This is a genomic window from Pseudomonas sp. T1.Ur, from assembly GCF_023516725.1.
Lineage (GTDB): Bacteria > Pseudomonadota > Gammaproteobacteria > Pseudomonadales > Pseudomonadaceae > Aquipseudomonas > Aquipseudomonas alvandae.
The window spans coordinates 4,392,645-4,507,204 of the sequence record NZ_JAMGSN010000001.1 but is presented as its reverse complement, the minus strand read 5'-3'; the positions used below and the strand labels follow the sequence as shown (position 1 = coordinate 4,507,204).

The following is a 114,560-nucleotide window of genomic DNA, read 5'->3' as shown; positions in this document are numbered from 1 at the left end:
GTGCTTCCTTGGCGGCCTGGAACACGATGATCAGTGGCCCGGCGTAGGAAATGATCACGGCGATGAAGCCTGCGATGATCGCGGAGAGGGATAGATCCTTTCTGATTGTGTCCATGAGGTCTCGGCTTGGCGCGCTGGGCACCCGAATGTTGGCGGATGGGGAAACAGATTGGGTCGATTTGCGCGAGTGTATTTGAATGGATTGAATCGATTCAATAGGTGCGATGATTAATCATTGAAATATTTTGCCGGCGATACGTTTTTTCGCCTTAGAAGCGATTACAGCTGGCTATAAGGTTTCCGTGCTGCGGCATTTTTGACAAAGCAGTGAATCGATTCAATCGATTCAATTTGCGCCGCTTGACTGAATGAGCCGCACGGCGCCTTGTGATATGCTCCGCCACTGATCATTTCTCCGATGGGCATTCGTCATTCATGTGGGTTCCCCAGCTAAGCGACACCAGCCAGCCGATGTACCTGTCGATCGCCGATGCACTGGCGCGCGATATCGACAGTGGCGTGTTGAATGAAGGTGATCGGCTGCCGACGCTGCGGGAGCTGGCCAGCGCGTTGGATGTGACGCCGGGCACCATCAGCCGGGCATACAGCGAAGCCCATCGGCGTCATTTGGTGCGCGGGGAAGTGGGACGCGGCACTTATGTGCTCAACCGCCAGTCACTTGAAGTGCCGACGACGAGCAACAGTGCCGTGGCGCTCAACCTTGGCCAGCCTGAATTGCTTGATCTGTCGATCATCAAGCCCTACAGCGAGACGTTGGATTATTGGTTGCGCGGTGCGCTGGTGGGCATGGCCAGGAGCACCGATTTCGCTCGCGCCCTGGATTACGCCCCCGACGGTGGGCATCCGGCCCATCGTGAAGCAGGGGCGCAATGGCTTCGCCATTCATTGCCCGACGCTCAATGGCAACAGGTGGTCATCACTTCGGGTGCCCAGCATGGCTTGATGGTTGCGATGAGCGCCTTGACCCGTGCTGGCGACCTGGTGCTGTGCGAAGCGCTTTGCTATCCCGGCATCATTTCCCTTGCCCATGGCCTGGAGCGTCGCCTGTGCGGCGTACCGATGGATGACGAAGGCATCATTCCCGAGGCGTTGCGGGAGCTGTGCCTGCGGGAAAAGCCGGCCATGCTGATTTGCGTGGCGACGTGCCAGAACCCCACGGCCGCAATCATGTCGCAACAACGCCGGGCCCAGATTGCGGCGCTGGCCGAAGAGTTCGACTTCATCATCCTGGACGATGATATCTACGGTTTTCTCGCGACCGATCCTTCGACCAAGCCGTTGGCCGCCTTTGCACCGGACCGTTCGGTGTACCTGACCAGCCTGTCCAAGTCCGTCATGCCGGCGCTTCGCATCGGCTATCTCCATAGCCCGCCGAAACTGCTGTCGCGCTTGACCTCGATGGTGCGCAGCAGCGTCTGGATGCCCTCGCCGTTGACCGCGCAGTTGGCCAGCAACGTGATCACGGAGGGCCTGGACAAGAAGCTGGTTCGCATCCAGCGCAACGAAGCGGCTGCGCGGCAAGCGATTGCCCAAGAAGTCTTCGCCAGGTTCGAGCTCAAGGCCCAGCCTTACTCGTATCACGTCTGGTTGACGTTGCCCGAGCCATGGACCAGCGACGAATTCACCATGCTCGCCCGAGCCAATGGCGTATTGGTACTCAGTGGCAGCCAGTTCCAGGCTGAACGTTCAGGCACCGCCAGCCGGTGCGTGCGCCTGGTGCTGATGTCCCCCACCAGCCAGGACGAATTGCGTTTCGCCCTGACCAAGCTCGCCAGCCTGATCGATTCGGATCCGCGTCGTTTCTATTGATAAAAAAAGATCGCAGCCTTCGGCAGCGCCTACGCGGTGCAGGCGCTGCCGAAGGCTGCGATCTTTTGGTCATTCGTCCGACGGGTTGAGCAATTCGGACAGGGCGTCCGGCTGGCTCTTGAATGCCTTGGCGAACACATCGCGATTCTTCGCCATGTAGATCCCGGCTTCTTCCACCTGTTGCTCGCTCAGCGATGGAACGGCTTTTTGCAACACCTCTGCCAGCAATTCGGCGAGCTCCAGCATTTTGTCATGACGGTCAGCTTCGGCTTTATCCATGAACAAGCGCTCCAGATCTCGGCTGCTGCGGTATACCACTTCGACGGCCATTCACCACCTCACATGCCTTCACATTGGTTATCGTGCGACTACTGTATTTATATACAGGCGAAAGGATAAGCGAATCCCGACGCCTTGGGTAGTGGCTTTTTAATGTAGCGGCTTTTTAATGTAGACCGATTGAGGGGGGGGCGCGTACAAGCATGTTCGTGACGAGGCCAACGTGTCGAATACCAGCCAGTCGCCATCTCACCTCGGTTGCTGGCCTTTTTTCTGCATGCAGAACAACCGTCACGTCCAACCCGCATCATCCGGTCGAGTCGACCTAAGGAAACTACATCGTGAAAATCAACTGGGCCGAGAACCTGCGCCAGAACGTGCATCAACTGGCCGAATCGCTGGGCAATCTGTTCGTCGAGACGTTTCACTACCTGGCGCTGTTCGCCATTGGTGCGGTGACCGCATGGGCTGCGGTGATGGAATTCCTGCAGATGATCGAAACGGGACACATCAAGATCGATGACATCCTGCTGCTGTTCATCTACCTCGAATTGGGTGCGATGGTCGGGATCTATTTCAAGACCAACCACATGCCTGTTCGGTTTTTGATCTACGTGGCGATCACGGCGCTGACGCGGCTGCTGATTTCCAACGTCTCCCACCACAGCCCGCCTGATCTGGGGATCATTTACCTGTGCGGCGGCATCTTGCTGTTGGCGTTCGCGATCCTGGTGGTGCGCTACGCCTCGTCGCAGTTCCCTTCGGTGAAGATCGAACATCCGCACCGCAAGATCGGTGCGGGTTCCAGTGAACATACCGAAGTGGAAAAGGGCGAAATCTAGAGGCCGGCGGCAGAAGGCGCCGGACCTTGGGCTTGGGGTGGCGGCACTTTGATGTTGTCACCGCCGGTCATGGCTTCGAGGATGGCCACGGCGCTGTGGCCCTGTTCGATGGCGATCCCGAACTGGATGCTTTGCACCAGGCGTTTGAGCCGTTCCGGATCGTTGCGCTGCTGGGCGCTGATCATGCGCTTGGCGACGATGCGCCCGCCCTTGGAAAGGGTCAGCATGATGCTTCCATCCAGGCCCTGGATGCTCAGGTTGATCTGATACTGCGGCGCGAAGGCGTCCGTAATGATCTGAAAAGGGTTGTCCATGATGCGTCACCGCCTGATTGAACGTGCAGTTGTTGACCGGCCATGATCGGGATTAGTTCGCAACACCGGACCACCGGCCATTCCATGATCGTGTCCATCCAAAGGTTGCGGAGGGCGTCATTCGCCAGGAATCGCCGTCTCGCCGCGTTCGGTAGCTTCTGCAGGCTCCTGTAGAGGAGTTAGCAAGGGCCATGCCGGAAAAACTGTCGGACAATGATCCCGGTGCCTGATGGGCGAATGCTCTGGAATGCGGCTATGCATGCAGCCCGTTTCGGGGCAGGAAGCGGTTGATGTTCGCTGACGGTGCAAGATGGGGAAGGTGTTTGGAGGGGCTTGGGTGGGGTGAGGCAACTCCCGACATTAACAGCGCTTTTGCCCGTTGTCCGGCTTTATTTGCAAATCAATATTTATCTTTTTTTAGGGCTTGAATTGTTCTTCCGCCAGCCCGACTCTGTACTCAAGGGGCCGTTGCGCTAACGTCGATTGGCCCCTGGCGAGCTAGCCGAAATAAGGGATGAACTATGCAAATCCAAGTCAATAGCGATAACCATATTCAAAGCAGCATCCGACTGGAGGAGTGGGTACGTACTACCATTGAAAGCACGCTCGAACGCTACGAAGAAGACCTGACACGGGTCGAGGTTCATTTGGGTGATGAGAACGGCGACAAGCCCGGCCCCCATGACTTGCGTTGCCAGCTCGAGGCGCGGCCAAAAGGCCACCAGCCAATTTCAGTGACGCACAAGGCAGAATCGCTGGAGCTTGCCATCGAAGGCGCCGCCAGCAAGCTGGAACACAAGTTGGAGCATCTGTTCGGCAAACTGCGCGGCAAGCGCGCCGCCACCAACGGTCCGACCGAGTCGATTGCACTGGCCGATGCCATGCTGGAAGAAGAATTCCTGGAAAACGAACGGGCCGTGCTCAATGGTTGATTGCCCCGTCCAAATTTAATGTCTGACTGAAAACGGGCCTGCACATGCAGGCCCGTTTGCGTTTAGCGCAGGAACGCCTGGCGGTATTCTCCAGGCGTGGCGCCCAAGGCTTGGCGAAAACGATGAGTGAAGTGGCTCGCGCTGGCAAACCCGCAGGCCAGCGCTACATCGCCCAGCGGTTGCGAAGTGTTGCGCAATAGCTGCCGCGCCCGGGACAAGCGTCTTGCCAGCACATACTGATGGGGTGGCAATCCGAAGCTTTCGCGGAACATCCGTGCAAAGTGGTATTCGGAGAGCGCGCACAACGCAGCCAGTTGTCCCAGACTGATGGCCTCGGCCAGTCGAGCGTCGATGTACTCCACCAGCATGCGCCGCTGGTGGGGAGCAAGCCCGCCCTTGAGACGAAGGCCCTGGCGCGGGCTGACCTGGCTGAGCAGCAAGTGGCTGAGCATGTCATGGGCGAGGCTGGTGGTGAGCAGGCGCTCGGCGGGCTCGTCCCAGTTCAGGTTGATCAACTGGCGAAAGCGCTGCGCCTGTTGCGGGTCGTCAAGAAACGTCGCTTCGTGCAACTGCACTTGCCTGGGTTCGCGATCAAGCAGCGTGACGCAGCCAACGGCAAACTGCTCCGGGCTGAAATACAGGTGGGCCAGGCGGATGTCGCCGTTGATGACCCATGCTGATTCATGCTCGGCCGGCAGGACGCAGAGTTTGTCGGGCGCGCCGGTGGTATCAGGCCGTTCGCGGCGAAACGTACCGGTGCCGCCGGCGATATAGCACGACAGCGTATGGTGGGTCGGCGCCTCGTAGTCGCGGGCGTCGTGGTGATTGCTCCACAAAGCGGCCGCCATGCCGTCACCGAGCTCGGCGCTGTGCTCAAGGCGAGCGTTGGGCGAGCTGTTGAGGGCTTGGAATACTTGCAGGGTTTGCAGACTGGCCATGATCGTTTCTCCGACGCTTGCATCCTACTCCGTCATCCGCCCCTTGCCAGCCTGGCCCGCATAAAAACCGCAAGTTTACGCAAGCGCCGGGCATGCATCGACGTGACACTGGAGGCCATAGCCAGGAGTCACCCTCATGAATCTCTCGTTGTACCTGATGACCGTACTGATCTGGGGCACCACCTGGATCGCGTTGAAGCTGCAGTTGGGCGTCGTCGCCATTCCCGTGTCGATTGTCTATCGCTTCGGTCTTGCCGCGCTGATCCTGTTCGCGATGCTCCTGCTCAGCCGCCGCTTGCAGGTGATGAACCGGCGCGGCCACTTGATCTGCCTCGCCCAGGGCCTTTGCCTGTTCTGCATCAACTTCATGTGTTTCCTCACCGCAAGCCAGTGGATTCCCAGCGGATTGGTTGCCGTGGTGTTCTCCACCGCGACCCTCTGGAATGCCATGAACGCCCGGGTGTTCTTCGGCCAGCGCATCGCCCGTAACGTGTTGCTGGGCGGCGCCTTGGGACTGTTCGGGCTGGCGCTATTGTTCTGGCCGGAACTGGCTGGTCACCGCGCAAGCCCGCAAACCTTGCTCGGGTTGGCGTTGGCGTTGCTGGGGACGTTGTGTTTCTCGGCGGGCAACATGCTGTCGAGCCTGCAACAGAAAGCCGGCCTCAAGCCGCTGACCACCAACGCCTGGGGCATGGCATACGGGGCGGCAATGTTGTCGGTGTGGTGTCTGTTCCAGGGCATCCCGTTCGACATGGAATGGAATGTCCGCTACGTCGGCTCGCTGCTGTACCTGGTGATCCCAGGCTCGGTGATCGGGTTCACTGCCTACCTGACGCTGGTCGGCCGCATGGGCCCGGAGCGCGCAGCGTATTGCACGGTCTTGTTTCCGGTGGTGGCGTTGAACGTTTCGGCGTTCGCGGAAGGCTATCAATGGACGGCGCCAGCGCTGGCAGGGTTGGTGTTGGTGATGCTGGGTAACGTGCTGGTGTTTCGCAAGCCACGACCCGTAGCAACGGAAGTCGCGCTGGGTGCCCGCTGATGCACAACGCCAGGCGATAGACCCTGTGGCGAGGGAGCTTGCTCCCGCTGGGCCCTGTAGGAGCTGGCGAAGCCTGCGATCTTCTGATCTTGATCTTGATCTTTCGCTTTCGACTCAATTGGCAGTGGAAAGATCGCAGCCTCGTTGCACTCGACAGCTCCTACACGGCGCAACCCAGCGGGAGCAAGCTCCCTCGCCACAGGGGGTTTTATTTCCAGACTTGCGGGTTGACCAGGTTCTTCGGTCGCTCGCCGGTCAATGCGCTGCGCAAGTTTTCCACGGCAAGATTGGCCATGGCTTCCCGGGTTTCGTGGGTCGCCGAGCCGATGTGTGGCAAGGTCACGGCGTTTTTCAACTGGAACAGTGGCGACTCGGCCAGCGGCTCTTTCTCATAGACGTCCAGCCCGGCGCCACGGATGCGGTTGGTCTGCAGGGCTTCGATCAGCGCTGGCTCGTCCACCACCGGACCGCGAGAAATATTGACCAGGATCGCGCTCGGTTTCATCAGGCCCAGTTCGCGCTGGCCGATCAGGTGGCGGGTTTTCTCGCTGAGGGGCACCACGAGGCAGACGAAATCCGCTTCGGCCAGCAACTGGTCCAGTTCGCGAAATTGCGCGCCCAACTCGTTTTCCAGCGCTGTCTTGCGACTGTTGCCGCTATACAGGATGGGCATGTTGAACCCCAGCCGGCCACGTCGGGCAATCGCCGCTCCGATATTGCCCATGCCGACGATGCCCAGGGTCTTGCCATGCACATCGCTGCCGAACAACTGTGGCCCGACGGTTGCCTGCCACTCTCCGGCCTTGGTCCAGGCGTCCAGCTCAGCGACGCGACGGGCGCTGCTCATCAGCAGGGCGAACGCCAGGTCGGCGGTGCTTTCGGTGAGCACGTCGGGGGTATTGGTGAGCATGATCCCGCGTTCATTGAAGTACGCCAGGTCGTAGTTGTCATAGCCCACCGACACGCTGGACACCACCTCAAGCTTTGTGGCGTGCTGCAGCTGCTCGCGGCCAAGCTTGCGGCCGACGCCGATCAGTCCATGGACGTGGGGCAAGGCTTCGTTGAACTGCGCGTTGATGTCGCCCTTCGACGGGTTGGGCACGATCACGTCGAAGTCCTGTTGCAGGCGTTCGATCATCGGCGGCGTGATACGGCTGAAGGCAAGTACGGTTTTTTTCATCGTGCAAGGCTCATCTGCAAGGAATACCAAGCACGCTAACATTCTTGGCGGCGGTTAGGCGAGAGGGCATGGCATTTCACAGTGCAGCCAATTCCTTGTGGGAGCGAGCTTGCTCGCGATGGGGCCGTCACATTCAGCATCAATGTAAGCAGCCCCACCGCTATCGCGAGCAAGCTCGCTCCCACAGGGATTCTCAGAGATTCATGCCGCGCGCAGGGAAATAAAGGCGTAATTGCCGGGCGCTTCCGTGACCACCCGCGCGCCACTGGCCGTGACCTGGGTGGCGATATCATCCCCAGACAAATGGAACTGCCATTCGCTGGCTTGCGGCTGCAGTGGTTGCGAACGGGCCAAGTCGATGGCGGCGGCAAACGCAGCCATGTCCGGCAGGTATGCCGTGAATCCATCGCCCTTCAGTGCCGTGGTATGAATGCCCAAGGAGGCGCAGATGCGTTCCTTGATGCCGATTTCTTCACGGTCAGCCTGGCGTGAGCGCTCGATCAATCCTGCCAGTTCCTGATCCACCCACTTGCCGCCGACGATCAACTGTGGACCCGTTTCCCACGACTCCGGTGGACAGTCCTTGGCGGCGGTATTGAGCGGGATGTGCGGATTGATTTCCATCGGATAGATGCGGCACACCAAAGGCCTGCGCTCATAGATGCTGCACAGGTTGTCGGCATCCAGGTTGTGGCACGGGCCGGCGTTGTAAGCGGCAAAAGTGATTGCCACCAAGGCTTCGCTCGTGCCGCTGCGGACCACCGCAGAGCGCCGTTCGGCATGTTCGCGCTGTGCCACGGGCAGGCCGAGGCCGTTGGGCAGGAAGGCCTCGATCAGGACGATCACTTGCCCGGCGTCACTCGCCCACATCCTGGCTTCGTCGAGCGTCAGGGGAACGTGATGACCGGAGCAGCACTTGCCGCACCCTACGCAGGAAAACGTTGTATTCATTGATCGACCGCAGGCAAATAGGCTGAAACAGCGTCAGAAAAACGCCGAGTTGAGCCGTGCGAAGCAAGTTATGCGCCATTCACTGGGAAGTGCCGGTGGAACGGATCGAGTCCCATTCGGTGACATAGGCGGTCTTGGTTTTCTTGCGGTAGAGGCACAGTTCGGTGCCGGTCGCGCCTTTCATGTGTTTCTGAGGGTATTGGCCCTGCAACAGCAGCGCGGTGTAGCCGACGCGGTCGTCGAATTGCGCGGCGGTGCCGACCGGTTCGGCGTTTTTCAAACCACTGGCCTTGACGCAGCTGGCGAGTACTTTCTTGTCGTAGGTGGCCCAGGCTTCGGAGCTGGAGGCGTGGACTTGTGGTGACAGGGCGGTCAGGGTGAAGAGAATCAGGGCTGGGGTTCTCATCAGGAAAGTCCTTGTTCTGGGAAGCAAGGATGAGAGTATGCCTGATGTGCGGCGAGGGGCGGATGACGAGGAGCGATCGCGGCTTTCGTTGCGCTGGAGGCAACAAAAGCCGCGACCGACTTCAGCGATATCAGCGGCCTTGTTCAGCCACGGCCTTGGCCGCCGTGATCAGGCACTTGGTCAGTTCAGGCGAAGAGAATTTGGTCAGCACGCCGTTGGCACCGGCCAACCGCGCTTTTTCGCTGTTCATGGCGCTGTCGAGCGAGGTGTGCAGCAATACGTAGAGGTGGGCGAAGTCCGGCGTCTCGCGCAGCGTGCGGGTAAGGGCATAGCCGTCCATCTCCGACATCTCGATATCGGAGACGATCAGGTTGATCTCCTGCGCGGTGCCTTGCAGCTCCAGCAGGCAATCGATGGCTTCCTTGGCGCTGCGGGCCGTGTGGCATTGCAGGCCCAGGTTGCGCAGGGTATGCACCGATTGTTGCAGGGCGACCTGGCTGTCATCGACCACCAGGATCCGTGCGTTGCCGAGCACTTCGGCGTCTTCCATGCTCAGTTCGGTGGGCGCCGTCTCGATTTGCGCCGGGGCGATGCCGTGGATGACTTTTTCGATATCCAGTACCTGCACCAGCGTGCCGTCCACCGACGTCACGCCGGTGATGAACGCGCGCACGCCGCCGGAGCCGTAGGGCGGTGGCTTGATGTCGGTGGTCAGGCAATGGACGATTTTACTCACGGCCTGGACATGCAGGCCTTGTTTGGAACGGCTGACGTCGGTGACGATCAGGCAGCCGCCATCGGGATCTTCCAACGGGCGCTCGCCAATGGCGCGGCTCAGGTCGATCACCGACAGTGACGTCCCACGCAACGTGGCGATGCCTTTGACGTGCGGGTGCGACTCCGGCAGCTTGGTCAGGGGCGGGCAGGGAATGATTTCACTGACCTTGAGCAGGTTGATTGCCATCAGCTTGCCGCTGCGCAAGGTAAATAGCAGAAGCGAAAGTGAATCTGCGCGGGCTTTGTTGGAAGACATAAAAACCTTCTGTGTAAAAAGGTGGGGCGAGCGAATGTAGATCGCCAAGACAGCTTTTGATAACGGGTTATCGACTTGTAGGGGGCAGGCTTTAGGACGAAAAGCTGCCAATGCCCAGGATCGTTGTGACAAATTCTTGTGCACGGCCGCTTTTGTGGCAAAGGCGCTTGCTCCCGCTCGACTGTAATTGGATGGACTCGCCCAAGCCGAGGCGTCTGTAGCGCCACGGTGGCATTCTTAAGAAGCCAACGACAGCGAGGGCGAGCCCATGAAAAAGCATACGACCAAAACCAGCCTGTCTCCAGCCGATGTTTCGGCCTGTTCGACCCTGGCGGTGGATCTTGCCAAGAACGTGTTCCAGGTGGCCGGAGAAGACGCTCTCGGCCAGGTCATTTACGAACAACGAATCAAGTCGCGTGAAGCCTTTTTGAAGTTCCTGCACCAATTGCCCACAGGCCTGACAGTGTTGATGGAAACGGGGCCAGGGGCGCAGGCCTGGGCGCGACAGTTGCAGCAACAGGGCAATGCGGTGCGGATCCTGCCAGCGCAGCGTGTGGCCGAGCATCGTAGCGGCGCCAAGAACGATCGCAATGATGTGCTGGCGATATTGCGGGCAGGTCGGGACAAGGGCATTGCAGCCGTGCCGGTCAAAAGTACGGCACAACTGGCCATGCAGGCGCTGCATCGGGCCCGGCAGGGTTATGTGCGGCGGCGTACCGCCCTGGGTAATCAGATGCGCGGTTTGCTGCTCGAGCATGGGATTGCCATTGCGCAAGGTGAAACCTCCCTTGATCGAAATATTCCCCGGTTACTGGAGGATGCCACCCAACCATTGCCGGACATGTTGCGAGAACTGATCGCCGAGTTGATGGGCGAGTGGAGCCAGATGGGCGAACGTATCCGCGTGCTGACGGGGCGGCTGGAAGTCGCGGCTCGTGAAGACGAAACAGCGAAGCGGCTGATGACGGTACGCGGTATCGGCCCCATCATCGCCACCGCAGTATTGGCCAAGCAGACCGAACCTGAGAGGTTCAAAAATGCCCGGCAATTTGCTGCCTACTTCGGCACCGTGCCCGAACAACACAGCACCGGGCAGACGGTGAGACTGGGCAAGATGTGCAAGCGTGGTGATGCCTACCTGCGAAGCTTGACGATCCAGGGGGCGCACGCGGTGTTGAAACAGGTGCGGCCGGATTCGGATCATCCAGATGATCGGCGACTGCGACGCTGGCTGAGCCGTCACGGCCAAAAAGGCGCGGCTGTACGACTGGCCAACCGCAACCTACGAATCATCTGGGTATTGCTTCAAAACGAAGAAACCTATCGTCGCCAACCGGCGTCTAGTCCGGAGGCTGCGATGGACCATTAATTTACCGAGTTGTGCCACCGGGGCGCTGAGCCGCCTCAACCCTTGCTAAGGAACATTGACCCCAGGTCAGACCGTCGCGGATAGATGCCTGAGCTCCTACCGGCCCTTGAGGCCTCACTGTAATCGGCATACCGCGAGCTCACCCAATGTTGGCCAGAAGCTGATCATGCTTCCTCGAACAGGCCTTATACATAGATGCAACCGGGTATCGGTGTTCAAACGCAGGTTGACAGTGGGGGCGAGTCCATACATAGGAGCTGGCGAAGCCTGCGATCTTTTGATCTTGATCTTGATCTTGATCTTGGTCTTTCGCTTGAGATTTGGGGGGGCAGGGGGAAGATCGCAGCCTCGTTGCACTCGGCAGCTCCTACGCAGCTCCTACGCAGCTCCTACACAGTTTCTACGCAGCTCCCCGCCACAAAAACATCCTCTGCCGTTATTTGAGGCCCAATCGCTTCGCCATCCGCCCCAGGTTCGCCCGGTCCAGGCCCAGCTCCCGGGCGGCACTGGCCCAGTTGTGCTGGTGGCGCTCCAGGCAAGCGATGATGATTTGCCTTTGATAATTTTCCATGGCCTGGCGCAAATCGCCGGTCATGATTTCCGGCTGCGCGGGCGCAGGACTGGCAACCGGCATGTTGTCCGAGGCTGCGCGGGGCAGGTCCAGGTCTTCGGCGCCCAAGCTGAGGATTTTCGGCCGTACCTTGCAGTGACCCAGCGCTTTCAGCGCGCTGCGGCCAATCAGGTGTTCGAGTTCGCGCACATTGCCCGGCCAATCGTAGGCCAGCAGCGCGGCCTGGGCATCGCTGGTCAGGCGCAGGCTGCCCAGGCCCATGCGCGACCGGTTCTGTTCCAGGAAGAAACCGGCGAGCAGCAACACATCACGCCCGCGATCACGCAGTGCGGGCACCTGCAGCGGGTACACGCTCAAGCGATGGTAGAAGTCGGCCCGATAACGGCCATTGCGCACTTCGTCGGCGAGGTCGCGATTGGTCGCCGCGATCAGGCGTACGTCGACGCGGTGTTCCTTGTCCGAGCCCAGGCGTTGCAACTGACCGCTTTGCAAGACCCGCAGCAACTTGGCCTGGACCGTCAGGGACAGCTCGCCCACCTCATCGAGGAACAAGGTCCCGCCATCGGCCAGTTCGAATTTGCCGCGCCGGTCGTTCATGGCGCCGGTGAAAGCGCCGCGCACATGACCGAACAGCTCGCTTTCCACCAGGGTGTCCGGCAGGGCGGCGCAGTTGAGGCTGATCAGCGGTTGGTCGGCCCGGGTGGAGGCTGCGTGTATCGCCTGGGCAACCAATTCCTTGCCGACGCCGGTTTCGCCGGTGATCAGCACCGTCAGGTCGCTGCCGCCCACCAATTTGATTTCTTCCACCAGGCGTTTGTGGGCCTTGCTCTGGCCAACCATGTCGCGATGCTGCTGGCCGCTGGCCTGGCGATAGACCTCGGCGCGATGGTGCTCATCCTCGGCCCTCAGGGCCAGCCGCTCGATCCGCTCGGCGGCACTGACGGTGGCGGCGGCGAGGCTGGCGAAGGCTTGCAAGGCGCTCAGGTCGATCGGTTCGAAGCGTTCCGGGTCCAGTGAGTCAAGGGTCAGCAAGCCCCAGGGGCGCTCGTCGACGAACAGTGGGCAACCCATGCAATCGTGGACTTCCAGATGTTCGTCCAGGCCTTCGACCAGCCCATCGTAGGGGTCGGGCAGGTCACTGTCGGTGGCGAAGCGCGTCGGTTGCGGATTGGCCAGCAGCGCCTCGAAGCGCGGGTGTTCGCTGATGCGGAAGCGCCGCCCCAGCGTGTCGGTGCTCAAGCCATCCACGGCCAATGGCACGAGGCAATCTCCCTCCAGGCGCAGCAGCGCGGCGGCGTCGCACGGCAGCAGGGCGCGCAAGGCGCCGAGCAAGCGCCGATAACGCTCGCCTTCCGGCAGTTCACGGGACAGGTCTGCCACCAAGGGCAGCAGTGAGGTGAGCAAGGAGGTTGCGGTCATAATGACTCCATCTGGTCGTAACGACTATATAGGCGTCCGTGTCTTTATGACTATTAATTTTTCAAGTGATTGAAAATAAAGAAGAAATTTTATGGCATGAAAACTGATAAGCATGGGGTATCCGTTATCTGTACCACGCGAGGAGTCACCCATGCTGAGTCGAGAACAACGCGCCATCATCCGTTCCACTGTCCCATTGCTCGAAAGTGGCGGTGAAGCGCTCATCACTCATTTCTACCGCATGATGTTGTCCGAATACCCTCAAGTACGCCCGCTGTTCAACCAGGCTCACCAGGCCAGCGGCGACCAACCCCGCGCGCTGGCCAATGGCGTGCTGATGTATGCGCGCCATATCGACCAGCTCGATCAGTTGGGCGACCTGGTGGCGAAAATCGTCAACAAGCACGTGGCCTTGCAGATCCAACCCGAACATTACCCGATCGTTGGCGCCTGCCTGCTGCGGGCCATCGCCGAAGTGCTGGGCGAAGAGATCGCCACGCCGGAAGTGATCTCGGCGTGGGGCGCGGCCTATAACCAATTGGCCGATATCCTGATCGGCGCCGAAGCCGGCCTGTATGACCAGAAGGCCGCGGCGCCGGGCGGCTGGCGCGGTGAGCGGGCATTCATCCTCACGGCGAAGGTGCCGGAGAGCGCGGAAATCACCTCGTTCTACTTTGAACCGGCCGACAAGGGCCCGATCCTGCAGGCCGAGCCTGGCCAATACATCGGCATGAAGTTGGTCCTGGGCGGTGAAGAAGTGCGCCGCAATTATTCGCTGTCGGCCCTGGCGGACAATGGCCAGTACCGCATCAGCGTCAAGCGCGAGGCGGGTGGCCGGGTGTCCAATTACCTGCACGACGAGTTCCAGGTCGGCAGCAGTATCCAACTCTTCCCGCCGTCCGGAGACTTCTATCTCACGGAAAGTGACAAACCGCTGGTGCTGATCAGTGGCGGCGTCGGCATCACCCCGACCCTCGCGATGTTGCAGGCGGCGTTGCAGACCGAGCGTCCCGTGCACTTCATCCATTGCGCACGCAACGGCCAGGTACACGCCTTCCGCGACTGGATCGACGACCTGGCCAGCCGGCATCCGCAACTCAAGCGCTTTTATTGCTACGACGAGCATGACGGCACGGGTCCGGCAGCTGACAAGGTCGGGCTGTTGAGCCAGGACCAACTGGCGCAGTGGCTGCCGGAACAACGTGACCTCGATGCCTATTTCCTAGGGCCGAAGGGTTTCATGGCGGCGATCAAGCGGCATCTCAAGGCGTTGGGCGTGCCGGCGGAGCAAAGTCGCTACGAGTTCTTCGGGCCGGCGGCTGCGTTGGAATAAAGGCTGCGGGCGACCTGGGAGACCGGGTTGCCTTCATCGCGAGCAAGCTCGCTCCCACAGTTTTTCGGGGGCCATTCTGTTGGCGTACCCCCAATCCCTGTGGGAGCGAGCTTGCTCGCGATAGCGTTGGTTCTGCCGACGCGGTACTGAAATTAATCCGCGCTTAACCCCCTTCCTGTTTATTCCCTCGATACTGCCGACTGCCGCTCTTTCATCTTCTGCGTGTAGACTTCGGCCATCCGATAACGCGCCACGTGCCGCAAGGCTGCGCGTCGATCCATGCACTTAAGGGAAACGCAATGAATGAGGAAATGATGCGGCTGGGCCGTGAGCGGCGCTATCTCGTGCTGCTGGGGCTTATCTGCCTGGCGCTGATCGGCGGCGCGCTCTATATGCAGGTGGTCCTCGGTGAGGCTCCCTGCCCACTGTGCATCCTGCAACGCTATGCGTTGTTGCTGATCGCGATCTTCGCCTTCATCGGCGCGGCGATGCGTACCCGCCGCAGCCTGACGATTTTTGAAGGCCTGGTTGTGCTTTGCGCCCTGGCCGGCGCGGGAGTGGCAGGGCATCACGTATACACCCAGTTCTTCCCGGCGGTCAGCTGCGGTATCGATGTGCTGCAGCCGATTGTCGATGACCTGCCGCTGGCGAAAATCTTCCCGCTGGGCTTCCAGGTCGATGGTTTCTGCTCCACCCCGTATCCGCCGATCCTCGGATTGTCGCTGGCGCAATGGGCGCTGGTGGCGTTCGTGCTGACCGTCGTGCTGGTGCCATTGCTGGTGTCGCGCAATCGCAAAGCCATTCGCTGAGACGATGCAGGACGACGCCCCGGTTTCCTTACCAGGAACCGGGGCGTTTTTCGTTTCAGGCTCGGTAAGGATCAGCCTTGATCCGAGGCAAGAATAGCCTGTGGCAATGTGCGACACGTTGTCACACATGTTGCGCCCGGGCTCCTTTCAAGACGCGAATTGACGCCTGGATCTGTAATAAAAAAACAGCCTGCTGGCACTTTGCAGAGTCCGTAGAGGTGATCTCGTGCAGGCATTTTTAACAGCGAAGCGCTTCACCGCCCAGCCCCCGAAAAACGGGCGCCCGAAAGCTATCAAGGCTCGGTCGTACGACTTGGAGCTGTCTAAATCGGGCGTAGTAGCCTTACGTTTTTTGGGGTTCTTGTTGAGAATGAATTTCGATAAGATGCTGGCCCGTTGCGATATCGACAACAGATTGTTGCCGGTTCGGATAAAAATTATTTCGGGATGAGACATGGTCTACAGCGCGTCACCTCACTACAATCGCCCGCACCGAATTTCCGACCCGGCTCAGGCTTGAGCACGAGAGTGGTCGACGGGCGCCAGCGCCCCATGCGACCCCAGGTGTCGGTGCCTCCAACTATCCGCACCAAATGGAATTGGGCTTGAACTAGGCCTTTGACCAACGAATAAGAACTCACTGCTGGCCCAGGATGTGTCGAACAGCCGCTGACGTTCGACGGGCAGCCCTTATTCAATCCAAGAAAATGCCAACCCTTGGCAGGGTGAAGTGTTGGCGATCAAAACCCAACTGCATTGCGCAAGCTGCTTTAGAGGTCGTGAGATGAGTAAAAACAGGTACCCCCGATTACTAGGCTTGTTGCCGCTGCTCGGCACGTTGTTGCTGGGAGGCTGCAACATGACCCTGCTCGATCCCAAGGGCCAGGTCGGCCTGGATGAACGAAACCTGATCATCACCGCCACGCTGCTGATGTTGCTGGTCGTCGTGCCGGTTATCGTCATGACGTTCCTGTTCGCCTGGAAATACCGCGCGTCCAACACCCAGGCTGTGTACACGCCGAAGTGGTCCCACTCGACCAAGATCGAAGTGGCGGTATGGACCATCCCGGTGCTGATCATCATTGCCCTGGGTTATGTCACCTACAAGTCGACCCACGCCCTGGACCCATATCGCCCGCTGGATTCCGACGTCAAGCCGATCACCATCGAAGTGGTGTCGATGGACTGGAAGTGGCTGTTCATCTATCCGGAACAAGGCATCGCCACGGTCAACAAGATCGTGTTCCCGGCCCACACGCCGATCAACTTCAAGGTCACCTCTGACACCGTGATGAACTCGTTCTTCATCCCGGGCCTGGGCGGCCAGATCTACGCGATGGCCGGCATGCAGACCAAGCTGCACCTGATCGCCAACCAGAACACCGAACTCGAAGGTATCTCCGCCAACTACAGCGGCGCGGGCTTTACCGGCATGAAGTTCAAGGCGACCGCCACCACCCAGGAAGAATTCGACGCCTGGGTAAACGAAGTCAAGAAGGCACCTAAACAGCTTGAAAAAGCTGAATACGAAGCCCTTTCCAAGCCGAGCCAGAACAACCCAGTCGAACTCTACTCGTCGGTAACGCCGAACCTGTTCCAGACCATCATCGACAAGTATGAAGGGATGAATCCGGGCAAGCCGATGCATCACGAGAAGGGCGAGAAGGAAGTGGCTCACAACATGGAAGGGATGGACATGAGCTCGCATTCAGCTGCCGGGGCAGAGGAGTAAACGATGTTTGGTAAATTAAGTTGGGAAGCGATCCCGTTCCACGAGCCGATTGTCATGGTGACCCTCGCCATCATCGCGCTCGGTGGTCTGGCGTTGTTCGCAGGTATCACTTATTTCAAGAAGTGGACCTATCTGTGGACTGAGTGGCTGACCTCGGTCGACCACAAGAAGATCGGCGTGATGTACATCGTCGTCGCCATGGTCATGCTGCTGCGCGGTTTTGCCGACGCCATCATGATGCGTACCCAGTTGGCCATGGCCACCGAGGGCTCGCCCGGCTACTTGCCGCCTGAACACTATGACCAGATCTTCACCGCCCACGGTGTGATCATGATCATCTTCATGGCGATGCCATTCTTCACCGGCCTGATGAACCTTGCAGTGCCGCTGCAGATCGGCGCGCGTGACGTTGCCTATCCATTCCTGAACTCCCTGAGCTTCTGGCTGCTGGTGTCCGGCGTGGTGCTGATCAACGTTTCCCTGGGTGTCGGCGAATTCGCCAAGACCGGTTGGGTTGCTTATCCGCCGCTGTCGGGGCTGCAATACAGCCCGGGCGTGGGGGTGGATTACTACATCTGGGCGCTACAGCTATCCGGGCTGGGGACAACGCTGACGGGGGTCAACTTCCTGGCCACCGTGCTGAAGATGCGTACCCCTGGCATGAAGCTGATGGACATGCCGATCTTCACCTGGACCTGCACCTGGGCCAACGTGCTGATCGTCGCTTCGTTCCCGATCCTGACCGCTACACTCGCTCTGCTGACGCTTGACCGCTACATGGATTTCCACATTTTCACCAATGAACTGGGTGGAAATCCGATGATGTACGTCAACCTGTTCTGGGCCTGGGGTCACCCTGAGGTGTACATCCTGATCCTGCCGGCGTTCGGTATTTTCTCCGAAGTCATCTCGACCTTCTCCGGCAAGAAACTGTTTGGCCACCACTCGATGATCTACGCTTCCGGCGCGATCTCGGTACTGGGCTTCATGGTCTGGCTGCACCACTTCTTCACCATGGGTTCGGGGGCCAGCGTCAACGCCTTCTTCGGCCTGGCGACCATGCTGATCTCGATCCCGACGGGTGTGAAGCTGTTCAACTGGCTGTTCACCATCTACCAGGGCCGCCTGCGTTTCACCAGCCACGTGCTGTGGACCCTGGGCTTCATGGTGACCTTCGCCATCGGCGGCATGACCGGTGTACTGCTGGCCATCCCGGGTGCGGACTTCGTACTGCACAACAGCCTGTTCGTGATCGCGCACTTCCATAACGTGATCATCGGCGGCGCCGTGTTCGGCTACATCGCGGGCTTTGCGTTCTACTTCCCGAAAGCGTTCGGCTTCAAGCTGCACGAAGGTTGGGGCAAGGCAGCGTTCTGGTTCTGGATCTCGGGCTTCTTCGTCGCGTTCATGCCGCTCTATGCTCTGGGCTTCATGGGCATGACCCGTCGCCTGAACGCCACCACCAACCCTGAGTGGGTGCCGTACCTGTACGTCGCCATGTTCGGTGCGGTGATGATCGCGGTGGGTATCGCCTGCCAGTTGATCCAGCTGTACGTCAGTGTGCGTGATCGTAAGAAGCCGGAAAACATGTGCGAACACGGTGACCCGTGGAATGCCCATACCCTGGAATGGTCGACTTCTTCGCCACCACCGTTCTACAACTTTGCCGTGCTGCCGAAAGCGGAAACCATCGACCCGTTCACCGAAGCCAAGGAAAACGGTACCGCGTACCAGACCCCGGCCAGGTACGCACCGATCCACATGCCCAACAACACCGCTACCGGTGTGGTCATGGGGGCTCTGCTGACCGTGTTCGGTTTTGCGATGATCTGGCACATCTGGTGGCTGGCCATCGCCAGCCTGGTCGGCACCGTGGTGTATTTCACCATCCATGCCGCCCGTGATGATCAGGGCTACATGGTGCCGGTGGATGTCATCGAACGCATCGAAGCCGAGCAGCACAAGCGTCTGGTCGCGGCCGGGAAAGTCCCTGCCTCCGCCACCCGTGTTGAAACCTCGTTGGAACAGGCTTAAACCATGTCGAACTTAGTGACCAATGTTGGACACGCCCATGGTCATGACCATGGGCACGATGACCATCACCACGACTCGGGCGAGATGACCGTATTCGGTTTCTGGCTCTACCTGATGACCGACTGCATTCTGTTCGCGTCGATCTTCGCGGTATACGCGGTGCTGGTTAACAACGTCGCCGGCGGCCCGTCGGGCCACGACATCTTCGAACTGCCTTATGTACTGGGCGAAACCGCGCTGCTGCTGTTCAGTTCGATCACCTACGGCTTCGCCATGCTGGCGTTGTTCAAGGGCAAGAAAACCCAGGTACTGGGCTGGTTGGCGATGACCTTCCTGCTGGGCGCCGGCTTTATCGCCATGGAGATCAACGAGTTCCACATCCTGATCGCCGAAGGCTACGGCCCTAGCCGCAGCGGCTTCCTGTCCGGGTTCTTCACCCTGGTCGGCACCCACGGTCTGCACGTGACCAGCGGTCTGATCTGGATGGCGATCATGATGTACCAGGTCCAGAAAAACGGCCTGACCGCCACCAACAAGACGCGCCTGAGCTGCCTGAGCCTGTTCTGGCACTTCCTGGACGTGGTGTGGATCTGCGTATTCACCGTTGTTTATCTGATGGGGACCCTGTAAATGGCTAACGCTCATTCCCATGATGGCCACGACGCCGGCCACGGCAGCGTCAAGTCCTACGCCATCGGTTTCATCCTGTCGGTGATCCTGACCGTCATTCCGTTCGGCCTGGTGATGTATCCAACGCTGCCGAAGAGCCTGACGCTCTGGATCATTCTGATCTTCGCCGTGGTCCAGGTATTGGTCCACCTGGTGTACTTCCTGCACCTGGACCGTTCGGCCGCCCAGCGTAACAACGTGATTGCGTTCGTTTTCGCGGCGCTGGTGATCGTACTGCTGGTCGGCTTGTCGTTGTGGATCATGTTCAGCATCCACTCCAACATGATGGCGCACTGAGGAAAGTCCGGATGTCACTGAAGCACTTTATCCAAATCACCAAGCCGGGGATCATTTTCGGTAACGTGCTTTCTGTGGCGGGCGGGTTTTTCCTGGCCTCGAAAGGGCATGTCGATCTGGCCATCTTCCTGGCGGCAATGATCGGCACTTCCCTGGTGGTGGCGTCCGGTTGCGTGTTCAACAACTGCATCGACCGCGACATCGACATCAAGATGGAACGCACCAGGAACCGCGCGCTGGTCCAGGGCCTGGTTTCGCTGAAGCTGGCCCTGGTATTCGCCACGGTGCTGGGCGTGGCGGGCGTGGGGCTGCTGTACTGGGTCGCCAACCCGCTGGCGGCGTTGTTCGCGGTGATCGGTTTTGTCATCTATGTCGGCCTCTACAGCCTGTACCTCAAGCGCAAGTCGGTCCACGGCACGCTGGTGGGCAGCCTGTCGGGGGCAATGCCGCCGGTGATCGGTTATGTCGCGGTCAGCAACAGTTTCGACATGGCGGCGCTGACGCTGCTGGTGATGTTCAGCCTGTGGCAGATGCCGCATTCCTACGCCATCGCGATCTTCCGCTTCAACGACTACCTGGCGGCCTCGATTCCGGTATTGCCGGTCAAGCGCGGTATCCAAGTGGCCAAGAAGCACATCCTGCTGTACATCCTGGCGTTCCTCGTGGCGACCTTGATGCTGACCTTCAGCGGCTACGCCGGCATGAGCTACCTCGCCGTCGCCGCCGCCATGGGCATGTACTGGCTGTACATGGCCTGGACCGGCTACAAGGCAGTGGATGACAGGGTCTGGGCACGCAAGCTGTTCGTGTTCTCGATCTTCACCATCACCGCCCTGAGCGTCATGATGTCCCTGGACTTCAAAGTGCCGAGTGAGTTGCTGCTGACTTACGCGCCTTAAGCGCCAGACGCTGCAAAAAAGCCCCGCCTTCGAGAGAAGTGCGGGGCTTTTTTTTCGAAATGGGTCATGGCGAGCCGCTGTCATTCGTCGCAATAGATTGTGGCTTGTTGATCTATACGCGATTTGCCTATAGTTTCTGCCATGCGAACCCTATTTTTTGAAACGACTACGTTCACCTCCACGGTCGGCCATTACCTGACTGACGATGAGTATCGCCTGCTTCAGTTCTATATGCTGCAGCATCCGGAGGTCGGTGACGTCATGCCACGTACTGGCGGCTTTCGTAAGCTGCGCTGGTTCGATGAACGTCGTGGCAAAGGGAAGCGAAGTGGGTTGCGGGTCATTTACTACTGGTTGATGCATGATCGTCAGTTCTGGATGTTCGCGATTTATGACAAGGACGAATTGGAAAACCTGACCTCTGAGCAAGAAAAGACGCTCAAGCGCGCCATAGAAGCTGAGTTGAAAGTACGGGGTACCTTATGAAAAAGCGCGATCTGTTTGCGGAGATGATGCAAGGCGTCGAGGAGATGGCCGCTCATCGCGAGGGCAAGATTACCCTTCGCCAGATATCAATCGAAGACAAACCGGTTCCAGAGGTGTCGGCCCAGGAAATCGTGGCCCTGCGCGACAGGCTTCATATGTCCCAAGCCGTTTTCGCCAAGAGCATCAGGACCAGTCCAGGCACCCTCAGGAACTGGGAGCAGGAAAAGTCCAAGCCTAACGCCCAGGCGGCTTTGTTGATCAAATTGGTCGAGAAGTTTCCGGATATGGTCGAGCGGCTTGGCGCTGTGTGAACCGCCCGTTGCTATGAAAAAGCCCCGCCTTCGAGAGGAGTGCGGGGCTTTTTCATGATCGTTATTCGGAAGTTATCGACATTCCTGTGGGAGCGAGCTTGCTCGCGAAGCGGTGGGTCAGTTGAGCTGATATGGACTGACACGACGCAATCGCGAGCAAGCTCGCTCCCACAGGGGACCCGGATTCGGGTCTATTGCTGGGCGATGCTGTAGCCGTCGAACGCTTTCTGCTGTTGCAGCGCGGTGACGATGCTTTTGCGGGTGGCCGGCTGTTCGGTGCCGTCGTTGTCCAGGAAGGTTTCGCTTTCCAGTTCGGCGTCGTCGCCTTCGCCTACGAAGTTGAAACCCAGGAATTCGAAGGCTTCGCGGTCGACGTTCGGCTTGGAGCGGGGTGTGCGCAGGGGCAGGGTGACGCTGATGCCGTCCTTGCTGATGACGAACACCTCGGCTTCCTTCTTGGGCCGCGAGGCCTTGCCCTTGCTGCCGCTTGGGTTGCTGATGGCCTGGTGGGTCTGGTTCAGCACTTTCAGGGCCAGCCCATAGACCAGTTCCTGGAAGTCCGCATCATCCTTGTAGCTGGAAAGTATGCGGCTGATGGGGAAACGGCTGCTCAGGTCTTCCAGGGCGGCAAAGTCCGCGGCTTCGGCATCCTTCAGTTGCTTGAGCTGACCCATCAGTTCGTAGGCCTTGTCGTCATCGAACGCATCGTGGGCCTGGCGAATGGCGGTGCGCAGCTCGCGGATCTGGTCGCTTTCGCGGTTCGACTGGAACGCATCGAGGACCATTTCGCTGATGGTCTTGGCCTGGGGCAGATGCTGTGAAAGATTGATGGAGTTTTCGTATTCCGCTTTGGACGACAAGGTAACTACGGATTCAGCGGTATTGGAATCGGACATTGAAATTTCACTACTTCTGTTAGCTGGATAAGGCGAGAAAGGCATTGAGCTTTTTCCGGTCGCCTAATCTATTGGACGCGGGCGGTGTTGTCACGGTCGGACCGGTCACCGGTACGCATTTGAGTCGCGCAACAGCGCCATCAACCGCAACGCGTCCGGTGTCGCGGCGCCGCTGGCCGTGTTGTCGAAGATGCACCAGGTCGGCGTGTCCGGGGCGGCTTGCAAGGCTTGGGCGATTTGCCTGAGCCGGACGTCGTCGTAAGGCGTGTAATAGATTTTCGGCGAGCCGTGCAGACGGTAATAGCGAATGCCGGGCCAACCCGCCGGTTGATCGCCGCCCGGCAGCGGCGACGGATCGGCGGCCACCCGGCCGATGCGCTCGGCCTGCAACATCGCCGTGGCTTGGGACGCGAGCCAGCTCGGGTGTCGAGGTTCGAGCACCGCAGCGCCTGGGTAACGATCACGCAATGCTCTGAAAAAAGCCTCGGCCTGCGCGTTGTCAAAGGCCAGCGACGGTGGCAACTGGATCAACAGGCAGCCGAGTTTCTCCCCCAATTGCGAGCACTGCCCGAGGAATTCATCCACAAGCCCCTCGCAATCGAGCAAGCGTCGTTCGTGGGTAATCTGCTTGGGGACCTTCACCGAGAAGCGAAATGCTGGTGCCACGCTGTCTGCCCATTTTGCGTAGGTGGCGGGGCGGTGCGGGCGATAGAACGAGCTGTTGATCTCCACCGCTGTGAAGCGTGCACTGTAGCGCTGCAGATGGGTGCCTTCATCGGGAAAGGAGGGCCATTGCGCCCTGGGCAACGACCAGCCGGCGCAGCCCAGGAAAAGGTTCGAAGTGTGGGGGAGTCGAGTCGCCAACGTGAGAGACCTGATTGCGGGGACAACGTTATGACCGCAACAAACGCCTCAAGGGTTCCTTTTTTGCAAACCCAAGTCAGTCGCAGATCACGTTCTTGCCGGCCATCTTGGAGCGATACAGCGCCTGGTCCGCCCGATCCATCAGCAACTCCTGCGTTTCGTCTTCGAGCCGCTGCACCACGCCAAAGCTCATGGTGATCTGGAAATCGCCCACCGGCAGCAGGTCGGACAGGCCTCGGCGAATGGTTTCGGCCATCAGGACCGCATCGGCCAAGGATGTGTTTGGCAAGATCATGATGAATTCATCCCCTCCCCAACGCACCAGCAGGTCGCCGTCGCGCTCGCAGCGCTTGACCGCTTGCACCACCTGAACCAGTGCGGCATCCCCGAACGCATGGCCGTATCGATCGTTGATGTCCTTGAAATCGTCGACATCCATGGCAATCAGCGACAACGGTTCGCGAAAGCGCTGGGCGCGTTCGCAGGCCAATGGCAGGGTTTGCTCCAGGCGATAGCGGTTGGCGACCAGGGTCAAGGCGTCGGTTTCGGCGAGCCTGCGGTTTTCGTCGAGCTGGATTTGCAATTGATGGTTGACCCGCGACAGTTCGCGGGTGCGTTCTTCGATGACTGCCTCGAGGGATTTGTTGCGCTGTTCCAGTTGCTCGAACAGACGTTTCTTGTCGTCGATGCTGCGATGGGCGCCGATCATGCGGGCCACGCTGCCGTCGGGGTTGCGGGCGATGACGTAGCCGCGGTCTTCGATCCAGATATAGGAACCGTCATGCGTGCGACAGCGGTATTCGGCTTGGTATTTGGGCGACCGTTGTTCCAGGTAGTCATCGAACAGCGCCATCACCTGAGGATAATCCTCCGGATGGATCACGCTCTCCCAGGTCAGCACGGTGTTGCTCAGTGAATGGGGCGTGTAGCCGAGCATGGTGTACCAGCCGGGGTTGCGATAAACGAACCCGGTATTGGCGTTCCAGTCCCAGATGCCGTCGCTCACCAGTTCCATGATGGTGTGCAGCACGCTTTCGTCCAGATCGGACAAATCGAACCGCAGCAAATCGATTTTCGAGGCGTCGTCCATCGTTGTTCCTCAATCAGCCCTGATATCAAAATGCTCTCCGAGGGTGAAGAGTAGCCGATGGGAGAAGGAGTCACTAGCGGTGAGCCCGTAGGAGCTGCCGAGCGAAGCGAGGCTGCGATCTTTCCCCAGGCGCTTGAGTCCCAAGCGAAAGATCAAAAGATCGCAGCCTCGCTTCGCTCGGCAGCTCCTACAGTGGGGGTTTACCCCATTTTTCCAGCGCAAACTCGACAAAACTGCGCAGCTTCGGCAAACGGTAGCGATCCTGGGCGTACATCAGGCTCATCGGCCGATGGGGCAGTTGATAATCCTGCAGCAGCGCCACCAGATTCCCTTCCTGTAGATCCTTTGCCACCAACGCGTCGGGCAACATCACCACACCCATGCCGGCCAACGCGGCGCGGTGCAGGCCCGAGGAGCTGTTGATCAGCATCGGTCCGTTCACCGGCACCTTGATTTCGCCGTCCGGGCCGTTGATCGGCCAGTGTTCCTGGGCGAAGCGCCATTCGTCGCCGGCGGAATAGGCAAACGACAGGCAATCGTGATGTTGCAGATCGTCGGGCTTTTGCGGCGTGCCTTTGCGCGCCAGATAAGCAGGGGAGGCACAAATGGTCAGGGTGTAGTCCACCAGCGGACGCACGATCAGTTTCGGGTCGGGAAGGCCGAGGCGGATGGCAACGTCGAAGCCATGGTCAAGCAGGTCCAGGCGCTGGTTGGTCAGTACCACGTCGAGTTTGACCTGAGCGAAGCGCTGGCTGAATTCGGCCAGGGCCGGCGCCAGGCGTTCGGTGCCGAAGGTCAGCGGCGCGGTGATGCGCAAGGTGCCGGTGGGTTCGCCCTGGGTCTGTTCGGCCAGACGCTCGGAATCGGCCACCAGCCCCAGCACTTCCAGGCAGCGCTGGTAGTAGGCTGCGCCGAATTCAGTCAGGCGTTGGCGCCGCGTCGTACGATTGATCAGGCGCACGCCGAGACGTTGCTCCAGCGCGCGAAGATGATTGCCTACCATGGTAGTGGACATTTCGCAGGCCTGGGCTGCCGCTGTCAGGCTGCCGGCTTCCACGACTTTCACGTAAACGGTCATTGCCTGGAACAGGTCCATTATCAAGCTCTGATTTTAAATGATTGAAGTAAAGCGATGTTTATCCATTGAGGGTGGCTAACCATACTGGAAAAAACCACCCGATGGAGCTAGATGTCATGACCGCCGCCTGCCTGATGAGCACGTACCAACCCTTGGCGCTGAGTTTTACCCATGGCCTGGGCACGCGCCTGTGGGACCAGGAGGGTCGCGAGTACCTCGACGCCGTGGCAGGCGTGGCGGTCACCAACGTCGGGCATTCTCATCCCCGGCTGGTGGCGGCCATCAGTGAACAGGCCGGCCTGTTGCTGCACACCTCCAACCTGTACAGCATCGACTGGCAACAACGGCTGGCCGGCAAGCTCACGCAGCTTTCGGGCATGGACCGGGCGTTTTTCAACAACTCCGGAGCCGAGGCCAACGAAACCGCGTTGAAACTGGCGCGTCTGCATGGCTGGCACAAAGGCGTCGAGCAGCCGCTGGTCGTGGTCATGGACAACGCCTTCCATGGGCGCACGCTGGGCACGATGTCTGCCAGCGACGGCCCATCGGTACGGCTGGGGTTCAATCGGCTCCCGGGGGATTTCATCAAAGTCCCGTTTGGCGATCTCGCCGCGCTGGAAAAAATCCAGCAGGCCCATGGCGAGCGTATCGTCGCGATTCTGGTGGAGCCGATCCAAGGGGAAAGTGGCGTGCAAGTCGCGCCGCCGGGTTACTTGCGGGCGCTGCGGGACCTGTGCAGCCGGCGCGCCTGGTTGTTGATGCTCGACGAGATCCAGACCGGCATCGGCCGCACCGGCCAGTGGTTCGCGTTCCAGCACGAGGGCATCGTGCCGGACGTCATGACCCTCGCCAAAGGCTTGGGCAATGGTGTGCCCATCGGCGCCTGCCTGGCGCGGGGCAAGGCCGCCGAGCTGTTCACCCCCGGCAGCCATGGCAGCACGTTTGGCGGCAATCCGCTGGCCTGTCGCGTCGGCTGCACGGTGCTGGACATCATCGAGGCGCAAGGCCTGCTGGAAAACGCCAGGCGCCAAGGCGAGCAATTGCTCAGCCGGTTGCGGGTCGAGTTGGCGGATAACCCGAACGTATTGGAGATTCGCGGCCAAGGATTGATGATCGGCATCGAGCTCAAGCAACCGGTGCGCGACCTGGCCCTTTGCGCTGCCCGGGACCATGGTTTGTTGATCAACGTGACCCGGGGCAAGACCATCCGCCTGTTGCCGCCGCTGACCATTGACGGGCGGGAAGTGGAGATGATCGCCAGGGGCGTGAGCCGTAGTTTGGCGCAGGCATGAAATGGCTTCGATCGGGCGACGACCGGTGTTTTCCAGTCAGGGCGAAGCGCAGCGCAGCGGGACGGAATTTTTAACGATTGTCGCGTTCCAACGCCAGCCAGAGTCGATTGCCTACACTTTGGCAACCAGACTGAAAATCCCAGGAGCATCTCCATGTTCACCTCGCGTCGCTTGATCGTTGTCGCTACCGCCGTGGCCCTGTTGTCCGGCTGTGCGTCGCCCAACCCCTATGACAACCAGGGCCAGGCCTCTACCGAATCCTCGGGCATGAGCAAAACCGCCAAGTACGGCGGCCTCGGCGCACTGGCGGGGGCGTTGGCCGGTGCGGCCATCGGTCACGATAACCGCGGCAAGGGCGCGTTGATCGGCGCCGCAGTGGTGGGGGCCTCGGCGGCAGGCTACGGCTACTACGCCGACCAGCAGGAAAAGAAACTGCGCGCCAGCATGGCCAATACCGGTGTTGAAGTGCAGCGCCAGGGCGACCAGATCAAACTGATCATGCCAGGCAACATCACCTTCGCCACCGACTCGGCGAACATCGCTTCCAGCTTCTACCAGCCGTTGAACAACCTGGCCAACTCCCTCAAGGAGTTCAACCAGAACCAGATCGAAATCGTCGGCTACACCGACAGCACCGGCAGCCGCCAGCACAACATGGACCTGTCCCAGCGCCGCGCCCAGAGCGTGGCGACCTACCTGACGTCCCAAGGCGTAAGCGGTGCCAACCTCTCGGCCCGTGGCGCAGGCCCGGACAACCCGGTGGCGAGCAACGCCGACGTCAATGGCCGTGCGCAGAACCGTCGGGTCGAGGTCAACCTCAAGGCGATTCCGGGGCAGCAGTACCAGGCGCCGCAGCAGCAGGGCCAGACTTACCAGCAGTATCCTTGATCGCTGGGCGGTAAATGAAAGGGGGACCCCGGAAATGGGGTCCCCCTTTTTTTGCGGCTCTGTGGCGAGGGGATTTATCCCCGCTGGACTGCGAAGCAGGCCCAAAACAGTCAGCTCCATCAGCCTGACACTCCGAGTTGCTTGATTAGGGGCTGCTGCGCAGCCCAGCGGGGATAAATCCCCTCGCCACAACACCATCTCCCCGGACCAAACACAGTGTTCACTCTAGTGGGTAGGTTTAGTTAGCCTCTTTCACCGCACTCAAGAACGCACACGTACGCTCTTGCTGCGGGTTTTCGAAAATCTGCGCCGGCGTGCCTTGTTCATGAATCTGGCCCTTGTAGAAGAAACACACCCGATCAGCGAACTCCCGCGCAAACCCCATCTGGTGGGTCACCATCAGCATCGTCAGGTTGTGTTCGGCGCCCAGCTTGCGGATCACGTTCAAGACCTCGCCGCACAGCTCCGGATCCAGCGCCGACGTCACTTCGTCAAACAGCATCACTTTCGGCCGCATCGCCAGCGCCCGGGCAATCGCCACCCGCTGTTGCTGGCCGCCGGACAGCTGCGACGGGTAATGATCGAGCTTGTTGCCCAGGCCCACCAGCTCCAGCAGGTCGGCGGCGCGCTCGCGGGCTTCCTTCGGGTTCATGCCCAGCACTTGTACCGGCGCTTCGATGACGTTTTGCAACGCGGTCATGTGGGGGAACAGGTTGAAACTCTGGAACACCATGCCGATCTTCCCGCGCACGCGGCGGATGTGTCGGTCGTTGGCTGGCACCAGCACGCCGTTGCGGTTGGGCATGTGGGTCAGCGAGTCGTCCTCGACGCGGATCTGGCCCTGGTCGATGCCTTCGAGGGTCATCAGCACCCGCAGCAGCGTGGACTTGCCCGAGCCGCTGGGGCCGATGATCGCGACCTTTTCACCGGGCGCGACATCCAGGTTCAAGTGATCCAGCACGGTGAAGCTGCCATAGCTTTTGGTCACGTCCTGGAAACTCACAATCGGCCGGGACGGTGTCGGAATCTGCATGGCCGGGGCCTCCTGCTGCGATGCCAGCGTGCTGCGCCGGGACAAGTCGGTGGGCGTGGACAGAGGTAAAGTCATTAGCGTAGCTCCATGCGCGTTTCAAGGCGCCGTACCAGGTAGGCCAAGGCGAGGCTCAAGGCGAGGAAGAACAGGCCGACCATGGTGATCGGTTCCAGGTAGCGGAAATTTTCGGAGCCGATGTTCTTGGCCTGCTGCATGATTTCCACGACGGTGATCGCCGACAGCACCGGCGTGTCCTTGAGCATCGCCACCAGGTAGTTGCCCAGCGGCGGCACGATGGGGCGCAAGGCCTGGGGCAGGATGATGTTGCGATACGCGTCGTACGGCGCGATGTTCAACGCCGTCACCGCCTCCCACTGCGCCCGTGGCACCGCGTCGAGACCACTGCGATAGACCTCGGCGATGTAGCAGGCGTAATGCAGGCCGATGCCGACGATGCCGACCTGCATGGCCGTCAAGCTCAGGCCGTAGTTGGGCAGTACGTAGTAGAGGAAGTACACCTGGATCAGCAACGGCGTGCTGCGGATGAACTCGATCACCGCCGTGGCCGGCCACGACAGCCAGAATCGGCGGCTGCGCCGGCCAATCGCCAGGAACAGCCCCAGCACGATCGCGATCAGGAAGCCGATCAACGTGATGCCCACGGTGTTGAGGGACGCGCGCAGCAGGTCCGGAAGAATTTGCGCGGCGTAGGACCAGTCGAACAATGTCATGACAGACCTCCGCGCATCCGGCCCCGGCTCAGTCGCCGCTCGATGTTGCGCATGCCGAAGTTGATGGCCTGGGCGAGGATGAAATACATCACCAGCGCCAGGCTGAATATTTCCAGGGTCTGGAATGTCGCCTGATCCAACTGGCGCGCCCGGAAGCTCAGGTCCGACAAGGTGATCAGCGAGACCAACGAGGTGTTCTTCAGCAGCTCGATCAACAGGTTGGTGCCCGGTGGAATCGCCGCCAGCAACGCCTGGGGCAGGATGATTCGCTTGAAGCGCGTGAAGGCGCTGAAGTTCAGCGCCGTACAGGCTTCGTATTGGCCCTTGGCGACCGAGCTGATGGCGCCGCGCATCACTTCGGCCCCATACGCGCCGATGTGCAGGCCCAGGCCGACGATCGCCACGGCGTAAGGGCTCAGTTCGACGTTGAAGGGCGGCAGCGGCAGCACGAAGAACAGCCAGAACAACTGCACGAGCAGCGACGTGCCTCGGAACACTTCGATGTAGGTGATGGAAAACCAGCGCAACGCGCGCCACGGCGACAGCCGCCCGAGGGCTGCGAGTACCGCCGCGACAATCGCCAGCAGCGAGCCGAAGAAGGTCACTTGCAGCGTGACCCAGGCCCCTTGAATCAATAACGGAAGTAATTCGCCCATGGTTCAACCCGATGTCCGATGAAGCGGGGAACAGGCATTACGCGCTGTGCGTCATGCCCGTTTCGGCATGCCGTCAGGGCTGAGCGCAGAGCTCGGCCGCGGTCTTGCTGGTGACGTTGGATTTGTCGAAACCGAACGGCGCGACGGCCTTGAGGTGTTCTTCCGAACCCAGCCACTTTTTCAGCTCGGCGTTGACCGCGTCGCGCAGGTCCTTGTCTTCGGGCCGGAAGGCCAGGGCGCCGTAGCCGATGTGGGACGGGTCGTCCTTGAATTCGGTCATCGCCTCGACCTTGTCACCGCCCTTGGCGGCCAGGCCTTTCATGGTCAGTTGCGTGCCGACGGCGGCGTCGGCGCGACCGGCGCGCACGGCTTGCAATTGCGCAGTGGTGTCGGGGACCTGCAGGATCTGCTCGTCCTTGACCCCGGAATCACGCGCGTACGCCAGGTTTACCGTGCCGGCCATGATTGCCAGCTTCACATCCGGTTGCTTGGCGATGTCTTCATAGCTGTGGAGTTTTTTCGGGTTGCCCTTGGCTACCAGCAAGGCGTCGGGCAACTGATACTGCGGATCGGTGAACAACACTTGCCTGCAGCGTGCCGGGGTGATGTACATGCCGGCGGCAATCACATCGAAGCGACCGGCGCGCAGGCCCGGGATCAGCGAGCCCCACTCGGTGAGCACGCCATTGACCTGCTTGATGCCCATCTTGGCGAAGATGATCTTGGCGATCTCCGGCGACTCCCCGGTGACGGTGCCGTCGGTTTCGGTGAAGGCAAACGGGGTTTCGTTGGCGTAGCCGATCCGGATGCTGCTGTTGCTTTTGACGGTATCCAGGGTCGCCGCCTGGACGCTGCCGGCCAGGCCGAGCACGGCGCAGGTCAACAAGAGCCGGCGCAAGGGTGTGCAAGTGCGGGGAAGAAAATTGCTCATCGATAGAATCTCCTGTTTCTTGTGGATCCGTCAGCGGACGGTTCTGTGTTAGGAGGCAGTGTGACAAGAGCAAAACGTACGACGGCGGATCCGGACGTGACCTGGAATCGGGAATGTCGCCGGTACAGGTCGGTCCGGCTTTTTGTCGGGGCAATGCACCCGCCTGGATAACGACCTTGGATCGAGCATACAAAAGCCCCGGCGCGGATTGTATTGCACTAGGACAATTGCATTGCCGCGATGGCCGCGCAATGCTGTGCGCACCCGTTCTCACGCCGGTTGCAGCCGTTATGGACAAGTGGAAGTCAGCCCTGGACCTCGCCCGCAGTGGTGAATCCAAATACAAGATCCTGGTGCAGGCCATCGCCGACGATATCGAACAGGGCACCTTGGCCAACGACCAGCGCCTGCCGCCGCAACGGCAGGTGGCCGACGCCATGGGCATCAGCGTGCAAACCGTCACCAACGCCTACAAGGAGTTGGAGCGCCAAGGGCTGGTGCGTTGCGAAGTCGGGCGTGGCAGTTTCGTCTCGCGGCGCATGAGTGATCGGGTCGCCACGTATATCCTCGACAGCCCCGAGCGGGCGCTGGTGGATTTTTCCATCACGCGCATCCTGCATACCCGCGAGCACGACCAGTGCTGGCGCGACACCTGTGCCGAGCTGAGTACCGAAGAGGACCAGCCGTGGATCCATGCGTTTCGTCCGATAGCCGGTTTTGAATCCCACCGCGAAGCGGCAGCGCAATGGATCGGCCGACAGGGGCTGAAAGTCGATCGCAACGATGTACTGATCACCAATGGCGCCGCCCATGGCATCTTCCTCGCCCTGGCCTCCCTCGCCGGGCCGGACGATGTGGTGCTCTGCGAAGGGCTGACCGACCACGGCGTGATCGGCAATTCCCAAGTGCTGGGCTTTACCCTCAAGGGCCTGGACACTGACCGCCATGGCATCGACCCCGAGCATTTCGAAGACATGTGCAGCAACGAGCGCATCACCGCGCTGGTGTGCACGCCGAACCTGAACAACCCCACCACCAGCCTGATGCCCGACACCCGTCGCCGGGAAATCGCCGAGATCGCCCGACGCTTTGGCGTGCACATCATCGAAGACGATGTGTACGGTCCGCTGCTGGACGAGCGCCGGGCGCCGCCCATCAGCCATTACCTGCCGGAGTTGTCGTTCTATTGCACGAGCATGACCAAGTCGGTGCTCACCGGGTTGCGGATTGGTTATCTGGTGGTGCCCAAGCGCTTGGCGCTGCGCACTGAGAGCATTTTGCGGGTGAACAGCTGGATGGCCACGCCGATGGTCTCGGAAATCGCCGCCCGCTGGATTCGCGACGGCCGCGCCGAGTCGTTGTTGCACCTACAAAGGCGCTTGTTGGCCGGGCGCCAGGCGATGGTCACCGAGTACATGGGCGAACACGTATTGGCCCAGCATCCTCATGCCTTGAATGCATGGATCGGCATCCCGCCACACTGGGAAGTCGACAGCCTGGTGCGCGCGTTGCGCCACAAGCACATTGCCGTCACATCCCCCGATCCGTTCACCGTACGCGGCACGCCAAGGCCCCGCGCGGTGCGGGTCTGCGTCGGTGCCGAATGCAGCGATGAAGAAATGCGCCATGCGTTGATCGGCATGCGGGAGATCTTCAACCAGTATCCGCAGATTCATGATTTCTGATATGCAAGCAGTGGGCTTTCTCCAAAGTTGCCTGTGCCTTTGTGGCGAGGGAGCTTGCTCCCGCTCGGCTCTGTAGGCGCTGGCGAAGCCTGCGATCTTTTGATCTTTCAATTGCGTTCAAATATCTGGGAAAAAGATCGCAGCCTCGCTTCGCTCGGCAGCTCCTACAGGCCCAGCGGGAGCAAGCTCCCTCGCCACGGGATAAGGTGTTCCTTATGGATTGTGGTCACTTCTTTCGGTCAGTAGTGAATGCAAACTAAATTGCCCTAGTACATTAATCACCACAATCCAGCCCTCTTAGACTGCGCCCAACACATCTGCTCGGGACGCGGTCATGACAGGGTTGCAGCTTCAGGACATTTTCCTCGCTCGCCAGCGCATCGAGTCGCAGGTCAGGCGCACGCCCATGGAGCGCTCCTCCAGCCTGTCGCGACGGATGGGGGTGCCGGTGTACCTCAAGCTGGAAGCCCTGCAGATCACCGGCAGCTTCAAGCTGCGTGGTGCGAGCAATGCGGTGGCACAGCTCAGCGCCGAACAGAAAGCCCGAGGCGTCGTCACGGCTTCGACCGGCAATCATGGCCGGGCGCTCGCTTATGCCGCCTCGCAGCAGGGCGTCCGGGCGCTGGTCTGCCTGTCGAACCTGGTGCCGGCCAACAAGGTGCAGGCGATTCGCGATTTGGGCGCCGAGGTGTGCATCGTCGGCCAATCCCAGGACGATGCCCAGCGCGAAGCCGAACGTATCGCGAGCGAGCAGGGCGCGACCTTCCTGCCGCCCTTCGATCATCCGGCGATCATCGCCGGCCAAGGCACCCTTGGCCTGGAAATCCTCGAACAGCAACCGGACGTGGCCCAGGTTCTCGTTCCGTTGTCCGGTGGCGGCCTGTTCGCCGGGGTTGCCCTGGCCCTGAAAAGTGCCAACCCGACGATTCAGGTCCACGGCATCAGCATGGCCCGAGGCGCGGCGATGCACACCAGCCTCGCCGCCGATCAGCCCGTCAATGTCGAAGAACTGCCAACGCTGGCCGACTCCCTCGGCGGCGGCATCGGCCTGGACAACCGCTACACCTTCGCCATGACCCGGCAGTTGATCGATGACCTGCACCTGCTTTCGGAGGTCTCCATCGCCAATGCCATCCGCCACGCCTATCACCACGAGCGCCTGGTGCTCGAAGGCGCCGCCGTGGTCGGCATCGCGGCGTTGCTCGATGGCCTGGTCGAGCCGCGCGGCCCCATCGTGGTGGTGGTCAGCGGGCGCAACGTCGACACCGAACACCATGCCCGCGTGATCGCTGGCGCCAACGCCTGATAACCCGTTGAACGGAGCCTGTCATGAGTGAAGTCACCCTATTGAGCGAAGCCGACCTGCGCAGTTGCGTGGCCCTCGACCTGGCCAGCATCGACGCCGTCGAGCAGGCCTTCGTGCTGCTGGCCACCGCCGCCGTGGCGATGCCGCCGATCCTGCGCTTGGACATTCCCGAGCATAACGGCGAAGTGGACGTGAAAACCGCTTACCTGCCGGGCCTGGAGCGCTTCGCGATCAAGGTCAGCCCGGGTTTTTTCGACAACCCCAAGCTCGGCCTGCCCAGCCTCAACGGCATGATGATGCTGCTCTCGGCGCGCACCGGCCTGCTGGAAGCGTTGCTGCTGGACAACGGCTACCTCACCGCCGTGCGCACCGCCGCGGCCGGGGCGGTGGCGGCGCGTTGCCTGTCTCGCGAAGAAAGCCGCAGCGTCGCGCTGATCGGTGCCGGCGAACAGGCGGCGTTGCAGCTTCAGGCGCTGCGCCTGGTGCGGCCAATCGACGAGGTGCGGGTCTGGGCGCGGGATGCGCAAAAAGCCAAGGCCTTCAGTGCCGAACTCGCTCGCGACACCGGCCTTGCCGTCACGCCATGCGCCTCCATCGATGACGCCATGGAAGGCGTGGACATCGCCATCACTTGCACCCCCAGTCGCGAGCCGTTGATCGAAGCCCGCCATTTACATCCGGGCCTGCACATCACGGCAATGGGATCGGACGCGGAGCACAAGAACGAAATTTCCCCGCAAGCCTTGGCGGCGGTCGACTGCTATGTCGCCGACCGCTTGAGCCAGACCCGCGTGCTCGGTGAACTGCACCACGCCCTGGTGGCAGGCACCGTTCGCGATGACCTCGCATTGTTGGAGCTGGGGCGGGTGTTGGCGGGGCAGCGAATCGGGCGTGCCGATGCGGCGCAAGTGACGCTGTGCGACCTCACCGGCACCGGCGCCCAGGACACCGCTATCGCCAATCTCGCCTTCGAGCGGGCGCGGACAGCGGGCAAGGGTTTTGCGTTCGGGCGCTAGATCATTTTTTCACGAGTCATTTGAACAGAGGGCAGGTGGATGTCAGAGATAGTCGTCAATCTTCCGTTCCAGCGGGAGGAATACGCCCAGCGCCTGGCGAAGGTTCGCGCGGCCATGCAGGCCCAGGGCCTGGAGCTGCTGCTGGTCACCGATCCGTCGAACATGGCCTGGCTCACCGGCTATGACGGTTGGTCGTTTTATGTACATCAATGCGTGTTGCTGGCGCTGGACGGCGAACCCGTGTGGTTCGGTCGCGGCCAGGATGCCAACGGGGCCAGGCGCACGGTGTTCATGCAGGCCGACAACATCGTCGGCTACCCGGACATCTACGTGCAGTCCCGCGAGCGCCATCCGATGGACTACCTGTCCCGCGAGGTGATCATCGCCCGTGGCTGGGGCGCCCTGACCATCGGCCTGGAGATGGACAACTACTACTTCAGCGCCGCCGCCTACCTGTCCCTGCAAAAACATCTGCCCGAGGCGAAGCTGGTGGACGCAGTGGGCCTGGTGAACTGGCAGCGTGCGGTGAAATCGCCCCAGGAAATCGCCTACATGCGCATCGCCGCGCGCATCGTCGAGAACATGCACGGGCGGATCCTCGAACGGATCGAACCGGGCATGCGCAAGAACGAACTGGTGGCCGAGATCTACAGCAGCGGCATCCTGGGTGCCGACGGCCATGGCGGCGACTACCCGGCCATCGTGCCGCTGTTGCCCACCGGTGCCGACGCCAGCGCGCCGCACCTGACCTGGGACGATTCACCGTTCGAACGGGGCGCCGGCACCTTCTTTGAAATCGCCGGTTGCTACAAGCGTTACCACTGCCCGCTGTCGCGCACCATTTACCTGGGCAAGCCGCCGCAGCATTTCCTCGACGGAGAAAAAGCCGTGGTCGAAGGCATCGCCGCCGGCCTGGACGCGGCCAAGCCGGGGAACACCACCGGGGACATCGCCGTGGCGTTTTTCAAGGTGCTGGAGAAATTCGGCATCCACAAGGACAGCCGTTGCGGCTACCCCATCGGTATCAGTTATCCACCGGATTGGGGCGAGCGCACCATGAGCCTGCGTCCCGGCGACAACAGCGTGTTGCAACCGGGCATGACCTTCCACTTCATGCCGGGGCTGTGGATGGACGACTGGGGCCTGGAAATCACCGAGAGCATCCTGATCACCGAGACCGGCGTCGAGACGCTGTGCAACGTGCCTCGCCAACTGTTCGTGAAGGATTGAGCCATGCGTGAATTGCCCGACAATCCCATCAGCGCCACGGTGGATTTCAGCCGCGAGGGCGTGCAGCACGGTTTTCTCAAGCTGCCGTATTCGCGGGACGATTCGGCCTGGGGCGCGGTGATGATTCCCATCACCGTGATCCAGCGCGGCAGCGGCCCGACCGCGTTGCTCAGCGGTGGCAACCATGGCGATGAGTACGAAGGCCCGTTGGCCCTGAGCAAACTGGCCCAGCAGTTGAGCGCCGAAGATGTCAGCGGGCGGGTGATCATCGTGCCGTTCATGAACACCCCGGCCTTCCATGCCGGGCGCCGGACTTCGCCGATCGACAAGGGCAACCTCAATCGCAGTTTTCCCGGCAGGCCGGACGGCACCGTCACCGAGAAAATCGCCGACTATTTCAACCGCACCTTGTTGCCTTTGGCGGACATCGTCCTGGACATCCATTCCGGCGGCCGGACCCTGGACTTCCTGCCGTTCGCCGCCTGCCACGTCTTGCCGGACAAACAGCAGCAGGCGCGCTGCGAGGCCGGGATGCTGGCGTTCAACGCGCCGTATTGCATGCGCATGCTGGAGCTGGATGCCGGATCGATGTACGACACGGCCGCGGAATCCCAGGGCAAGGTGTTCGTCACCACCGAACTGGGCGGCGGCGGTTCGTCGACCGCCCGCAGCGTGGCGATTGCCGAGCGTGGGGTGCGCAACCTGTTGATCCACGCTGGCATTTTGCGGGGCTCGATCGAGTTGCAGCCCTCGCTGTTGCTCGACATGCCGGACGCCAGTTGCTTCATTGCCAGTGAGCACAACGGTTTGCTGGAGATGTGCCGCGACCTTGGTGAAAACGTCACCCGGGGCGAGGTGGTAGCGCGTATTCATGACACTGTCCGCAGCGGCGTCGCCCCGGTGGAATACCGCGCCGCCCGCAGCGGCCTGCTCGCGGCCCGGCATTTTCCCGGGCTGGTGCAGTGTGGCGATACGTTGGTGGTGATTGCGGATGTGTTGGCGTAATGCGTCCTGTGGCGAGGCCCGGTTCTGTAGGAGCTGGCGAAGCCTGCGATCTTTTGATCTTTCGCTTGAGACTCAAGTGTCCGGGGAAAGATCGCAGCCTCGTTGCACTCGACAGCTCCTACACAGCTCCTACAGAGCCCAGCGGGAGCAAGCTCCCTCGCCACAGTAATTGGTGTGATATCTGAATTGCCTGGAGAGCCCGGCCCCATGCACAAGCTCGATCGCTACGACCTGAAGATCCTGCAGATCCTTGCCGACGACGGGCGGATCACCAAGTCGAGCCTGGCCGAGGCCATCAACCTGTCGGTCACGCCAGCCTGGGAGCGGGTGCGCAAGTTGGAAGCAGCGGGCTTGATCATCGGCTATCGGGCGCAGATCGACTGGGCCGCGGTGTTCAAGCGCCAACAGGTGTTGGTGGAAATCACCCTGGCCCGGCACACCGCCCAGGACATGCGCCGTTTCGAGCAACGCATGATCGCCGCGCCCGAAGTGGCGTTCTGTTACGCCACTGGCGGCGGTGTCGATTACCTGGCAATGATCCAGGCGCCGGACGTCGATGCCTATCAGCGCTTCGTCGATCAGTTGCTGCTCGAAGACCTCGGCATCGAACGCTACTTCACCTACATCGTCACCAAGACCATCAAGACCGCCGGTGCGTTGCCGGCGGAGCTGACGGCATCCTCCTGAGCACCGCAGAAAACGCTTTCCGGCAGGTTTTTTCCAGAAAAAAACCAGGGTCTGCCCCCCTCGAACATCCGAAAACCCAAGCGCCGCTGCCCTAGCATGGATTCACGCACACGCTCTGGAGTGAACGTCATGCCTTATCAACATCCGCTGTTGTTCAAAGCGCTTTGCTACGTCGACGGCCATTGGGTCCACAGCGACAGCGGCCACAGCGTGGCCGTCCACAACCCTGCCAACCGCACCGTCATCGGTCATGTACCGATGCTTGATCAGTCGCAGATCGTCGCAGCGGTGGACGCGGCGCATCGCGCATTTCCTTCGTGGCGCGAACAAAGCCTGGAAGCGCGCGGCGCCCTCCTGCGGCGCTGGGCGGCGTTGATCACCGAGCACAGCGAGGACCTGGCGCGAATCCTCAGCCTGGAACAGGGCAAGCCCTTGGCCGAATCCCGTGGCGAAATCGCCTATGCCGCCAGCTTCATCCCGTGGTTCGCTGAGGAAGCCCGGCGCCTGTACGGCCAGAACATTCCCAGCCATATCCCGAATGCGCACCTTGGCACGGTCAAGGAACCGGTGGGGGTTTGTGCGCTGCTCACACCGTGGAATTTCCCGTCGGCCATGATTACCCGCAAGGCCGCCGCCGCGCTGGCCGCCGGTTGCACGGTGGTGATCAAGCCGGCCCACGAAACACCGTACTCGGCCTTGGCGTTGGCACAATTGGCCGAAGAAGCCGGTTTCCCTGCCGGGGTCTTCAACGTGGTCCTGGGCGAGCCGCAAATGGCCATGGAGACGCTGGTCAAGGATCGCCGCGTACGCTCGGTGAGCTTCACCGGCTCGACACGCGTCGGCAAACTGGTGCTGCAAGCGGCGGCCCATGACGTGAAGAAAGTTGCGCTGGAACTGGGCGGCAACGCGCCGTTCATTGTCTGCGCCGATGCCGACCTGGCCTTGGCCGTAAAAGTCGCCGTGGAAGCGAAATTCCAGACCTCGGGCCAGGACTGCTGCGCGGCCAACCGAATCATGGTCCAGCGCCCGGTGTACCAAACGTTTCTCGCACGTTTCGCTGCAGCGGTGCGCGCCTTGCGGGTCGGGCCGGCCATGGTCGATCAGCAGGAACAGGAGGTGGACGTCGGCCCGTTGATGCATCAGGCCGCGTTCGATGCGACCGCCGACCGCGTCGCCGATGCCCTGGCCTTGGGTGCTCAACGCTTGGTGGGTGGTGAGGTGCATGCCTTGGGCGGGTTGTTCTACCAGCCCACCGTGCTGGCCGATGTCACGCCGCAGATGCGCATCTACCGTGAAGAAAACTTCGCGCCCATCGCCGCCGTGATGCCGTTCGACACCTTGGACGAGGCCGTCGAAATGGCCAACGACACCGAGTACGGACTGGCCGCCTATATTTGCTCCAACCGCCTGGATGTCATTTATCCCCTGATTCGCCGTCTCGACCACGCCATGGTCGCGGTCAACGGCGTCAAGTTCACCGGCCATCCGATTCCCTTCGGTGGCATGAAAGCCTCCGGCCTCGGTCGCGAGGGCGGCACCGAGGGCTTCGAGCCCTTTGTCGAAACCAAATACTTTTGCCTGCACCATCAAGGCCAGTTCCCAGGAGAGTCCGCATGAGCCAAGAACTCAACACGCTGTTCGAACAAGACCGTGCGCATTTCATGCACCCCTCGACCCACGCCCATGACCACGCCAGCGGCGCGCTCAAGGGGCGGATCATCAAGAGCGCGTCGGGCATCCGTATTCGCGATCACGAGGGGCGTGAGTTCATCGACGCCTTTGCTGGCCTGTACTGCGTGAACATCGGCTACGGGCGTACCGAGGTGGCTGACGCCATCTATAAGCAGGCCAAGGAACTGGCCTACTACCACACCTATGTCGGGCATTCGAGCGAGGCGATCATCGAACTGTCCAGCCGCATCATGGACTGGGCGCCGGAAGGGATGAAGAAGGTTTACTACGGCCTGTCCGGCTCGGACGCCAACGAAACCCAGATCAAACTGGTGCGTTACTACAACAACGTGCTGGGCAGGCCCCGGAAGAAGAAAATCATCTCCCGCGACCGTGGCTACCACGGCTCGGGCATCATGACCGGCAGCCTGACCGGGCTGCCCGCGTTTCACCAGCATTTCGACCTGCCGGCGGAAGGGGTCAAGCACACCGTCTGCCCGCACTGGTACCGCAAGGCCCCGGCGGGCATGGACGAAGCGGCCTTCGTGCGCTATTGCGCCGATGAGCTGGAAAAAATGATCCTCGCCGAAGGGCCAGAAACAGTGGCGGCGTTCATTGGCGAACCGCTGATGGGCACCGGGGGCATCATTGTGCCGCCCGCTGGTTATTGGGATGCGATCCAGGCTGTATTGAAGAAATACGACGTGCTGTTGATCGCCGATGAAGTGGTCTGCGCGTTCGGGCGCCTGGGTTCGAAAATGGGCAGCCAGCGCTACGGCATGAAGCCGGACCTGATCACCACCGCCAAAGGCCTGACCAGTGCCTATGCACCATTGTCGGCAGTGATCATCGGGGAAAAAGTCTGGGGCGTGATCGAAAAGGCTTCACAGGCCGAAGGTGCCATGGGCCACGGCTGGACCTATTCCGGGCATCCAATCTGCGCGGCGGCGGCCCTGGCCAACCTCGACATCCTCGAGCGGGAAAACCTTACGGCCAACGCCGAGGATGTGGGCGGCTACTTGAATCGCCGTTTGCGTGAAACCCTCGAAGGTCATCCGTTGGTGGGCGAGGTGCGCGGAGACGGCATGCTGGCGGCAGTCGAATTCATGGCCGACCGTGAACAGCGCACGGCGTTCGACCCGGCACTCAAAGTCGGCCCCAAGGTCTCGGCCGCCTGCCTGGAACGCGGCATGATCGCCCGCGCCATGCCCCACGGCGACATCCTGGGCTTCGCCCCGCCGCTGATCCTGACCCGGGAAGAGGCGGACCTGATCGTTGACATCACCAAGGGCGCTATCGACCAGGTGGCGGGTGAGGTGTTGACTTGAACTGAGTCCACCATACTTCAGGACACACATACCCTGTGGCGAGGGAGCTTGCTCCCGCTGGGCCGCGTTGTAGGAGCTGCCGAAGGCTCGGGCCGCGTTCGGACGATCTTTTGATCTTTCGCTTGGGATTCAAGTGTCTTTGGAAAGATTGCAGCCTCGTTGCACTCGACAGCTCCTACAGGCCCAGCGGGAGCAAGCTCCCTCGCCACAATGGGTCAAGCGTTGAAGTGAGTGGAGTTTGAGGCAATAAAAAGCCCGCCTGATCATGGGATCGGGCGGGCTTTTTGATGTCGCTCGGAAATTACTTCTTCAAACCGTAATGCTCATCGAGCATGCCGGGCGAATTCGGGGCCTTCGGCGCGTAGTCCCGTGGTGGTTCCTGGATCCCTTTCGGTGGGGTCAGGCGTTCCCGTGGGGTCTGTGCCGCATCGGCCTGCAGGGCAGCCAGCAGGCGCTGGCGAGTCTGCTCGTCCAGGGCCAGGCGATTGGCACCCTCGGACAGGTGATCCTGGACTTCCTGGTAGCTCTGGGTGAGTTTTTTCACCAGGGAAGCGGTGCTGTTGAAGTGAGTGACCACTTCATTCTGGTAACTGTCGAAACGTTCCTGGATGTCGTCCAGCTGACGTTGGGTGCTGTTGGGCACCGCGTTCGGCAGCAGGCGGGCAAGCAGGAATCCAATGGCGACACCGGCAACCAGGGCAAGAGTCGGCAACAGCCAAACTAAGAGCGAGTGTTCCACGAGTCCTTCCTCTATAAACGGCTTTGCTTTACGTTAACGGCTCGGACCTGCGCTGTATACCGCGAAGAACATCGCAATGATGCCAGGCACAGACTTTTAGCTAGACGAGTCGACCCTATTCGAGGTCACGGAGTTCTTTCCTTGCTTATGCGCGAAACCCCTGTATTCATCGACGGCCCGGTGGGCCAACTGGAAGCCTTGTACCTGGACAGCGAGGCTCCCCGTGGCCTGGCGCTGATCTGCCACCCGAACCCGGTACAGGGCGGGACCATGCTCAACAAAGTGGTCTCGACCCTGCAGCGCACCGCTCGCGATGCCGGCCTGGTTACGTTGCGTTTCAATTATCGCGGCGTTGGCGCCAGTGCCGGCAGCCATGACATGGGCTCCGGCGAAGTGGACGACGCCCAGGCCGCAGCCGCCTGGCTGCTGGAAAAACACCCGGGCCTGCCCCTGACCCTGTTCGGCTTCTCCTTTGGCGGCTTTGTTGCCGCGACCCTGGGCGGGCGCCTGGAAGCCCAGGGGCAAGCGCTCAAGCACCTGTTCATGGTCGCACCGGCGGTGATGCGCCTGGATGAGCAATCGCCGTTGCCAACAGGGGGTGGGCTGACCGTGATCCAGCCGGAAACCGACGAAGTGGTCGATCCGCAATTGGTTTACGCATGGTCCGACGCGCTCCAACGCCCCCATGAGCTGCTGAAAGTGGCAGAATGCGGACACTTTTTTCATGGCAAGCTGACCGATCTCAAGGATCTGCTCCTGCCGCGCCTCTCGAATTGACAGCAGTCTGACAAGCGATAACCCATGACGACGCGTACCCGTATCCTGACTGGCATCACCACCACCGGCACCCCGCACCTGGGCAACTATGCCGGCGCCATCCGTCCGGCGATCCTCGCCAGCCGCGACAGCAACGCCGATTCGTTCTACTTCCTGGCCGACTACCACGCCCTGATCAAGTGCGATGACCCGCTGCGCATCCAGCGTTCGCGCCTGGAAATCGCCGCGACCTGGCTGGCCGGTGGCCTGGACGTGGACCGCGTGACGTTCTATCGCCAGTCCGACATTCCCGAAATCCCGGAGCTGACCTGGCTGCTGACCTGCGTCGCCGCCAAGGGCCTGCTCAACCGCGCCCATGCCTACAAGGCGTCGGTGGACAAGAACGTCGAGGCCGGCGAAGACCCGGACGCCGGCATCACCATGGGGCTGTACAGCTATCCGGTGTTGATGGCTGCCGACATCCTGATGTTCAACGCCCACAAGGTGCCGGTCGGTCGCGACCAGATCCAGCACGTGGAAATGGCCCGCGACATCGGCCAGCGCTTCAACCACCTGTTCGGCCAGGGCAAGGAATTCTTCACCATGCCCGAGGCGCTGATCGAGGAGAGCGTCGCCACGCTGCCGGGCCTCGACGGTCGCAAGATGTCCAAGAGCTACGACAACACCATCCCGTTGTTCAGCAGTGCCAAGGAGATGAAGGACGCGATCTCGCGGATCGTCACCGACTCCCGCGCCCCGGGCGAAGCCAAGGACCCGGACAACGCGCACCTGTTCACCCTGTTCCAGGCTTTCGCCACTGCCGAGCAGTCCGCCGAGTTCCGCAGCGAACTGTTGCAGGGCCTGGGGTGGGGCGAGGCGAAGAATCGCTTGTTCCAATTGCTCGATAACCAATTGGGTGAGGCGCGCGAGCGTTATCACCAGTTCATCGAGCGTCCGTCGGACCTTGAGGACATCCTGCAACTGGGCGCCAAGAAAGCCCGGGCCGTGGCTACGCCGTTCCTCAACCAGCTGCGCGAGGCGGTTGGCCTGCGGTCCTTCGTCAGCCAGGTCCAGGTGACGACCCAGACCAAAAAGAAAGCGGCCAAGGCCGCCCGTTTTGTCAGCTTCCGCGACGAGGACGGCAGTTTCCGCTTCCGCCTGCTTTCCGCCGAGGGCGAGCAACTTCTGCTCTCGAACAACTTTGCCGACGGCAAGACCGCCGGGCAGGTGACCAAGCAATTGCAGTCCGGCCAACCCCTGGACGTACGCAGCGAAGACCTCGGTTTCGGTGTCTGGCTCGACGGCGCATGCGTGGCCCAGAGCCCAGCGTTCGCTGACAGTGCTGCCCGGGATGCGGCCATCGACGCGTTGCGCGTGGCACTGACGCCTGCCCAGGACTGACCGAAGGTATTACCCGACCATCGGCCCGAATAAGGGCCGATTGCCATTCTTCTGGGCCGTCGCTACAGTGACGGCCCGTTTTTGTTGCCTTGCTAACGAATATGACGCCCCTAGAACGATATCAAGCTGATCTGAAACGCCCGGAATTCTTCCACGACGCTGCCCAGGAAACGGCCGTGCGGCACTTGCAGCGCCTGTACGACGACTTGATCGCCGCGGCGAACAACAAACCGGGCTTGTTGGGCAAACTGTTCGGCAAGAAAGACCAGGCGCCGGTCAAGGGCCTGTATTTCTGGGGCGGCGTCGGTCGCGGCAAGACGTACCTGGTGGACACCTTCTTCGAAGCGCTGCCGTTCAAGGAAAAGACGCGGACGCACTTCCACCGCTTCATGAAGCGCGTGCACGAAGAAATGAGAACCCTGGGCGGCGAAAAGAACCCGCTGACCATCATCGCCAAGCGTTTCGCCGCCGAAACCCGGGTGATCTGCTTCGATGAGTTCTTCGTTTCCGACATCACCGACGCCATGATCCTCGGCACGCTGATGGAAGAATTGTTCAAGAACGGCGTGACGTTGGTCGCCACCTCGAACATCGTGCCCGATGGCCTGTACAAGGACGGCCTGCAACGGGCGCGCTTCCTGCCGGCCATCAAGCTGATCAAGGAACACACCGAAGTCGTCAACGTCGACAGCGGCGTGGACTATCGCCTGCGGCACCTCGAGCAAGCGGAGCTGTTCCACTTTCCGCTGGATGCCGCCGCCGAAGAAAGCCTGCGCAAGAGCTTCCGCGCCCTCACGCCGGAATGCACCCAGGCGGTCGAAAACGACGAGCTGATCATCGAAAATCGCAAGATCCGCGCCATCCGCACCTGCGACGATGTCGCCTGGTTCGATTTCCGCGAACTGTGCGACGGCCCGCGTAGCCAGAACGACTACATCGAGCTGGGCAAGATCTTCCACGCCGTACTGCTCAGCGGTGTCGAGCAGATGAGCGTCACCACTGACGACATCGCCCGTCGCTTCATCAACATGGTCGACGAGTTCTACGACCGTAACGTGAAGCTGATCATTTCGGCGGAAGTCGAACTCAAGGACCTCTACACCGGTGGTCGCCTGACGTTCGAGTTCCAACGGACCTTGAGCCGTTTGCTGGAAATGCAATCCCACGAATTCCTGTCGCGGGCGCATAAGCCTTAAGGCATCGGAAACAAGAAAGGCCTGCGATTGCAGGCCTTTTTATTTTGCTGATTCACCACCGGACCCTGTGGGAGCGAGCTTGCTCGCGATAGCGCCCTGCCAGCCAACGTTCATGCTGCTGAACCACCGTCATCGCGAGCAAGCTCGCTCCCACAGTGGACTTTTGCCATGTACTTGGTTCACGCCGCCTGCTGAAACTGCTGCCGATACTGGTTCGGCGACAGGTCGGTATGTTGCCGGAACAGCCGCGCAAAAAAACTCGCGTCGTCGTAGCCCACTTCATAGCTGATGGTCTTGATGCTCTTGCGGCTGCCGGAGAGCAAGCCCTTGGCGGTTTCGATCCGCAGCCGTTGCAGGTAATGCAGCGGTTTATCGCCGGTGGCGGTCTGGAAGCGACGCATGAAATTGCGGATGCTCATGCCATGTTCACGGGCGACGTCCTCGAAGCGGAACTTGTCGGCGAAGTGCTCTTCGAGCCACTGCTGGATCTGCAGGATAATCACGTCCTGGTGCAGTTTTTGCCCGCCGAAGCCGATCCGTCCTGGCGAATAGCTGCGTTGCACTTCGTAAAGGATGTCCCGCGCCACGGCCTGGGCCACGTTGGCGCCGCAGAAGCGTTCGATCAGGTAGATGTAGAGATCGCACGCCGAAGTGGTGCCGCCGGCGCAGAACAGGTTGTCGGCATCGGTCAGGTGCTTGTCCTGGTTCAGGTGCACCTGGGGGAAGCGTTCCTTGAAGGCATTGAAGAAACGCCAATAGGTGGTGGCCTCCTTGCCATCGAGCAGCCCGGCCTCGGCCAGCCAGAACACCCCGGTGGCTTCGCCGCAGAGTACCGCACCGCGCGCGTGTTGTTCGCGCAGCCATGGCAAGACTTGTGGGTAACGTTGGCAGAGGGTTGCGAAGTCATCCCAAAACGCCGGCAGGATGATGACGTCGGTGTTTTCCAGGCCACCGTCCACGGGCATGACCACATCGCTGAAGCTGTTCACCGGTTTGCCATCGGGGCTGACCAGGCGGGTTTCAAACGCCGGGGTCAGGCCACGGCCCAGTTGTTTGCCATAGCGCAGGCTGGCCAGGTGGAAAAAATCCTTGGCTTGCATGAGGGTGGAAGCGAAAACCCGGTCGATGGCCAGGATGCTGACGCGCCGCAAGGGCGTGGAGACGTGCATGGACATAATTCATCTTTATTTTTATAGGGGATAGTGGTCATCAAACGGCTGGATCGTCTTATTTTTTGGCGCAAGTGTCCAGTGTCCCGTTGTGCGCCGCAGGCTTAGGCTCTTTCGGATGACCTGTTCAACAATAACCAAAGGTGCGCCATGATCCCAAGAACCCTGTTCAGTCCCGAGCACGAATTGTTCCGAGACACTGTACGAACCTTCCTTGAAAAAGAAGCCGTGCCGTACCACAGCCAGTGGGAAAAACAGGGGCATGTCGATCGTCAGCTCTGGAACAAAGCGGGGGAGGCGGGCATGTTGTGCTCACACCTTCCAGAAGCCTATGGCGGGCTGGATGCAGATTTCCTCTACAGCACCGTGGTGATCGAGGAGATCGGTCGCCTGGGGCTCACCGGGATCGGCTTCTCGTTGCACTCCGATATCGTCGCGCCGTACATCCTCCATTACGGCAGCGAGGCGTTGAAGCACAAGTACCTGCCCAAACTGGTGTCCGGGGAAATGGTCACCGCCATCGCCATGACCGAGCCAGGCGCCGGTTCCGACTTGCAAGGGGTGAAGACCACGGCGGTACTGGACGGTGACGAATACGTCATCAACGGCTCGAAGACGTTCATCACCAATGGCTTCCTTGCGGACCTGGTCATCGTCGTCGCCAAGACTGACCCGAAGGCGGGCGCCAAGGGCACTAGCCTGTTCCTGGTGGAAGCGGGCACGCCGGGCTTCGAGAAAGGCAAGCGCCTGGAAAAAGTCGGGATGAAGGCCCAGGACACGTCGGAATTGTTCTTCCAGGACGTGCGGGTGCCGAAGGAAAACCTGTTGGGGCAGGCTGGAATGGGCTTTGCCTACCTGATGCAGGAACTGCCCCAGGAGCGCCTGACCGTTGCCATCGGCGGCCTGGCCTCGGCCGAAGCGGCGCTGCAATGGACAGTGGATTACACCCGCGATCGCAAGGCGTTTGGCAAATCCATCGCGGATTTCCAGAACACCCGCTTCAAACTCGCGGAAATGGCCACCGAGATCCAGATCGGCCGGGTCTTCGTCGACCGCTGCCTGGAACTGCACCTGCAAGGCAAGCTCGATGTACCGACGGCGGCGATGGCCAAATACTGGGGCACCGACCTGCAGTGCAAGGTGCTCGACGAGTGCGTGCAGTTGCATGGCGGCTACGGTTTCATGTGGGAATACCCGATTGCCCGGGCGTGGGCGGATGCGCGGGTGCAGCGGATCTATGCCGGGACCAACGAGATCATGAAGGAGATCATTGCGCGGTCGCTTTGATAAGGGGGTGGGCTTGAGTCCGCTATCGCGAGCAAGCTCGCTCCCACAAGGGATCGTGTTTGATCGCGATTGTGTGATCAACACTGAACCCCTGTGGGAGCGAGCTTGCTCGCGATTGGGCCTACGAATCAATCAAGGCGCCGGATTCGGCTGATCCTTGTGAATCGCCTCGATCCCCGCCAACACTTCATCCGACAGCTTCAGGTCGAAGCTGGCGATGTTGCTGTCGAGTTGCTCCAGCGTGGTGGCGCCGATGATGTTGCTGGTCACGAACGGCTGCTGGGTGACGAACGCCAGGGCCATCTGCGCCGGGTCCAGCCCATGTTCGCGGGCCAGGGCGACATAGCGACTGCAGGCCGCTTCCGACTGCGGGTTGAAGTAGCGCATGAAACGGCTGTACAGCGTCAGGCGGCCCTTGGCGGGGCGCGCGCCGTTTTCATATTTGCCCGACAGGAAGCCGAACGCCAGCGGCGAATAAGCCAGCAAGCCGCATTGTTCGCGGATGGCAATCTCCGCCAGGCCGATTTCAAAGCTGCGGTTGAGCAGGTTGTAGGGGTTCTGGATCGACACCGCGCGTGGCCAGCCACGGGCCTCGGCCAGGGCGAGGAATTTCATGGTGCCCCACGGCGTTTCGTTGGACAGGCCGATGTGGCGGATCTTGCCGGCCCGGACCTGTTCGTCGAGGCCTTCGAGGGTTTCCTCCAGTGGCGTGAAATCTTCGTCGGCCTTGTGGGTGTAGCCCAACTGGCCAAAGAAGTTGGTGCTGCGCTCTGGCCAGTGCAGCTGGTAAAGGTCGATCCAGTCGGTCTGCAGGCGCTTGAGGCTGGCGTCCAGGGCTTCGACGATGTGCCGGCGGTTGTGCTTGAGGTTCTTGTCGCGGATGTAGTCGATGGTGTTGCCGGGGCCGGCGATCTTGCTGGCCAGGATCCAGTCGGCGCGGTCGCCGCGGCTCTTGAAGTAATTACCGATGTAACGCTCGGTGGTGGCGTAGGTCTCGGCCTTCGGCGGCACAGGGTACATCTCGGCGGTGTCGAGGAAATTGATCCCGGCACCCTTGGCGCGTTCGATCTGGGCGAACGCCTCTGCCTCGCTGTTCTGCTCGCCCCAGGTCATGGTTCCGAGGCACAGGGCGCTGACGTTCAGATCGGTTCGGCCTAGCTTGCGATAGTCCATCGGGGACTCCTTGGGCAAAACAATCATAAAAGCAGGTTGAAATATTTTTCGCAATCTGCATAATTGCGCACCTCTTTCTGCAGTGGAAGTGATGCGCCGCCGCCGAAGAATCTTGCCGTTGAACGGACGCGCCGACCCGAGCCCCCGAAAGCGTCTGTATCCGGCTGCCTTTGACTTGTCAAAGTACGCACTATTCAGTAAGATCCGCCGTCTAATTTACAGGGCGGCCCCTGAGGCTATAAAGAATGAAAACTTTTACTGCTAAACCGGAAACAGTAAAGCGCGACTGGTTTGTCGTCGACGCTGCTGGTCAGACCCTGGGTCGTCTGGCCACCGAAATCGCGAGCCGTCTGCGTGGCAAGCACAAGCCTGAGTACACCCCTCACGTTGACACCGGTGACTACATCGTCGTGATCAATGCCGAGCAAGTACGTGTTACTGGCGCTAAAACCACTGACAAAATGTACTACTCCCACTCCGGTTTTCCTGGCGGCATCAAGTCGATCAACTTTGAAAAGCTGATCGCCAAAGCCCCTGAGCGCGTGATCGAGACCGCGGTTAAAGGCATGCTGCCTAAGAACCCACTGGGTCGCGACATGTATCGTAAGCTGAAGGTTTATGCGGGCGCTGCTCACCCTCATACTGCTCAGCAGCCCCAAGAACTGAAGTTTTAACGGAATAGTTCATTATGTCGGCGACTCAAAATTACGGCACTGGCCGTCGCAAGACTGCAACCGCACGCGTTTTCCTGCGTCCGGGCACTGGTAATATCTCCATCAACAACCGCTCCCTGGATAACTTCTTCGGCCGCGAAACTGCCCGCATGGTAGTTCGTCAGCCGCTGGAACTGACCGAGACCGTCGAAAAATTCGACATCTACGTCACCGTTATCGGTGGTGGTGTAAGTGGCCAGGCTGGCGCAATCCGCCACGGCATCACTCGCGCCCTGATGGATTACGACGAAACTCTGCGCAGCGCCCTGCGTAAAGCTGGCTTCGTAACTCGCGATGCTCGCGAAGTTGAACGTAAGAAAGTCGGTCTGCGTAAAGCGCGTAAGCGTCCGCAGTACTCGAAGCGTTAATTTCGCTTCCGCGTTCAAAAGGCGCCCAGTTCCTCACGGAGCTGGGCGTTTTTTTATGTGCGAAATAATTGCTCTGTGACAACTTGCCACATTCGTAGAGCCCCTATACTACAAGGCTTAGCGGTTTGGTCGCATGGTAATTACCTTGTCAGAATTGGGGCTTTTCATTACCATTCGGCAAAATTTTTATAAGTTCAGATTTTTACTTAGTAGACGCCTGATCTAACAGGCCACAAAGCTGATGGGAGAGGACTGAATGAGCAATGACGGCGTGAATGCAGGCCGGCGTCGCTTCCTGGTAGCAGCCACATCCGTGGTGGGTGCTGCAGGAGCGGTGGGGGCTGCGGTCCCGTTCGTGGGGTCATGGTTTCCCAGCGCCAAGGCGAAAGCCGCAGGTGCACCGGTGAAAGTGAATGTCAGCAAGATCGAACCAGGCCAGCAGATGATTGCTGAGTGGCGCGGTCAGCCGGTGTTCATCGTCCGCCGTACAGAGGAGATCCTGGGGAATCTGAAAAAGATCGAGGGCCAGCTGTCCGACCCCTCTTCCAAGAACTCGGTCCAACCGGAATACGTCAACCCTGAAACGCGATCGATCAAGCCGGAAGTCCTTCTGCTGATCGGGATCTGCACGCACCTGGGTTGCTCGCCAACGTTCCGTCCCGAAGTGGCCCCTGCCGACCTGGGCAAGGATTGGGTCGGTGGCTATTTCTGCCCATGCCACGGCTCCCACTATGACCTGGCGGGTCGCGTCTACAAATCCCAGCCTGCACCCCTGAACCTGCCAGTTCCCCCGCATTCCTATGAGTCGGATGACGTCATCGTCATCGGCGTCGACACGGAGAAAGCGTGATGAGCAAACTTATGGATTGGGTTGATGCGCGCTTTCCCGCGACCAAAATGTGGGAAGACCATCTCAGCAAGTATTACGCCCCGAAGAACTTCAACTTCTTCTACTTCTTTGGTTCCCTGGCATTGCTCGTCCTGGTCAACCAGATCGTCACCGGTGTCTGGCTGACCATGAGCTACACCCCGTCGGCGGAGGAAGCATTTGCCTCCGTCGAATACATCATGCGCGACGTCGAGTACGGCTCGATCCTGCGCCTGCTGCACTCCACTGGCGCTTCGGCGTTCTTCATCGTGGTCTACCTGCACATGTTCCGTGGCCTGCTCTACGGTTCGTACCAGAAGCCGCGCGAGCTGGTGTGGGTCTTCGGCATGCTGATCTACCTGGCGCTGATGGCTGAGGCCTTCATGGGCTACCTGCTACCTTGGGGCCAGATGTCCTACTGGGGCGCCCAGGTGATCATTTCGCTGTTCGGTGCGATCCCGGTCATCGGCGACGACCTGACCCAGTGGATTCGTGGTGACTATCTCATCTCGGGTATTACCCTGAACCGCTTCTTCGCCCTGCATGTCGTGGCGCTGCCGATCGTGATCCTCGGCCTGGTGGTGCTGCACATCCTGGCGCTGCACGAAGTGGGTTCGAACAACCCGGATGGCGTGGACATCAAGAAGCACAAGGACGAGAACGGCGTACCGCTGGACGGCATTGCCTTCCACCCGTACTACACCGTGAAAGACATCGTCGGCGTGGTGGTGTTCCTGTTCATCTTCTGCTCCATCGTGTTCTTCTTCCCGGAAATGGGCGGTTACTTCCTCGAGAAGCCGAACTTCGAGCAGGCGAACGCGTTCAAGACCCCCGAGCACATTGCGCCGGTCTGGTACTTCACCCCGTTCTACGCAATTCTGCGGGCGATTCCGGACAAGCTGCTGGGCGTTATTGCCATGGGTGCGGCCATCGCCGTGCTGTTCGTCCTGCCGTGGCTGGACCGCAGTCCCGTCAAGTCGATGCGCTATAAAGGCTGGCTGAGCAAGATCTGGCTGGTGGTGTTCTGCATCTCGTTCGTGATCCTGGGTGTGCTGGGCGTATTGGCGCCAACACCGGAGCGCACGTTGCTCTCGCAGGTCTGCACGTTCCTGTACTTCGCCTACTTCATTCTGATGCCTTTCTATACCAGGCTCGAGAAGACCAAACCGGTTCCGGAAAGGGTGACTGGCTGATGAAAAAGCTATTTGCTGTATTGATTCTTGCTGCCATGCCTGTACTGTCCTTCGCGGCTGAACACGGTGGTCCGGAGCTGGAAAAAGTCGACATCGACGTTTCCGACAAAGCAGCCATGCAGGACGGCGCGCGTACGTTCGCCAACTACTGCATGGGTTGCCACAGTGCCAAGTTCCAGCGCTACGAGCGTGTGGCTGATGACCTGGGCATCCCCCATGAAATGATGCTCGAGAAGCTGGTGTTCACCGGTGCCAAGCTGGGTGACCACATGACCATCGGCATGCAGCCTGCGGACGCCAAGACCTGGTTCGGAGCAGCGCCGCCCGACCTGACCCTGGTGGCGCGCGTGCGTGGCACCGACTGGCTCTATGGCTACTTGCGCTCGTTCTATGAAGATCCTGCACGCCCATGGGGCGTGAACAACAAGGTCTTCCCGAACGTCGGCATGCCGAACGTCCTGGTCGGCCTCCAGGGTCGCCAAGTGGTAGGCTGCAAACAGGTTCAGATCGTCGAGCACGGCAAGAAGCAGTATGATCCGCTGACCGGCACGGCCTTGACCCATGAAGCCTGCGACCAGTTGACCATCGTGCCGAACACCGGCAGCCTGACGCCGGAGCAGTTCGACGAGAAGGTCAAGAACCTGGTGACTTTCCTGGCCTACTCGGCCAACCCGGTGAAGCTGGAACATCAGCGCATCGGTACGTATGTATTGCTGTACCTGGCGTTCTTCTTCGTATTCGCTTATCTGCTCAAGCGTGAATACTGGAAAGACGTTCATTGATAAAGCTGTAAGCCGTTGCTGTTAATCGTGCGCGCCCAAGGGCGTCTCTGAAGGTGTAACGAGCCTGGTCGGCCAGGTGGTTACGGGAGACGCCCTCTGGGCGCGCTCGTTTTTCCGTTTTTCGATAATTTCAACAAGCGAGGAGGATCGCCATGGGCGTGACCAATCGGTTGGCCTGTTACTCCGACCCCGCCGACCACTATTCCCACCGGGTACGTATCGTACTGGCCGAGAAGGGTGTCAGCGCCGAGATCATTTACGTCGAAGCGGGCCGTCAGCCGCCGAAGCTGATCGAGGTGAACCCTTACGGCAGCCTGCCCACGCTGGTCGATCGCGACCTGGCGTTGTGGGAATCGACTGTGGTGATGGAATACCTGGATGAGCGTTATCCGCATCCACCTTTGCTGCCGGTGTACCCCGTCGCGCGGGCGAACAGTCGTTTGCTCATCCATCGCATCCAGCGTGACTGGTGCGGATTGGTGGACCTGATCCTGGATCCACGGACCAAGGAGCCGGCTCGGGTCGTGGCGCGTAAGGAACTGCGCGAAAGCCTGACGGGCGTGTCGCCGCTGTTTGTCGACAAGCCGTTTTTCCTCAGTGAGGAACAAAGTCTGGTGGATTGCTGCCTATTGCCCATACTCTGGCGTTTGCCGATCCTGGGTATCGAACTGCCGCGGCCTGCCAAGCCGTTGCTTGATTATATGGAGCGCCAATTTGCGCGTGAGGCTTTCCAGGCGAGTCTGTCTGGCGTCGAACGCGACATGCGCTAAGGCTTAGGGAGCCGCTATGAACTCCAGTCGACCTTATCTGGTCCGCGCGCTCTACGAGTGGATTGTGGACAACGATTGCACCCCGCACATGCTGGTCAATGCCGAATATCCATCGGTACAGGTGCCGCAGGGTTTTGCCAATGACGGGCAGATTGTACTGAACGTATCGCCGGCCGCCGTGCGTCACCTGCACATGGACAACGATGCGGTCAGTTTCGAGGGGCGCTTCGGTGGGGTGCCGCATACGCTGTACGTGCCGATCGCTTCGATCCTTGGGATCTATGCCCGGGAGAATGGCCAAGGCATGGTGTTCGAGCTGGAAGTGCCGTTGGACGGTGAGGAAGAGTTCGAGGCGGACGATGATATGCCGCCGCCGGATGATGAACCGCCACGGCCCAGTGGGCGGCCGAGTTTGAAGGTGGTGAAGTAGGCTGCAGATATGTGCCAGTCACTGAGTATGCGATAGCCTGCAACTTGGTGAAGAAAATGCCTGTATCGTGAGATGCGGGCATTTTTTTTGTGGTGCGCCCAGCATGGGCGCAATCTTGTGGGTGAAAGTCCCACCGTGAGCTGACCACAGCGAACGAAGTGAAGCGCAACTGCATGAGGGCGACCGAGTGTGGGGAGGAAGCGTGAATCGAAACCGCGAGCCGATGAACAAGAACTGGATATAAGGCGATGCTGACCAGGGCGAGCGAGCTGCAAATCGCGAAGCTCTTGTGGTCAAAGGGCGGCAGCGTAAATTCGGCGGTTGTGCGGGGAAGGATTGCGTTCTTACCTGGGGAGATCTCGCCTTGTGCCTGAAAGGGCGACGGTGAAAAAAAACCGGAGCGAGAAGTCAGCAGAGGCCGTAGTAGTCTTTTTTGACGAAGGGCCGAACGAGAGAAAGCGTTATAGGCCATGTTGATGCGAGAAACCGGAAGTCAGAAGCCTGCCAAACGCGGGGCGGATGTGAGGACGCGAGCGGTGAAGCCGTGAGAAGCCCCATCAGCGACGAGGTCAATTGCCCGCAAAATGAAACCGACAACGCAGGGCAAGGGCTGCTGGAACGGGCCTTTGCGAGAGCAAACCTGAAACGAGCCTGGAAACGAGTCAGGGCTAACAAAGGGGCGGCAGGAGTCGACGGTTTGGACATTGAACAGACCGCGAAACTTTTGCAGACCCGATGGCCTGTGATCTGTGAACAGCTTCTCTCAGGCGTCTACCGGCCCAGTCCGGTACGACGCGCGGTCATCCCCAAGCCTGACGGCGGCGAACGCGAGTTGGGCATTCCAACGGTCACCGACCGGTTGATCCAACAAGCATTGCTGCAAGTCCTGCAGCCACTGCTCGATCCAACCTTCAGTGAACACAGCTACGGTTTTCGTCCGGGGCGCAGTGCGCAGGACGCCATTTTGGCGGCTCAGCGACATGTGTCTTCGGGACGCAAAGTGGTAGTGGATGTTGATTTGGAGAAGTTCTTCGACCGGGTCGACCACGACATTTTGATTGATCGTTTATGCAAGCGGATTGCGGATCGGGCGGCTATCCGGCTGATTCGGGCGTATCTGGATGCGGGAACGCAGATCAATGGAGTAGTCGAGAAAAGCCGCTGCGGGGCGCCGCAAGGCGGTCCGCTGTCGCCGCTGTTGGCGAATGTGCTGCTGGACGAAGTGGATCGAGAGCTTGAACGTCGGGGCCATTGTTTCGTGCGTTATGCCGATGATGCGAATGTGTACGTTCGCAGCAAGAAGGCTGGGCAGCGAGTGATGGTCCTGCTGAAGCGTCTGTATGAAAAACTGCACTTGAGTGTCAACGAGAGCAAGAGTGCGGTGGCGAGTGCATTTGGTCGCAAGTTTCTGGGCTATGCCTTTTGGGCGTCACCCAAAGGCGTCAAGAGAGCGGTGTCGGTCAAGGCGCGCAAGCAGTTCAAGCAGCGAATACGCGTGCTCACCCGTCGCTCAGGGGGACGCAGCATGGGGCAGGTTGTCGAAAACTTACGTCCTTATCTCTTGGGCTGGAAAGCTTATTTTGGGTTATCGCAAACACCGAAGGTCTGGCGAGAGCTGGACGAATGGATACGACACCGACTGCGAGCGATCCAGCTTAAGCAATGGAGGCGTGGACCGACGATCTATCGCGAACTGCGGGCTCTGGGGGCCAGTGCTCAAACCGCACGGAAAGTGGCGGCTAACTCATGTAGTTGGTGGCGTAACAGCCGCTTTGAGCTTAATCGAGTGCTGGATGTGGCCTGGTTCGACAGGCTGGGTCTGGTGCGACTCCCATAACCTCAATCTCTCGAACCGCCCGGTGCGGACCCGCATGCCGGGTGGTGTGGCAGGGGAGCGGCCTGTGAAAAGGCCGACCCCTATGCCGATTCGTAGTCGGTGTGTATATCCGTTGCTGCGGTAACGGCGGCTTAGGGTTCCGCTCTTGCAACCATCCCTTTCAAGGTCCTGTGGGAGCGGGCTTGCTCGCGAAGAGGCCGGCAAGCCCAGCATCCATTTGACTGAACCATCGCCATCGCGAGCAAGCTCGCTCCCACATTCAATGTCCAGTGGACACAAAATTCATATCCAATACAGAACCCCTGTGGGAGCGAGCTTGCTCGCGAAGAGGCCGGCAAGCCCAGCATCCATTTGACTGAGCCACCGCCATCGCGAGCAGGCTCGCTCCCACATTCAATCTCCAGTGGAGACAAAATTCATATCCAATACAGAACCCCTGTGGGAGCGAGCCTGCTCGCGAAGAGGCCGGCAAGCCCAGCATCCATTTGACTGAACCATCGCCATCGCGAGCAGGCTCGGTCCCACATTCAATCTCCAGTGGACACATATACACACCGACCAACCAGCCCCAAAACGAAGCCATAAAAAACGGCGCTTTCCTTTCCAGGAAAAGCGCCGTTCTTGTACGAGCATCTATATCAGTCGATGTACTCGAACAACTTCACAATCTTCTGCACCCCAGACACACCCTGTACCAGGTTGGTCGCCTGCGCAGCTTCCTGCTTGGTCAACAGCCCCAACAGGTAGACGATTCCGTTTTCAGTCACGACCTTGATGCGCGATCCCGGGATGCTGGCATCGGTCAGCATCTGTGTCTTGATCTTGGTGGTCAGCCAGGCGTCGTTCTGACGCGCGAGCAGCGAAGAAGGTTGCAGGACCTGAAGTTCGTTATGCACGGTCTTGACCCGCTGCACTGCGCTGGCTTCCTGCTCGGCCTTGGCCTTCAGGTCCGCGCGTGGCGTCTGGCCGGCCAGCAGTACGACGCCGTTGAAGCTGGTGACGACGATGTGCGAGTTGTGGTCCAGGTCCGGGTCGGCCTTGGCGATGTTCACGCCTACCTTGGTTTCGATCAGCGAGTCATCGATCTTGCTGCCGAAGGTGCGGGTGCCGCGGTCATCTTCAATGGGCTTTTCCCGGCTGGCGTTAACCACCGATGTGCAGCCGCTGATGCCGAGGCACAGGGTCAGGGCCAGTAGGCCTAGGCGATTAGGGGTCATTCTTCACTCCCGAACAGTTGGCTGTCGATCAAGTCGCAAAGGCAGTGGATCGCCAGCAGGTGGACTTCCTGGATACGTGCGGTGACATTGGCTGGTACGCGAATCTCGACGTCTTCAGGCAAGAGCAGGGATGCCATGCCGCCGCCGTCGCGACCGGTCAATGCTACGACAATCATTTCGCGATCATGTGCGGCCTGGATCGCTTGAATAATATTGGCCGAGTTACCGCTGGTGGAGATCGCCAGAAGTACATCGCCGGGCTGTCCGAGGGCGCGGATCTGCTTGGAGAAGACTTCGTTGTAGCTGTAGTCGTTGGCGATCGAAGTGATCGTCGAGCTGTCGGTTGTCAGGGCGATGGCCGGCAGGCTCGGGCGCTCGCGTTCGAAACGGTTGAGCAGCTCCGAGGAGAAATGCTGGGCATCGCCGGCGGAGCCGCCATTGCCGCATGAGAGCATCTTGCCCTCGTTGAGCAGGGCGTTGACCATCACTTGGCTGGCTTGCTCGATGTGCGGTGCAAGTATGTCCATCGCCTGTTGCTTGGTGTCGATACTGGCCTGAAAAAGCTGGCGGATTCGCGATTGCATGTCCATCTGTGTGACCTTAAGTAGCGCGACTTATCGGCACAGGCATGTGCGGCGCGCAAAGCAAAGAGCAAAAAAGTTAAGTGGGGGTGTCCGGCTCGGCTGGGCGCTCAACTGTCGAAAGCATTCTGCAGCCAGTTCAGCTGGTCGACGTTGCTATCGATGGCAACCACGTCGAAGCGGCAGGGATGATCGGCCCAGCGAGATTCGCTTTGCAGGAAATACTGCGCAGCGAAAACCAGCTTTCGGCGTTTGCGCTCGTCGATGCTGTCGAGCGCGCCACCCCATTGGGTATTTTTTCTATAACGGACTTCAACGAATACTACTGTATCGCCGTCAAGCATGACCAGATCCAGCTCGCCGCGTTTGCATAACCAGTTCTGCGCCAGCAGGCGTAGACCTTGTTGTTGCAGATGCGCGAGGGCGTGGCCCTCGGCATCTTTTCCGCTTTGCAAGTGGGATCGATCGGGCATCAGCGCTGGGTATCCGGCAGGCGCTGCACTTGGCCGTTGACGAATTGAGCCCAAGGCAATTGACGTTGCACGCGCTGGGTCGGCGAGATAGCCAGGCTGCCCGACAGGCCTTCGATACGGCTTTGCGGCAATGCCTTGAGCTGGCCCAGGCGCGGTGCGAGGCGATAAGCGTCAGCTCCCATCGCATACAGTCGGCCCAGGCTGCCACCGGCCTGGGGCCATTGTGCAGTCACCTGTTGGCGCAGTGGGTCATTGGCGTCGAGCAGCCATGGTGTTTCGCAGAAGCGTACGCCATTCATGTCGTTGTACTGGTTCTGGTCGCCGCTGACGCTGAACACCGAAGACGTTGCATAGACTGGCACGTCGCCGGCGTACTGGAAGTTCAGCGTTGGTTTGATCTGCTGGGCCTGCTGTGGCGTCGATGCGAGGAAAATGAACTCGATGTCCTGGCGACGAGACGGCTGGGCGGCGACCGTGGTGCCTACTGTGTTCTGCAGACTCTTGGCGCGACCTTCGCTCTGGCGCAGTTGGAACATGTCGGCGATCTGCTGGGCCAGTTGCACGGGTTGGTCGACACGCTCGATCGCAACGATGGTCCCACCGTTGGCCTGCCAATCCTGGCTGAAGGCCTTCAATACACGATCGCCCCATTCGCCTTTCGGCACCATGGCGGCGGCGCGATGCAGGCCGTCGGCGCGGGCGCGACGGGACACTTCGCGGGCTTCATCTTCCGGCGCCAGGCCGAACTGGAACAGTTGGGGTGGGCCTTGCTCGCCTTCGCTGTAGTTCAGGGCCAAGGTCGTGATCGGCAGTTGCGGGCGCGTGCTGATCTGTTTGACCAAGGGTTTTTCCAGCGGGCCGACTACCAGCTGCACGCCGTCAGCCTGGGCCTTGCGATAGAACTCATCCATCGAGGTCAGGCTGGCGCTGTCATAGATCTGGATGCTTGGCGGCTTCTGCCCGGCCGTTTGGGCCTGGTAGTGCGCGGCCATGAAGCCATCACGCAAGGCCTTGGCGACCGAGGCCAGCGGGCCGTTCTGCGGCAGCAGCAAGGCGATCTTGCTCAATGGCTGGCTCGCCAGTTCCTTGAGCTTGACCAGTGGCGTCGGCAATTGACGCGCGGCCGGGTGTTTCGGGTTCTGTTCGCGCCAGCTATCGATCGCCGCTTGTTGCTGTTCCAGGGTGCCGGCGGTTTTCACGGCCTTGGCCAGGCTCAGCCAGCCACCGAGGTCAGCGGTGGTGGTCGGCTGCAGTTGGTCGGTAGGCAGCGAGGCGATCAGCGTCCAGATCGCCTCGTGGTTTTTTGCCGCCGCTTCGCCTTCCAGCAGTGGGGCGATAAAGATCCGCTCCTTGGCAGCGGCCAGGGTCTGGCCATCGGCTTCAAGGGCGCGAGCACGGACGGTGCCGGTGCGGACCTGCTGTTCCACTGGCATTTCGCTCAGGTGCTGCAGGCTCGGATGGCTCAGCGAAGCCAGGGCGGCCTTGGGCTGGTTGCGTGTCATGGCCAGTTCGGCCGACAGCGTGCTGGCGAAGATCTGCTGACCGGGCTTGAGTGACTCCATCGGCACCTGCTGCAGGATCTGTGCGGACTGGCCAGCATTGCCTTGGCGGTAGGCCAGGTCTGCGGCACTCAGGCGCAGCAGGGCGGCTTTTTCCGGGTTTTTGCTTTGGGTGGCCTGTTCGAGCAATTGCTCGATACTGGCATCCGGGGTCCGTGGAAGTTCGCCAAGGCTGGACGAGGGCGAGCTGGCGCAAGCGGCCAGGAGGGCAGCGAGGCAGAGGGCGGAGAGCAGCCGCAGGCAAGCGATCATGTAAATGTTCCTGATACGAGATCAAATTAGCGTCGAATTGTACCCAAGCGCTGGCCGGGGCGCGATGTTAGTGGTGTGAATCGATCAATTTAGCTATTTCAAGGCGTGCGGCGCAGCACAAACGCCGGGTATTGACCCTTTGTGGCGAGGGAGCTTGCTCCCGCTGGGCTCTGTAGGCGCTGGCGAAGGCTCGGGCCGCGTTCGGACGATCTTTTGATCTTGATCTTTCGCTCTCGACTCAATGGCCTTTGGAAAGATCGCAGCCTCGCTTCGCTCGTCAGCTCCTACGGACGCAGCCGAGCGGGAGCAAGCTCCCTCGCCACGAGGGCTTGTGTAACTTTCCAGTGAGCGGCATTGCCTGGGGTTACCCGTTACCGCGAACAGCCGAGACCGCCGCTACACGCTACAATGCCGCTCTTTACCGATCATGAGGTACGCGCTTTGACTGCTCCAGGTGCTTTGAATTCCGCTGCCGGCTCGCTTTACGTGGTGGCGACGCCCATCGGCAACCTGGACGATATCAGCGCTCGTGCGCTGAAAATCCTGAGGGACGTGGCCCTTATCGCCGCCGAAGACACCCGCCACTCCCAGCGCCTGCTGCAGCACTTCGGAATTTCCACGCCATTGGCGGCGTGTCATGAACATAATGAGCGGGATGAGGGGAGTCGTTTTATCACGCGCCTGCTGGCGGGCGATAACGTGGCGCTGATTTCCGATGCGGGCACGCCACTGATTTCCGATCCGGGTTATCACCTGGTGCGCCAGGCGCGTGCCGCTGGTATCAACGTGGTGCCGGTGCCCGGGGCTTGTGCATTGATTGCGGCGCTGTCGGCAGCCGGCTTGCCGTCGGACCGGTTCATCTTCGAGGGCTTCCTGCCCGCCAAGGCGGTGGGGCGGCGGGCGCGCCTGGAGGCGATAAAGGAAGAGCCGCGCACGCTGATTTTCTATGAGGCGCCGCACCGCATCCTGGAGTGCCTGCAAGACATGGAGCAGGTGTTCGGTCCCGAGCGCCAGGCGTTGTTGGCCCGTGAATTGACCAAGACGTTCGAAACCCTCAAGGGCCTGCCGTTGGCGGAGCTGCGAGCCTTCGTCGAAGGCGACAGTAATCAACAGCGTGGTGAGTGTGTCGTGCTGGTGGCGGGCTGGACTCCGCCTGAAAGCGAAGACGCGGTCAGCGCCGAGGCAATGCGCATTCTCGACCTGTTGCTGGAGGAGATGCCTCTCAAGCGGGCCGCAGCCCTCGCGGCGCAGATCACCGGCGAGCGCAAGAATGTGCTGTATCAGGTCGCGCTGGAAAAACAGAAGGGCCAATGAAACCGGCGCATCGGGCTGGCCATGGGCTTTTATCGCTTGTTCTTGAGCCGCTCTACCGTTAACCTTCGCGGCGGAGAGTCGATCGGACAGTCGCTGCCCTCTATGAAAATTAGGGGGGGGAGGAAAGTCCGGGCTCCATAGGGCGAAGTGCCAGGTAATGCCTGGGAGGCGTGAGCCTACGGAAAGTGCCACAGAAAATAACCGCCTAAGCGCTTCGGCGCCGGTAAGGGTGAAAAGGTGCGGTAAGAGCGCACCGCACGGCTGGCAACAGTTCGTGGCTAGGTAAACCCCACTTGGAGCAAGACCAAATAGGGTCCCAAGGCGTGGCCCGCGCTGGGACCGGGTAGGTTGCTAAAGATGTCCAGTGATGGCCATCGTAGACGAATGACTGTTCAAGACAGAACCCGGCTTACAGATCGACTCTCCACCTTTTTCCCTCCCTGCCGGAATCACTGGCAGAAGCCATTCCTAATACCAAAAAAATCTTACTCTTAACAAATCACTTTAACTTGTGCGCGCAGCCTCCTGTGCTGCTTTGAGTTGAGGCGAATTTTCCTACGTCAGATTCTTGTTACCCCTCCTGAAACGCTCCTAAATCTCCGATCTATAAGGCTTTTCCTTCATTGCGCGCCTTGACGGTGCGGTGGGCGCATTCCTATAGTGTGCGCAAGTGGCGGAAAGTGGCATGAAGTGGGTTTTTTTGAAGGTAAAACGCCAAAAAGTGGAGAAACGCTGACGTGTTTCGCGGAGCTAACGCAATCAGTCTCGATGCAAAAGGCCGGCTCGCCATGCCCAGCCGGTATCGTGACGAGCTCGTTTCGCGAAGTTCAGGGCAGTTAATCGTCACGATCGACGCTGTTGATCCATGTTTATGCGTTTACCCTCTAGATGAATGGGAAATCATCGAAACCAAACTGCGCGCACTGCCTTCGTTGCGAGAAGAGAACCGCCGCCTGCAACGCTTGCTGATCGGTAATGCCGTCGACCTCGAACTCGATGGCAGTGGTCGTTTCCTGGTGCCGCCGCGCCTGCGCGAATACGCCAAGCTGGACAAGCGCGCGATGCTGGTGGGCCAACTGAACAAGTTCCAATTGTGGGACGAAGATGCCTGGAATGCGGTTTCCGCCGCTGACCTCGCTGCTATTCAACAACCGGGCGCCATGCCTGATGAACTGCGTGATTTGATCCTGTGACTATTGATAGCGGCTTTAACCACATCACCGTACTGCTTGACGAAGCCGTCGAGGCTCTCGCCGTACGTCCTGATGGCTGCTATCTGGACGGTACGTTCGGACGTGGCGGACACAGCCGGCTGATCCTCAGCCAGCTCGGGCCAGACGGTCGGTTGCTGGGGTTCGACAAGGATCCTCAAGCGATTGCCACCGGGCAAGCGCTGGCGGCCGAAGACGGCCGCTTTGTCGTTGTGCAGCGCAGCTTTGCCGAGCTGGGTGCGGAAGTCGAACAGCGCGGCCTGGCCGGCAAGATCAGCGGCGTGCTGCTGGACCTCGGCGTATCTTCGCCGCAGCTGGACGACCCTGAGCGCGGCTTCAGTTTCCTCAATGACGGTCCGCTGGACATGCGCATGGACCCGTCCCGCGGCATCAGTGCCGCCGAATTCGTCAACACCGCCCCGGTGGAAGAAATCGCCCGTGTCTTCAAGGAATACGGCGAAGAGCGTTTCTCCGGCCGCATGGCTCGTGCCGTGGTCGAGCGTCGTGACATCAAGCCGTTCGAACGTACCGGTGATTTGGCCGAAGTTTTGAAAGTGGCCAACCCGGCCTGGGAAAAAGGCAAGAATCCGGCAACCCGGGCTTTCCAAGGCCTGCGCATTCACGTCAACAACGAGTTGGGTGACCTTGAGGCTGGCCTCGACGCCGCTCTTGAAGCGCTGGAGGTGGGTGGTCGCCTGGTGGTGATCAGCTTCCACTCCCTGGAAGACCGTATCGTCAAACTGTTCATGCGCAAGCTCACCAAAGGCGAAGCCGACAACCTGCCGCGCAACCTGCCGGTGCGTTTTGAGGCTTTCGTACCGAAAATCAAGATTCATGGCAAAGCGCAGTTCGCCTCCGAGGCCGAGCTCAAGGCCAATCCACGTGCCCGTAGCGCTGTCATGCGTGTTGCGGAGAAGTTGCGGTGAGCAAGCTCTTCGCCAAGCCCCTGCCGGGCGGCAGCTTTTTCATGCTGCTGCTGTTTATCGGCGTGCTCGTGTCGGCCATCGCCGTGTCTTACAGTGCGCACTGGAACCGCCAGTTGCTCAATACCCTTTATAACGAGCTGAGTGTTCGCGACAAAGCGCAGGCCGAGTGGGGCCGGTTGATCCTGGAGCAAAGCACCTGGACCGCCCACAGCCGTATCGAAGTGTTGGCCACTGAACAATTGAAGATGCGCATCCCCGGCGCCGCCGAAGTGCAGATGGTGGCGCCATGATGAAGCTCGAGGGGGCACTGTTCCCGTGGCGGTTCCGCCTGGTCCTGGGCTTGCTCGGCATCATGGTGGCCGCGATTTCGTGGCGCATTATCGACCTGCAAGTGGTCGACCGCGATTTCCTCAAGGGCCAGGGCGACGCCCGTAGCGTGCGTCACATTCCGATCCCGGCCCACCGTGGGCTGATCACCGACCGCAACGGCGAACCGTTGGCCGTGAGTACGCCGGTGACGACCTTGTGGGCGAACGCCAAGGAAATGCAGCAGGCCAAGGAAAAGTGGCCGGCGCTGGCTGCCGCTCTAGGCCAGGATCCAAAGGCCCTGGCTGAACGGCTTGAAGCCCAGGCCAATAAAGAATTCATCTATCTGGTGCGCGGGTTGACCCCCGAGCAGGGCCAGAGTGTGCTCGATTTGAAAGTGCCGGGCGTCTACGGCATCGAAGAGTTCCGGCGTTTCTACCCGGCCGGTGAAGTCACCGCCCACATGGTCGGGTTTACCGATATCGATGATCGAGGGCGGGAAGGGGTCGAACTGGCCTATGACGAATGGCTCGCCGGGGTCGCCGGCAAGCGCCAGGTCATCAAGGACCGGCGCGGCCGGTTGATCAAGGATGTCCAAGTCACCAAAAACGCCAAGGCCGGCAAGCCCTTGGCGTTGTCCATTGACCTGCGCCTGCAATACCTGGCCAACCGCGAGTTGCGCAATGCCATCGTCGAGAACGGTGCCAAGGCCGGCAGCCTGGTGATCATGGACGTGAAGACCGGCGAGATCCTGGCCATGGTCAACCAGCCAACCTACAACCCGAACAACCGCCGCAACCTGCAACCGGCGATGATGCGCAACCGCGCCATGATCGACGTGTTCGAGCCGGGCTCGACCATGAAGGCCGTGTCCATGGCCGCCGCCCTTGAAACCGGGCGCTGGAAACCGAGCGATACCGTCGAGGTGTACCCGGGCACCCTGCAGATCGGCAAGTACACCATTCGCGACGTGTCCAAGACCGAAGGGCCGGTGCTCGACCTGACCGGCATCCTGATCAACTCCAGTAACGTTGGCATGAGCAAGATCGCCTTCGACATCGGCGGCGAGACGATTTATCGCCTGGCCCAGAAAATCGGCCTTGGCCAGGACACTGGCCTGGGCTTCCCGGGCGAGCGCGTCGGCAACCTGCCGAACTACCGTGACTGGCGCAAGGCTGAAACCGCCACGTTGTCGTACGGCTATGGTGTTTCCGTGACCGCGATCCAGCTCGTCCATGCGTTTTCCGCGTTGGCCAACAACGGGCGTATCGCCCCGCTGACCCTGATCAAGACTGACAAGGCGCCGCAGACCACCCAGGTCATTCCGGAAAACGTCGCCAAGACCATGCAGGGCATGTTGCAACAGGTGATCGAGGCGCCGCGCGGTGTCTATCGCGCCCAAGTGCCGGCCTATCACGTCGCCGGCAAGTCGGGTACGGCCCGCAAGACGTCCGTGGGTACCAAGGGCTATGCCGAAAACTCCTATCGTTCGCTGTTCGCCGGCTTCGGCCCGATGAGCGATCCGCGCTATGCCATCGTGGTGGTCATCGACGAACCGAGCAAGGCCGGTTACTTCGGTGGCCTGGTTTCCGCGCCGGTGTTCAGCAAAGTGATGTCCGGCACCCTGCGCCTGATGAACGTTACCCCGGATAACCTGCCGCCGACCCAGCAGGCGAGTACCGCCCCGGTCGTTCCCTTGAAAGCTGACGGAGGGCGCGGCTGATGTCCCTGAGCCTGAACAAGATTTTTGCCCACGCCGGTCACGACCTGCTGATTCGCGAATTGGCCCTCGACAGCCGTGACGTGCGCGCCGGTGACCTGTTCCTGGCCGTGCCGGGAGCCCGTTTCGATGGCCGCGACCACATCGCCGACGCCTTGAAGCGCGGAGCGGCCGCCGTGGCCTATGAAGTGAGCGGCGCAACCGTGCTGCCGATCACCGACGTCCCGCTGATCCCCGTCAAGGGACTGGCGGCGCAGCTGTCGGATATCGCCGGGCGCTTCTACGGTGAGCCGAGCCGTCACCTGAATCTGATCGGTGTGACCGGCACCAACGGCAAGACCAGCGTGACCCAGCTGGTGGCGCAGGCGCTGGATCTGCTCGGGCAGCATTGCGGCATTGTCGGGACCCTGGGCAACGGTTTCCACGGCGCCCTGCAAAGCGGGCTGCACACCACGCCGAATCCGATTGCCGTGCAAGCGACCCTGGCGGACCTGAAGAAGGCTGGCGCCAAGGCCGTCGCGATGGAAGTCTCCTCCCACGGTCTCGATCAAGGCCGGGTCACCGCGCTGGCCTTCGATGTAGCGGTGCTGACCAACCTGTCCCGCGATCACCTGGATTACCACGGCACGATGCAGGCCTACGGCGAGGCCAAGGCCCGGCTGTTTGCCTGGAACAACCTGAAGTGCCGGGTCATCAATATCGATGACGAGTTCGGTCGGCAACTGGCCGCCGAGCAGCGTGAGTCCCGGTTGATCACCTATAGCCTGGAAGACGCCAGCGCCTACCTTTACGTGCGCCAGGCTCAGTTCGATGACGAAGGCGTGCGCGCCACGCTGGTCACGCCCCAGGGCGAGCATCATTTGCGCAGTACCTTGTTGGGGCGTTTCAATCTGAGCAACGTATTGGCCGCCGTCGGCGCCTTGCTCGGGCTGGACTACGCGCTGGATGAAATCCTCAAGGTCTTGCCAAAACTCGAAGGCCCGGCCGGGCGCATGCAGCGCTTGGGCGGTGGCACCCAGCCGCTGGTGGTGGTCGATTATGCCCACACCCCCGACGCATTGGAAAAAGTCCTCACGGCGTTGCGCCCTCACGCCAAGGGGCGGTTGCTGTGCCTGTTCGGCTGTGGCGGCGATCGTGACCGTGGCAAGCGTCCGTTGATGGCTGAAGTCGTGGAGCGGCTGGCCGATGGTGTACTCGTCACTGACGACAACCCACGCAGCGAAGACCCATCGCGGATCTTCGACGACATTAGGGCCGGTTTCTCGGACGTGGATAACGTCACCTTCGTGGCCGGACGCGGCCAGGCCATTGCCCAATTGATCGCCAGTGCGTCGGCGGATGACGTCATTGTCCTGGCCGGCAAGGGGCACGAGGACTACCAGGAAATCAACGGTGAGCGCCACGGGTTTTCCGATCTGGTGGAAGCCGATCACGCGCTGACCGCATGGGAGGTGGCCCATGCTTAAGGCCTTGAAACTCAGCGAACTGACGAACGCCCTGGGCGCGCGCCTGATCGCTGCGGACGCCACGTTCAACGGCGTCAGCATCGACAGCCGGGCGATCGCGCCGGGCCAGTTGTTCATCGCCCTGGCCGGACCGCGTTTCGACGGCCACGATTATTTGAACGACGTGGCGGGCAAGGGCGCGGTCGCGGCGTTGGTCGAGCGCGAAGTGACCAACAGCACGCTGCCACAATTGCTGGTCGGCGACACCCGCCAGGCCCTGGGCCAGCTCGGTGCGTTGAATCGTGCGGCATTTGCCAACCCGGTCGCGGCCATCACCGGCTCCAGCGGCAAGACGACGGTCAAGGAAATGCTCGCCAGTATCTTGCGCACGCGCGGTCCGGTGTTGGCGACCCGTGGCAACCTGAACAACGACCTCGGCGTACCGTTGACCCTGCTTGAACTGGCGCCGGAGCACAGTGCCGCCGTCATCGAGCTGGGTGCCTCGCGGCTCGGCGAGATTGCCTACACCGTCGGCATGACCAAGCCCCACGTGGCGGTGCTCAACAACGCCGGGACCGCCCACGTCGGCGAGTTCGGCGGCCCGGAAAAAATCGTCGAGGCCAAGGGCGAAATCATCGAAGGGCTGGCTGCCGATGGCGTCGCCGTGCTCAATCTCGACGACAAGGCTTTCGAAATCTGGAAGGCCCGGGCGGGCGAGCGCAAGGTGCTGACCTTCGCCCTGAGCAACCTCGCGGCGAATTTCTACGCCAGCGACCTGGACCGCGATGCCCGCGGCTGCCCGGCTTTCAACCTGCACAGCCCCGACGGTGCCGAGCGCGTGCAGTTGAACCTGCTCGGCACCCATAACGTTGCCAATGCCCTGGCCGCCGCTGCGGCCGCCCATGCGCTGGGTGTGTCGCTGCCAGGCATCGTCGCCGGGCTGAACGCCGTGCAGCCGGTCAAGGGGCGCTCCGTCGCGCAACTGGCCAGCAATGGCATGCGCGTCATCGATGACACCTACAACGCCAATCCGACGTCGATGTGCGCGGCCGTGGATATCCTCGCCGGTTTCTCCGGCCGTACCGTATTGGTGCTGGGGGATATCGGCGAGTTGGGTGAGTGGGCGCAACAGGGGCATCACGACGTCGGTGCCTATGCGCGCGGCAAGGTCGACGCGTTGTACGCCGTTGGCCCGATGATGGCCCATGCGGTGGCGGCGTTTGGCGAGCACGCACAGCATTTCACCACCCAGGCCGAGCTGATCCAGGCCCTGGGCGCCGAGCAAGACCCGAACACCACCTTATTGATCAAGGGCTCACGCAGTGCGGCGATGGAAAACATCGTGGCGGCTTTGTGCGGCACCCGTATGGAGAAACATTAATGCTGCTGCTGCTAGCGGAGTACCTGCAACAGTTCCACAAAGGCTTCGCGGTCTTCCAGTACCTGACCCTGCGCGGGATCCTGGGTGTGCTGACCGCGTTGTCGTTGTCGCTGTTCCTGGGCCCGTGGATGATCCGTACCCTGCAGAGCCTGCAAATCGGCCAGTCGGTCCGTAACGATGGCCCGCAATCGCACTTGTCCAAATCCGGTACGCCGACCATGGGCGGCGCGCTGATCCTGTCGTCCATCGGCATCAGCACCTTGCTCTGGGCTGACCTGGCGAACCGTTACGTCTGGGTCGTGCTGCTGGTGACGCTGTTCTTCGGCGCCATCGGCTGGGTCGACGACTACCGCAAGGTCATCGAGAAGAACTCCCGTGGGCTGCCAAGCCGCTGGAAATATTTCTGGCAGTCGGTGTTCGGCCTCGGCGCGGCGATCTTCCTTTATATGACTGCCGCCTCGCCGGTAGAGACCACCCTGATCCTGCCGATGCTCAAGGACTACAGCATTCCGCTGGGCGCGGGCTTCATCGTGCTGACCTACCTGGTGATCGTTGGTTCGAGCAACGCGGTCAACCTCACCGACGGCCTCGACGGCCTGGCGATCATGCCGACAGTGATGGTCGGCGGCGCGCTGGGGATCTTCTGCTACCTGTCGGGTAACGTGAAGTTCGCCGAATACCTGCTGATCCCTTACGTGCCGGGCGCCGGTGAGCTGATTGTGTTCTGCGGTGCGCTGATCGGTGCCGGCCTGGGTTTCCTGTGGTTCAACACCTACCCGGCGCAAGTCTTCATGGGCGATGTCGGCGCGCTGGCGCTGGGCGCGGCCCTGGGCACCATCGCGGTCATCGTTCGCCAGGAAATCGTCCTGTTCATCATGGGCGGCGTGTTCGTGATGGAGACCTTGTCAGTCGTCATTCAGGTCGCCTCCTTTAAATTGACCGGCCGCCGCGTATTCCGCATGGCGCCGATCCACCACCACTTTGAACTCAAGGGCTGGCCCGAGCCGCGCGTGATCGTCCGTTTCTGGATCATCACCGTGATTCTGGTGCTGATCGGCCTTGCCACCCTGAAGCTGAGGTAGAACGAGTGTCCCTGATCGCTTCTGACCACTTCCGCATCGTTGTCGGCCTCGGCAAGAGCGGCATGTCCCTGGTTCGCTTCCTGGCGAGCCGGGGCGTGTCGTTTGCCGTGGCCGATACGCGGGAAAATCCGCCTGAGCTGGCCACGCTGCGCCGTGACTATCCGCAGGTGGATGTGCGTTGTGGCGAACTGGACGTCGAGTTCCTGTGCCGCGCCGATGAGCTCTACGTGAGTCCCGGCCTGGCCCTGGCGACCCCGGCCCTGCAGGCCGCGGCCGCTCGTGGCGTGAAGCTATCCGGTGACATCGAGCTGTTCGCGCGCAACGCCAAGGCACCGATTGTCGCCATCACCGGCTCCAACGCGAAGAGCACCGTGACGACCCTGGTCGGCGAAATGGCTGCCGCCGCCGGCAAGCGTGTCGCCGTGGGCGGCAACCTGGGCACGCCGGCGCTGGACCTGCTCAACGATGAGATCGAGCTGTACGTGATGGAGCTGTCGAGCTTCCAGCTTGAAACCACCGACCATCTCGGCGCCGAAGTGGCGACCGTGCTCAACATCAGCGAAGACCACATGGACCGCTACAGCGGCCTGCCGGCTTATCACCTGGCCAAGCACCGGATCTTCCGCGGCGTCCGCCAAGTGGTGTTCAACCGCCAGGATGCGTTGACCCGTCCGCTGATGGGCGAAGGCCTGCCGTGCTGGACCTTCGGCCTCGGTGTCCCTGATTTCAAAGGCTTCGGACTGCGCGAAGAGAACGGCGAAAAATACCTCGCCTTCGAATTCCAGAACCTGATGCCGGTGCGCGAACTGAAGGTTCGTGGCGCTCACAACCAGGCCAACGCCCTGGCGGCGCTGGCCCTGGGGCATGCGGTCGGCTTGCCGTTCGACGCCATGCTCTCGGCCCTGCGCAACTTCGCCGGGCTCGAACATCGCTGCCAGTGGGTGCGCGATCTTGATGGCGTGGCCTGGTACAACGATTCCAAGGCCACCAACGTCGGTGCCGCGCTGGCGGCCATCGAAGGCCTGGGCGCGGACATCGACGGCAAGCTCGTGCTGATCGCCGGCGGCGACGGCAAGGGCGCCGACTTCAAGGATCTGCGCGATCCGGTGGCGTCCAACTGCCGTGCCGTAGTGCTGATGGGCCGCGACCGCGAGCTGATCGCCGCGGCAATCGGCGATGCCGTGCCGCTGGTGCGCGTCGCTTCGCTGGACGAAGCCGTGCAGCAATGCCGTGCCCTCGCACAACCCGGCGATGCCGTCCTGCTGTCGCCGGCCTGCGCCAGTTTCGACATGTTCAAGAACTACGAAGAGCGCGGGCAATTGTTCGCCCGGGCCGCGGAGGACTTGGCATGAGCCTGATGAACATCATCAAGCCGTACCCGTCGCCGTTGATCACCGGGCGCGGCATCGACCTGGATTTCCCGATGCTCGCCGGTTGCCTGGCCTTGCTCGGCCTCGGCCTGGTCATGATCACCTCCGCCTCGTCGGAAGTGGCTGCCGTGCAGTCGGGCAACACGCTTTACCACATGATCCGTCACCTGATTTACCTGGTGATCGGCCTGGGTGCGTGCGTCGTCACCATGATGGTGCCGATCGCCACCTGGCAACGCCTGGGCTGGATGATGCTGCTCGGTGCCTTCGGCCTGTTGGTCATGGTGCTGGTGCCGGGCATTGGCCGCGAGGTCAACGGCTCGATGCGCTGGATCGGCTTCAGCTTCTTCAACGTTCAGCCTTCGGAAATCGCCAAGGTCTTCGTGGTGATTTTCCTGGCCGGTTACCTGGTGCGTCGCCAGAAGGAAGTGCGCGAGAGCTGGATGGGCTTCTTCAAGCCGTTCATCGTGTTGCTGCCGATGGCGGGCTTGCTGCTGATGGAGCCGGACTTCGGCGCCACGGTGGTGATGATGGGCGCGGCGGCGGCCATGCTGTTCCTCGGTGGTGTGGGGCTGTTCCGCTTCATCCTGATGGTGGCGCTGGCGGTGGCGGCGGTGACGGTGCTGGTGCAGGCGCAACCGTATCGGATGGCGCGGCTGATTACTTTTACCGATCCGTGGGCCGACCAGTTCGGTTCCGGCTATCAATTGACCCAGGCGCTGATCGCCTTCGGTCGCGGCGAATGGCTGGGCGTGGGCCTGGGCAACAGCGTGCAGAAGCAGTTCTACCTGCCGGAAGCGCATACCGACTTCGTATTCTCGGTCTTGGCCGAAGAGCTGGGCGTGGTGGGTTCCCTGTGCACCGTCGCCCTGTTCGTATTCGTTTGCGTACGCGGCATGTACATCGGCTTGTGGGCCGAGAAGGCCAAGCAGTTCTTTGCCGCCTATGTGGCGTATGGCCTGTCGTTCCTGTGGATCGGCCAGTTCCTGATCAATATCGGCGTGAACGTCGGCCTCTTGCCGACCAAGGGCCTGACGCTGCCGTTCCTCAGTTATGGCGGCAGCTCCCTGGTGATCTGCTGTGCCTGTCTCGGCCTGTTGTTGCGCATCGAATGGGAGAGTCGCACCCACTTGGGCAGCGAAGAGATGGAATTCCAGGAGAGCGACTTCGCCGAGGAGCCGACTCATGGGCGCTAACGTGCTGATCATGGCCGGCGGTACCGGCGGGCATGTGTTCCCGGCGCTGGCTTGTGCCCGGGAATTCCAGGCGCGCGGCTACACCGTGCACTGGCTGGGTACGCCACGGGGCATCGAGAATGAACTGGTGCCCGCCGCCGGCCTGGAATTGCATCGGATCAATGCCAGCGGCCTGCGAGGCAAAGGCAAGCTGTCGCTGCTCAAGGCGCCGCTGATGTTGCTCAAGTCGATCTGGCAGGCGCGGGCGATCATTCGTCGGCTGCGGCCGGTGTGTGTCGTCGGCTTCGGTGGCTATGTGACCGGTCCGGGTGGCGTTGCGGCAAAACTGGCCGGTGTGCCGGTGATCGTCCACGAGCAGAACGCCGTGGCCGGTACCGCCAATCGGTTACTGGTGCCGTTGGCCGCTCGGGTCTGTGAAGCCTTTCCCGACACCTTTACCCTGTCGGGCAGCCGTCGCACCACCGGGAATCCGGTGCGCACCGAGCTGTTCCTCGATACACCGCGCCCGGCCCTGGCCGGACGCAAGGCGCGTTTGCTGGTCCTGGGCGGAAGCCTGGGGGCAGAACCGTTGAACAAATTGCTGCCCGAAGCCCTGTCGCAGGTCGTTCCCGAACTGCGCCCGGAAGTGTTTCACCAGGCTGGCAAAAATCACGATGAAGTGACCGCCGAGCGCTACCGCGCCGCTGGCGTCGAGGCGCAAGTGCAGCCTTTCATCAAAGACATGGCCCAGGCCTATGGCTGGGCCGACCTGGTGATCTGCCGCGCAGGCGCGCTGACCATCAGTGAACTGGCTGCCGCCGGTCTGCCCTCGATGCTGGTGCCTTTGCCCCACGCCATCGACGATCACCAGACTCGCAACGCCGATTATTTGGCCCGTGAAGGCGCTGCCTTCCTGATGCCACAAAGAACGACTGGCGCCGCGGATCTTGCCGCGCGCCTGACAGAGGTATTGATGCAGCCGCAAACACTCGAAGACATGGCCCGCGCCGCGCGCCGCCTGGCCAAACCCGATGCCACCGCCCAAGTGGTCGATAGCTGCCTGGAGGTGGCCCATGGTTGAGAATCGCAAAGCCATGCCACAACCGGAAATGCGCCGCATCCGTCGCATCCACTTCGTCGGGATCGGCGGCGTGGGTATGTGCGGGATCGCCGAGGTGTTGCTGAACCTGGGTTACCAGGTCTCGGGTTCCGACCTGAAGGCTTCCCCGGTCACCGAGCGCCTGGAATCGTTTGGTGCGCAGATTTTCATCGGCCACCGCGCCGAGAACGCCGCCAACGCCGACGTGCTGGTGGTGTCCAGCGCCGTGAACACTTCCAACCCGGAAGTCGCCACCGCGCTGGAACGCCGCATTCCCGTAGTGCCGCGTGCCGAGATGCTGGCCGAGCTGATGCGCTATCGCCACGGCATCGCCGTCGCCGGTACCCACGGCAAGACTACGACCACCAGCCTGATCGCTTCGGTGTTCGCGGCCGGTGGCCTGGACCCGACGTTCGTGATCGGTGGTCGCCTGAATGCTGCTGGCACCAATGCCCAGCTGGGCACCAGCCGCTACCTGATCGCCGAAGCCGACGAGAGCGATGCGAGTTTCTTGCACCTGCAACCGCTGGTCGCCGTCGTTACCAACATCGACGCTGACCACATGGCGACCTACGACGGCGACTTCAACAAACTGAAGAAAACCTTCGTAGAGTTCCTGCACAACCTGCCGTTCTACGGTCTGGCGGTGGTGTGCCTGGACGACCCGGTGGTGCGTGAAATCCTGCCGCTGGTCAAGCGTCCGACCGTGACCTACGGCTTTGGCGAAGACGCCGACGTTCGCGCAATCAATGTGCGCCAGCAGGGCATGCAGACCTACTTCACCGTGCTGCGTCCTGATCGCGAGCCGTTGGACGTGTCGGTGAACATGCCCGGCAACCACAACGTGCTCAACGCACTGGCGACCATCTGCATCGCCACCGACGAAGGCGTCAGTGATGAAGCGATCATCCAGGGCCTGTCCGGCTTCCAGGGCGTGGGCCGGCGCTTCCAGGTCTACGGCGAACTGCCAGTGGACGGCGGCAACGTGATGCTGGTGGACGACTATGGACACCACCCGACCGAAGTCGCGGCGGTGATCAAGGCCGTGCGTGGCGGTTGGCCGGAGCGCCGCCTGGTGATGGTCTACCAGCCGCACCGCTACAGCCGTACCCGCGACCTGTATGACGATTTCGTCCAAGTGCTGGCCGACGCCAACGTGCTGCTGTTGATGGAAGTCTATCCGGCCGGCGAAGAGCCGATCCCCGGCGCCGACAGCCGCCAGCTGTGCCACAGCATTCGCCAACGCGGCCAGTTGGACCCGATCTACATCGACCGCGGCGTGGACCTCGCGCCACTGGTCAAGCCGCTGCTGCGCGCCGGCGACATCCTGCTGTGCCAGGGCGCTGGAGATATCGGTGGCCTGGCCCCGAAACTGTTGAATAGTCCGTTATTCGCCGGCGCCATCGTGGCCTCCAGCGAGGGGAAACTGAAATGACTGCTGCCTACGCCAACCTGGTCTCGACCCTCGAGCCGAAAGCCTTCGGCCGCGTTGCCGTGCTGTTCGGCGGCAAGAGCGCCGAGCGCGAGGTGTCCCTCAAGTCCGGCAACGCCGTGCTGCAAGCCTTGCAAAGCGCTGGTGTCGACGCCTTCGGGATCGACGTGGGCGACGATTTCCTGCAGCGCCTGTTGTCCGAAAAGATCGACCGCGCCTTCATCATTCTTCACGGTCGCGGCGGCGAAGACGGCAGCATGCAAGGCCTGCTCGAGTGCCTGGGCATTCCCTACACCGGCAGCGGCATCCTCGCCTCGGCCCTGGCGATGGACAAGCTGCGCACCAAGCAGGTCTGGCATAGCCTCGGCATTCCGACGCCGCGTCACGCCGTACTGGCGTCCGAGGCCGATTGTATTTCGGCGGCCACGGAACTGGGCTTCCCTTTGATCGTCAAACCGGCCCATGAAGGTTCAAGTATCGGCATGGCGAAAGTGAATTCGCTGCCTGAGTTGACCGCAGCCTGGAAGGACGCCAGTTCCTACGATTCGCAAGTGTTGGTCGAGCAATGGATCACCGGTCCCGAGTTCACCATCGCCACCCTGCGTGACCAGGTGTTGCCCCCGATCGCGCTGGGCACGCCTCACACGTTCTACGACTACGACGCCAAGTACATCGCCAATGACACCCAGTACCGCATTCCTTGCGGGCTGGACGCTGCCAAGGAAAAAGAACTGATGGACCTCACGGCGACGGCCTGTGAGGCGCTGGGTATTGCCGGTTGGGGCCGGGCAGACGTGATGCAGGACGCCGATGGGCAGTTCTGGTTCCTGGAAGTGAACACGGCCCCCGGCATGACCGATCACAGCCTGGTGCCGATGGCGGCTCGCGCCGCCGGCCTGGATTTCCAGCAACTGGTGCTGTCGATCCTCGCCGCCAGTGTCGGCAAACAAGAGCCAAGAGGTTAAGCCATGCAAGGCGCATCGCTTCGTCATCAGCCCTCCGCACCCGGCCGCAAGCCGGTGCCGCGGGGTGCCAGCCGAATGGTGGCCAAGGAGCCGATGTCGGCGCGCCTGCCGAAAGCCAATTTTGGCTTTCTCAAGAGCCTGTTCTGGCCGGTGCTGCTGGTGGCGTTGGGGTTCGGTACGTACGAAGGCGCCCAACGGCTGCTGCCTTACGCCGACCGGCCGATCGCCCGGATCAACGTCCAGGGCGACCTGAGCTACATCAGCCAGCAAGCGGTGCAGCAGCGGATCGCCCCGTTCGTCGCGTCGAGCTTCTTCACCATCGACCTGGCGGGCATGCGCACGGAGCTGGAGCAGATGCCCTGGATCGCCCATGCCGAAGTGCGGCGGGTGTGGCCTGACCAGGTGTCGATCCGCCTGGAAGAGCAACTGCCGGTGGCCCGTTGGGGCGACGAGTCGCTGCTGAACAACCAGGGCCAGGCGTTTACGCCACGGGAACTGGCCAATTATGAACATTTGCCACAACTGTTCGGTCCACAGCGGGCCCAGCAGCAAGTGATGCAGCAATACCAGGTGTTGAGCCAGATGTTGCGGCCATTGGGCTTCTCCATCGCGCGCCTGGAACTGCGTGAGCGCGGCAGTTGGTTCCTGACCACTGGCGCGGGCAGCTCGGGGCCGGGCATCGAGCTGTTGCTCGGCCGCGGCAACCTGGTGGAAAAGATGCGCCGCTTCATTGCCATCTATGACAAGACGCTCAAAGAACAGATTACGAACATTGCGCGCATCGATCTGCGCTACGCCAACGGCCTCGCCGTTGGCTGGCGGGAACCTGTAGCGCCGACGACGGCCGTACCCGCCGTCGCGAAGAATTAAGAAGAGGCTGGACCCATGGCAAACGTGCAAAGCGGAAAAATGATCGTCGGTCTTGATATCGGCACTTCCAAGGTGGTGGCGCTGGTAGGCGAAGTCGCGGACGACGGCACGCTGGTCATCGTCGGGATCGGTACACACCCGTCCCGCGGCTTGAAGAAAGGCGTGGTGGTGAACATCGAGTCCACCGTGCAATCGATCCAGCGCGCCATCGAAGAGGCGCAGCTGATGGCCGGTTGCCGGATCCACTCGGCATTCGTCGGCGTCGCGGGCAATCACATCCGTAGCCTGAACTCCCACGGCATCGTGGCGATTCGTGATCGCGAAGTCAGCTCCGCCGACCTCGAGCGCGTGCTCGACGCGGCCCAGGCCGTGGCGATCCCGGCCGACCAGCGTGTGCTGCACACCCTGCCGCAGGACTACGTGATCGATAACCAGGAAGGTGTGCGCGAGCCGCTGGGCATGTCCGGCGTGCGCCTGGAAGCCAAGGTCCACGTGGTCACCTGTGCGGTGAACGCTGCGCAGAACATCGAGAAATGCGTGCGCCGCTGCGGCCTGGAAATCGACGACATCATCCTCGAGCAATTGGCCTCGGCCTACTCGGTGCTGACCGACGACGAGAAAGAGCTGGGCGTGTGCCTGGTGGACATCGGCGGCGGCACCACCGACATCGCGATCTTCACCGAAGGCGCGATCCGCCACACGGCCGTGATTCCGATCGCCGGCGACCAGGTGACCAACGACATCGCCATGGCGTTGCGCACTCCGACCCAGTACGCCGAGGAAATCAAGATCCGCTACGCCTGCGCCCTGGCGAAGCTGGCCGGTGCCGGCGAAACCATCAAGGTGCCAAGCGTTGGCGACCGTCCGCCGCGCGAACTGTCGCGCCAGGCCCTGGCCGAAGTGGTCGAGCCGCGCTACGACGAGCTGTTCACGCTGATCCAGGCCGAACTGCGGCGCAGTGGCTACGAAGACCTGATCCCGGCCGGCATCGTGCTGACCGGCGGTACCTCGAAGATGGAAGGCGCGGTCGAGCTGGCCGAGGAGATTTTCCACATGCCGGTGCGCCTGGGCGTGCCCCATGGCGTCAAGGGCCTGGATGACGTGGTGCGCAACCCGATCTATTCCACCGGCGTGGGCCTGTTGATGTATGGCCTGCAGAAACAGTCCGACGGGATCTCGTTCTCAGGGATAGGCAGCCGCGACAGCTACAGCAGCGACGAGCCGAAGGCACCGCTGTTCGAGCGGCTGCAGGCTTGGGTGAAAGGTAATTTTTAGCGACAAGTTTCAAGCTTCAAGCGGCAAGCTTGCAGCTTAAGGCTTGCAACTTGCCACTGAAGACGCAGTAGGCGAAAAAAACTAGAGAATGTAAGGAGAGGGAACATGTTCGAACTCGTAGACAACATCCCCGCTAGCCCGGTTATCAAAGTAATCGGTGTCGGCGGTGGCGGCGGCAACGCTGTCAACCACATGGTCAAGAGCAACATCGAAGGCGTCGAGTTCATCTGCGCCAACACCGATGCTCAAGCGCTGAAAAACATCGGCGCGCGGACCATCCTCCAACTGGGTACCGGCGTGACCAAGGGCCTGGGTGCTGGCGCGAATCCTGAGGTCGGCCGTCAGGCTGCCCTGGAAGACCGCGAGCGCATCGCTGAAGTCCTGGCCGGCACCAACATGGTGTTCATCACCACGGGCATGGGCGGCGGTACCGGTACCGGTGCAGCGCCGATCATTGCCGAAGTGGCCAAGGAAATGGGCATCCTCACCGTTGCGGTGGTGACCCGTCCGTTCCCGTTCGAAGGCCGCAAGCGCATGCAGATCGCCGATGAAGGCATCCGCGCGCTGAGCGAAAGCGTCGACTCGTTGATCACCATCCCCAACGAGAAGCTGCTGACCATCCTGGGCAAAGACGCCAGCCTGCTGTCGGCTTTCGCCAAGGCTGACGATGTACTGGCCGGTGCCGTTCGCGGTATCTCCGACATCATCAAGCGTCCAGGCATGATCAACGTCGACTTCGCCGACGTACGCACCGTGATGTCCGAAATGGGCATGGCGATGATGGGCACTGGCTGCGCCAGCGGTCCGAACCGTGCGCGCGAAGCCACCGAAGCGGCCATCCGCAACCCGTTGCTCGAAGACGTCAACCTGCAGGGCGCCCGTGGCATCCTGGTGAACATCACCGCCGGTCCGGACCTGTCCCTGGGCGAGTACTCCGACGTGGGTAGCATCATCGAGGCGTTCGCTTCCGACCACGCAATGGTCAAGGTCGGTACCGTGATCGATCCGGACATGCGTGACGAGTTGCACGTGACCGTGGTTGCTACTGGCCTGGGCGCGAAAATCGAGAAGCCGATGAAGGTGATCGACAACACCGTCCAGACTGCCATGGCCTCCCAGCCGCAACAGCAACCGGCCGCTCGTCAGGAAGCACCAGCGGTAAACTACCGTGACCTGGACCGTCCGACCGTCATGCGCAACCAGGCCCAGGCCGGCGCTGCGACTGCCGCGAAGATGAATCCGCAAGATGATCTGGATTACCTGGACATCCCGGCATTCCTGCGTCGTCAGGCCGATTGATGGAATGTATCAGGGGTATACGGGTGATTGGTGTTCAGCAAAGGTCTGGTCTGCTATCATCGCCAGCCTTTGTTGATACCAGTTCGCAATTTGCGCTGAAGCGGCCCATGCCATGATTAAACAACGCACCCTGAAGAATATTATCCGTGCCACAGGTGTCGGCCTGCACTCCGGCGAGAAGGTCTACCTGACCCTCAAGCCAGCGCCTGTCGATACCGGCATCGTGTTTTGTCGTGCCGACCTCGACCCTGTGGTGCAGATTCCTGCTCGCGCGGAAAACGTTGGTGAAACCACTATGTCGACCACGCTGGTCAACGGTGACACCAAAGTGGACACGGTGGAGCATTTGCTCTCGGCCATGGCTGGCCTGGGCATCGATAACGCCTACGTCGAGCTCTCCGCGTCCGAAGTCCCGATCATGGATGGCAGTGCCGGACCCTTCGTATTCCTGATTCAATCGGCTGGCCTGGAAGAACAGGACGCGGCCAAGAAGTTCATCCGCATCCTGCGGGAAGTGACAGTGGAAGACGGCGACAAGCGCGCCACTTTCGTCCCTTTCGAAGGTTTCAAGGTGAGCTTCGAGATCGATTTCGATCACCCGGTTTTCCGTGACCGCACCCAGAGTGCAAGCGTGGATTTTTCCAGCACTTCGTTCGTAAAAGAAGTCAGCCGCGCCCGTACCTTTGGTTTCATGAGTGACATCGAGTACCTGCGCAAGCACAACCTCGCACTCGGCGGCAGTGTTGAAAATGCGATCGTGGTCGATTCCGATGGCGTGTTGAACGAAGACGGCCTTCGTTATGAAGACGAATTCGTCAAGCACAAGATCCTCGATGCGATCGGCGACCTCTACCTGCTGGGCAACAGCCTGATTGGTGAGTTCAAGGGCTTCAAGTCCGGCCATGCACTGAACAACCAGTTGCTGCGCAAGTTGATTGAGCAGAAAGATGCTTGGGAAGTCGTGACGTTCGAAGACGCCAGCACCGCACCAATCTCTTACATGCGCCCTGTCGCGGCCGTGTAAGCAAAAAACCTCTCTAGTTTTTTAAAGGCTGCCTTTGGGTGGCCTTTTTTTATGCCTGGATGTCTTGTGGGCTGCGAAAGGCTTTTGTGGCGAGGGAGCTTGCTCCCGCTGGACTGCCGAAGGCTGCGATCTTTTGATCTTTCCCTTGAGACTCAGGTGCCTGGAAAAGATCGCAGCCTCGTTGCACTCGACAGCTCCTACAACGCGGCCCAGCGGGAGCAAGCTCCCTCGCCACAAAAGCAGGAGCAAGGCTTACATCGCGCAAACAACTCGATTGCGCCCGCTGGCCTTGGCCTGGTAGAGCGCCTTGTCCGCAGCAAGCAAGAGCTGTTGCAGCTCGCCATACGGCCCGTTCACCCAAGTGGCGATGCCGATACTCACCGTCATGGGCGCTTCACCCTCGACGACAGGTGGCAACTGCTCGACCGCGTCGCGAATGTTTTGGGCCATGGTGAAGGCGCCGGCGGTGGTGGTTTCCGGCAGCACCACCGAGAATTCTTCCCCGCCATAGCGCGCCGCCAGGTCGGCAGGGCGTCGGACGTGTTGGCCGATCAACTGCGCCAAGGTGCGCAGGGCTTCGTCGCCCTGCTGATGACCATGGCGATCGTTGAACGCCTTGAAGTGATCCGCGTCGATCATCAGGACAGACAGCGGTTGGCCCGAACGTTGGGCACGCTGCCATTCCTGATGCAACGTTTCGTCCAGCGTTCGACGATTGGCCAGGCCGGTGAGGGAGTCGACGGATGCCAATTGGGCCAGTTCCCGTTCGGCGACGTGGCGACGTCGCAACTCACGGCGCAGCAACCAGGTGAGCCAGAGCAGGCTTACGCACAGCGCGCCCGTGGCGCCACTGATCAGGAGCGCCGTACGTTGCCAGGAGGCGAAGACTTCCTGGGATGAGAGCGCGACCACGACGATCAGCGGTAAGTTACCGACCCGGGAAAAGGTATACAGGCGCTGTGTCTGATCGACGCTGGATATGCCGGAAAAGCTGCCGTTGCCTTCGCGCAGGATGCGCACGAAGTTCGGTCGATTGCTGAAGTTCTTGCCGATCATGTCGTCAGCCAAGGGCGGCTCCTGGGCCAGCAGCGTTCCGTCGCCGCTGACCAGGTTGACCGTGCCGCCGCGACCGATGTTCAGGCTTTTGAAAAGTTGGCTGAAATAGCTCAGGCGCATCGCGGCCTCGGCCACGCCCATGAACTCGCCCCGGTCGTCATCCAGGCGATAGCTGAAGCTGATGCGCCAGTCGTGCGGCTCGCTTCGAGCCCGGAACGGGGGACTGATCATCATGCTCGGGCTTGGGTCTTGGAGATGTGACTGGAAATATTCCCGTTCGGCGTAGTTGCCTTTGCGGGGCTCGACAGAGGCCGAGTCAGCAATTACATCGCCGCGTTTGTCGAGCAGAAGGATGTCGCCTTTATAGGGCGCTGCGGTGGCACGATCGAACAGGGCGAGGTGGCGGATCGTTGGCGAAACGTCCTTGAGGTCCTGGCGTTTTGCCGCGGCAATCAGGCCCTGCAATGAAACATCGTAGAGTTCTACGTTGCGCAGCACGTCGGCGTCGATCAGTTGCACGATGTTGCTCGCCGCACGTGTCGCCGCCTGCTCGGCGCTGGCGTGTTCTCGAATCAGCAGGAACGTCACGATACTCAGGATGGCAATGACAACCAGCGAGCTGGCCAGAACGAGAACCCGTTCCGAACGTATCAAAAACGGGATATTGCCGGGTGTTGCACTGCTCGCGCTCATGGTTCCGATCTGCATTGTCATGTGGCTGGGATCCTTCCCATAGGCTGCTCATCTACAACTGCCGATGACCGGTAGAGACAATACTGGCCTTTTGCAAGATTGTGCTCGGGACACTGGAATTGAGCAATCCACATCGTGGCTTATTTCAAGCCGGCAAACGGATTCCGAAGGTGTTTGCGCCGCCGTCACTGCGCACGAACACATCGCCACCATGCATCAGCGCGATCGCCTTGACGATGGCCAGCCCTAATCCATGGTTGGCGCCGCTGTTGCTGCGTGACGCATCCACCCGATAGAAGCGTTCGAACAGACGCGGCAAATGGTCGCCGGCGATGGGTTCGCCGGGGTTGGTGACGCCGAGGGTGACCTGGTCGCCAACGGCTTCGATGCGCACCTCGATCACCTGGCCGGGCGCGGTGTGCTGGACCGCGTTGCTGAGCAGGTTGATCAGGGCACGGCGCAGGTGGGCGATTTCGATGGTGGCTTGGGCATCGCCGCTGACGTGGACCTCGACCTGGGCGTCCTCCAGGATGAAATCCAGGTAGTCGAGGGTGGTGGCCACTTCACCGGCGAGGGACGTCGTGGTCAGCTTGGTGGCCTTGCTGCCCTGGTCCGCGCTGGCGAGGAACAACATGTCGTTGATGATGGAGCGCAGTCGCTCCAGTTCCTCGAGGTTCGATTGCAGCACCTCGAAATAATGCTCTGCCGAGCGCCCACGGGTCAGCGCCACCTGGGTCTGGCCGATCAGGTTGGTCAATGGGGAGCGAAGCTCATGGGCCACGTCGGCGTTGAACGATTCGAGCCGGGAGTACGCCTGTTCGACCCGATCGAGGGTGGCATTGAACGAATTGACGAACTGGCTGAGTTCCGGCGGCAATGGCGAGATTCGCAAGCGCCCGGAAAGGCGGGGTGGGGCCAGGCGTTGGGCTTCGTCCGATAGCTTGATGAGCGGCTTGAGGCCGATGCGCGCGACCCAATAACCCAGCAGCGATGCCAGCAGCACACCGATACAGGCCAGGCTCACCAGCGCCACCAACAAATGATGCTGGGTCTGATAGAAAGTCTCGGTGTCGATGCCGATGATGAAGCGCAGGGGCGGGCGTTGGTCCTTTGCCGGAAACTGGCTCACCAGGACTTTCATCGGATAATGCCGATCGGGCAACGTCAGGTCGTGCTTGCCCAACGGGCCTTGGGCAACGGCGCGAACCTGCGGATCGGGGTTCCCGTATTCAAAGCGTGGGTCGCCGCTGACGATCCAGAAGTGGATGCGCTTGTCTTCTTCGCCCAGCAACCGCAGCTTGTTGTTGATCTTCACCCAATGCTCTGGCGTGCCGAACCGACCCACCGTGGATTCCAGCACGCTGTAGCGGGCGTCGAGTTCCGCTTCCGGCAGCAGGCCCAGGCCTTTTTCGACCTGCTGGTACAAGGCGCCGCCAATCAGCAGGAATACCAGAGCTGCCACCAGGGTGAACATGCCGCTCAGGCGCAGCGCGATGCTGTTACTCACCTCGATTCTCCAGCACGTACCCCATCCCTCGGATGGTGTGCAGAAGCTTGTGCTCGAAGGGCCCGTCCAGCTTGGCCCGCAGGCGCTTGATCGCCACCTCGACGACGTTGGCGTCGCTGTCGAAATTGATGTCCCAGACCATTTCGGCAATGGCAGTCTTCGACAGGATTTCGCCTTGGCGACGGGCCAGGACGCTGAGCAGCGAGAACTCCTTGGCGGTCAGGTCCAGGCGCTGCCCAGCCCGGGTGGCCTTGCGGCTGATCAGGTCGATCCACAGGTCGGCAATGCTGACCTGCACCGGTTCGTGACCGCTGCTGCGGCGGGTCAGGGCTTGCAGGCGCGCCACCAGCTCGAGGAAGGAAAACGGCTTGCCCAGGTAATCGTCGGCACCGTCGCGCAGGCCCTTGATGCGGTCTTCGACCCGTTCGCGGGCGGTGAGCATGATGACCGGCGTCTGCTTGCGGGCGCGCAAGGCACGTAGCACGCCAAAACCGTCCAGGCCCGGCAGCATGACGTCGAGCACGATCACCGCGTAGTCGTTTTCCAGGGCCAGGTGCAGTCCCTCGACGCCGTCCGGCGCCACGTCCACGATGTAACCCTGTTCGGTCAGGCCGCGGTGCAGGTAGTCCGCGGTTTTTTCTTCGTCTTCGATGATCAGGACACGCATGGCCCGGCCTCAGTCTGCATTCGCCGGCACCGCCGTCGGCGCAGGGCCGGGCCGATGGGCAGCTCGATGGAACAGTCGCTCCAGCCACAAGTATATGACCGGTGTGGTGAACAAGGTCAGCGCCTGGCTGACCAGCAGGCCGCCCACGACCGCGATGCCCAACGGCTGGCGCAGTTCGGCGCCGGGGCCATAGCCGAGCATCAGCGGCAGCGCGCCGAGCAGGGCGGCGAGGGTGGTCATGATGATCGGGCGGAACCGGGTCAGGCAGGCTTGGAATATCGCCTCCTGGGGCGTCAGGCCGCCGTTGCGCTGGGCATCGATGGCGAAGTCGATCATCAGGATGCCGTTCTTCTTGACGATGCCGATCAGCAGCACCAGGCCGATCAACGCCATGATCGAGAAGTCCTGGCCCAGCAGCCAGAGCATGACCAGCGCGCCAAGGCCGGCCGAGGGCAGGGTGGAAATGATGGTCAGCGGGTGCACGAAACTCTCGTAGAGCACGCCGAGGATGATGTACACCGCCACCAGCGCCGCGAGGATCAGCCACGGCTGGCTTTTCAGCGAACTCTGGAACGCCTGGGCCGCGCCCTGGAAACTGCCGGTGATGGCGGCAGGCATGCCGATTTCGTTCTTGGCCTGGTCGAGCAGGCGCACCGCATCCCCCAACGCCACGCCTGGGGCCAGGTTGAACGAGAGGTTGGCGGCCGGGAACATGCCGTCATGGGCAATCGACAGCGGGCCGTTGGTGGGCGCATCGAAGCGGGCCAGGGCCGAAAGCGGCACCATTTCCCCGCTCAGCGGCGAGCGCAGGTAGAAGTACGCCAGGCTCTCGGCCTTGCCACGCTGTTGGGTGTCCAGTTCGAGAATCACGTTGTACTGGTTGGTCTCGGTCTGGAACTCGTTGATCTGCCGCTGGCCGAACGCGTCGTACAGCGCCTGGTCGACGTCGGTGGCGGTGAGGCCGAAGCGTGCCGCTGCACTGCGGTCGATGTTGATGTGGGTGATGCTGCCGCCCAGTTGCAGGTCGTTGGAAATATCACGGAACGCCGGAATGCTGCGCAGTTTGTCGGTGAGTTTCTGCGTCCAGGCATTGAGCGTCGGCCCGTCATTGCTCTTGAGCACGTACTGATACTGGGCGCGGCTCGGGCCGGAGCTGAGGTTGATGTCCTGCCCGGCCCGCAGGTACAGCACGACGCCAGGGATCTTCTGCAATTTAGGGCGGATACGGTCGATGAAGCCGCTGGCCGATACATCGCGCTCGCCCCGGGGCTTGAGGGCGATCCAGAAGCGGCCGTTGGCGATGGTCTGGTTGTTGCCCGAGACGCCGACCGAATGGGAAAAGGTCTGCACCGCCGGGTCGGCGGCGACGATCTCGGCCAGGGCCTTGTGCTTGGCCACCATGTCCGGGAACGACACGTCGGCGGCGGCTTCGCTGGTGCCCAGCACCAGGCCGGTGTCCTGTACCGGGAAGAACCCCTTGGGGATGAACACGTAGCCCACCACTGCAAGCGCGAGGGTCAGGCCGAACGCGCCGATCATCAGTTTCTGGTGAGCCAGGGCCCGGCGCAGGCCTCGCTCATAGCCACCCAGCAGGCGCTCGCCGAAACCTGGACGATCATGGGCGTGGTGTTTCGGCGCGCGCATGAACAGCGCGGCCAGGGTTGGCGCCAGCGTCAGGGACACCACCACCGAAATCAGGATCGTCGAGGTGGCAGTCAGGGCGAATTCCTTGAACAGCCGTCCGACCACACCGCCCATGAACAGCAGCGGAATGAACGCCGCCACCAGTGAGAAGCTGATGGACACCACGGTGAAGCCGATTTCCCCGGCGCCCTTGATGGCCGCCTCGCGCATGCCTTCGCCGGTCTCCAGGTGCCGGTGGATGTTCTCCACCACCACGATGGCGTCGTCCACCACGAACCCCACCGAGATGACGATCGCCACCAGGGTCAGGTTGTTCAGGCTGAATCCCATCACGTACATCAGGGCGAAACTGGCGGTCAACGACACGCCGAGCACCGCCGAGACAATCAGCGTCGCCGAGAGCTGGCGCAGGAACAGCGCCATTACCGCCACCACCAGCAGCACCGCGATCAGCAGGGTGATTTCCACTTCATGCAACGAGGCGCGGATGGTCTGGGTGCGATCGATCATCACCTTGACCTGTATCGCGGCGGGGAGCATGGCTTCCAGGGTGGGCAGGGCGGCCTGGACGCGGTCGACGGTCTCGACGATGTTCGCGCCCGGCTGGCGGAAGATGACCAGGTTGACGCCGGGTTGATCATCGGACCAGGCCTGGACGTAGGCGTTTTCCGAACCGTTGACGACCTTGGCGATGTCCTTGAGATGAACCGGCGCGCCGTCCCGGTAGGACACGATCAGCTCCCCGTATTCCTCGGGCTTGAACAATTGGTCGTTGGTGGACAGCGTGGAAATGCTCGACTCACCGTACAGCGCGCCCTTGGCGAGGTTGAGGCTGGCCTGCTGGAGTGACAGACGAATATCGGCCAGGGTCAGTCCAATCGCCGCGAGTCGGTCGGCAGACGCCTGGACCCGGATCGCCGGACGCTGCTGGCCGGTAATGTAGATTTGTCCGACGCCATCGATCTGGCTGATCTGGCGGGCGAGCAGCGTCTCGACGTAATCGCTCAATTCGGTGCCTGGCATCAGGTCCGAGCTGATGCTGAGGATCAGTACCGGGCTATCGGCCGGGTTGACCTTGCGCCAGGTCGGCAGGTTCGGCATGTCATTGGGCAACTTGCCGGCGGCGGTGTTGATGGCCGCCTGCACTTCCTGGGCGGCGGTATCGATGCTCTTGTCGAGGCTGAACTGCAGGATCAGGTTGGTCGAGCCCAATGCACTGCTCGAGGTCATCTGGGTGATGCCGGGAATGGCGCTGAATTGCACTTCCAGCGGGGTCGCCACCGACGACGCCATGGTTTCGGGGCTGGCACCGGGCAACTGCGCATTGACCTGGATGGTCGGGAATTCCGCCTCGGGCAACGGCGCGACAGGCAGCCGCGGAAAGGCGATCAACCCAAGCAGCACCAAGGCGAACGTCAGCAGCACCGTAGCGATGGGGTGATCGATGCACCAGGCTGATATCGAACCGCGGCCTTTCATGGCTGTGCCTGCCCGGTCTTGGCGAGGGCGGGTGGATCGCTGAACACCTGGATGGTGGCACCGGGTTTGAGGCGTGACTGGCCGTCGCTCACCAATTGATCACCGGGGTTTACGCCTTTGATGATGTGCATGCCGCTGTCCTGGTACACCATTTCCACCGGCACGCTTTCTACCTTGTCGCCCTGGACCCGATACACGAAGTGTTGCTCCAACCCGCGTTGGACCACGGTCGGCGGTACCACCAGCGCACCCTTGTCGATCGCGGTCTGGATTTTCAGCGTCACCAGTTGCCCCGGCCAGAGCCGTTGGGCGGCGTTGTTGAATTCGGCCTTGGCGCGCAGGGTTCCGGTGTTGGTGTTGATCTGATTGTCGATGAGGCTGAGGCGTCCCTCGCCTAGCAACTCTCCGGTGGCGCCGTCGGCACCGATGTAGGCCTTGACCAGGGCCTGGTCGGGGGCGGCGATCAATCGCTGCAGCGTCGGCAGCATTTGTTGCGGCAACGAGAACTCCACGGCGATCGGGTCGATCTGGGTCACGGTGAACAAACCTTCGGCATCGCTGGCGCGCAGGAAGTTGCCTTCGTCCACGTTACGAATGCCGACGCGACCGGTCACCGGGGAGCGGATCTGCGTGTAGGACAGTTGCACCTGCGCGGAGTCGATGGCCGCCTGGTTTCCTTGGGCCGTGGCCTTGAGCTGATTGACCAGCGCTTGTTGTTGGTCGTAGGTCTGCTTGGATACGCCGTCGTCGACGCTCAGTAGTTTGTAACGCTTGAGATTGACTTGGGCCACGGCGAGTTGTGCCTGGCTCTCGCCGAGCTGGGCGCGGGCCTGGTCGAGACTGGCGCGGATGGAGCGGTCGTCGATGGTCGCCAGCAAATCCCCCTTCCTGACCAGCTGTCCTTCCTTGACCAGCAGCTTGGTGAGAATGCCGTCGATCTGCGGACGGATCACCACGCTGTGCAGCGACAGGACCGTGCCGATGCCGCTGGCAAAGCGCGGCACATCCTTTTCGACCACGCTCACGACCCTTACCGGCACGGCGCTCGCACCACTGGGTTTGGTGGCGACGGGCTTCATCGAGAACCACAGGACCAGCGCCCCCAAGGCGACCAACAGCGCGACGAGCAGGAACGTTTTTTTCTGAATGTGCATGGATGCGAAGAGCCGGTTCGGGACGATGGGATTTCTATCTGTCTTATATAGCGTTGCGAGGCGGTCAGGAAGGTGACGGCTAGCTGTCAGGGCTGTCAGTTTCGTCCCGGTTTTCCGTCAGACGGAACGTCACGCTTGAATCTGCTTCGTGGCACCGCGATTTCGGGCAGGTATACTGCTGCGTTTCGCGGCTCGGCCACCGAGCCACGCATACTCAATTGTGGCGAGGGAGCTTGCTCCCGCTTGAGTGCGAAGCGCTCACAGAAATGGGGCCGCTTCAGCCCAGCGGGAGCAAGCTCCCTCGCCACGGGTTGTTGTCCCACTCAAGTGAATAATCCCAATGACTTCCCCAATACCATCGCCCGCGGATGAACGCTTGCAAGGCGAGTCGTCTGGCCAGACGGACAGTAATGTTGCCAGCGTCGACGACAGCAAGGCGGCGATCCCGGCCTTCAAGTTCCCGTTCAAGCCCGGTGAACTGGTAGCCGCCAAAGGTGCCGGGCAACAGCCCTGGTACAAGAACGGCGCGAAGAACGGCCACACCAAGACTCCGGGGGCCGCGCCGCCCGGTACCCGTCGTTCGATGGGCAAGCGCTGAGATCTTCCTCCGTATACGGTCGCGGATTCAGTTCGCAACCCGTGCCCCGGTCAGGCTTCCACTCAATTCATAGGCCGTCAGTTCGGCCTGGTGCGCCGCGAGGATTTCCGGCAACGAGCCTCGCAGGTACTCGACCCACGTCTTGATCTTCGCATCCAGGTATTGGCGCGACGGGTAGATGGCGTAGAGGTTCAGCTCCTGGGAACGGTAGTTGGGCATGACCCGCACCAGCGTGCCGTTGCGCAAGCCTTCGATGGCGGCATACACCGGCAACACCCCCACACCCATGCCGCTGGTGATCGCGGTTTTCATCGCATCGGCGGAATTCACCAGGAACGGTGAGCTGTTGATGGTGACCATTTCCTGGCCTTCCGGGCCGTCGAACACCCACTTCTCCAACGGAATGACCGGGCTGACCAGGCGCAGGCAGGCGTGGTTGAGCAGGTCGCTGGGTTTCTGTGGGCAGCCGCTGGCTTTCACATAGCCAGGCGATGCGCAGACGATGCTGTAGGTGATCCCCAGGCGCTGGGAGACGAAGCCCGAATCCGGCAGTTCGCTGGCGAGCACGATGGAAACGTCGTAGCCCTCGTCGAGGATGTCCGGCACGCGGTTGGCCAGGGTCAGGTCGAAGGTCACGTCCGGATGGGTCTTGCGATACCGGGCGATGGCATCGATGACGAAGTGCTGGCCGATACCGGTCATGGTGTGGACCTTCAACTGCCCGGCCGGGCGCGCGTGGGCGTCGCTGGCCTCGGCTTCCGCTTCCTCGACATACGCCAGGATCTGCTCGCACCGCAGCAGGTAGCGCTTGCCGGCCTCGGTCAGGGCGATGCGCCGGGTCGTGCGGTTGAGCAGGCGGGTTTGCAGATGGGCTTCCAGGTTGGAAACCGCACGCGAGACATTGGCTGTGGTGGTATCAAGCTGCACGGCGGCAGCGGTGAAGCTTCCGGCTTCGGCAACACAGCTGAACGCGCGCATGTTTTGCAAAGTGTCCATGGAGGGCTCTCTTGGAAGGTGGCAAATTGTGACATGAAGTTACAGCGCTACGGGACCCCGACTAATGGATTATCGCGTTTACGGTAACAAAGATTCGCAGAAAGGTCGGCTTATCGCCGTTGGGGTCGGTCCCTAGAATTGCTGCCACTGCAGGATCGGTCTGGCTTCAGAGGACCTGTGGGAGCGAGCTTGCTCGCGATGAGGCCTTCACTGACGACACGTGAGGTGAATGCCAGGACGCCATCGCGAGCAAGCTCGCTCCCACAGGTTTGCCGTCATCCGCAGACCGTCGTCATGCCCTTTATTTTTCAGGAAGTTAGCGCCAGTGCCGCGTTGCATCAGCAGAGAGTTGAAGACTCTCAGTGTTTGGGTTTTGACGTTGACCATCAGCGGTTGCATCGGCACGGGGGGGATTGCACCGCAAGGCGAGGCATTGTCGCCCAACCAATTGGCAACCGACGAAGCGATTCGCGAGGCCGCCCGCGACGCCCACTGGCCGACTCGCCAGTGGTGGAAAGCCTATGGCGACCCGCAACTCGATCGCTGGATCGAGCAGGCCGTGCAAGACAGCCCGAGCCTGGCGGTCGCCGCCGCCCGGGTGCGTCAGGCCAGGGCCATGGCCGGTGTCGCCGAGGCGGCCGAGTCGGTGCAGATCAATGGCGAGTCGACGCTCAAGCGCCACAACTGGCCGACCGATCAGTTCTACGGCCCGGGCGAGTTGGCCAATACCACCACCTGGGACAACAACGCCGGCCTGGGCCTGAGCTACGCCCTGGACCTGTGGGGGCGCGAGCGCAACGCCAGCGAGCAGGTTGTCGACCTGGCCCACGTCAGCGTTGCCGAGGCGCGGCAGGCACAGTTGGAGTTGCAGAACAACATCGTGCACGCCTATATCCAGTTTTCGCTGCACTACGCCCAGCGCGATATTGTTGCCGCGACGCTCCGTCAGCAGGCGCAGATTCTCGAACTGGCGCAGAAACGCCTGGACGGTGGCATCGGCACCCACTTCGAGGTCAGCCAGGCCCAGGCGCCGCTACCCGAAACCCATCGTCAGCTCGACGCCCTCGACGAAGCGATTGCCTTGAGCCGCAACCAACTGGCCGCGCTGGCGGGCAGGGGGCCGGGCGACGGCGCGGGCCTGCAACGTCCCACCCTGGTGTTGGGAGCCCCATTGAAATTGCCGTCCGCGTTGCCCGCCGAACTGCTCGGCCAGCGCCCGGATGTCGTGGCCGGACGTTGGCAGGTGGCGGCCCAGGCCCGGGGCATCGATGTCGCCCGGGCCGGTTTCTATCCCAACGTCGACCTGGTGGGCAGCCTGGGCTACATGGCCACCGGCGGCGGGGCGCTGGAGTTCCTGACCGGCAAGAAACTCACCTACAACGTCGGCCCGGCGATCTCGCTGCCGATCTTCGATGGCGGACGCCTGCGCTCGCAGTTGGGCGAGGCGGCCGCGGGTTACGACATCGCCGTGGCGCATTACAACCAGACGTTGGTGAGCGCGCTCAAGAGCATTTCCGACCAGTTGATTCGCCGCGAGTCGATGGACAAACAACAGGTTTTCGCCGCCGAGTCCGTCGCCGCCGCCCAGCGCACCTACGACATTGCGATGGTCGCGTTCCAGCGCGGGCTCACCGACTACCTCAATGTGCTCAACGCCCAGAGCCTGTTGTTCAAGCAACAACAGGTGCAACAACACGTGGAGGCGGCGCGCCTGAGTGCCCATGCCGATCTCGTAACGGCGCTGGGTGGCGGGCTGGAGGCGGGCAGCGACATGCCTGTGGCACGCGCTGTCCCGTGGCGAGGGAGCTTGCTCCCGCTGGACCCTGTAGGAGCTGTCGAGCGAAGCGAGGCTGCGATCTTGTTCCAGGCAATTGAGTCGCAAGCGAAAGATAAAGATCAAAAGATCGCAGGCTTCGCCAGCTCCTACAGAGCCCAGCGGGAGCAAGCTCCCTCGCCACGATGCTGAGTATCCTCCCGTGACCTGTTTACTCTGGCTCCGTCGCCTCGAATGGCGCCGTGGTTTCTTCGACTGGGCCCGCAGCGACGGCGTGACCTGGGTCTATATCTTCAAGGTCTTGCTGGCCGCTTTCCTGACGTTGTGGCTGGCGATGCGCCTGGAATTGCCCCAGCCACGCACGGCGATGATCACCGTATTCATCGTCATGCAGCCCCAGAGTGGCCAGGTTTTCGCCAAGAGTTTCTACCGTCTGCTCGGCACCTTGGCCGGCTCGGCGGTGATGGTTGCGTTGATCGCCTTGTTCGCCCAGAACACCGAGCTGTTCCTCGGCTGCCTGGCGATCTGGGTTGGCATTTGCTCGGCGGGCGCGGCGCGTTATCGCAATTTCCGCGCCTATGGTTTCGTGCTGGCCGGCTACACCGCGGCGATGATCGGCCTGCCGGCCCTGGCCCATCCGGAAGGCGCCTTCATGGCGGCGGTCTGGCGCGTATTGGAAATCTCCCTGGGGATCCTCTGTGCCACCGCCGTCAGCGCCGCGATCCTGCCGCAAACCGCCAGTGCCGCCATGCGCAACGCGCTCTATCAGCGCTTTGGTGTGTTCGCCCTGTTCGTCACCGATGGCTTGCGCGGGCGCAGCCAACCCGAGATATTCGAGGCGCGCAACGTTGGTTTCATCGCCGAGGCGGTGGGGCTGGAAGGCCTGCGCAGCGTGACCGTGTTCGAAGACCCGCACATGCGCCGGCGCAACGGTCGGCTCAGTCGCTTGAACAGCGAGTTCATGAGCCTGACCACGCGTTTCAACGCCTTGCACCAATTGCTCGAACGGTTGCGCACCGGCGCGGCGGACTCGGTGGTAAGCGCCATCAGGCCCGGCTTGCACACCTTGGCCGAGCTGTTGGATGGCTTCAGCGCAAGGGCCTTGACCGATGCCGATGCGGCACGCCTGGCAGCGGCGCTGGCTGATTACAAGGCCGACTTGCCAGCCCAGGTGCGCCGATTGCGTGCGCAATTCCAGAAGACGGATCCCAGTGACGCGCAGCAACTGGATTTCCACACCGCTTATGAGCTGCTGTATCGCTTTGTCGAAGACCTGCATGGCTACGCCCAGACCCATGCTTCCCTGGCCGAGCATCGCCATGAACGGGAACGTTGGGATGAGCCGTTCGTGTCGCAGACCAACGGCTTGGCGGCAGCCGCTTCCGGTTTTCGCGCCGCCTTCATCCTGCTGGTGCTGGGCAGCTATTGGGTCGCCACGGCCTGGCCGAGTGGCGCGACCATGACGATGATCGCCGCCGCCACCGTCGGGCTGTCCGCGGCTACGCCGAACCCCAAGCGCATGGCGTTCCAGATGGCCTGCGGCACGTTGTTCGGGGCGCTGGTTGGCTTCGTCGAGATGTTTTTCGTCTTTCCCCTGATCGACGGTTTCCCCTTGCTCTGCGTGATGTTGGCGCCGGTGATCATGCTGGGCGCTTTCCTCGGTTCTCGACCGCAGCACGCCGGGGTCGGGTTGGGGCTGCTGATTTTTTTCAGCACCGGTTCCGTGCCGGACAACCTGGCGGTTTATAACCCCTACACCTTCATCAACGATTACATCGCAATGATCCTTGGCATGCTGGTGTGTGCCGCCGCTGGCGCGATCATCCTGCCGCCCAACAGCCGCTGGATGTGGCGCCGGCTCGAACAGGACCTGCGCGAACAAGTGGTGTTCGCCATCAGCGGCAAGCTCAAGGGCTTGGCCTCGGGTTTCGAGAGCCGCAGCCGGGACTTGCTGCACCAGGCCTACGGGCTGGCGGCGGGCCAACCTCAGGTGCAACGGAATTTGTTGCGCTGGATGTTCGTGGTGCTGGAAGTCGGCCACGCGATCATCGAGTTGCGCAAGGAGCAGGCGACGCTGCCGGTGCATCCGGCCTATGCCGAAAGCCAGCCATGGCGCCAGGCGATCCGAGTGATGGGACGCGCGCTGGTGCGGCTGTTCCGCCAACCGAGCCAGAGCAATCTGGAGCGCGCACTCGTGGCGGTGGATCACGCCATTGGCCGCGTGCAGGCCACCGACGAACCGTTCGCCCCGCACTTCGACACCTCGGCCCTGCGTCGGGTGAAAAGCTACCTGCATTTCATCCGGACCTCGCTGCTCGACCCGCAATCGCCCTTGGCGGCTTACACCGCGCCGCCTCCCCAGGAACTTGAACATGCCCCGTGAAGTCGCCTTCCACGGCGTTTACATGCCCACCATGACCCTGATGTTCTTCATCGCCGCCGGCCTGGCCTGGACGTTGGACCGTTTCCTCTCGGGGTTGGATCTGTACCGTTTTTTCTGGCACCCGGCGCTGCTGCGCCTGAGCCTGTTCACCTGCCTGTTCGGCGCGCTGGCGCTGACGGTCTACCGTTGAGATCGATGCGATGAAAAAGTTTTTCAGCCTGCTGGCGACGCTGCTGGTGCTGGCCTTGGCACTGTGGATCGGCCGTACGCTGTGGGTGCATTACATGAACACGCCCTGGACCCGCGATGGGCGGGTGCGGGCCGACATCATCAATGTCGCCGCCGACGTCAGTGGCGAAGTGGTCGAGGTGCCGGTGCGCGACAACCAGTTGGTGAAAAAGGGCGACCTGCTGATGCGCATCGATCCCGAGCATTACCGCATCGCGGTGAAACAGGCACGCTCCCTGGTGGCGTCGCGCAAGGCCACCTGGGAAATGCGCAAGGTCAATGCCCACCGACGCGCCGACCTCGACAGCTTGGTGATTTCCCGGGAAAACCGTGACGACGCCAGCAACATCGCCGACTCGGCGCTGGCCGACTACCAGCAGGCCCAGGCGCAACTGGAGGCGGCCGAGCTGAACCTGGCTCGCACCGAGGTTCGCGCGGCGGTAGACGGTTACGTCACCAACCTCAACGTGCACCGTGGCGACTACGCGCGGATCGGCGAGGCAAAAATGGCCGTGGTGGACATGAATTCGTTCTGGGTCTACGGCTTCTTCGAAGAAACCAAGTTGCCCAAGGTGCGGATGGGTGATTCCGCGCAGTTGCAGCTGATGAGCGGCGAGGTGCTCAAGGGGCATGTCGAAAGCATTTCCCGAGGGATCTACGACCGTGACAACCCCGAGAGCCGCGAATTGATCGCCGACGTGAACCCGACCTTCAACTGGGTTCGCCTGGCGCAGCGGGTACCGGTGCGCATTCACCTGGACGAAGTGCCGGACGATGTACTGCTGGCGGCGGGGATGACCTGTACGGTGGTGGTAGAACCCCGCAATCACCGCTAATCCCCTGTGGCGAGGGACTCACTCTCGCCGGGCCCCGTAGGAGCTGGCGAAGCCTGCGATCTTTTGATCTTTATCTTTCGCTTGCGCCTCAATTGCCTGGGACAAGATCGCAGCCTCGCTTCGCTCGACAGCTCCTACGCGCAGCCGAGCGGGAGCAAGCTCCTTCGCCACAACGGCAAATAAAACCGGAATGGTTACAGTAACCGACCCAACCCAAACCGCTTCATCAAACCTTTCTCCAGCAATCCCTTGGGCAGCAGGCCGGCCATCAACGGCAACGCCCGGCTGCCGTTGCCCAGGCGCAACAGGCGGGCTGGCTTGGGTTGCCGTACGGCTTTGAGCAGCGCGGCGGCGAATTCGCTGGCCGGGGTCGGGTTGTCCTGGGAGGCCTTGGCGCGGGCGCGAATGCCGTCACGCAGGGGCCACCAGGGCGATTGTTCGCTGATGAGTTGCTCGGCTTCATGCCCTGCATTCTTGGCGAAGCTTGAGGCGATGGCGCCGGGCTGGACCTCCATCACCCGAATGCCGAACGGTGCCAGCTCCATGCGCAGCGCATCGCTCAAGGCATGCACCGCAGCCTTGGAGGCGCAGTAGGCGCCGGCAAATGGCGTGACCAGTACGCCGGACACGCTGCCGATATTCACCACCAATCCCCTGGCCCGGCGCAGTACGGGAAAGAGCGCGCGGGTCACGCCGACGATGGCGAACACGTTCGTCTCGAACTGGCGCTGCATGGCCGGCACGCCGCCGTCCAACAGCGGGCCCATGGCGCCATAACCGGCGTTGTTGACCAGCACATCGAGGCCGCCATGTTGTTGATTGATCCGTTCGCCCAATTGCTCCAGCGCCTCGCCGTCATTGACGTCCAGTTGCACGGCGGTGAACCCGGCGGCGCTGAGCTGCGCCACGTCCTCGGGCTTGCGCGCACTGGCCCAGACCTGATAACCCGCCACCTTGAAGGCCTCGGCGAGGGCACGGCCGATGCCGCTGGAACATCCGGTAATCAACACAACGGGCATGGCGCATTCCTTAGGCAAAAGGGGACATTGATCAGTTGGAGAAACTACCCTGCAATCGCTCGGCGCGAAACTCCAGGGTCTGCGGGCGATAGCCGGGGCGCAATGGCGGGATCGGCAAGCAGTCCTGCCAATCGGCGCCGGGCTGCAAGTCGCCGGGGCCGCGATAGCGCGGTGAACTGTAGAGGTTGTCGGCGAGGTTGAGGGTGTCGCCGGGCGCATAAGCTGCGATTCGCCAGCGCAGCTCCGTCAGCGGTACATCGTTGCCATTGTGGATTTTCAACAGCAGCGGTCGGTCCGCGGGACACTGTTCGGGGGCGTAGGCGATGTGCAGGTCCAGGCGAGCCAGTTGCCGGGTCTCGCGGGTCTCTTCCCAGAGCACCCACGCCGCCACCAGCCCCAGCCCGACGAATGCCGCCAGGGAAATTGGCAAGGCCTTGGCCGGGTAGCGCAACAGCAGGATGAGCCAGGTGATGACCAGCAGGGCGCCGATAAGCATGCGTGAAACCTCCGTTGTCGTCGCTACATCCTACCCACAGAGGTGGAAGATGGATATTCGTCGTCAGGGACACCCGGGGCCGTCCGGGCGATCCGGGAGCGGTCGCGCCCATCGACGGTCCGCAGGGCCTTGGCCAGATCTGGTTACAAAACCCTGCCTGAGCGCCAGTGACAGGTCCGGCATGGACACTATGCTTTGCAGATCATTCATGTTTGCCGGGCTCACCCACTTCAATGCTGTCCTCTCTGCATCAATATACGCCTACCCTCACCGCCACCGATCCACGGGGCCTGGTCATTCGCAACGTCGCCTATCATCGCGCGTCGGCGGGGGTCGAGCCCGATGCGCATATCCACCGCCAGACGTTCGGCCCTTCCGGCCTGCTGCTCGAGCAGTGGGATCCGCGCTTGTTCCAGTTGCATCGCGGCCGGCGCGATACCGGTCCCGCTCAGTGCGGCGTCCACAGCCTGTCCGGCCAGTCCCTGCGCACTGACAGCGCGGATGCCGGTTGGCGAGTGGTCTTGTGGGGCGCGTCCGGCCAGCGGCTCGATGACTGGGACGGTCGCGGTGCCCATCGGCAGCGCGAATACGACCGGCTGCTGCGTCCGGTCGCCGTGTATGAAAAGGACGCGGGAGAACCGGCGTTGCGCTGCGTCGAACGATTGGGTTATGGGGGCGACTCGGCCGATCACAGGGCGCGCAATCGCTGCGGCAGGCTGGTTCATCACGCCGATCCGGCCGGCAAACTAGTGTTCGCGCGTTATGACCTGTTGGGCCAGGTCACCTTGCAGAGTCGCCGGTTTCGGCGCGAGGTGGAGAGGGCAGACTGGCCGGCAATGGCTACGCAACGCCGCGTGCTGCTGGAAGATCAGGTATTCGCCACTCGCTGGCGGCGCAATGCCGTGGGGGATGTTATTGGGCAACTCGACGCCCGGGGCAATCGCCAGGGCTTGAGTTACGGGCTCGATGGTCGGCTGCGGCGCATCGAGCTGACGCCCAGGCAAGGCACGCGTCAGACGGTAATGGATGAATGCGTCTATGACGCATGCGGCGAATTGATATCCGAGCGCGCCGGCAACGGCGTCCGCAGTGTCCGCGTCTATCGCCCTGAAGACGCCCGTCTTGTGCAAATGCGCTCCTGGCACTCGACTGTCGGCCTCCTTCAGGACCTGCGCTATCGCTACGATCCGGTGGGCAATGTGTCGAGCATCGAGGATCGGGCTCGACCGATCCATTACTTCGCCAATCAGGCGATCGAACCGGTCAGTCGTTATCGTTACGACACGCTTGGCCGGTTGATCGAAGCCACAGGTTGGGAGACCGGCACGTCCAGCCAGGGGCCGGCCCGTCCCGACGACCCTCGGGCGCGCTCCCGTTACCGGCAGATCTATCACTATGACCACAGCGGCAACCTGTTGGATCTGCTTCATCAGGGGGGCCAGGACCACGGTCGTCGGCTGGTCGCGTCGTCAGCGAGCAATCGATGCCTGGCGACGCGTGGCGATCATGTCCCCACGCAGGAGAACCTGCGCGACGGCTTCGACGCCAACGGTAATTTGTTGCAACTGCAGCCAGGGCAGGTGCTGACCTGGAACGTGCGCAATCAATTGCAGGAAGCGGTGGTGGCGTCGCGTAAAGGCGGCGCTGACGATCGCGAGCGTTATGTCTACGACGCCGACGGGATCCGTGTGCGCAAGATCAGCGAGGTACAGGTCGGTCCCCGTGTCTTGAGAGCAGAGGTTTGCTATCTGCCGGGATTGGAGCTGCGCATGAACAGCGCCACCGGCGAGCGCTTGCAAATCATGACCATCAATACCGGCCACGGCACGGTTCAGGTGCTGCACTGGGAAGATCAGCCACCCAAGGGCATGCCCAGCCATGCCTGGCGCTACTGCCGGGCCGACCATCTGCAATCCTCTTGCCTGGAGCTGGACAGCCTGGGGCGGGTGATCAGCCGCGAGACCTATCACCCCTTCGGAACGACAGCGGCAATCGAGCGAGGCGACTCGCCTGCCCAGAGCTATCGAATCCACCGTTATTCAGGCAAGGAACGCGATGCGACGGGGCTTTATTGCTATGCGCTTCGGTATTACATACCGGGATGGCAGCGATGGTTGAGTCCGGATCCGGCGGGCGATGTCGACGGGTTGAATCGGTATGGGTTCGTACAGAACAACCCCATCACCCGCCTTGACCGGGACGGACTGACGGGCTGGCCGTTCAACCGTCGTTCAGATGGATTTCGCGCCATGATCGAGATTTATAAACGCCCAAGCGTCAACGGGCTCCGTGCGTATCAGGGCTGGGAAGGTCAACTGTTTCTTGCGCGACTCGAGAGCCTGCAATGGCGCGCGGACGCTCCTCCCGGCATCGGCGAGTATGCGGAAGGCGGGGACGGGGTGTCGGATCACCTCAACAGCTACCTACGGGGTGTGCCGATCGAAAGGAACGTGGCGGATCTGAGGCAAACCGCAATGGCCGTGAGGCAAATGCGGGCTGAGGTGGAGCGACAGCCTGATTACTTTGGTTTCGCCTACCGTGCGGCACGGGGGCCGGCGGAGACTTTTGGCAAACACATCAAGGTCGGAAGCACGGTGGTCGACGCAGCTTTCATGTCCGCCAGCGTGATACCACACAGCGCGATCCAATGGCTGGAAACCTGGACAGACCGCAGGCCGGACGCAACACCGGGCCAGCAACGCGTACTGCTGGTGTTCGACAGGCAGGTGCGCAAGAAAGTGGCCGCCACGGATTTCCTGGCCGACCATGTATTGATCCCGCCGCTCACGCTGCTCCAAGTGACGAAGATACACACGATCCGCCCGGGGCCTGCCGATGCCGGGGTGACGGTGGTCAAGTTGAAGCCGGCCGTTCACGCTGACCGGCACAAGGTGCGAAGTCTCTGGGATGGCAGGGTGCTGAAACCTGCGCTTAACCCGGGGCTACTGAGCAGGATTCGCTCGAGGCTCCGGCGATAAGTCGGCAACGAGACACGCCGACGCTGAGGAAGAAACGGGGCGTGCTCGGCATCGAAAGAGTACGGTCATGCGTTGAGTTCCGAAGGCCAACAGGACGAAGTGATGGAACCCTCAAAAAAGCCCCCACCCAACCCGCTGCGGATAGGGGACGCAGTGGGCTGGATGGGGGCTTCTTGTTCGACTGATCGTTGCTACTGATCGTTACTGCGCGATGGTCTTCACCGACACGCCGCGTTCGATCGGGGTCGAGCGTCCATAGATATCCTCGAAGCGCTCGATGTCGTCTTCGCCCAGGTAGCTACCGGACTGCACTTCGATGATTTCCAGCGGGATCTTGCCCGGGTTGCGCAGGCGGTGGACCGACGCGATCGGGATGTAGGTCGACTGGTTTTCAGTGAGCAGGAACACGTTCTCGTCGCAAGTCACTTCGGCGGTGCCGCTGACCACGATCCAGTGTTCGGCGCGGTGGTGGTGCATCTGCAGCGACAGGCACGCGCCCGGCTTGACCGAGATGTGCTTGACCTGGAAACGACCGCCCATGTCCACCGAGTCATAGGAACCCCACGGACGATAGACCTCGCAGTGGTTCTGGGTTTCGGTGCGGCCTTGGGCGTTGAGGGTGTTGACCAGTTGCTTGACGCCTTGGACCTTGTCCTTGTGGGCGATCATCATGGCGTCCTTCGTCTCGACCACGACGATGTTGTCCAGGCCGATTACCGACACCAGCTTGCCGTTGCCGTGGATCATGCAGTTGCGGCTGTCCTGGATCACCACGTCGCCCTTGGTGACGTTGCCGTTGGTGTCCTTGGCGTTGACTTCCCACAGCGATGCCCAGCAACCGACGTCGCTCCAGCCGGCCGACAGCGGCACCACGCAGGCGCGCTGGGTTTTTTCCATCACGGCGTAGTCGATGGAGTTGTCCGGGCAGCAGGCGAAAGTGGCTTCGTCGAAAGTGATGGTGTCGTTGGTCTGCTCGCTGCGCTCCAGGGTCAGCAGGCAGGTGTCGTAGATGTCCGGATCGTGTTTTTTCAGCTCTTCGAGGAAGCGGCTGGCGCGGAACAGGAACATGCCGCTGTTCCAGAAGTAACCGCCGGCTTCGACGAACTCGGTGGCGCGCTTGACGTCGGGTTTTTCGACGAAGTGCGACACGCGGCTCACGCCTTCAGGCAGCAGGACGTCGTTGGTCGACTTGATGTAGCCATAGCCGGTTTCCGGCTTGGTGGCCGGTACGCCGAACAGCACCATTTCGCCACGCTCGGCCGCCACGGTGGCCAGGGCCAGTGCGCGTTGCAGGGCTTTCTGGTCTTCGATGACGTGGTCGGCTGGCAGTACCAGCATCAGTTCGTCGCGGCCTTCGTTGACCAGCATCATCGCGGTCAGGGCCACCGCTGGCGCAGTGTTGCGACCGAACGGTTCCATCAGGATGCGCTGGGCTTCCAGGTTCTGGGCCGACAGCTGCTCGTTGACGATGAAGCGGTGCTCTTTGTTGCAGACCACGATCGGCGTGTCCATGCCTTCGAACACCAGGCGCTCGAGGGTCTGTTGGAACAGGGTGTGTTCGCCGGTCAGGGCCAGGAACTGTTTAGGGAATTGCTTGCGCGAAAGCGGCCAAAGACGTGAGCCACTACCACCTGACAAGATCACCGGAATCATGTTTGTTACTCCTTTGAAGCGAAATGGTTTTAGAGCTACTGCGTTCTGTCGTTTCACTCTCTTGTTGTTGTTCCGTACCCGAATGGCTGACTCTTGCTGTAGGAGCTGACGAGTGCAGCGAGGCTGCGATCTTTCCCCTAACACTTGAATCCCTAGCGAAAGATCAAGATCAAAAGATCGCAGCCTGCGGCAGTTCCTACCCAAACAGGCGCTCAGCCTTCAGGAAAACTTATCAGCGGGTCGACACAGGGCGTTTCACCCACACTGGCGACAGGTTGCTACCCGAACCCGTCACGTACAGCACGGCCGCTTCGCCGCGCTCCAGGGCCACGGGCTTGAGGTCGCCGACTTTCTTGTCGCCTTCGAACAGGGCCAGGGACACTTTCACCGGATTGATTTCACGCTCGCCACGACCCTTGGCCGCTACGTTCGGAACCACTTCGGTCTTGCCGTCGGCCGTCTTGAGGGTCAGCGCCTTGTCGGTGAGGTTCTGTACGCGTACCAGGGATTTCTGCTTGTTCTTGAACGGTGGTTCTTCGATCAGTTGTGGCTGGCCGCTGGCGTTGTTGACCAGGGTGTAATAGTGATCGGAGGCCAGTTTAACCGGTACGGTCTGGCTGCCCACCTTGGCGCTGTAGTCGCCGCCAGGCATGAAGCTGAAGTCGCTGCTGGCCAACGGGGCCACGTCGCTGATGTTGGTGCTGCCGACGGTGGCGCTGACTTCGGCGTTGCTGGCGTTGTAGATCCGCACGAAGCTGGAACCTTTTGGCGCGACCGGGCCGTACAGGGCCGAGTCACCGGCGAAGGCGGACAAGGAAAGGGCGCTCATGCTGGCGACCAGGGCAACGGCCTTGAAGGAGCGAGCAGCGAGACGGCGAGGAGTAGTGTTGAAAGTCATGGTGGACCTCTCTTTCAGTTTTGCGCCCGATCGGGCGTCTCGGATTGTGTGTTAGCAGCTACGTTCTGTTGGCGGGCGCCGGCCTGCTTGAGTTCGGCGACCCACTGCGGATCGGCGTCGCCGATCTCGTTGTTCACGGGCAGATAACGTTCTGGAAACTCCCAGATCAGCACCTGTGGCGGGCTGTTCTTGAAGGCGTCGCTCTTGAGGTAGCTAAGCATCGGCAGAATCGGGCCGTGGCCGTCTTCGGCATAGTTGACGACATCGCTGTGCAGGGCTTGCTTGAGTGCGCCGACGAAGTTCCAGTTGGGGTTGGCGCTGTAGCTGGTACCGATCAGGGCCACGGGCACCTGGGCATCGGCGAACAGCGCGTCATCGCCAGCCGGCTGGTCATCGGCTTCGCGGGTGTTGCGCTTGACCAATGGTTCCTGGGCCGGCATCAGGTTTTCGAACAGGGGATCGAGCGGCAGGAACTGACGCAGGTCGCCCTTGTGGATGATTTTCTCCGCAGGCTCGGTGACGAAACGCTGTGGTTCGCCATTCAGTGGTGTGCGTTCGGCAATGGCCTTGGCCAGATGTTCCGCGGCAATTTGTGCGCCTTCAGGCGTCCAGTGGGTGTCGGTGCGCAGGAACACTTGCTGGCCGCTCTGCTTGGCCTGTTGCAGCGGGCCGAGCAGGTCAGGGGCAAGGATCTTGTCCGTGGCCACGCGGGCATGGAAATCCTGGTAGAGGTTGGCGTGGATGCTCGACGGCTTCACTTCACCCAGGTGCTCGGGGTACAGGCGCGCCTTGGCCGGCACGATCGCCATGACCAGGGTGATGCCTTGTTCCTTGAGCTTCTGGCGCACGCCTTCGATCAGCGCGTAGTTGCCTTGCAGGTTCTGGTCTTCGTTGACGATCGGGTTGAACTCTTCGTCGCTGTACAGCCACTGGTCGCGGCCCAGGACCACGCCTTTGCGGCCTTCGTTGAACAGCTTGTAGTCCAGCGCCGCCCAGATGTTGGTGCCCAGGCGCTTGATCGGGAATTCGTCGTCGTAGTGCGTTTCCACGGCTTTGGCCCAGCGACCGTTGAGCACGGTCGCATCGGGGTTGGTGCTGAAGCCTAGGAAGCTGCGCATCGACCAAATACCCAGTGCTGTCAAAATCAGCATGAACAGCACGACGTAGAAGATGCGTAATGAGCGGGTCATGTCCGGATCCCTCAGAACTGGAAGTAAAGGAACGGCGAGAAGCTTTGCGCCGACAGTTTGAGAATCGAGGCGATGAACAACAGCAATACCAGGGCGCGCATCACGTAGCGCGACCAGTCCACGGTCCAGTAGGCCGGTTGCACCTGGGCCTCGACGCCGACGGTGTAGCCAGGTTCGTGGATGGTCGACGGGTTGTCGCCCGGTACGGCCTTGATCATCCCCGGTTGCGCGGTGGCCGGGCCGTTGGCTTCGGTGTTCACCTCAGGCTTGGTCTTGACTGGCGGACGGTTGGTGTAGAAGTCGCGCAGGCCGAAGAAGGCGAGGGTGACGTAGGCCACCACCAGCGTGGCGATCTGCAGGCCGGTGAGGTTGGCGCGGGTCAGTTCCGACAGCGACCAGTCGCCGAAGCTGAACATGGCGCCGTACATGCGACCGGCCACGTGCAGGTTCTCGGCGCGGAAGATCACCCAGCCCATCACCACCAGCAGGAAGGTCAGTGCCCAGCGGATCGGGTTGATGCTGCGCGGCGTGGTGTTGATGCCCACCGCTTTTTCGATGGCCAGCCAGATACCGTGCCAGGCGCCCCAGATGATGTAGGTGAAGTTCGCGCCGTGCCACAGACCACCGAGCAGCATGGTCAGGAACAGGTTGCGATAGGTCATCAGCGTGCCTTTGCGGTTACCGCCCAAGGTGATGTAGAGGTAGTCGCGCAGCCAGGTCGACAGGCTGATGTGCCAGCGGCGCCAGAACTCGGTGATCGACTGGCTGATGTAGGGCTGCTTGAAGTTTTCCATGAAGCGGAAACCCATCATCAGGCCCAGGCCGATGGCCATGTCGCTGTAGCCGGAGAAGTCGAAGTACAGCTGCGCGGTGTACGCCAGGGCGCCGAGCCAGGCATCGCCGGTGGTCGGGTTCTGCAGGGCGAAGCAATGGTCGGCCACCACCGCCAGGGTGTCGGCGATGAAGACTTTCTTGATGAAGCCCTGCATGAACCGCGTGCAGCCTTCGGAGAACTTGTCCAGGGTGTGGGTGCGGTTGTTGAACTGGTCGGCCAGGTCGCGGAAACGCAGCACGGGACCGGCGATCAGGTGCGGGAAGATCGCCACGAACGCCGCGAAGTCGATCAGGTTGCGGGTGGCCGGGGTATCACCGCGATACACGTCGATGATGTAGCTGATGGACTCGAAGATGTAGAACGAGATACCGATCGGCAACAGCACGTGGGTCAGGATGAACGGCTCGAGACCGAAGCTGGTCATGATCGCGTTGAGGCTGTCCACGCCGAAGTTGGCGTACTTGAAGTAGCCCAGGATGCACAAGTCCACGGCCACGCCGAGCAACAGCCAGCGCTGGGCCGGTTTGGTGCGCACGCCGGCGGCACCGACCTTCAGGCCGATCCAGTAGTTCCACAGGGTGACTGCGGCGAACAGGGCGAGGAAATCCACTCGCCACCAGGCATAGAACACATAGCTGGCGATGAGCAGCAGCAGGTTGCGATAGCGTTGCCCGCTCAGGTAGTACAAGCCGAGAAAGATCGGCAAGAACAGGAACAGGAACACATTGGATGAAAATACCATCCCGATCTCTCCTTGTTGAATCAACAGTCAAGGGCCAGAGCCCCCCCAAACCCCCCCATGGAAACCGGGGGGGTTATTACATTTGAAACAGACCACTTTCCCTTGTGGGAGCGAGCTTGCTCGCGATAGCAGTGGATCAGCTTGCATCGCAGTCGCATGTGCCGCCGTCATCGCGAGCAAGCTCGCTCCCACAGGGTTCCCTTTCAGGCAGGGAGAACGGTGTCAGCTTCCTTTTTCGCCTTTCTCCCGCGAAGGGTCATACACCCGGGTCAAGTCGCCGCCGAGGCGGAAGGTCTTGAACGGTTGCATTTCGTGCTTGCGTTCCAGCACGTCTTCGGAGCAGGTGTAGAGGCTGCAGAACGGTTCGAGCCAGGCGAATTTCGAATCGATCTTCAGATCCTTCATGTCCTGTTCTTCGCCATTCTTCTCTTCGAAGATGTCCGGGTCTTTCACCCCGGCCAGCACCCGGTCACCCAGTCGTTTCAGGGCACCGTTGTTTTCCTGGCGCAGGTCCACGCCATTGACCTGGGCGAAGCTGGCGATCATTGCCAGCGGCGGCAGGGCATAGTTGTGGTAGGACAGGGCGCGTTGCTTGCGCTTGAGCTCGTTGGGCAGGTACCCCTCGGCATCGACCTGGTTGACGCCGACCTTGTATTCCTTGACGGCCCAGTCGAACAGGTCGCGACGGTTGGTCGCCACGGAGGTCGCCATCACCGACCAGGCGGCCCAGTACGAGTGGTTGTTGGTCTTGTCCAGCGGCAGGTTGTCCCAGTCGCTGACCACCTGGTCGGCCATCTTGCTGAACCAGGCTTCGATCAATTGCGCCTGGTCCTGATGGTTTGCCAGCGGGCGCGACTCGGAGAACTTCAGGCGGACATAGGCCGAAGCCATGCTACCCAAGGCCCATTTGCGCATGGACTTGCCGGTGTGGTTGAAGTCCTTGGACATCAACGCATCGGCCTTGGCCCAGGCGGTCAGCCAGTTCAGCGTGCATTCCAGCTGCTCGGGGCGGCCGTCACGCATGAACTGCATGACTTGCTTGCTGACCCCACGCTCGATCTTGGTGATGTCGGCGGTGCTGTCGCGAAACGCTTTTTCCGACTGCACGTTCAACGTCGAGCGGGCCTTGTCGGAGCCCTCGTACTTGCTGCGAAATTGCAGGGAACCGGTGTAGGGCGTCGGCGTGGCGTCGCAACCTTTGGCCGCTTCGCCGGCCTTGACCTTCTCGATCGGTGCGAAGTAACCCTGTGGCGGGCGCAGCGGGGCCGCGGCCTGCGTGGCCCCGGCGAACATCGCCAGGGTCAGCAGTGACGGCGCCAGGAGCGTTTTCAACGTTCGGGTGCGCATGGTTCTGGTCATGAGACGAGACCTCATTGTCCGATTTGAGCCGTTTGTTGCTCGGCTTGCGGAGATGCGTTGCGTTTGCAGACTTTCGCTTCCACTTGCAGCGGTGCGGCACCGGCTTCAGGCCCTTGTACCTCTAGAGCCAGCAAGTTCTGGGAAGCCCAGTCCTCGTCGGTGCGCAACTGGAAGGCGAAACGCCCGTCGGTTTCGGAGGTGTTCGGTTTTTCGATCTTGATGTCCTCGTGGCGCCCATTCATGTACCAGAGGGTGGCTTGCAAGGTTTTCACCGACGTGTCGGCGAATTGGATGTCGACCTGGTGGCTGCCGTTACGCAGATCCATGTTCTTGCTATTGACCATCAATTCGTTCTTGCCCGGCTTGAGCGCGGTCTTGCTGCTCATGAGGGCCGGCTTGCCTTCGCAACCGTTGTTGTCCAGCAGCGCCATCATCTGGCGGTAGATGGTTTCCTGGTCCAGGCGATACAGCGGCGAGAATTCCCAGATGAGAATCTTCGGTGGATTCTTCTGGAATTCTTCGCTGCCCAGGTACTGGATCATCGCGCCCTCGAAACCGCCGCCCGGGAAGGCCACGTTGAGGATGTCGGCGCCGATGGCTTCTTCCAGGAAACCGGCAAAGTTGTAGTTCTTGCCGCTGTGACTGGTGCCCACGAGGGTGATCTGCGGGTTGCCGGAATCGCCGAACAGGTCGCCGTCGCCTGCCTCGCCCTTGGGCTCGGTGGTGAACTGGTCCATGTACTGGATCGCGTAGCTGGTGCCGCACAGCTGTCCAGCCATGTTGTGCAGGGTGCCGGTCTTGCCCATGCGGCCGGACTTCTTGGTCTCGAATTCACGCTTGGGAATGTCGGCGAAGGCCGGGATCTGCTTGACCTTCTCGGCCACGATCTTCGCCGTGCGCTGGGCACCGTACGGTGTCCAGTGCTGGTCGCCGCGGAAGTAGAAGTCGTGGGCCGGCAGGGTTTCGGGCAGGTTTTCGTTGGTCAGCGGCGACAGGTCCGGCACCACGTAACCCATCTGCGCGAAACGGCCGAGCATGGACTTGTAGTTGGTCAGGGCTTTCTCGTAGTCGAAGGCAGCCTTTTCCTGCGGGTTGAGCTTGTTGCGGTTCACCAGGCCACGGGTCGGCTGGTAGACGATCACCAGCTCGACGCCTTTTTTCTTGAACGCATCGTGCAGTTGCTGCATGCGCTTGTAGCCGGCCGGCGTGGTGTTGAACTCGGTACGCAGGTCTTCCTGGGTACGGAACAGCCAATCGCCCTGGGCTTGTACCAGCGTGGTGAAGTTCTGCTGGTAGCGTGAGACGTAATTCTTCGCGTCGTGGGCCGCCGGGCACAGGTTGCAGCACGGTTCGGCGGTAAAGCTCGGTGCCTTGATTTCATCGGCGCGAGCGCCGCTTGCGGCGGCGAGAATGCCGGCAGTCAGGGCGGACAGGCCCAGAAGTTTGATCATCTGTGGGTTCATAAAGGTCATTCCTCAGTCCCGCATTTCGGTCTGGCGTTCGACAGGGTCGATCAGCACGGCTTTCTGCTGGCGCACCAGCAGGTCGAGAATTTCATCCTGGCGCTCGCCAAGGATTCCCGTGAAGCTGATGCCGCTGGATTTGGTCGGCGCGAGCATGGACACGCGGTACAGCTCGACGCTCAGGGGCGAGTCGATGGACAGCGGGCCGCTGCCATTGGCGGCCAGTTCGCCACCGACCACGATCAGCGACACTTCGGTATCGAACGGGTCGAGCTTGATGTCCCGGTCGGTGTCGGACAGGTCCTTGATGTGGCCGTAGAGACCGGTCAGGCCGTTGGCCATGGACACGTTTTCGTAGAGGCGGATGTTCACGCTGTTACGAATCCGGATGCCGTGGCGGCGGTTGCTGATCACTTTGTTGCCCCACAGCAGGTTGTCACCACTCTCATAAAGCGTGATGCCGTCGGTGTGGTTCTTGTAGATCTCGTTGTAGGCGATCAGGTTGTTCACGCTGTTACGGTCGATCACCAGGCCCGAGAGTTTGTTGTCGTAGCTGCGGTTGTTGAAAATGAAGCTGTCGTTGACCTCACGGGAAATAATGATCCCGTGCTTCTTCTTGGTCCCGTAGACGGTGTTGTCGGCAATGATCAGCCGATGGGAACGGTCGTGGGGGTCGATGCCGTAGACGATGTTGTCCTTGTAGGTATTGCCCTTGACCACGAAGTCGTTGGTTTCGTAGCAGTAGAAGCCGTACCACATGTCCGAGAACTCGGAACCGATGATCCAGCCGGTCGGTTCCTTGCGCTTGAGGACCTTGGCCATGTTCGGCGTGTACTGGGAAATACTCACCCCGTACGACTTACTGTTGGCGTAGCCAAAACTGGCCATCTTGGTATTGACAATGTAGGTCTCGGTGCCGCCCCAGGACAGCAGGAACGGACGGAATTCCTTGGGTGAACGGAACGTCGCAGGGCCGTTTTCCTTTTCGCGCCAGCCGGTGACCTTGGTGTCGCGGATGAACATCCGGCCATCGTTGATCAGGAACGCGCCGCCCTCCTGGGACAGGCGCAATTCCTGGGTTTGCTTGTCGATCTCAAGGATGCCTTTTTCGCCGACCACAATCGGAATCCTGGCCAGGAATACGCCTGGCGAGGTTTCGCTGAGGTACTGCTTGGGCACCTTCTTGACCAGGTCCTTGAGGTTCATGTAGCCATCGTCGATGAAGATGGCCTGTGGGATGCCGTGCTGGCGCACCACCCACTCGGCCATCTTGTTGTCGCCGCCGATGAAGTCCTTCAAGGCGTTTTCCTGCATCATCCGGCGCACGCTGATCTTGCCGGGCTTGCCGCGCACGATCTTGGCCGCGACCGCTTCGGCCGTATAGCCTTTGAGGTCGGGCAGGGTCGGCGCGGCCAGTTCCAGCGGTTCGGTCGGCGCGCTGCTGACGGTGTAGGTCTTGGCTTGTTGCAGTTCCTTGGCCACGTTGCCCGGCTTGACCACCGGTTCAACGTTGGCGAACGCCGGCGAGCCGGCCAGCAGCATCGCCGCGACCAACAGGCTGATCGAACCTTTCATCGCCTGGCTGTTCCTGAGGTAGCGGTTCATTTCGGGCACTCCCATGGCCATTCGCATCAGAAGCGCCAGATCACGTCGACAAAGGCGCGATGCATGTACGAATCGACCTCTTTGCCGTAGGCGTCGCCTGGCTTGAACACGCCGCCACGAAAGCGCACCAGCGCCGACGGCTCGTCAATGGACTGACTCAGCGCGGCCGGCAGCAGGCCTTGCTTGAAGTACTTGGTGACGACCAGGTCGACTTCCTGGCCCAAGTCCTTGTCGCCATCACGCAGCGGCAGGGTCGAGGTGGACAGGATCGCGCCGGTCACGTCGTCGGTGTTGTTTTCCACGGCGTTGATGCCGTTGCTGCCCACCGGCTTGTTGCCGTCCACGCGCCAGAACTTGTGGTACACAAGGCTTGCGTCGTATTCGTCACGCAGTTGCCAGGAGCCGAACAGGCTGGCGCTCTGGGTGTTGGCCATTTCGCCACGGAACGCTTCGCCGAAACGGTGCACGCGCGAACGGGTGCCGGTGAAGTTCGAGCGGTTGCTTTGCAGGCCGTTCTGTTCGTAGTCCTCGCTGGCGCGGGCATAGGCCGCACCGACTTGCCATTGCGGGTCCAGGCGCAGGCGGATACCCAGGTCGGTGGCCCAGCCGTCGACGTCGTCACTGTGCTTGGCTTGCGCCGGACGCGTGCCGTCGGCGTTCAGCGGGTTGACGGTGTCGCGGTCGCCGGTCATGCCGGTGAGGCTTGCCCAATAGTTGACGGTGTTGGTGTTGCGCCAGTTATAGGCGTCGCTGTTGGCCTCCAGGCCCAGCCAGGTCAGGTCACCGTTCTGGGTCTTGTCCAGGGTGTCGGTGGGCTCGCCCGGGGTCGGGTAGTCGAGGCTGCCGCTGTCGTGGCTGTGGTGGGCACGGATACCGGCCCACTGGCCTGGCATCCACTGGTAGCCGACGTCGCCATAGACGTGCAGGCGGTCCTTGTCCTTTGGAGACAATTCCTTGAGGTCGGTGCGGTATTCGCTGAAACGCTCGGCCACGCCGAGGTTGGCCCGCAGCAAGGTGGTGTCGAAGGTCCAGTTCAGGGCTTCGATGTTGGTGTCGCGCCATTGGCCGTCATCGTTGCGCAGGCGCTGGCGGCCGAATTTCAATTGTTCGCCTGGGTAGGCGGTCAGCCCGCTGTAGCCAATCCAGAATTCGCGCATGGCCAGGTAGCTTTTCTTGGCCTCGCGGTCGCCGCTGTCGGTTTCCTGCGTGGCGCCATCGGACTGTTGCAGGGTGTCGGTCTCGATGATGTCGGTGGACGTCACGGCCTGGGCCATGGCGTAGGCGCTCCAGTCACCGCTTTCGCCATAGACCCAAGGGCGCAGGTCCAGGCCGATACCGTTGACGTCGCCACCGCGCTGGGTGCCCAGGTCGCGGTCGTCTTCAGACTGGCCGGTGATCTTCACTTCCAGGCCGAAATTCTTGCTTTCGGTCAACGCCGCCAGGGTCGGGCAGGACCACAGCAGGGCACACGACAGGCCAATACCAGCCTGCACAAAAGGATTGAGCTTCAAAAGCTTCATAGAGGTTCCTCGCCGTCATCTTCTTTTAGGGCTTGCAGTTCAAGCGTATCGGGGCTCATTGCGCCGCGAATGGCCTGCTCTTGTTGTAGCAGGCGTTGCGCTTGTGCAAGTTGTTCCGGCGGTAATTGTGCTTCGAGGGTCTGGGCAAGCTCGGTCGCTTGCGGGGTGTTTTGCGCCTTGGCCAACTGGCTGAACACATAGGCGTTGACCGGGTTGGGCTTGGTGCCCTTGCCCTGGGAAAACAGCTGGGCAATGGCGTAGTCGGCGCTGTTCTGGCCGTTGCGGGCGGCCTTGAGCAGGTGGTCCAGGGCTTTTTGCGAGTACACCTGGCCCAGGTAACCACGGCGATAGATCTGGCCAAGGTAGTAATCGGCGGCCACTTCGCGGCCAACGGCTTTCTGGAAATGCGCCTCGGCGACCTTGGCGTCGGCCGGCACCCACTTGCCTTCGTAGTACAGCTTGCCCAGCAACAGCTCGGCACGAGGCTGGTCGGCGGCGCGGCCGTTTTCCAGGTATTGCATCATCTTGTCGACGTCACCCAGTTCCGGGAAGTCGTAGAGCAGTTGCGCCAGGCTGACCCAGGCGGCGGGGTAGCCGGGGGCAATGCCTTCGAGCAGCGACTGGGCGGTTTTCTCGTCAGTCTTGCCCAGGCTTGGATCGGCCAGGACGCGGGCGACGCTGTCTATGCGCTGGGCGGAAACGACGCCACGGGCATGACCGGCTTGCATTTGCTTGAGCAACTCGGCCTGCTGTTCCGGCTGGCCGCGTTTCTGATAGACCGTTGCCAGTTCGACGTAGCAGATGTCGGTGGTCGCCAGCGCGGCCTTGCAGACCTTCTCCACTTCGTCCAGGTGCTGGTCGTACGTGCCCTGAGTGCGATAGAGCAGGATCTGCGCCAGGCCCGCTTCCGGATAGCCGGCGCTGCGCCATTGGCTGATCTGCTGCTGGGCGTTGACGTTCGGGAAGCTGTGGGGATATTGCAGGTACAGCATCGCCAGCGGAATCAGCGTGTTGCCTTCCCCGTTGGCGAAGGCTTTCTTCAACAGGCCTTCGGCTTCGTGTTTTTCAGCCTCGGTGGAACCAGGCTTGGCCACCAGCAGGCGCCCCAGGCGAGCCTGGGCGCGTGGCGAGATGTCGGCGGCGGCGCGGTAGGTCGCCTCGGCCTTGCGCATCTGCTCGGGGTCACGGCTGTCCACCTGGATATCGGCGAGGCCGACCTGGGCTTCGCTGTAGCCCAGGTCTGCCAGCCGTTGGTAGTTTTGCTGTGCCAACGCCGTGTCGCCGCGCTTGAGGGCTTCGTTGGCCAGGCGCTGGTCGGGCAGGCCGGCGCAACCGGCCAGGCTGACGGCCAATGCCAGGGCACACAACGCATAGCCTGTGTGGGAGCGAGCTTGCTCGCGATGCAGGCCGCTCGGAGTACCAGACAGTCCGCGTCGATCCCATCGCGAGCAAGCTCGCTCCCACAGGGAACGCGGTGCATTGTTGTTTTGTGGAGTGATCACGGGCATATCCTCGACTTAAAGACCGACGGCCATGGCTTTGTCGATCAGCCAGCCCAGGTTCGGGCCACGGTCGCTGACGACTTCCACCGGACGGCCGGCCAGCGCGCTGTCGAGGGCTTCGTCAGGTTGGATCAGCACACGGATATCGGAGGACAGGTCGGCGCTTTTCAGGCTGGTGCTGCTGACAATCTTGCCGGTGCGGGTGGTGTCTTCGCCGGCCACCTGGAAGCTGACCGGAGTACCTGGACGCACGTCGCCGAACTGGCGATAGGAGAAGCGTGCCTCGACGTTGGCCTCGGTGCCGCGTGGGACCAGTTGGAAGATCACGTCACCCTTGCTCGCGTACTGGCCGTTGGAAACCAGTTGCTGGGTGACGATGCAATCGCATGGCGACGTCAGGGTGCCGGTCATCTGCTTGCCGAACAATTCCTCGACCTTGGCTGGCTGCAGTTGGTTGTCGTCCAGGTGACCCTTGAGCACGTCGAGCATGCTGGTGCTGAAGGTCGCCAGCGGGGCGCCCTTGGCGGCTACGCCGTCGGCCTTGACGAGGCTCTGCACGGTGCCGTCGCGCGGCATGGTGATCGCCATGCCCGGTACGTTGACGATGCCAGCCTGGGCATGGCTGACGAAGTACATGCCGTACACCGACTTGAAGATGAAACCGAACGCCGCCAGGCCGACAACGAACACACCCAGGCTGAAGGTCACGGCACGCAGGCGACCGAAGGCAGTCATGCCGCCATTGTCATCTTTCTGCTTGCGGGCCTTGGTGAAGTTGTCGCGCTGCAGGGTCGCCAGCACATCGCCGACGCCGACGATGTCGCCGGCCAGGTGCGAGGTGATGATGTGACGCAGTGTCGAGATGTCCCGCGGCTCCAGGTTCTGGAACTGGCAGCCGGTGCGGCCGGTCTGGCGGTCGTAGGAACGGATCTGCAATTCGACGTCCATGGCCAGGCCGAGGTTGTCGATCACGAACTGCAGGCGAGCCTTGTAGGTCTCGCCAACCTTGAGCGGCAGTTGGCCGGCGTTGAAGCACAGGCCCCCGGCCGACAGGTCCAGGACCTTGACTTCCATGGGCGTACGGTCAGGGCCGAAGAAACGCAACTTGGCCGGGATTTTGACCCGGGCGTGTTGGCGTTGGGCTTCGGATTCATGCACTACGTTGACATTCACGGCGGTGTTCATAGGGGCGATTTCCTAGTTAATTCATTCAAGTCCGGTCAGACCATCGTCAGCAGCACGGCGACAAAGATGCTGCCGGCGGAGAAGGTCATGGTCCGAGACGACCAAGTGTTGAACCAACGTTGAAAGCTGGCGAGATCACGGGTCAGGTGGGTGGGCTGGCGGGTCCAGGACTGTTGATCGAGGCGGAAGAACACGTAGATCTTCACCAGGGCACCGACGATCTGGTTGTAATAGAGAATCGCCGGGTAGGCCGGGCCGATCCGGTGTCCGGAGCACGACAGCAGCAAGGTCAGGATCAACCGCGTGATGCCGATCCACAGCAGGTACACCAGGATGAACGCGGTGCCGTACTTGAAGCTGGCGATGATCGCCACGGTCAGGCCCAGCAGCGATGTCCACATCGATACGCGCTGGTCGAACAGCACCACCGAAGTGAACAGGCCCAGACGCCGCAGACCCAGGCCCAAGGCCCGGGAGTTCTGCCGCAGGTTGTTGCCGTACCAACGGAACATCAACTTGCGACTCGCCTTGATGAAGCTCTTTTCCGGTGGGTGCTCGACCGTATTGATCGCCGCATCCGGCACGTAGAAGGTGTCGTAGCCCAGGCGCATCAGGCTGAACCAGCTCGATTTATCGTCGCCGGTCAGGAACTTGAAGCGGCCCAGGCGCCAGTGTTGCAGCGAGTCGCTTTCCACGTCGGCGATGAAGTCCGGGTTGGTGACGACGGTCGCGCGGAACACCGACATGCGTCCGGTCATGGTCAGCACGCGCTTGGACAACGCCATCGAGCACATGTTGATGTGGCGTTGGGCGAAGCGCAGCTTGTGCCACTCGCTCATGATGTAGCCGCCGCGCACTTCGCAGAACTCGTTGGTGGTCAGGCCGCCGACGTTGCCGAACAGCTGGAACCACGGCACGGTCTTGCGGACCACGCCTTCGGCGAGCACGGTGTCGCCATCGATCACCGCGACCACTGCGCGATCGTCCGGCAGGTGGCGGGAGATGGCGCGGAAGCCGTAGGCCAGGCCGTCACGCTTGCCCGTGCCCGGGATGCGCACGAAGTCCAGCTTGACGTGCGCCGGCGGGTTCATGCGGGCCCAGAGGCTCTTCACCAGCAACTCGTCAGACATTTCCACGATGGAGCAGACCACGGTGGTCGGCAGCCCGCATTCGATGGCTTCGCGGATCACCGAGCCATAGACCTGGGCGGTGGTCAGCGCGTCGATGCGGAAACTGGTGACCATCAGGTACACGTGGGACGGGTCCGCCGCCTTGCCCAGCTTGCGTACCTTGCGGCGCAGGTGTGGGTAGACGATGTACAGGAAGATCATGCCGCGCACGAAATGCGTCGCGCCCATGGAGTAACGCCAGATGCCCACGGC

102 protein-coding genes and 1 other RNA gene (2 of these 103 cut by a window edge) are annotated in these 114,560 nt (G+C 61.4%); 60 read left to right on the top strand and 43 right to left on the bottom strand.

Annotation, left to right across the window (positions count from 1 at the left end):
- A protein-coding gene (locus M8Q45_RS20045) for a benzoate/H(+) symporter BenE family transporter (protein ID WP_249876105.1) crosses the window boundary here: on the bottom strand, window positions 1–115 show its 5' end (the start). It extends 1,091 nt beyond the left edge of the window; the window shows 115 of its 1,206 coding nt (coding positions 1–115); its start codon is at window positions 113–115; its stop codon lies off the left edge, out of view.
- Between the two features lie 320 nt (window positions 116–435).
- On the opposite strand from M8Q45_RS20045, the gene M8Q45_RS20040 reads away from it, so the two are divergent.
- Entirely contained in the window at window positions 436–1,830 is a 1,395-nt protein-coding gene (locus M8Q45_RS20040) for an aminotransferase-like domain-containing protein (protein WP_249876104.1), read from the top strand.
- Window positions 1,831–1,899: 69 nt separating this feature from the next.
- Here the strand turns inward: M8Q45_RS20040 and M8Q45_RS20035 are convergent, their stop codons facing one another.
- Window positions 1,900–2,160 (bottom strand): YebG family protein, encoded by a 261-nt coding sequence (locus M8Q45_RS20035; RefSeq protein WP_003205410.1) that lies wholly within the window; start codon window positions 2,158–2,160, stop codon window positions 1,900–1,902.
- 290 nt (window positions 2,161–2,450) lie between these two features.
- Between M8Q45_RS20035 and M8Q45_RS20030 the strand changes: the two genes are divergently transcribed.
- The gene (locus M8Q45_RS20030; RefSeq protein ID WP_030139909.1) at window positions 2,451–2,951 is read left to right on the top strand and encodes a phosphate-starvation-inducible protein PsiE; all 501 of its coding nucleotides are present in this window, start codon (window positions 2,451–2,453) and stop codon (window positions 2,949–2,951) included.
- Here the strand turns inward: M8Q45_RS20030 and M8Q45_RS20025 are convergent.
- A complete protein-coding gene (locus tag M8Q45_RS20025; RefSeq protein WP_030139910.1) occupies window positions 2,948–3,265 on the bottom strand; it encodes a DUF3509 domain-containing protein in 318 nt (105 codons plus the stop codon). The two genes, M8Q45_RS20030 and M8Q45_RS20025, sit on opposite strands and share 4 nt — an antisense overlap.
- 521 nt (window positions 3,266–3,786) lie before the next feature.
- Here M8Q45_RS20025 and M8Q45_RS20020 point away from each other — a divergent pair.
- Window positions 3,787–4,197: an HPF/RaiA family ribosome-associated protein gene (locus tag M8Q45_RS20020; RefSeq protein WP_249876103.1), complete on the top strand. Its 411-nt coding sequence runs from the start codon at window positions 3,787–3,789 to the stop codon at window positions 4,195–4,197.
- Window positions 4,198–4,259: 62 nt separating this feature from the next.
- Here the strand turns inward: M8Q45_RS20020 and M8Q45_RS20015 are convergent, their stop codons facing one another.
- On the bottom strand, window positions 4,260–5,135 hold the full coding sequence (locus M8Q45_RS20015) for a helix-turn-helix domain-containing protein (RefSeq protein ID WP_249876102.1): 876 nt from the start codon (window positions 5,133–5,135) through the stop codon (window positions 4,260–4,262).
- 136 nt (window positions 5,136–5,271) lie between these two features.
- On the opposite strand from M8Q45_RS20015, the gene M8Q45_RS20010 reads away from it, so the two are divergent.
- Window positions 5,272–6,174, top strand: a complete 903-nt coding sequence (locus tag M8Q45_RS20010; protein ID WP_249876101.1) for a DMT family transporter — start codon at window positions 5,272–5,274, stop codon at window positions 6,172–6,174.
- A 208-nt stretch (window positions 6,175–6,382) separates the two neighbouring features.
- Here the strand turns inward: M8Q45_RS20010 and M8Q45_RS20005 are convergent, their stop codons facing one another.
- The 4 genes from M8Q45_RS20005 to M8Q45_RS19990 all read right to left on the bottom strand — a co-directional run bounded on the left by M8Q45_RS20005 (window position 6,383) and on the right by M8Q45_RS19990 (window position 9,744).
- Window positions 6,383–7,354, bottom strand: coding sequence for a 2-hydroxyacid dehydrogenase (locus M8Q45_RS20005; RefSeq protein WP_249876100.1), 972 nt, complete (start codon window positions 7,352–7,354; stop codon window positions 6,383–6,385).
- Window positions 7,355–7,555: 201 nt separating this feature from the next.
- On the bottom strand, window positions 7,556–8,305 hold the full coding sequence (locus M8Q45_RS20000) for a YkgJ family cysteine cluster protein (protein ID WP_249876099.1): 750 nt from the start codon (window positions 8,303–8,305) through the stop codon (window positions 7,556–7,558).
- 79 nt (window positions 8,306–8,384) lie between these two features.
- Window positions 8,385–8,711, bottom strand: coding sequence for a hypothetical protein (locus M8Q45_RS19995; RefSeq protein WP_249876098.1), 327 nt, complete (start codon window positions 8,709–8,711; stop codon window positions 8,385–8,387).
- 130 nt (window positions 8,712–8,841) lie between these two features.
- Complete coding sequence (locus M8Q45_RS19990; RefSeq protein ID WP_030139917.1) at window positions 8,842–9,744, bottom strand: chemotaxis protein CheV; 903 nt, start codon at window positions 9,742–9,744, stop codon at window positions 8,842–8,844.
- Window positions 9,745–10,012: 268 nt separating this feature from the next.
- On the opposite strand from M8Q45_RS19990, the gene M8Q45_RS19985 reads away from it, so the two are divergent.
- Entirely contained in the window at window positions 10,013–11,113 is a 1,101-nt protein-coding gene (locus M8Q45_RS19985) for an IS110 family RNA-guided transposase (RefSeq protein ID WP_249875193.1), read from the top strand.
- Between the two features lie 436 nt (window positions 11,114–11,549).
- Here M8Q45_RS19985 and norR read toward each other — a convergent pair whose 3' ends face one another.
- On the bottom strand, window positions 11,550–13,103 hold the full coding sequence (gene norR / locus M8Q45_RS19980; protein WP_249876097.1) for a nitric oxide reductase transcriptional regulator NorR: 1,554 nt from the start codon (window positions 13,101–13,103) through the stop codon (window positions 11,550–11,552).
- Between the two features lie 151 nt (window positions 13,104–13,254).
- Between norR and hmpA the strand changes: the two genes are divergently transcribed.
- From hmpA to M8Q45_RS19935, 9 genes are all read left to right on the top strand, one after another.
- Window positions 13,255–14,436, top strand: coding sequence for an NO-inducible flavohemoprotein (gene hmpA, locus M8Q45_RS19975; RefSeq protein WP_249876096.1), 1,182 nt, complete (start codon window positions 13,255–13,257; stop codon window positions 14,434–14,436).
- A gap of 299 nt (window positions 14,437–14,735) precedes the next feature.
- The gene (locus tag M8Q45_RS19970) at window positions 14,736–15,245 is read left to right on the top strand and encodes a disulfide bond formation protein B (protein WP_249876095.1); all 510 of its coding nucleotides are present in this window, start codon (window positions 14,736–14,738) and stop codon (window positions 15,243–15,245) included.
- A gap of 784 nt (window positions 15,246–16,029) precedes the next feature.
- Window positions 16,030–16,977, top strand: a complete 948-nt coding sequence (cyoA, locus tag M8Q45_RS19965) for a ubiquinol oxidase subunit II (protein ID WP_181287658.1) — start codon at window positions 16,030–16,032, stop codon at window positions 16,975–16,977.
- 3 nt (window positions 16,978–16,980) lie between these two features.
- Entirely contained in the window at window positions 16,981–19,011 is a 2,031-nt protein-coding gene (cyoB, locus tag M8Q45_RS19960) for a cytochrome o ubiquinol oxidase subunit I (protein WP_249876094.1), read from the top strand.
- A gap of 3 nt (window positions 19,012–19,014) precedes the next feature.
- Complete coding sequence (locus M8Q45_RS19955) at window positions 19,015–19,641, top strand: cytochrome o ubiquinol oxidase subunit III (protein WP_053125033.1); 627 nt, start codon at window positions 19,015–19,017, stop codon at window positions 19,639–19,641.
- Complete coding sequence (gene cyoD / locus M8Q45_RS19950) at window positions 19,642–19,977, top strand: cytochrome o ubiquinol oxidase subunit IV (protein WP_249876093.1); 336 nt, start codon at window positions 19,642–19,644, stop codon at window positions 19,975–19,977.
- A gap of 11 nt (window positions 19,978–19,988) precedes the next feature.
- Window positions 19,989–20,876: a heme o synthase gene (gene cyoE / locus M8Q45_RS19945; protein WP_249876092.1), complete on the top strand. Its 888-nt coding sequence runs from the start codon at window positions 19,989–19,991 to the stop codon at window positions 20,874–20,876.
- Between the two features lie 141 nt (window positions 20,877–21,017).
- Window positions 21,018–21,362, top strand: a complete 345-nt coding sequence (locus tag M8Q45_RS19940; RefSeq protein ID WP_249876091.1) for a toxin — start codon at window positions 21,018–21,020, stop codon at window positions 21,360–21,362.
- The gene (locus M8Q45_RS19935; RefSeq protein WP_030139928.1) at window positions 21,359–21,673 is read left to right on the top strand and encodes a helix-turn-helix domain-containing protein; all 315 of its coding nucleotides are present in this window, start codon (window positions 21,359–21,361) and stop codon (window positions 21,671–21,673) included. The genes M8Q45_RS19940 and M8Q45_RS19935 overlap by 4 nt, the downstream gene beginning before the upstream one ends.
- A gap of 191 nt (window positions 21,674–21,864) precedes the next feature.
- On the opposite strand, the gene M8Q45_RS19930 is transcribed toward M8Q45_RS19935, so the two are convergent.
- The 4 genes from M8Q45_RS19930 to M8Q45_RS19915 all read right to left on the bottom strand — a co-directional run bounded on the left by M8Q45_RS19930 (window position 21,865) and on the right by M8Q45_RS19915 (window position 25,619).
- The gene (locus M8Q45_RS19930) at window positions 21,865–22,569 is read right to left on the bottom strand and encodes a hypothetical protein (protein WP_249876090.1); all 705 of its coding nucleotides are present in this window, start codon (window positions 22,567–22,569) and stop codon (window positions 21,865–21,867) included.
- A gap of 105 nt (window positions 22,570–22,674) precedes the next feature.
- Window positions 22,675–23,433 (bottom strand): DUF72 domain-containing protein, encoded by a 759-nt coding sequence (locus M8Q45_RS19925; RefSeq protein WP_249876089.1) that lies wholly within the window; start codon window positions 23,431–23,433, stop codon window positions 22,675–22,677.
- Between the two features lie 76 nt (window positions 23,434–23,509).
- Window positions 23,510–24,523 (bottom strand): sensor domain-containing diguanylate cyclase, encoded by a 1,014-nt coding sequence (locus M8Q45_RS19920; protein WP_249876088.1) that lies wholly within the window; start codon window positions 24,521–24,523, stop codon window positions 23,510–23,512.
- A gap of 187 nt (window positions 24,524–24,710) precedes the next feature.
- On the bottom strand, window positions 24,711–25,619 hold the full coding sequence (locus M8Q45_RS19915) for a LysR family transcriptional regulator (protein WP_249876087.1): 909 nt from the start codon (window positions 25,617–25,619) through the stop codon (window positions 24,711–24,713).
- A gap of 98 nt (window positions 25,620–25,717) precedes the next feature.
- On the opposite strand from M8Q45_RS19915, the gene M8Q45_RS19910 reads away from it, so the two are divergent.
- Both M8Q45_RS19910 and M8Q45_RS19905 read left to right on the top strand, forming a co-directional pair.
- Entirely contained in the window at window positions 25,718–26,893 is a 1,176-nt protein-coding gene (locus M8Q45_RS19910) for an aspartate aminotransferase family protein (RefSeq protein WP_249876086.1), read from the top strand.
- A gap of 153 nt (window positions 26,894–27,046) precedes the next feature.
- The gene (locus M8Q45_RS19905; protein ID WP_018604257.1) at window positions 27,047–27,781 is read left to right on the top strand and encodes a YiaD family glycine zipper/OmpA-like lipoprotein; all 735 of its coding nucleotides are present in this window, start codon (window positions 27,047–27,049) and stop codon (window positions 27,779–27,781) included.
- 238 nt (window positions 27,782–28,019) lie between these two features.
- Here M8Q45_RS19905 and ehuA read toward each other — a convergent pair whose 3' ends face one another.
- From ehuA to ehuB, 4 genes are all read right to left on the bottom strand, one after another.
- On the bottom strand, window positions 28,020–28,889 hold the full coding sequence (gene ehuA / locus M8Q45_RS19900) for an ectoine/hydroxyectoine ABC transporter ATP-binding protein EhuA (protein WP_408003292.1): 870 nt from the start codon (window positions 28,887–28,889) through the stop codon (window positions 28,020–28,022).
- The gene (gene ehuD / locus M8Q45_RS19895) at window positions 28,889–29,545 is read right to left on the bottom strand and encodes an ectoine/hydroxyectoine ABC transporter permease subunit EhuD (RefSeq protein WP_198796621.1); all 657 of its coding nucleotides are present in this window, start codon (window positions 29,543–29,545) and stop codon (window positions 28,889–28,891) included. Before ehuD ends, ehuA begins: the two co-directional genes overlap by 1 nt.
- Complete coding sequence (gene ehuC / locus M8Q45_RS19890; RefSeq protein WP_030139936.1) at window positions 29,542–30,201, bottom strand: ectoine/hydroxyectoine ABC transporter permease subunit EhuC; 660 nt, start codon at window positions 30,199–30,201, stop codon at window positions 29,542–29,544. Before ehuC ends, ehuD begins: the two co-directional genes overlap by 4 nt.
- 73 nt (window positions 30,202–30,274) lie before the next feature.
- Window positions 30,275–31,132, bottom strand: coding sequence for an ectoine/hydroxyectoine ABC transporter substrate-binding protein EhuB (gene ehuB, locus M8Q45_RS19885; RefSeq protein WP_249876085.1), 858 nt, complete (start codon window positions 31,130–31,132; stop codon window positions 30,275–30,277).
- 290 nt (window positions 31,133–31,422) lie between these two features.
- Here ehuB and ehuR point away from each other — a divergent pair, with 290 nt between their 5' ends.
- The 8 genes from ehuR (at window position 31,423) to M8Q45_RS19845 (ending at window position 41,060) form a co-directional block, all read left to right on the top strand.
- On the top strand, window positions 31,423–32,817 hold the full coding sequence (ehuR, locus tag M8Q45_RS19880) for a MocR-like ectoine utilization transcription factor EhuR (RefSeq protein WP_249876084.1): 1,395 nt from the start codon (window positions 31,423–31,425) through the stop codon (window positions 32,815–32,817).
- Between the two features lie 334 nt (window positions 32,818–33,151).
- On the top strand, window positions 33,152–34,123 hold the full coding sequence (gene eutB / locus M8Q45_RS19875) for a hydroxyectoine utilization dehydratase EutB (protein WP_249876083.1): 972 nt from the start codon (window positions 33,152–33,154) through the stop codon (window positions 34,121–34,123).
- A 23-nt stretch (window positions 34,124–34,146) separates the two neighbouring features.
- Window positions 34,147–35,139, top strand: a complete 993-nt coding sequence (locus tag M8Q45_RS19870) for a cyclodeaminase (protein ID WP_249876082.1) — start codon at window positions 34,147–34,149, stop codon at window positions 35,137–35,139.
- A 39-nt stretch (window positions 35,140–35,178) separates the two neighbouring features.
- Window positions 35,179–36,369, top strand: coding sequence for an ectoine hydrolase DoeA (gene doeA / locus M8Q45_RS19865; RefSeq protein ID WP_249876081.1), 1,191 nt, complete (start codon window positions 35,179–35,181; stop codon window positions 36,367–36,369).
- A gap of 3 nt (window positions 36,370–36,372) precedes the next feature.
- Window positions 36,373–37,374 (top strand): N(2)-acetyl-L-2,4-diaminobutanoate deacetylase DoeB, encoded by a 1,002-nt coding sequence (gene doeB / locus M8Q45_RS19860; RefSeq protein ID WP_249876080.1) that lies wholly within the window; start codon window positions 36,373–36,375, stop codon window positions 37,372–37,374.
- A 207-nt stretch (window positions 37,375–37,581) separates the two neighbouring features.
- A complete protein-coding gene (locus M8Q45_RS19855) occupies window positions 37,582–38,061 on the top strand; it encodes an Lrp/AsnC family transcriptional regulator (RefSeq protein WP_249876079.1) in 480 nt (159 codons plus the stop codon).
- Between the two features lie 129 nt (window positions 38,062–38,190).
- Window positions 38,191–39,678, top strand: coding sequence for an NAD-dependent succinate-semialdehyde dehydrogenase (locus M8Q45_RS19850; RefSeq protein WP_249876078.1), 1,488 nt, complete (start codon window positions 38,191–38,193; stop codon window positions 39,676–39,678).
- A complete protein-coding gene (locus M8Q45_RS19845) occupies window positions 39,675–41,060 on the top strand; it encodes an aspartate aminotransferase family protein (RefSeq protein WP_249876077.1) in 1,386 nt (461 codons plus the stop codon). The genes M8Q45_RS19850 and M8Q45_RS19845 overlap by 4 nt, the downstream gene beginning before the upstream one ends.
- Window positions 41,061–41,361: 301 nt before the next feature.
- On the opposite strand, the gene M8Q45_RS19840 is transcribed toward M8Q45_RS19845, so the two are convergent.
- On the bottom strand, window positions 41,362–41,799 hold the full coding sequence (locus tag M8Q45_RS19840) for a Z-ring associated ZapG family protein (RefSeq protein ID WP_181287677.1): 438 nt from the start codon (window positions 41,797–41,799) through the stop codon (window positions 41,362–41,364).
- A 147-nt stretch (window positions 41,800–41,946) separates the two neighbouring features.
- On the opposite strand from M8Q45_RS19840, the gene M8Q45_RS19835 reads away from it, so the two are divergent.
- The 3 genes from M8Q45_RS19835 (at window position 41,947) to zapE (ending at window position 45,152) form a co-directional block, all read left to right on the top strand.
- Window positions 41,947–42,576, top strand: coding sequence for an alpha/beta hydrolase (locus M8Q45_RS19835; RefSeq protein ID WP_249876076.1), 630 nt, complete (start codon window positions 41,947–41,949; stop codon window positions 42,574–42,576).
- Window positions 42,577–42,600: 24 nt separating this feature from the next.
- Window positions 42,601–43,956, top strand: a complete 1,356-nt coding sequence (locus M8Q45_RS19830; protein WP_249876075.1) for a tryptophan--tRNA ligase — start codon at window positions 42,601–42,603, stop codon at window positions 43,954–43,956.
- Window positions 43,957–44,057: 101 nt separating this feature from the next.
- Entirely contained in the window at window positions 44,058–45,152 is a 1,095-nt protein-coding gene (gene zapE, locus M8Q45_RS19825) for a cell division protein ZapE (protein ID WP_249876074.1), read from the top strand.
- Between the two features lie 179 nt (window positions 45,153–45,331).
- Here the strand turns inward: zapE and M8Q45_RS19820 are convergent, their stop codons facing one another.
- Entirely contained in the window at window positions 45,332–46,228 is an 897-nt protein-coding gene (locus tag M8Q45_RS19820; RefSeq protein WP_249877365.1) for a GlxA family transcriptional regulator, read from the bottom strand.
- Between the two features lie 243 nt (window positions 46,229–46,471).
- Between M8Q45_RS19820 and M8Q45_RS19815 the strand changes: the two genes are divergently transcribed.
- A complete protein-coding gene (locus tag M8Q45_RS19815; RefSeq protein WP_249876073.1) occupies window positions 46,472–47,608 on the top strand; it encodes an acyl-CoA dehydrogenase family protein in 1,137 nt (378 codons plus the stop codon).
- A 132-nt stretch (window positions 47,609–47,740) separates the two neighbouring features.
- On the opposite strand, the gene M8Q45_RS19810 is transcribed toward M8Q45_RS19815, so the two are convergent.
- Window positions 47,741–48,781 carry an NADP(H)-dependent aldo-keto reductase gene (locus tag M8Q45_RS19810; protein ID WP_249876072.1) on the bottom strand — a complete coding sequence of 347 codons (1,041 nt, stop codon included), beginning with the start codon at window positions 48,779–48,781 and terminating at the stop codon, window positions 47,741–47,743.
- 245 nt (window positions 48,782–49,026) lie between these two features.
- On the opposite strand from M8Q45_RS19810, the gene rplM reads away from it, so the two are divergent.
- The 8 genes from rplM (at window position 49,027) to ltrA (ending at window position 55,742) form a co-directional block, all read left to right on the top strand.
- Entirely contained in the window at window positions 49,027–49,455 is a 429-nt protein-coding gene (gene rplM, locus M8Q45_RS19805) for a 50S ribosomal protein L13 (protein ID WP_003205365.1), read from the top strand.
- A gap of 14 nt (window positions 49,456–49,469) precedes the next feature.
- Window positions 49,470–49,862 carry a 30S ribosomal protein S9 gene (gene rpsI, locus M8Q45_RS19800; RefSeq protein ID WP_003228056.1) on the top strand — a complete coding sequence of 131 codons (393 nt, stop codon included), beginning with the start codon at window positions 49,470–49,472 and terminating at the stop codon, window positions 49,860–49,862.
- A gap of 256 nt (window positions 49,863–50,118) precedes the next feature.
- Window positions 50,119–50,712: a ubiquinol-cytochrome c reductase iron-sulfur subunit gene (gene petA, locus M8Q45_RS19795; protein WP_030138562.1), complete on the top strand. Its 594-nt coding sequence runs from the start codon at window positions 50,119–50,121 to the stop codon at window positions 50,710–50,712.
- Entirely contained in the window at window positions 50,712–51,923 is a 1,212-nt protein-coding gene (locus tag M8Q45_RS19790; RefSeq protein WP_181287686.1) for a cytochrome b, read from the top strand. Before petA ends, M8Q45_RS19790 begins: the two co-directional genes overlap by 1 nt.
- Window positions 51,923–52,705 carry a cytochrome c1 gene (locus tag M8Q45_RS19785; protein ID WP_181287687.1) on the top strand — a complete coding sequence of 261 codons (783 nt, stop codon included), beginning with the start codon at window positions 51,923–51,925 and terminating at the stop codon, window positions 52,703–52,705. The genes M8Q45_RS19790 and M8Q45_RS19785 overlap by 1 nt, the downstream gene beginning before the upstream one ends.
- A gap of 152 nt (window positions 52,706–52,857) precedes the next feature.
- Complete coding sequence (locus M8Q45_RS19780) at window positions 52,858–53,475, top strand: glutathione S-transferase N-terminal domain-containing protein (protein WP_030138559.1); 618 nt, start codon at window positions 52,858–52,860, stop codon at window positions 53,473–53,475.
- Window positions 53,476–53,491: 16 nt separating this feature from the next.
- Entirely contained in the window at window positions 53,492–53,905 is a 414-nt protein-coding gene (locus M8Q45_RS19775) for a ClpXP protease specificity-enhancing factor (protein WP_039591562.1), read from the top strand.
- Window positions 53,906–54,449: 544 nt separating this feature from the next.
- Window positions 54,450–55,742, top strand: a complete 1,293-nt coding sequence (gene ltrA / locus M8Q45_RS19770) for a group II intron reverse transcriptase/maturase (RefSeq protein WP_249875401.1) — start codon at window positions 54,450–54,452, stop codon at window positions 55,740–55,742.
- A 638-nt stretch (window positions 55,743–56,380) separates the two neighbouring features.
- Here the strand turns inward: ltrA and M8Q45_RS19765 are convergent.
- From M8Q45_RS19765 to M8Q45_RS19750, 4 genes are all read right to left on the bottom strand, one after another.
- Window positions 56,381–56,959, bottom strand: coding sequence for a BON domain-containing protein (locus M8Q45_RS19765; protein WP_249876071.1), 579 nt, complete (start codon window positions 56,957–56,959; stop codon window positions 56,381–56,383).
- The gene (locus M8Q45_RS19760) at window positions 56,956–57,549 is read right to left on the bottom strand and encodes a phosphoheptose isomerase (protein WP_249876070.1); all 594 of its coding nucleotides are present in this window, start codon (window positions 57,547–57,549) and stop codon (window positions 56,956–56,958) included. Before M8Q45_RS19760 ends, M8Q45_RS19765 begins: the two co-directional genes overlap by 4 nt.
- Window positions 57,550–57,650: 101 nt before the next feature.
- The gene (locus M8Q45_RS19755; RefSeq protein WP_249876069.1) at window positions 57,651–58,013 is read right to left on the bottom strand and encodes a YraN family protein; all 363 of its coding nucleotides are present in this window, start codon (window positions 58,011–58,013) and stop codon (window positions 57,651–57,653) included.
- Window positions 58,013–59,824, bottom strand: coding sequence for a penicillin-binding protein activator (locus M8Q45_RS19750; RefSeq protein ID WP_249876068.1), 1,812 nt, complete (start codon window positions 59,822–59,824; stop codon window positions 58,013–58,015). Before M8Q45_RS19750 ends, M8Q45_RS19755 begins: the two co-directional genes overlap by 1 nt.
- A 408-nt stretch (window positions 59,825–60,232) precedes the next feature.
- Between M8Q45_RS19750 and rsmI the strand changes: the two genes are divergently transcribed.
- The 18 genes from rsmI to lpxC all read left to right on the top strand — a co-directional run bounded on the left by rsmI (window position 60,233) and on the right by lpxC (window position 79,718).
- Entirely contained in the window at window positions 60,233–61,138 is a 906-nt protein-coding gene (gene rsmI / locus M8Q45_RS19745; RefSeq protein ID WP_249876067.1) for a 16S rRNA (cytidine(1402)-2'-O)-methyltransferase, read from the top strand.
- 74 nt (window positions 61,139–61,212) lie between these two features.
- An RNA gene (rnpB, locus tag M8Q45_RS19740) (RNase P RNA component class A) lies at window positions 61,213–61,566 on the top strand.
- A gap of 309 nt (window positions 61,567–61,875) precedes the next feature.
- Window positions 61,876–62,331, top strand: a complete 456-nt coding sequence (gene mraZ, locus M8Q45_RS19735) for a division/cell wall cluster transcriptional repressor MraZ (RefSeq protein ID WP_003205355.1) — start codon at window positions 61,876–61,878, stop codon at window positions 62,329–62,331.
- The gene (gene rsmH / locus M8Q45_RS19730; RefSeq protein WP_502940365.1) at window positions 62,328–63,275 is read left to right on the top strand and encodes a 16S rRNA (cytosine(1402)-N(4))-methyltransferase RsmH; all 948 of its coding nucleotides are present in this window, start codon (window positions 62,328–62,330) and stop codon (window positions 63,273–63,275) included. Before mraZ ends, rsmH begins: the two co-directional genes overlap by 4 nt.
- A complete protein-coding gene (gene ftsL / locus M8Q45_RS19725) occupies window positions 63,272–63,565 on the top strand; it encodes a cell division protein FtsL (protein ID WP_003178214.1) in 294 nt (97 codons plus the stop codon). The genes rsmH and ftsL overlap by 4 nt, the downstream gene beginning before the upstream one ends.
- Window positions 63,565–65,304, top strand: a complete 1,740-nt coding sequence (locus M8Q45_RS19720) for a peptidoglycan D,D-transpeptidase FtsI family protein (RefSeq protein ID WP_181287711.1) — start codon at window positions 63,565–63,567, stop codon at window positions 65,302–65,304. Before ftsL ends, M8Q45_RS19720 begins: the two co-directional genes overlap by 1 nt.
- Window positions 65,304–66,767: a UDP-N-acetylmuramoyl-L-alanyl-D-glutamate--2,6-diaminopimelate ligase gene (locus M8Q45_RS19715; RefSeq protein WP_249876066.1), complete on the top strand. Its 1,464-nt coding sequence runs from the start codon at window positions 65,304–65,306 to the stop codon at window positions 66,765–66,767. The genes M8Q45_RS19720 and M8Q45_RS19715 overlap by 1 nt, the downstream gene beginning before the upstream one ends.
- Window positions 66,760–68,127, top strand: a complete 1,368-nt coding sequence (locus tag M8Q45_RS19710) for a UDP-N-acetylmuramoyl-tripeptide--D-alanyl-D-alanine ligase (protein WP_249876065.1) — start codon at window positions 66,760–66,762, stop codon at window positions 68,125–68,127. Before M8Q45_RS19715 ends, M8Q45_RS19710 begins: the two co-directional genes overlap by 8 nt.
- The gene (gene mraY, locus M8Q45_RS19705) at window positions 68,127–69,209 is read left to right on the top strand and encodes a phospho-N-acetylmuramoyl-pentapeptide-transferase (RefSeq protein ID WP_030139681.1); all 1,083 of its coding nucleotides are present in this window, start codon (window positions 68,127–68,129) and stop codon (window positions 69,207–69,209) included. Before M8Q45_RS19710 ends, mraY begins: the two co-directional genes overlap by 1 nt.
- 5 nt (window positions 69,210–69,214) lie before the next feature.
- Entirely contained in the window at window positions 69,215–70,561 is a 1,347-nt protein-coding gene (gene murD, locus M8Q45_RS19700) for a UDP-N-acetylmuramoyl-L-alanine--D-glutamate ligase (RefSeq protein ID WP_249876064.1), read from the top strand.
- Complete coding sequence (gene ftsW, locus M8Q45_RS19695) at window positions 70,558–71,775, top strand: putative lipid II flippase FtsW (protein ID WP_030139679.1); 1,218 nt, start codon at window positions 70,558–70,560, stop codon at window positions 71,773–71,775. The genes murD and ftsW overlap by 4 nt, the downstream gene beginning before the upstream one ends.
- Window positions 71,765–72,835, top strand: coding sequence for an undecaprenyldiphospho-muramoylpentapeptide beta-N-acetylglucosaminyltransferase (gene murG / locus M8Q45_RS19690; RefSeq protein ID WP_249876063.1), 1,071 nt, complete (start codon window positions 71,765–71,767; stop codon window positions 72,833–72,835). The genes ftsW and murG overlap by 11 nt, the downstream gene beginning before the upstream one ends.
- Window positions 72,828–74,288: a UDP-N-acetylmuramate--L-alanine ligase gene (gene murC / locus M8Q45_RS19685; protein ID WP_249876062.1), complete on the top strand. Its 1,461-nt coding sequence runs from the start codon at window positions 72,828–72,830 to the stop codon at window positions 74,286–74,288. Before murG ends, murC begins: the two co-directional genes overlap by 8 nt.
- On the top strand, window positions 74,285–75,250 hold the full coding sequence (locus M8Q45_RS19680; protein WP_249876061.1) for a D-alanine--D-alanine ligase: 966 nt from the start codon (window positions 74,285–74,287) through the stop codon (window positions 75,248–75,250). Before murC ends, M8Q45_RS19680 begins: the two co-directional genes overlap by 4 nt.
- 3 nt (window positions 75,251–75,253) lie before the next feature.
- Entirely contained in the window at window positions 75,254–76,120 is an 867-nt protein-coding gene (locus M8Q45_RS19675) for a cell division protein FtsQ/DivIB (RefSeq protein ID WP_030139675.1), read from the top strand.
- 15 nt (window positions 76,121–76,135) lie between these two features.
- Complete coding sequence (ftsA, locus tag M8Q45_RS19670) at window positions 76,136–77,395, top strand: cell division protein FtsA (protein ID WP_003205342.1); 1,260 nt, start codon at window positions 76,136–76,138, stop codon at window positions 77,393–77,395.
- 105 nt (window positions 77,396–77,500) lie between these two features.
- On the top strand, window positions 77,501–78,694 hold the full coding sequence (gene ftsZ, locus M8Q45_RS19665) for a cell division protein FtsZ (protein WP_030139674.1): 1,194 nt from the start codon (window positions 77,501–77,503) through the stop codon (window positions 78,692–78,694).
- Window positions 78,695–78,806: 112 nt separating this feature from the next.
- The gene (lpxC, locus tag M8Q45_RS19660) at window positions 78,807–79,718 is read left to right on the top strand and encodes a UDP-3-O-acyl-N-acetylglucosamine deacetylase (RefSeq protein WP_030139673.1); all 912 of its coding nucleotides are present in this window, start codon (window positions 78,807–78,809) and stop codon (window positions 79,716–79,718) included.
- A gap of 252 nt (window positions 79,719–79,970) precedes the next feature.
- Here lpxC and M8Q45_RS19655 read toward each other — a convergent pair whose 3' ends face one another.
- The 5 genes from M8Q45_RS19655 to M8Q45_RS19635 all read right to left on the bottom strand — a co-directional run bounded on the left by M8Q45_RS19655 (window position 79,971) and on the right by M8Q45_RS19635 (window position 87,918).
- A complete protein-coding gene (locus M8Q45_RS19655; RefSeq protein ID WP_249877363.1) occupies window positions 79,971–81,467 on the bottom strand; it encodes a GGDEF domain-containing protein in 1,497 nt (498 codons plus the stop codon).
- A 145-nt stretch (window positions 81,468–81,612) separates the two neighbouring features.
- On the bottom strand, window positions 81,613–82,980 hold the full coding sequence (locus tag M8Q45_RS19650) for a heavy metal sensor histidine kinase (protein WP_349654640.1): 1,368 nt from the start codon (window positions 82,978–82,980) through the stop codon (window positions 81,613–81,615).
- Window positions 82,967–83,641, bottom strand: coding sequence for a heavy metal response regulator transcription factor (locus tag M8Q45_RS19645; RefSeq protein WP_249876060.1), 675 nt, complete (start codon window positions 83,639–83,641; stop codon window positions 82,967–82,969). Before M8Q45_RS19645 ends, M8Q45_RS19650 begins: the two co-directional genes overlap by 14 nt.
- A 9-nt stretch (window positions 83,642–83,650) precedes the next feature.
- Window positions 83,651–86,764, bottom strand: a complete 3,114-nt coding sequence (locus M8Q45_RS19640; protein WP_249876059.1) for a multidrug efflux RND transporter permease subunit — start codon at window positions 86,762–86,764, stop codon at window positions 83,651–83,653.
- On the bottom strand, window positions 86,761–87,918 hold the full coding sequence (locus M8Q45_RS19635; RefSeq protein ID WP_249876058.1) for an efflux RND transporter periplasmic adaptor subunit: 1,158 nt from the start codon (window positions 87,916–87,918) through the stop codon (window positions 86,761–86,763). The genes M8Q45_RS19640 and M8Q45_RS19635 overlap by 4 nt, the downstream gene beginning before the upstream one ends.
- Before the next feature lie 340 nt (window positions 87,919–88,258).
- Here M8Q45_RS19635 and M8Q45_RS19630 point away from each other — a divergent pair, with 340 nt between their 5' ends.
- On the top strand, window positions 88,259–88,516 hold the full coding sequence (locus M8Q45_RS19630; RefSeq protein WP_249876057.1) for a hypothetical protein: 258 nt from the start codon (window positions 88,259–88,261) through the stop codon (window positions 88,514–88,516).
- A 27-nt stretch (window positions 88,517–88,543) separates the two neighbouring features.
- On the opposite strand, the gene M8Q45_RS19625 is transcribed toward M8Q45_RS19630, so the two are convergent.
- Window positions 88,544–89,512 (bottom strand): LysR family transcriptional regulator, encoded by a 969-nt coding sequence (locus M8Q45_RS19625; protein ID WP_249876056.1) that lies wholly within the window; start codon window positions 89,510–89,512, stop codon window positions 88,544–88,546.
- 325 nt (window positions 89,513–89,837) lie between these two features.
- Between M8Q45_RS19625 and M8Q45_RS19620 the strand changes: the two genes are divergently transcribed.
- The 4 genes from M8Q45_RS19620 to M8Q45_RS19605 are packed head-to-tail and all read left to right on the top strand — an operon-like array spanning window position 89,838 to window position 94,733.
- Window positions 89,838–91,478: an efflux transporter outer membrane subunit gene (locus tag M8Q45_RS19620; RefSeq protein ID WP_249876055.1), complete on the top strand. Its 1,641-nt coding sequence runs from the start codon at window positions 89,838–89,840 to the stop codon at window positions 91,476–91,478.
- 10 nt (window positions 91,479–91,488) lie between these two features.
- Window positions 91,489–93,669, top strand: coding sequence for an FUSC family protein (locus tag M8Q45_RS19615; RefSeq protein ID WP_249876054.1), 2,181 nt, complete (start codon window positions 91,489–91,491; stop codon window positions 93,667–93,669).
- Window positions 93,659–93,859: a DUF1656 domain-containing protein gene (locus M8Q45_RS19610; RefSeq protein ID WP_249876053.1), complete on the top strand. Its 201-nt coding sequence runs from the start codon at window positions 93,659–93,661 to the stop codon at window positions 93,857–93,859. Before M8Q45_RS19615 ends, M8Q45_RS19610 begins: the two co-directional genes overlap by 11 nt.
- 10 nt (window positions 93,860–93,869) lie before the next feature.
- Entirely contained in the window at window positions 93,870–94,733 is an 864-nt protein-coding gene (locus M8Q45_RS19605; protein ID WP_249876052.1) for an efflux RND transporter periplasmic adaptor subunit, read from the top strand.
- A gap of 194 nt (window positions 94,734–94,927) precedes the next feature.
- On the opposite strand, the gene M8Q45_RS19600 is transcribed toward M8Q45_RS19605, so the two are convergent.
- Window positions 94,928–95,752 (bottom strand): SDR family oxidoreductase, encoded by an 825-nt coding sequence (locus M8Q45_RS19600; RefSeq protein ID WP_249876051.1) that lies wholly within the window; start codon window positions 95,750–95,752, stop codon window positions 94,928–94,930.
- Window positions 95,753–95,783: 31 nt separating this feature from the next.
- Entirely contained in the window at window positions 95,784–96,248 is a 465-nt protein-coding gene (locus M8Q45_RS19595; RefSeq protein WP_249876050.1) for a multidrug transporter, read from the bottom strand.
- Between the two features lie 233 nt (window positions 96,249–96,481).
- Here M8Q45_RS19595 and M8Q45_RS19590 point away from each other — a divergent pair, with 233 nt between their 5' ends.
- Window positions 96,482–99,226, top strand: a complete 2,745-nt coding sequence (locus M8Q45_RS19590; RefSeq protein ID WP_249876049.1) for an RHS repeat domain-containing protein — start codon at window positions 96,482–96,484, stop codon at window positions 99,224–99,226.
- A 201-nt stretch (window positions 99,227–99,427) separates the two neighbouring features.
- On the opposite strand, the gene M8Q45_RS19585 is transcribed toward M8Q45_RS19590, so the two are convergent.
- From M8Q45_RS19585 to alg8, 11 genes are all read right to left on the bottom strand, one after another.
- The gene (locus M8Q45_RS19585) at window positions 99,428–100,879 is read right to left on the bottom strand and encodes a mannose-1-phosphate guanylyltransferase/mannose-6-phosphate isomerase (protein WP_249876048.1); all 1,452 of its coding nucleotides are present in this window, start codon (window positions 100,877–100,879) and stop codon (window positions 99,428–99,430) included.
- Between the two features lie 232 nt (window positions 100,880–101,111).
- Complete coding sequence (locus M8Q45_RS19580; protein WP_249876047.1) at window positions 101,112–101,777, bottom strand: alginate O-acetyltransferase AlgF; 666 nt, start codon at window positions 101,775–101,777, stop codon at window positions 101,112–101,114.
- 14 nt (window positions 101,778–101,791) lie between these two features.
- Window positions 101,792–102,967 carry an alginate O-acetyltransferase gene (locus M8Q45_RS19575; protein ID WP_249876046.1) on the bottom strand — a complete coding sequence of 392 codons (1,176 nt, stop codon included), beginning with the start codon at window positions 102,965–102,967 and terminating at the stop codon, window positions 101,792–101,794.
- An 11-nt stretch (window positions 102,968–102,978) separates the two neighbouring features.
- Complete coding sequence (locus M8Q45_RS19570) at window positions 102,979–104,544, bottom strand: MBOAT family O-acyltransferase (protein WP_249876045.1); 1,566 nt, start codon at window positions 104,542–104,544, stop codon at window positions 102,979–102,981.
- 222 nt (window positions 104,545–104,766) lie between these two features.
- Window positions 104,767–105,903 carry a mannuronate-specific alginate lyase gene (locus M8Q45_RS19565; protein WP_283939060.1) on the bottom strand — a complete coding sequence of 379 codons (1,137 nt, stop codon included), beginning with the start codon at window positions 105,901–105,903 and terminating at the stop codon, window positions 104,767–104,769.
- A gap of 11 nt (window positions 105,904–105,914) precedes the next feature.
- Window positions 105,915–107,366, bottom strand: a complete 1,452-nt coding sequence (locus M8Q45_RS19560; protein ID WP_249876044.1) for an alginate O-acetyltransferase — start codon at window positions 107,364–107,366, stop codon at window positions 105,915–105,917.
- 12 nt (window positions 107,367–107,378) lie between these two features.
- Window positions 107,379–108,971 carry a mannuronan 5-epimerase AlgG gene (gene algG, locus M8Q45_RS19555; RefSeq protein ID WP_249876043.1) on the bottom strand — a complete coding sequence of 531 codons (1,593 nt, stop codon included), beginning with the start codon at window positions 108,969–108,971 and terminating at the stop codon, window positions 107,379–107,381.
- Between the two features lie 26 nt (window positions 108,972–108,997).
- Window positions 108,998–110,482, bottom strand: a complete 1,485-nt coding sequence (locus M8Q45_RS19550; protein ID WP_249877360.1) for an alginate export family protein — start codon at window positions 110,480–110,482, stop codon at window positions 108,998–109,000.
- Between the two features lie 5 nt (window positions 110,483–110,487).
- Window positions 110,488–111,993: an alginate biosynthesis TPR repeat lipoprotein AlgK gene (gene algK / locus M8Q45_RS19545; RefSeq protein WP_502940362.1), complete on the bottom strand. Its 1,506-nt coding sequence runs from the start codon at window positions 111,991–111,993 to the stop codon at window positions 110,488–110,490.
- A gap of 15 nt (window positions 111,994–112,008) precedes the next feature.
- Complete coding sequence (locus M8Q45_RS19540) at window positions 112,009–113,178, bottom strand: alginate biosynthesis protein Alg44 (protein WP_181286503.1); 1,170 nt, start codon at window positions 113,176–113,178, stop codon at window positions 112,009–112,011.
- A 35-nt stretch (window positions 113,179–113,213) separates the two neighbouring features.
- A protein-coding gene (gene alg8, locus M8Q45_RS19535; protein WP_283939059.1) for a mannuronan synthase crosses the window boundary here: on the bottom strand, window positions 113,214–114,560 show its 3' portion. 135 nt of this gene lie beyond the right edge of the window; the window shows 1,347 of its 1,482 coding nt (coding positions 136–1,482); the start codon falls outside the window, past its right edge; its stop codon occupies window positions 113,214–113,216.

Bases quoted from the DNA above. Each gene is read 5' to 3' on its own strand.
- M8Q45_RS20040 (WP_249876104.1), top strand. From the start codon at position 436: ATGTGGGTTCCCCAGCTAAGCGACACCAGCCAGCCGATGTACCTGTCG.
- M8Q45_RS20035 (WP_003205410.1), bottom strand. From the start codon at position 2,160: ATGGCCGTCGAAGTGGTATACCGCAGCAGCCGAGATCTGGAGCGCTTG.
- M8Q45_RS20025 (WP_030139910.1), bottom strand. From the start codon at position 3,265: ATGGACAACCCTTTTCAGATCATTACGGACGCCTTCGCGCCGCAGTAT.
- M8Q45_RS20020 (WP_249876103.1), top strand. From the start codon at position 3,787: ATGCAAATCCAAGTCAATAGCGATAACCATATTCAAAGCAGCATCCGA.
- M8Q45_RS20015 (WP_249876102.1), bottom strand. From the start codon at position 5,135: ATGGCCAGTCTGCAAACCCTGCAAGTATTCCAAGCCCTCAACAGCTCG.
- M8Q45_RS20010 (WP_249876101.1), top strand. From the start codon at position 5,272: ATGAATCTCTCGTTGTACCTGATGACCGTACTGATCTGGGGCACCACC.
- M8Q45_RS20005 (WP_249876100.1), bottom strand. From the start codon at position 7,354: ATGAAAAAAACCGTACTTGCCTTCAGCCGTATCACGCCGCCGATGATC.
- M8Q45_RS20000 (WP_249876099.1), bottom strand. From the start codon at position 8,305: ATGAATACAACGTTTTCCTGCGTAGGGTGCGGCAAGTGCTGCTCCGGT.
- M8Q45_RS19995 (WP_249876098.1), bottom strand. From the start codon at position 8,711: ATGAGAACCCCAGCCCTGATTCTCTTCACCCTGACCGCCCTGTCACCA.
- M8Q45_RS19990 (WP_030139917.1), bottom strand. From the start codon at position 9,744: ATGTCTTCCAACAAAGCCCGCGCAGATTCACTTTCGCTTCTGCTATTT.
- M8Q45_RS19985 (WP_249875193.1), top strand. From the start codon at position 10,013: ATGAAAAAGCATACGACCAAAACCAGCCTGTCTCCAGCCGATGTTTCG.
- norR (WP_249876097.1), bottom strand. From the start codon at position 13,103: ATGACCGCAACCTCCTTGCTCACCTCACTGCTGCCCTTGGTGGCAGAC.
- hmpA (WP_249876096.1), top strand. From the start codon at position 13,255: ATGCTGAGTCGAGAACAACGCGCCATCATCCGTTCCACTGTCCCATTG.
- M8Q45_RS19970 (WP_249876095.1), top strand. From the start codon at position 14,736: ATGAATGAGGAAATGATGCGGCTGGGCCGTGAGCGGCGCTATCTCGTG.
- cyoA (WP_181287658.1), top strand. From the start codon at position 16,030: ATGAGTAAAAACAGGTACCCCCGATTACTAGGCTTGTTGCCGCTGCTC.
- cyoB (WP_249876094.1), top strand. From the start codon at position 16,981: ATGTTTGGTAAATTAAGTTGGGAAGCGATCCCGTTCCACGAGCCGATT.
- M8Q45_RS19955 (WP_053125033.1), top strand. From the start codon at position 19,015: ATGTCGAACTTAGTGACCAATGTTGGACACGCCCATGGTCATGACCAT.
- cyoD (WP_249876093.1), top strand. From the start codon at position 19,642: ATGGCTAACGCTCATTCCCATGATGGCCACGACGCCGGCCACGGCAGC.
- cyoE (WP_249876092.1), top strand. From the start codon at position 19,989: ATGTCACTGAAGCACTTTATCCAAATCACCAAGCCGGGGATCATTTTC.
- M8Q45_RS19940 (WP_249876091.1), top strand. From the start codon at position 21,018: ATGCGAACCCTATTTTTTGAAACGACTACGTTCACCTCCACGGTCGGC.
- M8Q45_RS19935 (WP_030139928.1), top strand. From the start codon at position 21,359: ATGAAAAAGCGCGATCTGTTTGCGGAGATGATGCAAGGCGTCGAGGAG.
- M8Q45_RS19930 (WP_249876090.1), bottom strand. From the start codon at position 22,569: ATGTCCGATTCCAATACCGCTGAATCCGTAGTTACCTTGTCGTCCAAA.
- M8Q45_RS19920 (WP_249876088.1), bottom strand. From the start codon at position 24,523: ATGGACGACGCCTCGAAAATCGATTTGCTGCGGTTCGATTTGTCCGAT.
- M8Q45_RS19915 (WP_249876087.1), bottom strand. From the start codon at position 25,619: ATGGACCTGTTCCAGGCAATGACCGTTTACGTGAAAGTCGTGGAAGCC.
- M8Q45_RS19910 (WP_249876086.1), top strand. From the start codon at position 25,718: ATGACCGCCGCCTGCCTGATGAGCACGTACCAACCCTTGGCGCTGAGT.
- M8Q45_RS19905 (WP_018604257.1), top strand. From the start codon at position 27,047: ATGTTCACCTCGCGTCGCTTGATCGTTGTCGCTACCGCCGTGGCCCTG.
- ehuA (WP_408003292.1), bottom strand. From the start codon at position 28,889: ATGACTTTACCTCTGTCCACGCCCACCGACTTGTCCCGGCGCAGCACG.
- ehuD (WP_198796621.1), bottom strand. From the start codon at position 29,545: ATGACATTGTTCGACTGGTCCTACGCCGCGCAAATTCTTCCGGACCTG.
- ehuC (WP_030139936.1), bottom strand. From the start codon at position 30,201: ATGGGCGAATTACTTCCGTTATTGATTCAAGGGGCCTGGGTCACGCTG.
- ehuB (WP_249876085.1), bottom strand. From the start codon at position 31,132: ATGAGCAATTTTCTTCCCCGCACTTGCACACCCTTGCGCCGGCTCTTG.
- ehuR (WP_249876084.1), top strand. From the start codon at position 31,423: ATGGACAAGTGGAAGTCAGCCCTGGACCTCGCCCGCAGTGGTGAATCC.
- eutB (WP_249876083.1), top strand. From the start codon at position 33,152: ATGACAGGGTTGCAGCTTCAGGACATTTTCCTCGCTCGCCAGCGCATC.
- M8Q45_RS19870 (WP_249876082.1), top strand. From the start codon at position 34,147: ATGAGTGAAGTCACCCTATTGAGCGAAGCCGACCTGCGCAGTTGCGTG.
- doeA (WP_249876081.1), top strand. From the start codon at position 35,179: ATGTCAGAGATAGTCGTCAATCTTCCGTTCCAGCGGGAGGAATACGCC.
- doeB (WP_249876080.1), top strand. From the start codon at position 36,373: ATGCGTGAATTGCCCGACAATCCCATCAGCGCCACGGTGGATTTCAGC.
- M8Q45_RS19855 (WP_249876079.1), top strand. From the start codon at position 37,582: ATGCACAAGCTCGATCGCTACGACCTGAAGATCCTGCAGATCCTTGCC.
- M8Q45_RS19850 (WP_249876078.1), top strand. From the start codon at position 38,191: ATGCCTTATCAACATCCGCTGTTGTTCAAAGCGCTTTGCTACGTCGAC.
- M8Q45_RS19845 (WP_249876077.1), top strand. From the start codon at position 39,675: ATGAGCCAAGAACTCAACACGCTGTTCGAACAAGACCGTGCGCATTTC.
- M8Q45_RS19835 (WP_249876076.1), top strand. From the start codon at position 41,947: ATGCGCGAAACCCCTGTATTCATCGACGGCCCGGTGGGCCAACTGGAA.
- M8Q45_RS19830 (WP_249876075.1), top strand. From the start codon at position 42,601: ATGACGACGCGTACCCGTATCCTGACTGGCATCACCACCACCGGCACC.
- zapE (WP_249876074.1), top strand. From the start codon at position 44,058: ATGACGCCCCTAGAACGATATCAAGCTGATCTGAAACGCCCGGAATTC.
- M8Q45_RS19815 (WP_249876073.1), top strand. From the start codon at position 46,472: ATGATCCCAAGAACCCTGTTCAGTCCCGAGCACGAATTGTTCCGAGAC.
- M8Q45_RS19810 (WP_249876072.1), bottom strand. From the start codon at position 48,781: ATGGACTATCGCAAGCTAGGCCGAACCGATCTGAACGTCAGCGCCCTG.
- rplM (WP_003205365.1), top strand. From the start codon at position 49,027: ATGAAAACTTTTACTGCTAAACCGGAAACAGTAAAGCGCGACTGGTTT.
- rpsI (WP_003228056.1), top strand. From the start codon at position 49,470: ATGTCGGCGACTCAAAATTACGGCACTGGCCGTCGCAAGACTGCAACC.
- petA (WP_030138562.1), top strand. From the start codon at position 50,119: ATGAGCAATGACGGCGTGAATGCAGGCCGGCGTCGCTTCCTGGTAGCA.
- M8Q45_RS19790 (WP_181287686.1), top strand. From the start codon at position 50,712: ATGAGCAAACTTATGGATTGGGTTGATGCGCGCTTTCCCGCGACCAAA.
- M8Q45_RS19785 (WP_181287687.1), top strand. From the start codon at position 51,923: ATGAAAAAGCTATTTGCTGTATTGATTCTTGCTGCCATGCCTGTACTG.
- M8Q45_RS19780 (WP_030138559.1), top strand. From the start codon at position 52,858: ATGGGCGTGACCAATCGGTTGGCCTGTTACTCCGACCCCGCCGACCAC.
- M8Q45_RS19775 (WP_039591562.1), top strand. From the start codon at position 53,492: ATGAACTCCAGTCGACCTTATCTGGTCCGCGCGCTCTACGAGTGGATT.
- M8Q45_RS19765 (WP_249876071.1), bottom strand. From the start codon at position 56,959: ATGACCCCTAATCGCCTAGGCCTACTGGCCCTGACCCTGTGCCTCGGC.
- M8Q45_RS19760 (WP_249876070.1), bottom strand. From the start codon at position 57,549: ATGGACATGCAATCGCGAATCCGCCAGCTTTTTCAGGCCAGTATCGAC.
- M8Q45_RS19755 (WP_249876069.1), bottom strand. From the start codon at position 58,013: ATGCCCGATCGATCCCACTTGCAAAGCGGAAAAGATGCCGAGGGCCAC.
- M8Q45_RS19750 (WP_249876068.1), bottom strand. From the start codon at position 59,824: ATGATCGCTTGCCTGCGGCTGCTCTCCGCCCTCTGCCTCGCTGCCCTC.
- rsmI (WP_249876067.1), top strand. From the start codon at position 60,233: ATGCCGCTCTTTACCGATCATGAGGTACGCGCTTTGACTGCTCCAGGT.
- M8Q45_RS19720 (WP_181287711.1), top strand. From the start codon at position 63,565: ATGAAGCTCGAGGGGGCACTGTTCCCGTGGCGGTTCCGCCTGGTCCTG.
- M8Q45_RS19715 (WP_249876066.1), top strand. From the start codon at position 65,304: ATGTCCCTGAGCCTGAACAAGATTTTTGCCCACGCCGGTCACGACCTG.
- M8Q45_RS19710 (WP_249876065.1), top strand. From the start codon at position 66,760: ATGCTTAAGGCCTTGAAACTCAGCGAACTGACGAACGCCCTGGGCGCG.
- mraY (WP_030139681.1), top strand. From the start codon at position 68,127: ATGCTGCTGCTGCTAGCGGAGTACCTGCAACAGTTCCACAAAGGCTTC.
- ftsW (WP_030139679.1), top strand. From the start codon at position 70,558: ATGAGCCTGATGAACATCATCAAGCCGTACCCGTCGCCGTTGATCACC.
- murG (WP_249876063.1), top strand. From the start codon at position 71,765: ATGGGCGCTAACGTGCTGATCATGGCCGGCGGTACCGGCGGGCATGTG.
- murC (WP_249876062.1), top strand. From the start codon at position 72,828: ATGGTTGAGAATCGCAAAGCCATGCCACAACCGGAAATGCGCCGCATC.
- M8Q45_RS19680 (WP_249876061.1), top strand. From the start codon at position 74,285: ATGACTGCTGCCTACGCCAACCTGGTCTCGACCCTCGAGCCGAAAGCC.
- M8Q45_RS19675 (WP_030139675.1), top strand. From the start codon at position 75,254: ATGCAAGGCGCATCGCTTCGTCATCAGCCCTCCGCACCCGGCCGCAAG.
- ftsA (WP_003205342.1), top strand. From the start codon at position 76,136: ATGGCAAACGTGCAAAGCGGAAAAATGATCGTCGGTCTTGATATCGGC.
- ftsZ (WP_030139674.1), top strand. From the start codon at position 77,501: ATGTTCGAACTCGTAGACAACATCCCCGCTAGCCCGGTTATCAAAGTA.
- lpxC (WP_030139673.1), top strand. From the start codon at position 78,807: ATGATTAAACAACGCACCCTGAAGAATATTATCCGTGCCACAGGTGTC.
- M8Q45_RS19655 (WP_249877363.1), bottom strand. From the start codon at position 81,467: ATGAGCGCGAGCAGTGCAACACCCGGCAATATCCCGTTTTTGATACGT.
- M8Q45_RS19645 (WP_249876060.1), bottom strand. From the start codon at position 83,641: ATGCGTGTCCTGATCATCGAAGACGAAGAAAAAACCGCGGACTACCTG.
- M8Q45_RS19640 (WP_249876059.1), bottom strand. From the start codon at position 86,764: ATGAAAGGCCGCGGTTCGATATCAGCCTGGTGCATCGATCACCCCATC.
- M8Q45_RS19635 (WP_249876058.1), bottom strand. From the start codon at position 87,918: ATGCACATTCAGAAAAAAACGTTCCTGCTCGTCGCGCTGTTGGTCGCC.
- M8Q45_RS19630 (WP_249876057.1), top strand. From the start codon at position 88,259: ATGACTTCCCCAATACCATCGCCCGCGGATGAACGCTTGCAAGGCGAG.
- M8Q45_RS19625 (WP_249876056.1), bottom strand. From the start codon at position 89,512: ATGGACACTTTGCAAAACATGCGCGCGTTCAGCTGTGTTGCCGAAGCC.
- M8Q45_RS19610 (WP_249876053.1), top strand. From the start codon at position 93,659: ATGCCCCGTGAAGTCGCCTTCCACGGCGTTTACATGCCCACCATGACC.
- M8Q45_RS19605 (WP_249876052.1), top strand. From the start codon at position 93,870: ATGAAAAAGTTTTTCAGCCTGCTGGCGACGCTGCTGGTGCTGGCCTTG.
- M8Q45_RS19600 (WP_249876051.1), bottom strand. From the start codon at position 95,752: ATGCCCGTTGTGTTGATTACCGGATGTTCCAGCGGCATCGGCCGTGCC.
- M8Q45_RS19595 (WP_249876050.1), bottom strand. From the start codon at position 96,248: ATGCTTATCGGCGCCCTGCTGGTCATCACCTGGCTCATCCTGCTGTTG.
- M8Q45_RS19590 (WP_249876049.1), top strand. From the start codon at position 96,482: ATGCTGTCCTCTCTGCATCAATATACGCCTACCCTCACCGCCACCGAT.
- M8Q45_RS19585 (WP_249876048.1), bottom strand. From the start codon at position 100,879: ATGATTCCGGTGATCTTGTCAGGTGGTAGTGGCTCACGTCTTTGGCCG.
- M8Q45_RS19580 (WP_249876047.1), bottom strand. From the start codon at position 101,777: ATGACTTTCAACACTACTCCTCGCCGTCTCGCTGCTCGCTCCTTCAAG.
- M8Q45_RS19575 (WP_249876046.1), bottom strand. From the start codon at position 102,967: ATGACCCGCTCATTACGCATCTTCTACGTCGTGCTGTTCATGCTGATT.
- M8Q45_RS19570 (WP_249876045.1), bottom strand. From the start codon at position 104,544: ATGGTATTTTCATCCAATGTGTTCCTGTTCCTGTTCTTGCCGATCTTT.
- M8Q45_RS19565 (WP_283939060.1), bottom strand. From the start codon at position 105,903: ATGACCAGAACCATGCGCACCCGAACGTTGAAAACGCTCCTGGCGCCG.
- M8Q45_RS19560 (WP_249876044.1), bottom strand. From the start codon at position 107,366: ATGAACCCACAGATGATCAAACTTCTGGGCCTGTCCGCCCTGACTGCC.
- algG (WP_249876043.1), bottom strand. From the start codon at position 108,971: ATGAACCGCTACCTCAGGAACAGCCAGGCGATGAAAGGTTCGATCAGC.
- M8Q45_RS19540 (WP_181286503.1), bottom strand. From the start codon at position 113,178: ATGAACACCGCCGTGAATGTCAACGTAGTGCATGAATCCGAAGCCCAA.